90 protein-coding genes and 8 pseudogenes (2 of these 98 only partly in view) are annotated in these 115,343 nt (G+C 72.1%); 44 read left to right on the forward strand and 54 right to left on the reverse strand.

What is annotated here, in order from left to right:
* A protein-coding gene (eccCa, locus tag IE242_RS09490) for a type VII secretion protein EccCa (protein ID WP_189857611.1) crosses the window boundary here: on the reverse strand, nt 1–884 show its beginning. 3,097 nt of this gene lie to the left of the window's left edge; the window shows 884 of its 3,981 coding nt (coding positions 1–884); its start codon is at nt 882–884; its stop codon lies off the left edge, out of view.
* A gap of 484 nt (nt 885–1,368) precedes the next feature.
* On the opposite strand from eccCa, the gene eccD reads away from it, so the two are divergent.
* The 11 genes from eccD to IE242_RS09545 all read left to right on the forward strand — a co-directional run bounded on the left by eccD (nt 1,369) and on the right by IE242_RS09545 (nt 26,322).
* Entirely contained in the window at nt 1,369–2,763 is a 1,395-nt protein-coding gene (gene eccD, locus IE242_RS09495; protein WP_189857294.1) for a type VII secretion integral membrane protein EccD, read from the forward strand.
* A 102-nt stretch (nt 2,764–2,865) separates the two neighbouring features.
* Nucleotides 2,866–4,425 (forward strand): type VII secretion protein EccB, encoded by a 1,560-nt coding sequence (gene eccB, locus IE242_RS09500; RefSeq protein WP_189857296.1) that lies wholly within the window; start codon nt 2,866–2,868, stop codon nt 4,423–4,425.
* 139 nt (nt 4,426–4,564) lie between these two features.
* On the forward strand, nt 4,565–4,900 hold the full coding sequence (locus tag IE242_RS09505) for a hypothetical protein (RefSeq protein WP_189857298.1): 336 nt from the start codon (nt 4,565–4,567) through the stop codon (nt 4,898–4,900).
* Nucleotides 4,901–4,960: 60 nt separating this feature from the next.
* On the forward strand, nt 4,961–5,281 hold the full coding sequence (locus IE242_RS09510; RefSeq protein WP_189857300.1) for a WXG100 family type VII secretion target: 321 nt from the start codon (nt 4,961–4,963) through the stop codon (nt 5,279–5,281).
* Between the two features lie 120 nt (nt 5,282–5,401).
* Nucleotides 5,402–5,869 carry a type VII secretion system-associated protein gene (locus IE242_RS09515; RefSeq protein WP_189857301.1) on the forward strand — a complete coding sequence of 156 codons (468 nt, stop codon included), beginning with the start codon at nt 5,402–5,404 and terminating at the stop codon, nt 5,867–5,869.
* A gap of 1 nt (nt 5,870) precedes the next feature.
* Nucleotides 5,871–9,314: an AAWKG family protein gene (locus IE242_RS09520; protein WP_189857303.1), complete on the forward strand. Its 3,444-nt coding sequence runs from the start codon at nt 5,871–5,873 to the stop codon at nt 9,312–9,314.
* A complete protein-coding gene (locus IE242_RS09525; protein WP_189857305.1) occupies nt 9,311–9,841 on the forward strand; it encodes a YbaB/EbfC family nucleoid-associated protein in 531 nt (176 codons plus the stop codon). The genes IE242_RS09520 and IE242_RS09525 overlap by 4 nt, the downstream gene beginning before the upstream one ends.
* Nucleotides 9,838–10,215, forward strand: coding sequence for a hypothetical protein (locus IE242_RS09530; RefSeq protein WP_189857307.1), 378 nt, complete (start codon nt 9,838–9,840; stop codon nt 10,213–10,215). The genes IE242_RS09525 and IE242_RS09530 overlap by 4 nt, the downstream gene beginning before the upstream one ends.
* A complete protein-coding gene (locus IE242_RS09535; protein ID WP_189857309.1) occupies nt 10,216–21,852 on the forward strand; it encodes a hypothetical protein in 11,637 nt (3,878 codons plus the stop codon).
* A gap of 112 nt (nt 21,853–21,964) precedes the next feature.
* Nucleotides 21,965–25,105 carry a hypothetical protein gene (locus IE242_RS09540; protein WP_189857311.1) on the forward strand — a complete coding sequence of 1,047 codons (3,141 nt, stop codon included), beginning with the start codon at nt 21,965–21,967 and terminating at the stop codon, nt 25,103–25,105.
* Nucleotides 25,105–26,322 (forward strand): ricin-type beta-trefoil lectin domain protein, encoded by a 1,218-nt coding sequence (locus IE242_RS09545; protein ID WP_189857313.1) that lies wholly within the window; start codon nt 25,105–25,107, stop codon nt 26,320–26,322. The genes IE242_RS09540 and IE242_RS09545 overlap by 1 nt, the downstream gene beginning before the upstream one ends.
* Before the next feature lie 34 nt (nt 26,323–26,356).
* Here IE242_RS09545 and IE242_RS09550 read toward each other — a convergent pair whose 3' ends face one another.
* Nucleotides 26,357–26,758 carry a BlaI/MecI/CopY family transcriptional regulator gene (locus IE242_RS09550; RefSeq protein ID WP_189857315.1) on the reverse strand — a complete coding sequence of 134 codons (402 nt, stop codon included), beginning with the start codon at nt 26,756–26,758 and terminating at the stop codon, nt 26,357–26,359.
* Between the two features lie 175 nt (nt 26,759–26,933).
* Between IE242_RS09550 and IE242_RS09555 the strand changes: the two genes are divergently transcribed.
* The gene (locus IE242_RS09555; RefSeq protein WP_189857317.1) at nt 26,934–27,425 is read left to right on the forward strand and encodes a nucleoside deaminase; all 492 of its coding nucleotides are present in this window, start codon (nt 26,934–26,936) and stop codon (nt 27,423–27,425) included.
* A 77-nt stretch (nt 27,426–27,502) separates the two neighbouring features.
* Nucleotides 27,503–28,696: an acyltransferase family protein gene (locus IE242_RS09560; RefSeq protein ID WP_229858569.1), complete on the forward strand. Its 1,194-nt coding sequence runs from the start codon at nt 27,503–27,505 to the stop codon at nt 28,694–28,696.
* Nucleotides 28,697–28,755: 59 nt separating this feature from the next.
* On the opposite strand, the gene IE242_RS09565 is transcribed toward IE242_RS09560, so the two are convergent.
* The 4 genes from IE242_RS09565 to IE242_RS09580 all read right to left on the reverse strand — a co-directional run bounded on the left by IE242_RS09565 (nt 28,756) and on the right by IE242_RS09580 (nt 33,023).
* On the reverse strand, nt 28,756–29,775 hold the full coding sequence (locus tag IE242_RS09565; RefSeq protein WP_189857319.1) for a Gfo/Idh/MocA family protein: 1,020 nt from the start codon (nt 29,773–29,775) through the stop codon (nt 28,756–28,758).
* 181 nt (nt 29,776–29,956) lie between these two features.
* Entirely contained in the window at nt 29,957–30,907 is a 951-nt protein-coding gene (locus IE242_RS09570; protein ID WP_229858571.1) for an ATP-binding cassette domain-containing protein, read from the reverse strand.
* An 8-nt stretch (nt 30,908–30,915) separates the two neighbouring features.
* Complete coding sequence (locus IE242_RS09575) at nt 30,916–31,989, reverse strand: ABC transporter permease (RefSeq protein ID WP_189857323.1); 1,074 nt, start codon at nt 31,987–31,989, stop codon at nt 30,916–30,918.
* Between the two features lie 5 nt (nt 31,990–31,994).
* On the reverse strand, nt 31,995–33,023 hold the full coding sequence (locus IE242_RS09580) for a sugar ABC transporter substrate-binding protein (RefSeq protein ID WP_189857325.1): 1,029 nt from the start codon (nt 33,021–33,023) through the stop codon (nt 31,995–31,997).
* 341 nt (nt 33,024–33,364) lie between these two features.
* Here IE242_RS09580 and iolC point away from each other — a divergent pair, with 341 nt between their 5' ends.
* The 5 genes from iolC (at nt 33,365) to IE242_RS09605 (ending at nt 39,446) form a co-directional block, all read left to right on the forward strand.
* Entirely contained in the window at nt 33,365–34,360 is a 996-nt protein-coding gene (gene iolC, locus IE242_RS09585; RefSeq protein WP_189857327.1) for a 5-dehydro-2-deoxygluconokinase, read from the forward strand.
* A gap of 497 nt (nt 34,361–34,857) precedes the next feature.
* The gene (locus IE242_RS09590) at nt 34,858–35,736 is read left to right on the forward strand and encodes a Cgl0159 family (beta/alpha)8-fold protein (protein ID WP_189857329.1); all 879 of its coding nucleotides are present in this window, start codon (nt 34,858–34,860) and stop codon (nt 35,734–35,736) included.
* 62 nt (nt 35,737–35,798) lie between these two features.
* The gene (iolB, locus tag IE242_RS09595; protein WP_189857331.1) at nt 35,799–36,680 is read left to right on the forward strand and encodes a 5-deoxy-glucuronate isomerase; all 882 of its coding nucleotides are present in this window, start codon (nt 35,799–35,801) and stop codon (nt 36,678–36,680) included.
* A gap of 7 nt (nt 36,681–36,687) precedes the next feature.
* Nucleotides 36,688–38,571 carry a 3D-(3,5/4)-trihydroxycyclohexane-1,2-dione acylhydrolase (decyclizing) gene (gene iolD, locus IE242_RS09600; protein WP_189857333.1) on the forward strand — a complete coding sequence of 628 codons (1,884 nt, stop codon included), beginning with the start codon at nt 36,688–36,690 and terminating at the stop codon, nt 38,569–38,571.
* A 119-nt stretch (nt 38,572–38,690) separates the two neighbouring features.
* A complete protein-coding gene (locus IE242_RS09605) occupies nt 38,691–39,446 on the forward strand; it encodes a GntR family transcriptional regulator (RefSeq protein ID WP_189857335.1) in 756 nt (251 codons plus the stop codon).
* A 31-nt stretch (nt 39,447–39,477) separates the two neighbouring features.
* Here the strand turns inward: IE242_RS09605 and IE242_RS09610 are convergent, their stop codons facing one another.
* Nucleotides 39,478–40,632: a Gfo/Idh/MocA family protein gene (locus tag IE242_RS09610; RefSeq protein WP_189857337.1), complete on the reverse strand. Its 1,155-nt coding sequence runs from the start codon at nt 40,630–40,632 to the stop codon at nt 39,478–39,480.
* A 122-nt stretch (nt 40,633–40,754) separates the two neighbouring features.
* On the opposite strand from IE242_RS09610, the gene IE242_RS09615 reads away from it, so the two are divergent.
* From IE242_RS09615 to IE242_RS09625, 3 genes are all read left to right on the forward strand, one after another.
* Complete coding sequence (locus tag IE242_RS09615) at nt 40,755–41,804, forward strand: LacI family DNA-binding transcriptional regulator (protein WP_189857340.1); 1,050 nt, start codon at nt 40,755–40,757, stop codon at nt 41,802–41,804.
* A gap of 123 nt (nt 41,805–41,927) precedes the next feature.
* Nucleotides 41,928–43,526, forward strand: a complete 1,599-nt coding sequence (locus tag IE242_RS09620; RefSeq protein WP_189857342.1) for an alpha/beta hydrolase — start codon at nt 41,928–41,930, stop codon at nt 43,524–43,526.
* A gap of 258 nt (nt 43,527–43,784) precedes the next feature.
* Nucleotides 43,785–45,206 carry a PP2C family protein-serine/threonine phosphatase gene (locus IE242_RS09625; RefSeq protein ID WP_189857344.1) on the forward strand — a complete coding sequence of 474 codons (1,422 nt, stop codon included), beginning with the start codon at nt 43,785–43,787 and terminating at the stop codon, nt 45,204–45,206.
* Nucleotides 45,207–45,257: 51 nt separating this feature from the next.
* Here IE242_RS09625 and IE242_RS09630 read toward each other — a convergent pair whose 3' ends face one another.
* The gene (locus IE242_RS09630) at nt 45,258–46,757 is read right to left on the reverse strand and encodes a DNA-binding protein NsdB (RefSeq protein WP_189857345.1); all 1,500 of its coding nucleotides are present in this window, start codon (nt 46,755–46,757) and stop codon (nt 45,258–45,260) included.
* Between the two features lie 235 nt (nt 46,758–46,992).
* Between IE242_RS09630 and IE242_RS09635 the strand changes: the two genes are divergently transcribed.
* The gene (locus IE242_RS09635) at nt 46,993–48,132 is read left to right on the forward strand and encodes an aminoglycoside phosphotransferase family protein (RefSeq protein ID WP_189857346.1); all 1,140 of its coding nucleotides are present in this window, start codon (nt 46,993–46,995) and stop codon (nt 48,130–48,132) included.
* A gap of 280 nt (nt 48,133–48,412) precedes the next feature.
* Nucleotides 48,413–50,404: an N-acetylmuramoyl-L-alanine amidase gene (locus IE242_RS09640; RefSeq protein WP_189857347.1), complete on the forward strand. Its 1,992-nt coding sequence runs from the start codon at nt 48,413–48,415 to the stop codon at nt 50,402–50,404.
* A 138-nt stretch (nt 50,405–50,542) separates the two neighbouring features.
* Here IE242_RS09640 and IE242_RS09645 read toward each other — a convergent pair whose 3' ends face one another.
* From IE242_RS09645 to IE242_RS09655, 3 genes are all read right to left on the reverse strand, one after another.
* Complete coding sequence (locus tag IE242_RS09645; protein WP_189857348.1) at nt 50,543–51,040, reverse strand: glycosyltransferase family protein; 498 nt, start codon at nt 51,038–51,040, stop codon at nt 50,543–50,545.
* A gap of 79 nt (nt 51,041–51,119) precedes the next feature.
* The gene (locus IE242_RS09650; RefSeq protein ID WP_189857349.1) at nt 51,120–52,034 is read right to left on the reverse strand and encodes a universal stress protein; all 915 of its coding nucleotides are present in this window, start codon (nt 52,032–52,034) and stop codon (nt 51,120–51,122) included.
* A gap of 184 nt (nt 52,035–52,218) precedes the next feature.
* Nucleotides 52,219–52,461 carry a DUF397 domain-containing protein gene (locus tag IE242_RS09655; protein ID WP_030585495.1) on the reverse strand — a complete coding sequence of 81 codons (243 nt, stop codon included), beginning with the start codon at nt 52,459–52,461 and terminating at the stop codon, nt 52,219–52,221.
* Between the two features lie 251 nt (nt 52,462–52,712).
* Between IE242_RS09655 and paaK the strand changes: the two genes are divergently transcribed.
* Nucleotides 52,713–54,008 carry a phenylacetate--CoA ligase PaaK gene (gene paaK / locus IE242_RS09660; RefSeq protein ID WP_189857350.1) on the forward strand — a complete coding sequence of 432 codons (1,296 nt, stop codon included), beginning with the start codon at nt 52,713–52,715 and terminating at the stop codon, nt 54,006–54,008.
* 148 nt (nt 54,009–54,156) lie between these two features.
* On the opposite strand, the gene IE242_RS09665 is transcribed toward paaK, so the two are convergent.
* Entirely contained in the window at nt 54,157–54,969 is an 813-nt protein-coding gene (locus IE242_RS09665; RefSeq protein ID WP_189857351.1) for an SAM-dependent methyltransferase, read from the reverse strand.
* 154 nt (nt 54,970–55,123) lie between these two features.
* Complete coding sequence (locus IE242_RS09670) at nt 55,124–56,638, reverse strand: acyl-CoA synthetase (RefSeq protein WP_189857352.1); 1,515 nt, start codon at nt 56,636–56,638, stop codon at nt 55,124–55,126.
* 204 nt (nt 56,639–56,842) lie between these two features.
* Here IE242_RS09670 and IE242_RS09675 point away from each other — a divergent pair, with 204 nt between their 5' ends.
* A complete protein-coding gene (locus IE242_RS09675) occupies nt 56,843–59,266 on the forward strand; it encodes a penicillin acylase family protein (protein ID WP_189857353.1) in 2,424 nt (807 codons plus the stop codon).
* A gap of 121 nt (nt 59,267–59,387) precedes the next feature.
* Here IE242_RS09675 and IE242_RS09680 read toward each other — a convergent pair whose 3' ends face one another.
* The 4 genes from IE242_RS09680 to IE242_RS09695 form a co-directional block, all read right to left on the reverse strand.
* On the reverse strand, nt 59,388–59,579 hold the full coding sequence (locus IE242_RS09680) for a DUF2795 domain-containing protein (protein ID WP_189857354.1): 192 nt from the start codon (nt 59,577–59,579) through the stop codon (nt 59,388–59,390).
* A 187-nt stretch (nt 59,580–59,766) separates the two neighbouring features.
* Nucleotides 59,767–61,371 (reverse strand): phytoene desaturase family protein, encoded by a 1,605-nt coding sequence (locus tag IE242_RS09685; RefSeq protein ID WP_189857355.1) that lies wholly within the window; start codon nt 61,369–61,371, stop codon nt 59,767–59,769.
* Nucleotides 61,372–61,459: 88 nt separating this feature from the next.
* On the reverse strand, nt 61,460–63,733 hold the full coding sequence (locus IE242_RS09690) for a serine/threonine-protein kinase (protein WP_189857356.1): 2,274 nt from the start codon (nt 63,731–63,733) through the stop codon (nt 61,460–61,462).
* Between the two features lie 331 nt (nt 63,734–64,064).
* On the reverse strand, nt 64,065–64,442 hold the full coding sequence (locus IE242_RS09695; protein ID WP_189857357.1) for a four-helix bundle copper-binding protein: 378 nt from the start codon (nt 64,440–64,442) through the stop codon (nt 64,065–64,067).
* A gap of 113 nt (nt 64,443–64,555) precedes the next feature.
* On the opposite strand from IE242_RS09695, the gene IE242_RS09700 reads away from it, so the two are divergent.
* The 3 genes from IE242_RS09700 (at nt 64,556) to IE242_RS09710 (ending at nt 65,865) form a co-directional block, all read left to right on the forward strand.
* Entirely contained in the window at nt 64,556–64,960 is a 405-nt protein-coding gene (locus IE242_RS09700; protein WP_189857358.1) for a ChaB family protein, read from the forward strand.
* Between the two features lie 36 nt (nt 64,961–64,996).
* Nucleotides 64,997–65,362 (forward strand): DUF6479 family protein, encoded by a 366-nt coding sequence (locus tag IE242_RS09705; RefSeq protein ID WP_189857359.1) that lies wholly within the window; start codon nt 64,997–64,999, stop codon nt 65,360–65,362.
* 158 nt (nt 65,363–65,520) lie between these two features.
* Nucleotides 65,521–65,865: a DUF8129 domain-containing protein gene (locus IE242_RS09710; RefSeq protein WP_189857360.1), complete on the forward strand. Its 345-nt coding sequence runs from the start codon at nt 65,521–65,523 to the stop codon at nt 65,863–65,865.
* Nucleotides 65,866–66,227: 362 nt separating this feature from the next.
* Here the strand turns inward: IE242_RS09710 and IE242_RS09715 are convergent, their stop codons facing one another.
* The 3 genes from IE242_RS09715 to IE242_RS09725 form a co-directional block, all read right to left on the reverse strand.
* Entirely contained in the window at nt 66,228–67,652 is a 1,425-nt protein-coding gene (locus IE242_RS09715) for an FAD-dependent oxidoreductase (protein WP_229858574.1), read from the reverse strand.
* A gap of 169 nt (nt 67,653–67,821) precedes the next feature.
* Entirely contained in the window at nt 67,822–69,012 is a 1,191-nt protein-coding gene (locus IE242_RS09720; RefSeq protein ID WP_189857361.1) for a 4-hydroxybenzoate 3-monooxygenase, read from the reverse strand.
* 745 nt (nt 69,013–69,757) lie between these two features.
* Complete coding sequence (locus IE242_RS09725; protein ID WP_189857362.1) at nt 69,758–70,168, reverse strand: DUF5997 family protein; 411 nt, start codon at nt 70,166–70,168, stop codon at nt 69,758–69,760.
* Between the two features lie 58 nt (nt 70,169–70,226).
* Here IE242_RS09725 and IE242_RS09730 point away from each other — a divergent pair, with 58 nt between their 5' ends.
* Complete coding sequence (locus IE242_RS09730) at nt 70,227–71,063, forward strand: LysR family substrate-binding domain-containing protein (protein WP_189857364.1); 837 nt, start codon at nt 70,227–70,229, stop codon at nt 71,061–71,063.
* Between the two features lie 194 nt (nt 71,064–71,257).
* Here the strand turns inward: IE242_RS09730 and IE242_RS09735 are convergent, their stop codons facing one another.
* Entirely contained in the window at nt 71,258–72,184 is a 927-nt protein-coding gene (locus IE242_RS09735) for an ion transporter (protein WP_189857366.1), read from the reverse strand.
* Between the two features lie 221 nt (nt 72,185–72,405).
* Between IE242_RS09735 and IE242_RS09740 the strand changes: the two genes are divergently transcribed.
* On the forward strand, nt 72,406–72,861 hold the full coding sequence (locus IE242_RS09740) for a tellurite resistance TerB family protein (protein WP_189857368.1): 456 nt from the start codon (nt 72,406–72,408) through the stop codon (nt 72,859–72,861).
* Nucleotides 72,862–73,337: 476 nt separating this feature from the next.
* Here IE242_RS09740 and IE242_RS09745 read toward each other — a convergent pair.
* From IE242_RS09745 to IE242_RS09830, 20 genes and pseudogenes are all read right to left on the reverse strand, one after another.
* A pseudogene (locus IE242_RS09745) lies at nt 73,338–73,802 on the reverse strand (anthrone oxygenase family protein).
* Between the two features lie 334 nt (nt 73,803–74,136).
* Nucleotides 74,137–75,471, reverse strand: a complete 1,335-nt coding sequence (lysA, locus tag IE242_RS09750) for a diaminopimelate decarboxylase (RefSeq protein ID WP_189857370.1) — start codon at nt 75,469–75,471, stop codon at nt 74,137–74,139.
* Nucleotides 75,472–75,485: 14 nt separating this feature from the next.
* A complete protein-coding gene (locus IE242_RS09755; protein WP_189857372.1) occupies nt 75,486–75,842 on the reverse strand; it encodes an SAV_915 family protein in 357 nt (118 codons plus the stop codon).
* 244 nt (nt 75,843–76,086) lie between these two features.
* A complete protein-coding gene (locus tag IE242_RS09760) occupies nt 76,087–76,755 on the reverse strand; it encodes a potassium-transporting ATPase subunit C (protein ID WP_189857374.1) in 669 nt (222 codons plus the stop codon).
* A gap of 5 nt (nt 76,756–76,760) precedes the next feature.
* On the reverse strand, nt 76,761–78,863 hold the full coding sequence (gene kdpB / locus IE242_RS09765; RefSeq protein WP_189857376.1) for a potassium-transporting ATPase subunit KdpB: 2,103 nt from the start codon (nt 78,861–78,863) through the stop codon (nt 76,761–76,763).
* Between the two features lie 92 nt (nt 78,864–78,955).
* Nucleotides 78,956–80,617: a potassium-transporting ATPase subunit KdpA gene (gene kdpA / locus IE242_RS09770; protein WP_189857378.1), complete on the reverse strand. Its 1,662-nt coding sequence runs from the start codon at nt 80,615–80,617 to the stop codon at nt 78,956–78,958.
* Nucleotides 80,618–80,625: 8 nt separating this feature from the next.
* A complete protein-coding gene (gene kdpF / locus IE242_RS09775; protein ID WP_037770757.1) occupies nt 80,626–80,715 on the reverse strand; it encodes a K(+)-transporting ATPase subunit F in 90 nt (29 codons plus the stop codon).
* Complete coding sequence (locus tag IE242_RS38560) at nt 80,712–80,834, reverse strand: hypothetical protein (RefSeq protein WP_268249437.1); 123 nt, start codon at nt 80,832–80,834, stop codon at nt 80,712–80,714. Before IE242_RS38560 ends, kdpF begins: the two co-directional genes overlap by 4 nt.
* A 263-nt stretch (nt 80,835–81,097) precedes the next feature.
* Nucleotides 81,098–81,255: pseudogene (locus IE242_RS09780) on the reverse strand (LLM class flavin-dependent oxidoreductase); the annotation flags it as partial.
* Complete coding sequence (locus IE242_RS09785) at nt 81,252–82,625, reverse strand: NtaA/DmoA family FMN-dependent monooxygenase (RefSeq protein WP_189857380.1); 1,374 nt, start codon at nt 82,623–82,625, stop codon at nt 81,252–81,254. The gene IE242_RS09785 and the pseudogene IE242_RS09780, both read right to left, overlap by 4 nt.
* Before the next feature lie 21 nt (nt 82,626–82,646).
* Nucleotides 82,647–83,858 (reverse strand): LLM class flavin-dependent oxidoreductase, encoded by a 1,212-nt coding sequence (locus IE242_RS09790; RefSeq protein ID WP_189857382.1) that lies wholly within the window; start codon nt 83,856–83,858, stop codon nt 82,647–82,649.
* A 109-nt stretch (nt 83,859–83,967) separates the two neighbouring features.
* The gene (locus IE242_RS39125; protein WP_373299487.1) at nt 83,968–84,462 is read right to left on the reverse strand and encodes a putative leader peptide; all 495 of its coding nucleotides are present in this window, start codon (nt 84,460–84,462) and stop codon (nt 83,968–83,970) included.
* Nucleotides 84,463–85,471: 1,009 nt separating this feature from the next.
* Nucleotides 85,472–86,239 (reverse strand): class I SAM-dependent methyltransferase, encoded by a 768-nt coding sequence (locus tag IE242_RS09800; RefSeq protein ID WP_189857384.1) that lies wholly within the window; start codon nt 86,237–86,239, stop codon nt 85,472–85,474.
* 82 nt (nt 86,240–86,321) lie between these two features.
* The gene (locus IE242_RS09805) at nt 86,322–87,530 is read right to left on the reverse strand and encodes an aminotransferase class V-fold PLP-dependent enzyme (RefSeq protein ID WP_189857386.1); all 1,209 of its coding nucleotides are present in this window, start codon (nt 87,528–87,530) and stop codon (nt 86,322–86,324) included.
* 2 nt (nt 87,531–87,532) lie between these two features.
* Nucleotides 87,533–88,870, reverse strand: coding sequence for a pyridoxal-phosphate dependent enzyme (locus IE242_RS09810; protein ID WP_189857388.1), 1,338 nt, complete (start codon nt 88,868–88,870; stop codon nt 87,533–87,535).
* On the reverse strand, nt 88,867–90,372 hold the full coding sequence (locus tag IE242_RS09815) for a Y4yA family PLP-dependent enzyme (protein WP_229858578.1): 1,506 nt from the start codon (nt 90,370–90,372) through the stop codon (nt 88,867–88,869). The genes IE242_RS09810 and IE242_RS09815 overlap by 4 nt, the downstream gene beginning before the upstream one ends.
* Before the next feature lie 103 nt (nt 90,373–90,475).
* On the reverse strand, nt 90,476–91,219 hold the full coding sequence (locus tag IE242_RS38815) for an ATP-binding cassette domain-containing protein (RefSeq protein ID WP_189857390.1): 744 nt from the start codon (nt 91,217–91,219) through the stop codon (nt 90,476–90,478).
* Nucleotides 91,216–92,129: pseudogene (locus IE242_RS09825) on the reverse strand (ABC transporter ATP-binding protein); the annotation flags it as partial. The pseudogene IE242_RS09825 and the gene IE242_RS38815, both read right to left, overlap by 4 nt.
* Before the next feature lie 328 nt (nt 92,130–92,457).
* Nucleotides 92,458–92,654, reverse strand: a pseudogene (locus IE242_RS39445) (IS630 family transposase); the annotation flags it as partial.
* Nucleotides 92,655–92,714: 60 nt separating this feature from the next.
* Nucleotides 92,715–93,203 (reverse strand): hypothetical protein, encoded by a 489-nt coding sequence (locus IE242_RS09830; protein WP_189857392.1) that lies wholly within the window; start codon nt 93,201–93,203, stop codon nt 92,715–92,717.
* Nucleotides 93,204–93,946: 743 nt separating this feature from the next.
* Between IE242_RS09830 and rpmF the strand changes: the two genes are divergently transcribed.
* The 4 genes from rpmF (at nt 93,947) to IE242_RS37535 (ending at nt 96,050) form a co-directional block, all read left to right on the forward strand.
* Nucleotides 93,947–94,117 carry a 50S ribosomal protein L32 gene (gene rpmF / locus IE242_RS09835; protein ID WP_189857394.1) on the forward strand — a complete coding sequence of 57 codons (171 nt, stop codon included), beginning with the start codon at nt 93,947–93,949 and terminating at the stop codon, nt 94,115–94,117.
* A 6-nt stretch (nt 94,118–94,123) separates the two neighbouring features.
* A complete protein-coding gene (locus IE242_RS09840) occupies nt 94,124–95,311 on the forward strand; it encodes a GTP-binding protein (RefSeq protein ID WP_189857396.1) in 1,188 nt (395 codons plus the stop codon).
* A gap of 74 nt (nt 95,312–95,385) precedes the next feature.
* A complete protein-coding gene (locus IE242_RS37530) occupies nt 95,386–95,670 on the forward strand; it encodes a hypothetical protein (protein ID WP_229858580.1) in 285 nt (94 codons plus the stop codon).
* Nucleotides 95,671–95,720: 50 nt separating this feature from the next.
* Nucleotides 95,721–96,050, forward strand: coding sequence for a hypothetical protein (locus tag IE242_RS37535; protein ID WP_229858589.1), 330 nt, complete (start codon nt 95,721–95,723; stop codon nt 96,048–96,050).
* Nucleotides 96,051–96,306: 256 nt separating this feature from the next.
* Here the strand turns inward: IE242_RS37535 and IE242_RS37540 are convergent.
* A pseudogene (locus tag IE242_RS37540) lies at nt 96,307–96,432 on the reverse strand (50S ribosomal protein L28); the annotation flags it as partial.
* A gap of 1 nt (nt 96,433) precedes the next feature.
* Between IE242_RS37540 and IE242_RS09850 the strand changes: the two are divergent.
* Together IE242_RS09850 and IE242_RS39130 are read left to right on the forward strand one after the other, a co-directional pair.
* Nucleotides 96,434–96,805, forward strand: a pseudogene (locus tag IE242_RS09850) (CobW C-terminal domain-containing protein); the annotation flags it as partial.
* A 57-nt stretch (nt 96,806–96,862) separates the two neighbouring features.
* Nucleotides 96,863–97,006, forward strand: a pseudogene (locus IE242_RS39130) (30S ribosomal protein S18); the annotation flags it as partial.
* A gap of 195 nt (nt 97,007–97,201) precedes the next feature.
* On the opposite strand, the gene aztD reads toward IE242_RS39130, so the two are convergent.
* The 4 genes from aztD to aztB form a co-directional block, all read right to left on the reverse strand.
* A complete protein-coding gene (gene aztD / locus IE242_RS09860; protein ID WP_189857398.1) occupies nt 97,202–98,404 on the reverse strand; it encodes a zinc metallochaperone AztD in 1,203 nt (400 codons plus the stop codon).
* Between the two features lie 95 nt (nt 98,405–98,499).
* On the reverse strand, nt 98,500–99,477 hold the full coding sequence (aztC, locus tag IE242_RS09865) for a zinc ABC transporter substrate-binding protein AztC (RefSeq protein ID WP_189857400.1): 978 nt from the start codon (nt 99,475–99,477) through the stop codon (nt 98,500–98,502).
* A complete protein-coding gene (locus IE242_RS09870) occupies nt 99,474–100,709 on the reverse strand; it encodes a PQQ-binding-like beta-propeller repeat protein (protein ID WP_189857402.1) in 1,236 nt (411 codons plus the stop codon). Before IE242_RS09870 ends, aztC begins: the two co-directional genes overlap by 4 nt.
* Nucleotides 100,710–100,730: 21 nt before the next feature.
* Nucleotides 100,731–101,591 (reverse strand): zinc ABC transporter permease AztB, encoded by an 861-nt coding sequence (aztB, locus tag IE242_RS09875; protein ID WP_189857404.1) that lies wholly within the window; start codon nt 101,589–101,591, stop codon nt 100,731–100,733.
* Between the two features lie 15 nt (nt 101,592–101,606).
* Here aztB and aztA point away from each other — a divergent pair, with 15 nt between their 5' ends.
* Entirely contained in the window at nt 101,607–102,350 is a 744-nt protein-coding gene (gene aztA, locus IE242_RS09880; RefSeq protein ID WP_189857406.1) for a zinc ABC transporter ATP-binding protein AztA, read from the forward strand.
* 493 nt (nt 102,351–102,843) lie between these two features.
* Here aztA and IE242_RS09885 read toward each other — a convergent pair whose 3' ends face one another.
* From IE242_RS09885 to IE242_RS09910, 6 genes are all read right to left on the reverse strand, one after another.
* Nucleotides 102,844–103,731, reverse strand: a complete 888-nt coding sequence (locus IE242_RS09885; RefSeq protein WP_189857408.1) for an anchored repeat-type ABC transporter permease subunit — start codon at nt 103,729–103,731, stop codon at nt 102,844–102,846.
* Nucleotides 103,728–104,468: an anchored repeat-type ABC transporter ATP-binding subunit gene (locus IE242_RS09890; protein WP_229858591.1), complete on the reverse strand. Its 741-nt coding sequence runs from the start codon at nt 104,466–104,468 to the stop codon at nt 103,728–103,730. The genes IE242_RS09885 and IE242_RS09890 overlap by 4 nt, the downstream gene beginning before the upstream one ends.
* Complete coding sequence (locus IE242_RS09895) at nt 104,465–106,081, reverse strand: TIGR03773 family transporter-associated surface protein (RefSeq protein ID WP_189857410.1); 1,617 nt, start codon at nt 106,079–106,081, stop codon at nt 104,465–104,467. The genes IE242_RS09890 and IE242_RS09895 overlap by 4 nt, the downstream gene beginning before the upstream one ends.
* Nucleotides 106,081–107,628 carry an anchored repeat ABC transporter, substrate-binding protein gene (locus tag IE242_RS09900; RefSeq protein WP_189857412.1) on the reverse strand — a complete coding sequence of 516 codons (1,548 nt, stop codon included), beginning with the start codon at nt 107,626–107,628 and terminating at the stop codon, nt 106,081–106,083. Before IE242_RS09900 ends, IE242_RS09895 begins: the two co-directional genes overlap by 1 nt.
* 100 nt (nt 107,629–107,728) lie before the next feature.
* On the reverse strand, nt 107,729–109,420 hold the full coding sequence (locus IE242_RS09905; protein WP_189857415.1) for a choice-of-anchor M domain-containing protein: 1,692 nt from the start codon (nt 109,418–109,420) through the stop codon (nt 107,729–107,731).
* Nucleotides 109,420–110,064: a choice-of-anchor M domain-containing protein gene (locus IE242_RS09910; RefSeq protein WP_189857417.1), complete on the reverse strand. Its 645-nt coding sequence runs from the start codon at nt 110,062–110,064 to the stop codon at nt 109,420–109,422. Before IE242_RS09910 ends, IE242_RS09905 begins: the two co-directional genes overlap by 1 nt.
* Nucleotides 110,065–110,254: 190 nt before the next feature.
* Between IE242_RS09910 and IE242_RS38765 the strand changes: the two genes are divergently transcribed.
* From IE242_RS38765 to IE242_RS37555, 6 genes are all read left to right on the forward strand, one after another.
* Nucleotides 110,255–110,464, forward strand: coding sequence for a hypothetical protein (locus tag IE242_RS38765; RefSeq protein ID WP_189857419.1), 210 nt, complete (start codon nt 110,255–110,257; stop codon nt 110,462–110,464).
* Between the two features lie 210 nt (nt 110,465–110,674).
* A complete protein-coding gene (locus tag IE242_RS09920; protein ID WP_189857421.1) occupies nt 110,675–111,079 on the forward strand; it encodes a Fur family transcriptional regulator in 405 nt (134 codons plus the stop codon).
* A 69-nt stretch (nt 111,080–111,148) separates the two neighbouring features.
* Nucleotides 111,149–112,405 (forward strand): CobW family GTP-binding protein, encoded by a 1,257-nt coding sequence (locus IE242_RS09925; protein ID WP_229858593.1) that lies wholly within the window; start codon nt 111,149–111,151, stop codon nt 112,403–112,405.
* Nucleotides 112,402–113,433 (forward strand): WD40 repeat domain-containing protein, encoded by a 1,032-nt coding sequence (locus IE242_RS09930; RefSeq protein ID WP_229858596.1) that lies wholly within the window; start codon nt 112,402–112,404, stop codon nt 113,431–113,433. The genes IE242_RS09925 and IE242_RS09930 overlap by 4 nt, the downstream gene beginning before the upstream one ends.
* On the forward strand, nt 113,430–113,834 hold the full coding sequence (locus IE242_RS37550; RefSeq protein ID WP_229858599.1) for a (2Fe-2S) ferredoxin domain-containing protein: 405 nt from the start codon (nt 113,430–113,432) through the stop codon (nt 113,832–113,834). Before IE242_RS09930 ends, IE242_RS37550 begins: the two co-directional genes overlap by 4 nt.
* On the forward strand, nt 113,821–114,180 hold the full coding sequence (locus IE242_RS37555) for an ArsR/SmtB family transcription factor (RefSeq protein ID WP_229858602.1): 360 nt from the start codon (nt 113,821–113,823) through the stop codon (nt 114,178–114,180). Before IE242_RS37550 ends, IE242_RS37555 begins: the two co-directional genes overlap by 14 nt.
* A gap of 231 nt (nt 114,181–114,411) precedes the next feature.
* Here IE242_RS37555 and IE242_RS09940 read toward each other — a convergent pair whose 3' ends face one another.
* Nucleotides 114,412–114,633, reverse strand: a complete 222-nt coding sequence (locus IE242_RS09940) for a hypothetical protein (protein ID WP_373299488.1) — start codon at nt 114,631–114,633, stop codon at nt 114,412–114,414.
* An 80-nt stretch (nt 114,634–114,713) separates the two neighbouring features.
* Between IE242_RS09940 and IE242_RS39135 the strand changes: the two are divergent.
* Nucleotides 114,714–115,079: pseudogene (locus IE242_RS39135) on the forward strand (3'-5' exonuclease); the annotation flags it as partial.
* Between the two features lie 243 nt (nt 115,080–115,322).
* On the opposite strand, the gene IE242_RS09945 reads toward IE242_RS39135, so the two are convergent.
* Nucleotides 115,323–115,343, reverse strand: the end of a protein-coding gene (locus tag IE242_RS09945) for a prolyl oligopeptidase family serine peptidase (protein ID WP_189857425.1). Its footprint extends 1,263 nt past the window's final position; only the last 21 of its 1,284 coding nucleotides appear in the window; the start codon falls outside the window, past its right edge; the stop codon is at nt 115,323–115,325.

A 115,343-nucleotide genomic window follows, 5' to 3' on the forward strand; every position in this document is an offset into this window, starting at 1 on the left:
AGCAGGTCCTCCAGTTCACCGAAGGCGGAGCCGGTCATCCGGGCGGGGCCCGCCCCGTCGTTCTCCTGGGGGTGGAGGTGGTGCGGCAGCCACTTGGCCCACTCCCAGTCGGCGCGGCGTTCGTCGGAGACGCACAGGGCGAGCCACACGTCGTCGGGCGAGTGGAAGACGGCGAGCTGGGCAACGAGGGCGCGGGCCAGGGAGCGGATGCGCTCCTCGTCGCCGCGGAACAGGACGCGGGCCCAGGCGCGCAGCAGGATCGCGATGGGCTGGTCGGGGACCGTGGCGTAGGCGCGGATGAAGCTGCGCAGGGCGTGCGCGGAGAGCGGTTCGAGGTCCTCGACGGGGCTGGTGGAGACCGGGGTGAGCCGCAGCCCGAGCTTCTGCTCGCCGACGGCGACGCGGATCTCACCGAAGTCCTCGTCCTGCGGGCGGCGTTCCCACAGCCGGGTCGTGCCCACGAGCGAGGACAGCGCGGCGGGCTCCGGGTGGCGCCAGGCCAGGGCACGCTGCTGGTCGATGACGGCGGCGCGCACCTTGCGGCGGGTCTGCGTCAGATAGCGCAGGTAGTCGCGGCGCTCGCCGTTGAGCCGCTGCTTGCGCTCGCTGCCGCGGCGCATGAACTGACCCATCATCATGGCGCCCGCCGACAGCACCATCAGGCCGAGGGCGAGGTAGAGGAAGCTGCTGCCGCTCCCGCTGCCGGAGCCGGGCCGCATGAACATCAGCATCATGGACACGGACATGAGCGCCATCGGCAGATAGGTCCAGATGGCGGAGGAGTCGGGGACGACCTCGGGCAGCGGCGGCGGCTCCTGGAGGCTGAGCTCCCCCTCGGGCATGTCCGGGCCGCGTCGACGGGCCGGCCTGCGGAACAGGACCACACTCAAGGGGCTTACTCCTTGCGGCAGTTGGGGCGGCGGCGGGCGGTCGGCCGCAGCCGGCACGAGGCAGTCAGTCGGCACGCCGGCAGCCGGTCGGCCACAGCCTGCACGACGGCAGCCGGCGCGACGCCGACCGGGAAACCGTCGGCGACACCTGGCGGCCGACCGCATTCCGGTTCGACCGGGTCGACTATGGAGCGGCGCGGACCGGGCCGGATGACGCGTCGGGGAACGAGCGGGACCGGGCACGTGAACGCTCGGGCGGGGCCGGGCATACCGGGCGCTCGCGGCTCCCGCCGTACGGACGACCGCCGTTACGATCCAGCCGCGGGCCACCGGTAGATCATCTTCCGGGCTCGTGTTCCGCCCTGCTCTCGCGCTCTGTCCGCCCGGCCGCCGAAGCCCGGGTCCCGCAGAAGGAGACCCGGCCGCCACCCGCACTCGCCGCGCGGCCGGAACGACCGGGAAGGTGTGACCCCGTCCGATGAGTGACAACCAGGTGGCCGGGCTGTGCCGCCTGACGGTGCGCGCACCCGCGCGCAGCATCGATCTGGCCGTCCCCTCCGACGTGCCCGTCGCCGATCTGCTGCCCACCATCCTCGACTACGCGGGCGACGAGGTGCGCGAGAGCGGCATCGAGCACGGCGGCTGGGTGCTGCAACGGCTCGGCGGGCAGCCACTGGACGAGGAGCGCACCCTCGACGCCTGCGACCTGCGCGACGGGGAGACCCTGTATCTGCGGCCGCGTGTCGAGGCACTGCCCGAGGTGCACCTCGACGACCTGGTGGACGGCATCTCCACCACGATGCAGCAGCGTCCGCACGGCTGGAGCCCGCAGGCGGGCCGCCGCATGCTGATCGGCACGGCGGTCGCGGTGCTCGTCACGGGACTGCTGGTGCTGTCCCTGCCGGGTGGCGCGCTCTCCCCGCGGGCCGTGTGCGCAGCGGCCGCCGGAGTACTGCTGCTGGCCGGTGCGGCCGCCGCGAGCCGTGCCGTGGGCGACGCGGGAGCGGCGGCGGCGCTCGGCTTCATGGCCGCCCCCTATCTGGCGCTGGCCGGCTGGCTGCTGACGGCCGGTGAGCCGGCCGGGCCGTACGGGGCCGGCAGCCTGGGGCCGGGGCTGCTCGCGTCCTGCGCGGCGGGCGCCGGGGGCGCGGTCCTCGCGCTCGCGATGGTGGGGGCGTTCGCGGCGCTGTACCTGTTCCTGGCGGTGGTCACGGCCTTCGGCGCGCTGGGCGCGGCGCTGGTGATCACGGCGGATCCGGGCGCGGCCTCCGCCGCGGCGGTCGTCGCGCTGGCGGCCGTGGTGCTCGGGGCCTTCGTGCCCTCGCTGTCGTTCCGCATGTCGGGGCTGCGGATGCCGCCGCTGCCGACCAACGCGCAGCAGTTACAGGAGGGCATCGAACCGCACCCCACGTCGGCCGTCCGGAGCCGCGCGGTCCTCGCGGACGGCTGGATGACCTCGCTGTACGGCGCGGTGGGGCTGGTGTGCGCCGCCGCCGTCACGGTGCTGGTCCGCCACGACGACCTGCCCGAGAGCGTCATGGTCATGGCGCTGGTGCTGCTGCTCGTGCTGCACGCGAGGGGGCTGGGGAACGTCTGGCAGCGCCTGTCGCTGCTGCTCCCCGCCGCCTGGGGCGCGCTGCTGCTGGCCGCGGTCCTCGCCCGGGGCACGGAGCCCGACGCCCGGCTGCTGACCGCCGCCGGGCTGCTCGCCGCGGCGGCGCTGTTCGCCGTCCTCTCCTGGACCGTGCCGGGGCGGCGGCTGGTGCCGTACTGGGGCCGGGCCGCGGAACTGCTGCAGTCGGCGGCGGCGATCAGTCTGCTGCCCCTCGCCCTGTGGGTGCTGGGTGTGTACGGCTGGCTGCGTGCCCTGTGAGCCGGATCCAGCCCCGGTCCCGGACCCGGTTACGGCCGCCGGGCCCCGCATGCGGTGAGCCGGCCGGCGTCACGGCCACCGAGAGCGTGAAGGAGTGTCGACGTGCAGTCCAAGCGTGACCAGGTGCAGGCGCACATGTTCGTGATGGGGCGGCTCACCTCGGGCATGCTCCGCGCCGACCCGGACGCCCCGGAGAGCCCGCAGGGCCGGACGAACCGGGGCATCGTCATCGGCATCGTCGTGGCCGTCCTGCTGTCTGCGGGCGCCTTCGTCCTCGGCCTGCTCCGGCCCGGCACCACGGACTCCTGGCGCGAGGCCGGGACCCTGGTCGTCGACGAGGAGACCGGCACGAGCTACCTGTACCTGAACGGCCGGCTGCGGCCGGTGCGCAACTACGCCTCGGCGCGGCTCCTCGCCGGTGCGGACATGAAGACGGTGACGGTCGGCACGGCCTCACTGAAGGGCACTCCGCACGGCACCCCGGTGGGCATCACGGGGGCTCCCGAGTCGCTGCCCGCGGCCGGTGACCTGGACACCGGGCCGTGGCAGGTCTGCACCGACCCGGCGTCCGGCGGTGTCGTCCTCGCGGTGGGTCCGCACGCGTCGGACGAGTCGGCATCCGGCGAGGGCCTGGGCGGCGAGGAAGCGCTGCTGGTGACGGGTCCGGACAAGGCCGACTACCTGATCTGGCGCGGCAGCCGCCTCCGGCTGGACGACGCGGCGGGCGCCGCCGAGTCCCTGGGCTACGGCGACGCCACTCGCGTACGGGTATCGGCGGCCTTCCTGAACGCGCTGCCCGCCGGACCCGACCTCACCCCGCCCGAGGTGCCCGGCATCGGCGGCGAGGGACCGTCGCTGAGCGGCCGGCAGACCCGGATCGGCGAGGTGTTCACCGCCACGGTGCCCGGCTCGGAGAGCCGCTACTACCTGCTGCGCCGTGAGGGCCTCGTCCCCGTGACGGCCACCGAGGCGGCGCTGGCGCTCGGCAGCCCGGAGACCCGTAGGAAGGTGTACGGCGACGCCTCGGCGACCGCCGCCGAACTGGGCGCCGAGGCCCTGGCCACGGCCCTCGCCCTCGAGCACGCGAACGGCTCCGCGGACAGCGCCGCGGCCGGTCGGCTGCCCGCGTCCCCGCCCCGGATGTCCGCCCTCGGCACCGGACAGGTCGCCTGCGTCCAGGTCGAGGCCGGCGAACGCGACACCCGGATCAGTGTGGCGCTGGTCGACCGGGAGGCGCTCGGCCCCACCGCACAGGCCCCCGTCGAAGGGCTGGTCCCGGCGTGCGTGGCCGTGGACCGGATCACCGTACGGCCGGGCGGCGGCGCGCTCGTGCACGCCCTCGGGGCGGACGGGCGGAACGTGGGCGGCACCGTCTACCTGGTGACGGACACCGGGATGAAGTACCGGGTGTCCGGGGCGGACGCCCTGGAGGCGCTCGGCTACACCGAGGACCAGGCACGGCGGCTCCCGGCGACCCTGCTGTCGATGCTGCCGACCGGCCCCGACCTGACGCGGACGTCCGCGGAGACGGGCCGCGGCACCACGACGCGGCCGCCCTGCCAGGAGCGGGACGAGTCCGGGGCGGGCACGGGCGAATCCGCGACCGCCCCGGACACAAAGGAAAAGGCCGCCGTGGGCGAGCGGAAAGTGAATTCCGAGTGAATCCCCGGAATTCCGACCGCGAGAACCGGAATGCAGTCGGAAAACATTCCGTAACTCGTTGCTCGGTCAACTGAGCGCTGTCTACGTTTGGTTGCCGTCACCCGTATCAACTGGACCGACATAAAAGGAGGATCCCGTCATGGCCGGAATGCAGCAGTCGGAAGAGCGCGCCACACGGAATGGAGTCCAGGCTCTGGAGCAGGCGTTCAGCGGCATCCAGAACTGCCGGCAGGACGTCGAGAACATGAAGCACAACCTCGCCTCGGGCCTGAAGGGCTCCGACGGCAAGGCCTACCAGGACCTGCTGAAGCTCTGGGACGACCAGGCCGAGGTGATCTCCACCAACGTGCGCGACATGATCGAGACGCTGAACGAGACGCTGCGCGCGCAGGGGCTGGCGCAGGGTTCCTCCAACGAGGCCATCAACCAGGCGTACTCCGGGTCCCAGGCGATATTCGACGCCCTGAAGGGCTGACCCGCCGCGCCCCCTTCTCCCTCCGCCCCTCCCCCACCACGCCGCGAGACGAGGACCGACATGAGCGATTTCACCGACGGCTACATCTACGTCGACTACTCCCACATGAGCAATGCCGCCGACGACATGGTCCAGCAGACCAAGGCGATCGCGAGCATCCTCACCAACCTGGAAGCGGAACTCCAGGAACTCAAGAACACCTGGATCGGTGACGACAAGGAGGTCTACGAGCAGAAGCAGGCCGCCTGGAACGGCGCCGTCGAGGCCATGAAGGACCTGCTCACCAGCCACTCGAGGCTGCTCACCGACGTCTCCGAGAACTACCAGTACAGCGAGAAGTCCCTGACCAGCCTGTGGGAGAGCGTCCGCGTCGGTCGCTGACCCGCGCCCCGCGCCGGCCCACGCTCCCCTCCCGCCGGGCAGCCGCCCGCCGCAGACGGTCCGGGGCCCGCGCCCCGGACCCGTCGACCCGTTCCCCACCCCCACCTCAAGGAAGGCGACATGGCGGACAGCGCCCCCGTGAATCTCGACAAGGCCTGGCTGGAGAACTTCCTCAACGACGATGTGAAGGACTTCCTCTCGGCCCTGGAGAAGATCATGGCCGACGGCACGGTCGGCGGTGAGGAGATCCCCGCCCTCTACAACCTGCTGCCCGAGGGCCAGCACGGGCCCGGCGTGCTGCCGGGAGCCAAACTGCCGCTCACGATCGGCGGCATGGAGACGGACACCGAGACCAACGGGCAGCACCTCACGACGGCGGTCAAGGAACTGATCACGGCCATCCACACGATCCTCGAGAACCAGAAGCTCCTCTTCGAGAGCATCGAGGACGGGCTGGCGGACAGCATCGACGAACTGTTCAAGACCCAGGGCGAGAACCTGGAGAAGATCGACGGCGAGAAGCTGGTCGACATCTTCTCCGAGGTGGACGAGTACCTGAGCGGGACCGGCGCCGAGGACGACGACTGACATGGCCGACGACAGCGTCATCCCGCTCACCGGCGCCAACGACTCCTGGCACAAGGCCGTGAAACTCTTCACCGGCTACGACGCGCCGACGCGGGACACCCTCTTCAAGACCCTCATCGGCAACGAGGGCATCCCGCAGATGAAGGTGGAGATCACCCGCCAGGGCAAGGTGACCTACGTCGACGTCAACGACCTCGACTGGATGGTGGAGAACTCCGGCTGGCGCATCGAGAACACCGACTTCGTCATCCCCTTCTACGCCACCGGCGACGGCACGGCGGAGAGCGGCGACCAGGTCTCCATGTACAAGGCACGGTTCACGCTGCTGGGCAACAAGAGCAACGACGGCCCGCCCGTCGGAGGCGTCGTCGAGGGCGGCGAGTTCAAGAGCCAGTACGACAACCACCTCGGCCTGTCCGGGGACAAGGCCACCTGGAGCACCCAGCCGCTCACCCAGTACGCCTACGGCACCGGCCGGGCGCTGGAGGCGCTGCTCTACAAGGACGAGGGGACCCACGATTTCTCCTGGAACGGCAAGCCCGTCAACAACGACCAGGCCGTCACGCTCACCTCGTTCGACACGGCCGCCGCCGCCTTCGACCGCACCGCGCAGTTCTTCGTCGACCGGGCCGCGGTGATCGAGGAGTGGGAGTCCCGCGTCGGGCGGGAGGAGAACAAGGCCTGGCGTGGCCAGGCGGCGGGGGTCTTCTGGAACCTGATCCACACCCTCGGCAAGCAGTACGACGGCTACGCCAAGGACATGCGGCCCGAGGGCACCACGGGCTCCCTCCAGGGCAACGAGATCCGCCAGGCGAAGCAGGACTTCCGGGACGCCGTGGCCGAGCTGCACCGCCACTGGATGCACTGGGAGCTCTACATGGGCAACCCACTGCGGTGGCTGCACGACCTCCTCAAAGAGATCGCCGACCATGTGTGGCACCACAACATCCGGCAGATCACCTACAAGGTCAACACGGTCGGCACCGGTTACGGCGGATACAGCACCTACACGACGTACCACACCACCGGCGCCTTCAGTCAGACCGCGACCCGGCTGGGCAAGCAGGACGGCTTCGGCCCGCTGACCGAGCTGTCGACCTGGAAGAAGGTCGGCGAGCGGGCCATCGAGAACTGGCAGGCGTCGGTCATCGAGAACCTGGTGAATCCGGCCGACGAGGCCCTGCGGACGGTCCACAACAGCTGGAGCACGTCCGGCTTCGACCTCGGCTCCATCCGCACCAGGACGAGCGACGACCTGAAGACGTCCTACACCGAGGACGTCAACGAGAAGGAGAAGGAGGAGGCCGAGAAGGCGGCGGCCGATGCCGCGAAGGCACAGGCCGACTTCATGCAGTGGCAGAAGGACCAGGCCGCCAAGGCGGAGGCCGACGCCAAGAAGGCCAAGGAGGAGGCCGAACGCAAGGAACGGGAGGCCAAGGAGGAGGCCGAGCGGAAGGAGAAGGAGGCCAAGGAGGAGGCGGAGCGCAAGGAGAAGGAGGCGGAGGCCAAGGAGGCCGCCGCCAAGGCCGAGGCCGAGAAGAAGGAGGCGGAAGCCAAGGCGGAGGCCGAACGCAAGGAGGCCGAAGCGAAGGCCGAGGCCGAGCGCAAGGAAGCCGAGGCCAAGGCCGAACAGGAAGCAGCCAAGGCGGAGGCCGAAGCTGAACAGGCCGCCGCCAAGGCCGAGGCCGAACAGAAGGAAGCGGCAGCCAAGGCGGAGGCCGAACAGAAGGAGGCCGAGGCCAAGGCCGAAGCCGAACGCGAGAAAGCCGAGGCCAAGGCCGAACAGGAAGCAGCCAAGGCGGAGGCCGAGGCCAAGGAGGCGGAGGCGCTCGCCCGCCAGGAGCAGCAGCAGGCCGAGGCCGAGCAGAAGCAGGAAGAGTACATGGCCCGGCAGGAGGCCATGCAGCTGCTGTCCATGAACGAGGCGAAGACCGAGCAGGAACGGACGCGCAAGGAGCAGGAGGCCGCGGAGGCCGAGGCCAGGGCCGAGCAGGAGGCGGCCGAAGCGGAGGCCGAGGCCGAGGAGGCCGCCGCCAAGGCGGAGGCGGAACAGAAGGAAGCCCAGGCGAAGGCCGAGGCCGAACAGAAGGAAGCCGAGGCCAAGGCCGAACAGGAGGCCGCCCGCAAGGAAGCTGAGGCCGAGGAGGCGGAGGCGCTCGCCCGCCAGGAGCAGCAGCAGGCCGAGGCGGAGGCCAAGGAGGCGGAGTACCGGGCGGAACAGGAGGCCCGGCAGGAGGAGCTGGCGGACCGGCAGCAGGCCGCGGTCGCCGAGGCCGAGAGCGCTCAGCAGGCGGCGATCGCCGAGCAGGAAGCCGCGCTGGCCGAGCAGGAGGCCCGGCTCGAGGCGCAGCAGCAGGAGTACGAGGCCGCTCAGCAGCAGGCCGAGGCCCAGTACCAGCGGACCGTCGAGGGCGTGCTCAACGGCGGTGACCTGCCGTCGTCCGACCTGTCCTCGTCGGGGACGACGATCAGCGGTCCCGTGTACGACGACACCGTGGACCTCTCCTCCATCGGTGCCGGAGACACCGCGATCGACTCCCGGGGCCGCGTCGTGACGGACTACCCCGACGGCACGACCGTCACCGTCGACCCCGTCACGCACTCGGCGACCGTCACCCGCCCGGACGGCACGGCCGTCTCCGGCCCGCTCAACACCGGCGATCTGCTCACCACGCCCGACGGCAGCGTCATCCACCTCGACGAGCGGGGCCGACTGGTCACCGAGTACCCCGACGGCGGCACCTCGACGATCGACCCGGAGACGGGCCTGACGACGTACACGGCCCCGGACGGCACGACGACCAGCGGCTACCTGAACGGCGGTCCGGGCTCGTCGTACGGAAGGCACGGGAGCACGACCGGCTACGACTGGCCGTCGTACGAGGAGGAGCTGTACGACGACACGCCGTACGAGCAGGCGCTCGCGGGGTCGTCGGGCAGCGGTCTCTCCGCCACCGACGTCTCGCGCGCGGCGGCCCTGAACGGGACCATCCCGCTCAACACCGGGACGCTGCCCGGCTCATCGATCACCGACGACAGCGCGAGCGGCACGGGAACGGGCACCGGCACGGGCGGCATGCCGTTCGGCGGGATGCCCATGGGTGGCATGGGTGGCATGGGCGCGGGCGGGCAGGGCGGTCAGTCCTCCGAGCGCGTGCGCAACGTCATCGACAGCGGCCAGGTCGTCAGCAGCCGCGGAGCGCGGACGGGCGCCTCGGGCACCCGCGCCGCGAACCGCCACACCGAGGAGGCCGACATCGCGCTGCCCCGCGCCACGGCCACCACCACCGGCGGCATGCCGTTCATGCCGCCGATGGGCGGCGCCGGCGGTCCCGGGCAGACGCAGACCCAGAGCGGCGACCGCGTCCGCGACGCCTGGGTGCAGGAGGAAGAGGACGTCTGGGGCACCGACGAAGGGGGCGCGCCCGCCGTGATCGGCCGATGAGCACCGCCGACGAGCCCATGAAGTCGCTGGAGCCGCTGGAACCGCTGGAGCGGCGGATCGCCCAGGCGCGCGCCGAGCTGCACGCCGTGCAGGAGGCCGTCACCCGCACGGAGAGCGAACTGCGCGCCGCATCCGTGACCGTCCGCTCCCGGGACCGCGCCGTGGAGGTCACCGTGGGACCGCAGGGCGAGATGACGCAGCTGCGGTTCCTGGACAACAAGTACCGGAACATGACGGCCACTCAGCTGGCGGCCTCCGTGCTGGAGGCCGCGGGGCAGGGCCGCGCCGAGATGGCGCAGCGGGTGATGGCGGCCTTCGAGCCGCTGACCCGGCCGAGCGGCGCGGTGCCGGAGTTCCGCGGCATCGACGTCGACTGGGAACGGCTCTTCGGCTCCGCGCTGAACGGTGGCGGTGGCGGCGGCGTGCCGGGCACGGCCCGCCCGGGGAGCCACCGGCTGCGCGACGAGATCGACGAGGACCCGGACGAGGGCGGGACGAGGGGTACGAGAGGAAGAGGCGGAGCATGAGCGGCGTCTACGAGGCGGACACCGCCGGACTGCGGCGCAGCATCGACGGCATGAAGCGGCTCCCGGAGATGGCCAAGGGCCTGGAGGAGAAGTTCCGCCGCCAGGAGAACGACTACACCGAGTGGCCCGGCTGGACGGACGACTTCGCCCTGGAGGTCCGCCCCAGGTACGACGACAACAACCGGTCCTGCACGGAGTTCTCCACCGCGCTCTTCACGGCCCTGGACGGCCTGGTGTCGGCGACTCTGGCGAACCTCGACAACATCGAGGGGACCCGTGCCGACGGCACCGACATGATCTCGGAGCACGCGCGGCGGACCGGCTCGGTCTTCGGCGACGGCGAGGGTGACGCCGACGGGAGCGGCAGGCACTGAGTGCGCGAGATCAACTTCCCCGACGAGGTCTCCACGATGCTCTTCGTCCTGCTCGGCACCAAGCCGCTGCAGGCGCGGGAGAACCTGGCGTACGACAGCCGTGAGCTGTACCTGGAGTACGGGCGCGGGCTGCGGGAGCTGCGGGAGGCCATCCGGCAGTCGGTCTCCGACGCGAGCACCAATCTCCCGCCCGACGTCGCCAAGCGCTACATCGAGGGCCTGTCGCTGCTGACGGACGACGGCGGCGTCGACCACATCCAGCGGATGATCGACCAGCTCGACGACCTGGCCATGGGTCAGGTCGACCACTCGATGAAGATCCAGGCGTCGAAGTGGGAGATCATCGCCGAGATCACCATGCTTCTGATCGAGCTGGCGCTCCTGGCGGCCCTGGCGGCGTTCACGGGCGGCACCTCCCTGTCCCAGATGGCCCTGGCCCGGGCCCGGAGCCGGCTCGCCGTCCTGCTGATCATCCACCGGCTGGTACGCCTCGCCCGGTTCGGGCCGACCCTCGGCGGGGCCCTGGAGGAGGCCATCCAGGCCCTCGCGGTCCGGCTGGCCCAGATCGCCCTCAATCCGCCGGGGCGCCGGCCGGACGGCATCGACTGGGGCGACATCGGGAAGGCGGCGGCGTTCGGCGCGGTCGCGGGGGGCTTCGAGGGCCTTCTCGAAGGAGCGGGGAACCACGTCCGCAAGTGGTTCAACAAGAACTTCGACGACTTCAGCAGCAAATTCGACGACTTCGCGAAGAACAACCCGTACACCGCGAATGTCCTCAAGCAGAGCGTGAACCTGCCGGAGGTCTTCGTCGTCTCGGCCGTCAGCGAGGGAGCCGCCGAGACGCTGGTGAACTACCTCATCGACGGGAAGCTGGACTGGAACTGGGACACCTTCATCGGTGCGGGCGCGGCCGGCACGGTGGCCGTGCTCGGGATGTCCGCGGTGGGCGGTGCGGGGCTGTGGCTGCACGGCAAGTTCTCGGCCACGGACCAGTTCACGGACTACAACGAGCTGCCGCCGTCGTACGAGGACGCGACGGACACGGGAGGAACGGGACCGCACACGAGTGACACGGTCCCGAAGCCGGGCCTCACCGGCGTCTACGCCGCGAACGGCAGCGGCGCCGGCACCGGGGGCTCGATGTCGACGGTCACGTCTTCGTCCGACCTGTACACGCCCGGGGCGGGGAATCTGCCGGACACCGGCGTCGGCGGCCCCCTGCCGGTGTACTCCGCCTCCAGCGGCACCGTGCCCCCGCCCGGTGGTACGCCGTACACGTCGCCCACGTCGCCCACGTCGCCCACGTCGGCACCACCCGTCACGTCCGCCGTCGACAACGTGCCGGCCGGCGGTTCGGGTGCGGGTACGGACTTCTCGACCGACCCCTCGACGAGCGTCCCGCCGTCGACGAACGTCCCGTCGTCGGCGACGACGCCGTACCTCCCGGTGGGAACCGGGGGCACCGACACCGGCACCGGGTCGATGCCTGCCGCCGTCGACCTGTCGTCGGACGTGACCCGGACACGGAGTACGGGATCGGAATCGGACTCGGACTCGGACATGTCCACGATCGCCGACACGGACACGAACACGAACACGGACACGCTCACTGACGCGGTCACGGACGTGAGCACTCATGCGGGCACCGCGACGCCGAACCTGCAGTCTCTGCCGGGAAGTTCGCCGCCGAACACCGCGCTCGGTAGCGGAGCCGTGAAACAGCAGCCCGTCACCGACACAGTGGCCGACGGGCCGGTGAACAACACGGCGGACGCAACGGACTCGACGAACACGACGGACACGACGGACACGACGGACACGACGAAGCAGCACAGCACGGAAGCCCCGGCCGCTCCCGTCGCCCCGGTCGGGCACGGCCCCGCCTGGGAGGCCGCCCGCTCCGCCGCGGTGCCGGTGACCCGCTCGCACACCTGGGTCGATCCCCTCTCCAGCGCGCCGGATCCCGCGCGGCCGGGCGAGACCACGCAGTTCACCGTGCGGTCCAAGTTCGACGCGCGCCGCTTCCAGTACGACGGCGAGTGGGTCACCGACCTCACGGTGCAGATCGGCTCCCGTGCGCCCGAAGGGCTCCCGCAGGAGGTGTGGGACAAGGTGCGGACCGGTGTCGAGGAGCTGCTCAACGCCCCCGCGTACCGGCTGCCCAACGGCGACCTGCTGCACGTGACCGTCGAGCGGGTCGCCCACGACCCGCACCCCCACGGCCTCAACGTCGCCCTGATCGGCCCGGACCGGCAGATGACCCGCACCCACTGGCCGGCCGACGCGGACCCGGTCGACTACGTCCACGAGATCACGCACCAGCTCGGTCTGCGCGACGAGTCGGGCCACGCGACCGCACCCGGGCGCGCTGACATCGCGGGCAGCCTGCTCGGCGACTACACCCGCCCCGCGCCCCACGGACTGGCGCAGAACGGGCTGCGCGGCCGCCATCTGCAGCTGCTGGCCGCTCTCATCGGGGAGGTGGACACCACGGGGCAGTCCACCGGCCGGACCGCACCTTCCCGCGAGGCACCGCAGACACCACAGGCACCACAGGCACCACAGGCACCGCCCACAACCGTGTCGGCACCCCGTCCCGTGGCCACCACCGGCGGTTCCGTCGGAGCCGAGCCGTACGCGCCGAAGGCACCCGCCACGAACGAACTCTCCACAGCGGGTACCGAACAGGGGCCCAAGGCCGAACAGGGGCCCAAGACCGGGCCGGCCGAGACACCCGCCCCCGCGCCGCAGCCCGCCGCACCCGACAAGACACCTCCCAAGCCGACGGCGAAGCCCGTCAAGGAATGGATCACCAACCGGCTGGCCCGCGAGCACCCGCCCGCGCTGGACCGCGCCATGCCCCGGCCGCCGGTCACCACGAGCAGCGGCAGCCGCGCCCCGCTCAGTGACGGCAGCACGGTCCCCGCCCACATCGACGGTCTCCGTTCACTGCTCGACGAGGTGCCGGAAGGCGTGGCCGCCGAGGCGCTGGTCAGCTTCGGGCACGGGGACATCGTCCTGCGGGGCGCCGACCAGGTGGTGTCCGAGATCGGCCGCGTACTGCGCGAGAACCCCACCGTCGCGCCCGGCCCCGCGCCCTCCGGGCGGCCACAGGGCGTCGGGCCGGGATCGGCCGCGGCACGGGCGTTCACGCGCGCCTACCGGGCGCTCACGGGAAGCGGATCGTCCACCTCCGGGACACCCACGCCCGAGAACTCCGACCTCGTCGCGGACATCACCCACGCACTGCTCCACGAACCGCGGAGCCTGACCGGTGAGGGACGTGGGTTCCCCTACCTCGACTCCCGGGGCAACCCCCGGCTACTGCACCTGAGGGCGATCCACCGCCGGGACGGCTGGCAGCCGTTCGGCGACGCCTTCGGCGATCCGGCCAAGGTCGACGCCATGCAGCGGTCCGTCGTCACCGCCGGGCAGAGCAAGAGCATGCAGTCCAGTACGCCGATGGCGCTGAGCGTCCCGATCGGACCGGTGAGCAGCGCCGCCTTCGGCGGCTTCGGCCGGGTGGGGCTGCGGGCCGGATTCTCCCGCAAGACCGGATACGGTCTGGCCGACCAGGGCACCGGCCAGACGGAGACCCGTGGGCTCGACGGCTCGCATGTGTACCTGACCGACGCCTACTTCGAGATGACCGTGCTCGACGCGGACCACGGGACGGTGACGCTGCCCGTTCCCGTCCCGGCGGACGGCGCAACGGCCACCACCCCGCAAGGCCCGGTCCCCGCCGTCTTCGGTTTCGGCATGCGCGGCGGCCTCTCCGTACGGCTCTCGGACAGCGCGACCAGGCCGCCGGGCCCCCTCGCCGCCCGTGCCGCCGCCCGCATCCCGCGCTCGATGGTGCTGGACGCCACCTCGACGTACCGTCTCGTCCGCCCCGAGGACTTCGGTCCCGTGGGCCACATCCTGGCCTGGGCGGCCCAGGAGGTCGGCGCGGCGCCGGGCAGCGACGCCTACCGGGACCTCGGCGCGTTCTTCTCGCAGGGCGGCTTCCACCGGCACGCGCGCACCCTGGCGAACGGACGGATCGTCAGCCCGCCGCTGTACGCGGACGACAAGGCGCGCACCCCGCTCGGCGCCTTCGTCGTGGACGTGGTGCCCGGGCGGGCCGTGCGCATCTCGTCGACGGCCGACGCCGAGATGCGGGACATCAGCGTCTCCCTGGCGCGCAACGAGCGCGGTCTCTCCCGCACCACGGCACTCGGCCTGGAACTCGCCGCCGGGCCCGCCTTCAACTTCTTCGGCGTGGGTCCGCTCAACCTGCGGTTCCAGTTCGGGCCGGTGGGCCGCTACCTGGTGTCCTGGTCGCGGGCCAAGAACCTCGGCGGCTCCGGCGCGTCGAAGACGGCGGGGCAGGTGAAGGGCGACAACACCGCGCTGTACCTGGTGAAGAAGGACGTGTTCGTCACCCGCACCGGGCAGGCGGGCGGCCCGCGGCGGTTCCAGACCTGGAGCCTGGACCGGATGACGCACACCGAGGCGCGGCGGCTCGCGGGGTGGGACGACGGTACGACGCTGGCGCTCTCCAACGGGGCGCCCGCGCCGTTCCCGCCGGCCCAGCTCACCCTGCACCGGCCGCGCACGCTCGGCATGCACCGGGTCGAGGAGTTCACGTACGACGACGGGCTGTTGCGGCACGGGGCCGTATCCGGCACCGACCCCGGCAGGACGCTGCTGGACGCCTTCGCCGACGAGGTGATCGCGGCCGCCGCGCGGGCCCATCCACGGCTGGTGGCACCGCTCGCCGAGCTGTCGCCGCCGCCCCGCCGCCGGGAACAGCTGAGGGCCTTCTTCCGGGGCGGCCCGGCGCCCGACCCCGCGCCCGGCCGTCCGCAGTGGCGCAACCGCGCCGAGTACGAGACGGCCGTGTTCAACACCCGGCAGATCCTGGTCATGCTCTCGGACGCGTACCTGCGGGCGAGTCTGGAGGCACTGACGACGACCGGCCTGCTCATCCCCCTCTACGAGACGGGCAGGTTCGGTCAGGCGCACCGTTACGTCCGGGTGCGCGGCGAGCTGACCAACCGCACCTTCCGGGGCGTACAGACGGACTTCAGGCACCGGTTCAGCTCCGTGGGCGCCGAGCGCCTGGACGGGCAGGCGGGCGCCAGGCGGGGCGGGGAACTGGGCCTGGAGGCCGCCCTGTCGCTGCGCGATCCGGTGAGCGACGACATCGGCGCCCCGAACAACGCGGGCACCGTCTCCCTCGGCGTACGCGAGGGATGGCAGCGGGACACGGACCTCTCCTTCGGCTCGTCGGCGACCAACGAGCCGATGACGGTGAGCACCGGCCCGGCCCACCTGTACGCGTACGACCTCTCCCTCACCGCCGACCACGGCGGCTACTGGCGGTTCCGCGGTCTGCTGCGCGGGACGGCGACGCTGGGGCTGCTGGGGACGCAGCCGTTCGTGTTCAGCAGCCCGCAGGACGTGCTCATCGGCACGGCCGCCGACGGGACGGCGGTGAGCGGCGGTCCGTGGACCGGGCGCGTGCTCATCAGCGTGCCGGCCGCGCACGCCCCGGCCGCCGATCCGCACGCCCCCGGCGCGGACAACCCGTACGCGCCGACCGCCGCCCCCGCGACGACGGTGCCGATACGGCAGGACCGTGCCCTCGCCCTGGCACGGGGCCTCCTCCCGGCGCCCCCGCCGGATCCCGGGGACGGCACGGGATCCGGCGCGCTGGTCGGCCCGGACGACCTCGTCGTCTCCTCGTCGGACGGTTCTGCCGGCCCCCCACCGGACAACACCGCACGGCGTCTCTTCCGGCAGCTGCAGAACCACCCGTTCGTGACGGTCACCGTGACGGCGGACCCCGCGCTCGTGGCGAGCCTCGACGACATCGTGCGGATCGCCTCGGGCGGCGCCTGGCAGCTGACCGAGGAGGGCGCGCCCACCAGGTCGGCGATCATGCGCTCTCTGCAACCGCAGCTCCTCACCGCGAACTTCGACCAGAGCTCCGGTCCGCTCGGGTGGAGCGCCGTGGGGCTGATGGGGAAGGGCCCGTACGGCTCGCTGTGGGCGACGTTCCGCCACGTCACGACAGTCCGGGACGTCCGGGCGCTCACCCCGTCGGTCCCGATGGACAGCGAGATGATCATCGGTGGGTCGACGCAGTCCGCGGGCAAGGCCAGCCGGTCCCGCACGGTCTTCACCGGCGGGCAGCTCACGTACGCGAAGGCCCACACGGCCGGTCCGGGGCTGCTGGGCACCTACGGGCTGGTCGCGAGCCCGTACTCGGAGGCGTCGGCGGAGGAGATGACCGTCGTCCGGGTCGCGGTCGCCGACATGAACCGCAAGGGCTTCGGCCACCAGGTGCTGGTCACGGGCACGACCGAGCACTGGCTCGCGCTGGCGTCCAGCCGGCTGGGCTCGGACGCCCCGGGCCACGCGTACATCCCGCGGCAGCTCGCGGGGGTGGCGGGCGCGATGACCGCCGTACCCGGCGGCTGGCAGGCGCACGTCCCCGAGAAGAGCGCGTACGAACTGGGCATCGTCGAGGACGGCCTCGGTGACGTGCCCCGGTACACGGCCCGGTCCTGGCAGCCGCAACCGTGGCTGCGCGGCCATGAGTTCGGCACCTACCCCGTCAACGCCCTGGACGCCACGCGCGCCCTCGCGGCCTTCGACCGGCAGGTGGCCACGCTCGGACTGGCCGACGAGGACCGCGAGCGCGTACGCGCCCTGGTCACCTCACGGGCCGGGCGGTTCCTCGGCAAGGAGCTGACCGACGCCGGCTCGTCCGCGCCCGTGCGCTCCGGCGGCTGGGGATGGCACAGCCTGCGTATCGGGAACCGCACCGCCCGGGTGCGGGTGCGGCTCGCGCCGGGGCGGACCACCTTCAGCATGCTGGACCACAACGTGGAGATGGAGGAGAACCGGCGCGCCATCGAGACCGTCACCCGCGGCAAGAGCGGCACCAAGGGCTCCGACCTGGGTTACCTCGTCAGCGAGGGCGTGCACACGAACCTGCAGGGCGGAGTGGGTCCGGTGGCGTCCGGGCCGGCGCTGACCGAGAGCGGCGGCGGGCGGGACACGACGAGCCGCGGCCACTCGGTCACCACGCTGACCGTCTTCCGGGCCGCGTCCACCGAGCCGTACGCCGTCACGGACACCGCGTACGACCTCGAGATCACGCTGGAGCTGGACAACGTCCCGGCCGAACGGGCACCCGCCGCGCAGCCGGACGGCACGGACCGGAGCCTCGCGCGCCGGGCGGCCGGACGGCTCGACGAGTTCACCGGGAAGCGCACGGTGAGCGTCCGCGAACCGGCCGGGACGCTGCGCGAGCATGTGCCGCTCAGCCTGATGACGCCGGTCGTCGGCAGCGACGGCACGGACGGCTCCGACGGCGGGAAGCGGCTGTCCCCGCCCGACCTGGCCGCGCTGCCGGCCCCCCGGCAGATCACCGGGCCGGACGGCCGGCCCCGCACCCGTCTCGCGGACGGCACGGCCGGCGCCTTCACCTTCCCCGAGCACGGCTTCGACGTACGCCGCATCGTGGGCCGCACCGGCCTCAGAACGGCCAACCACTACGCCATCGCGCTCTCCTACGACGCGAGCTTCTCCCTCGCCCGGGCCGACGCACCGCGCCGCGCCGGGGACACCGGTCTCACCCGAGCCGGCACGGGCTCCGCCCAGAGCCTGGAGGACAGCACCTCCAACGCCATGCTCACCGCCTTCTTCCACCGGGCGGTCACCGACGACGGCTACCGGCTCACCGACCTCACCGAGAAGAACCTCATCGGCACCGAGTCGGCCAGCCTGCGCCTGCACGCCATGCCGGACTTCAGCGGCGCGACGCTGCTGACCGTCGCCGACGGCGAGAAGATGGAGGTGCTCCACCGGGTCGGCGAGGGGGTGAGCGCCTCCGAGTCCCACGACACCGTGCAGGACCTGTCGCCCGGCGCCGGACTCCTCGTCTCCTCGCCGCAGACCGGTCTCAACCAGTACGGGTTCACCGTCCCGGGCGCGAACGAGGGCACGGGCAGCGGCACTCCGGCCGGCACCGACCACCTGGACTCCATCAACGTCAAACCGAAGACCGGCCGGGTCTTCGTCTTCGCCGTCCCCACCGCCTGGGTCAGCGACGCCGACGTGCGGCGGGGCGTGAAGGACCGGGGACTGCTGCGGGCGGTGGGCGGCACCTTCGGCCATGTCCGTCCCGGGCCGAAGGCGGTGCGCTCGGACACGCACGTGCTGGCCTGGGTACGCGAGGACATCGCCCGCGGCCTGGGAATCGTCACCGACCGGAACTTCCCGCAGCAGGTGTCCGCGGCCTGGGACGCCGTGGGCGGCGCGAGCAAGGCGTGGACGACCGCGGACAGCGCGTACTGGTCGAAGCGGCGCCCGGGTGCCGCCCTGTACGCGGAGCTGCGGGCGGCACGGACGGCGATGGAGGCGGCCCGCCGCACCGCCGAGGGGCCCCGGCGCGCCCGCACGGAGGCCGAACAGGCGCTCACCACGGCGCAGGACGGTCTGCGGGAGGCCCAGAAGGCCGAGACCCGGGACCGGACCACCGCCCAGGCGAACGTGGACGCCGCGCACGACGCACTGGAGCAGGCGACCACGCACTGGCAGAACTCCGTACCGGAGCAGGACAGGTACCGGAAGGCGGCCGTCGCGCCGGTCACCGCCGCCGAGGAACGGGCGCGTGCCGCCGAGGTGGCGGCGGACGCGCTGCGGGAGAGCGCGGCACTGCGGACACAGCAGGCGCAGGAGGCGGTCACCGAGGCCGAAACCCTCGCCAAGGAGCCGCGGGAGGCCGCGGAGCGAGCGGACGAACTGGTCGAGCAGGCCGTCGCCCGGTTCGAACGGGCCCGCACCGCGTGGGAGTCCCTGCGGGACACCCTGGACGGCCTGCGGCGGACCGCGGAGGCGGCCGCGGCCGAGTACCACCGGGTGCGCGCGGCGGCCGACCAGCTGACCTGGTGGCACCAACGGGCCGCCACCCCCGGGGGCCGCGCGCGGCTGGAGGCCGAGGGCTTCGAGGAGCCGCCCCCGGTCCGCCACCAGGCCCCGCCGAAGCCCCCCGCGCCGCCGAAGGCGCCGCCCCCGCCCACGTACACGAGGATCACCGCCGACGGGCGGACCACCCTGGTGTCCCCGGGCCCCGACCCGGTCGAGTTCCGGCTGCACGACGTGCCCCGGGACGGCGACGCCTTCCTCAAGGCCCTGGTCCTGGGCCTCAGCCGGTCCGCACCGGACCTCCTCACCTCCCACGGCCTCGACCTGACGGACCCGCCCGCGACGCTGGACCGGCTGCGCCGCATGTTCGCGGCCCAGCTCACCGATCCGGGCGGCCCGGACCTGAGGGACGTGATCGCCCCGGACGGCACGGACACCTTCCGCACCGGCGAGATCACCGAGGCCGGGCTCACCGCTCCCGGCACGGGACCACTTGCGCCGGGAACCCCGCAACGTGCGGAGTTCGACGGCCTGAACGGCCTGATACCGCACTCCGCGGCCCTCGGCGCGGACGCCAGGGCGGCGCTCGCCGCGGCCCAGATCCTGCGCCCGGGCGACTACGCCGACGAGTCGACCTGGAACAACTCCGCCGCGGACCTGCTGCCGCTGCTCGCCTCCCACGCCCTCGGCATCGACCTCACCGTCGTGGACGGCTCCGGCCGGTTCCAGCGCTTCTCCCCTCCGCCCCGCCCCGGAGCCGGGCGGCTGCACACGGCCGGCCTGACGGACGAACAACCCGGGCCGCGCCCGCACATCGTGCTGAGCCTCGACGACCGCCACTACCAGCTGGCCGTGCCGGCGGTGGAGGACGCGGACGGTCCCCCTCCGCCACCCCTGCCACCTCTCCCGTCACCACAGCCTCTTCCGAAGGCCGGCCCGGACCACCACACCGAGGCGCCGCGGAACGGCCTCGCCACGGACGGCACGGCGGTCACCGCCCCCGCCCGGGGCGAGCCGGTGCCCGTACCGGCCACCGGAGAGTGCCTGCTGTACTCGTTCCTGGCCGGCGCCTCGCCGCACCTACGGGACACGCTCACCGGACTCGCGCAGGACGACCCGGACGCGTACGCGTGGCTGGCGGACGGGGACCGGGTGCGTGAGGACCTGGGCCTCCAGGCCACCCTCCACTCGGCCTGGCAGATCGCGCCGTCCGGTCCGTCGCAGACCGTCGTCGCCGCGATGCGCCGGCATGTGGCCGGCCATGTGCGCGACAGCGGGGGCCGGCTGCATCCGCAGATCATCGGCCAGCTGCGGCTCACCGCGGCGTCCGAGGGCACCTTCGCGGCACGGATCGCGCCCCTGGACCGGCCCGCGTTGCTGCGCCTGCTGGAGTACCACGGCGCCCACCCGGGACCGCTCGCCGCGATGGACGACGCCGAGCTGCGCGCGGAGCTGGAGGACGTGTACGCCACCAGCACGGCACCGCTCGACGCCACGGAGCTCGGCGCCGTGCTGCGCACGGTCGAGGGCTGGCGCGACCAGTGGATGACGGCGACGGGCGAGGTGCTGCTGCCGCTGCTGGCCCACGCGTTCGGCACCCGCGTCGAGGTGGTCAGGGACGGCCGGTTCAACGCCTCGGCCGGACCGGACAACACCCCGACGGCCGTGGAGGTCCACTACTTCGGCCGCAACCACTACACGGGCAGCACGGCCGGCACCTGGGACCCGGCCACCGGCACCTACGGCGCACCGGTGCCCCCGAAGCGGGTGAAGAAGGAGGAGAAGGACGCCGACGGCGACGTACGCGTCAACCCCCTGTGGACCCCGCTGGACGAGATCGACCCCGACCTGCTGATCACCGGCGGCAAGGACGCGGTCTGGCTCTACACGGTCACCGCGGACGGGCGCGTGCTGCTCGGCAGCGAGAAGCCGAGCGACATCGTCACCCGGGAGCAGTTCGACGCGCTCCTCGACGGCATGCGGGAGAAGGACCCCGGCCTCACCGAGGAGGGGCTGCTGCGGCACCTCGACGGCCTGGGCCACACGGGCATCGCGGCGGGGTTCACCGAGGAGGGCCGGACCGTGCCGGGCCGGAGCCGGGTGTCCGGCGAGTTCCGCTGGAACGCGGAGCGCGGGCGGTGGACGGTCAACGACAAGTCGGGCCGTTACATGAGCGACTCCGTACGCCCCGGACTCGACCCGGCGCAGGCGGCGGCCTGGCTGGACGGTGTCGCGGGGCTCTTCCGGGAACGGCTCGGGGTGGAGGTCGTGCCCGACCAGGTCAAGACCGCCGGGGCCACGGCACATCCGGGCACCACCGCGCCGGGCGCCGGCCTCGCGGACGCGCTGTCGGCCCGCACCGCCGCCCTGCTCTCCGACGGCACCGTGTCGATCGCCGAACTCGACGCGCTGGGCATCGCCCTGTCCCCCGGGCCGGCCGCGCAGGCCGTCCTCATGGGCGGGCGGCTGAGCCTGTCGGAGCTCGCGCCGGAGCTGGAGCTGACGGCCGATCAGCGGCTGCGGCTGCTGCTGTGGCGGTCGTCCGGGACGACGTCGCCGCCCCAGGACCCTGACGCCGTACCGGACGCCGTCGCCGCCGCGCTGGGCATCGGCCTCGTGATCCTCCGGCCGGACGGGCGGACCACGCGGCACGGCAGTGGCACCGGGCCCTCCGTGCAGCTGCGGTTCGACGGCAGCCGGTTCTCCGTGCCGTGAGAGCCGGGCGTTCACGTGCCGTTCACCCGTCAACAGCACGCGGGACAACGGCGGTTGAGGAGTTGACGATCTTGTATGCCGCGTATGTGTCACCTGCTGCGGGAGGCGGAGCGTGAGCGGCTGGGCCCTGGGGCGCCGATTCGGGCGCGGGCGGCGGACGACGGCTCCGGAGCGCGGTGACGCGGCGGCGGGCGGCGCGCACGGTGCACGGACCGGCCGCGAGCACGGGACCGAGGTGCACGCGGTCGACGAGTACGCGGTCGAGGAGTACGCGGTGGAGGAGTACGACGGTGTCCTCCTCCTCCGAAGTGCCGCCGACGAGACGCTCGGCGCCGAGGACATCACCGACCTGGCCCGTTGCCTGGGCACGGACGACGAGGACACCGTCACCGTCGTCGCCGGGGCGGCCGGGGCGTCCGCCGGCGCCCTGTGGAAGAGGCTCGGCGCCCTCCTCGACGACCTCGCGGAGGAGGGCGTCACGACGGTCCGGCTGGCCATGTCGGGCGCCGGTCACGACCGTCCGGAACAGCCCGCCGTCGCGCGCCGTGTGGCCGACGCCTGGGGCCTCACGGTCCTGGCGCCCGACGGCGCCGTCCTCGTCGTACCCGGCGGCGGTCTCTTCGCGCTCGCCCCGCCCGGTCCGGCCGGCCCGCGCACCGGACAGGGCTGGTGGCGCTTCACGCCCGGCGCCGAGCCCGTGGCCCTGGGCCCGCGCCAGCCCGTCCCCGCGTGGGAGGAGCCCGTGAGCGTCGGCCCGGCCGTGCGCACCGGCAACGGCTGCGTCGTCGAGCAGATACCGGCCGGGCTGCTGGTCCGTCCGCACGAGGCACGCGCGCCCCGGCCGGGCGACCTGTGCTATGCCGTCCCGGCCGACCGAGAGTTCCCCACCGTGGTGGTCGGCGTCCCGGACGGCGAGGACGTGACGGCCGGGGACGTGCGGGAGGCGGTGACGGCACTGCTGCCCGAGGCGGCACGGACCGGCGGCAGGATCGCCGTCGCCCCGGGCGGGCGCCGGGACGTGCTGGCCACCGGGCAGGCACTCGCCGACGCGTTCGGCGCCGAGGTCGTCGTGTACTCCGGTCTGCCGCTGTTCACCACCGGCCCGATGGGCCGGCCCATGGTGCGGGCCACGCTCGCCGACGCCGACGGCAGGCCCCGCTGGCACCCGTACGTGGACTCCGTCGCCTGCCCGCCCCGTACGGAGCCGGACACGTCCCCGCCGCCCCCGCGCCTGCTGCGCTGGATCCCTCCGGTTCCCGGGCGCGGCAACGCGCTCACCGGGCGGATCCGGCTCTCCGAGCGCTGGCAGCTCACCGTGACCCGGGCGGGCATGTGGATCACCGGTACCGGTGCCGGTACCGAGGGGCAGCCCGCGCCGCTCGCCGCCCGCCCGGTCGCCGCCGACGGCCCGGCGATCGAACTGGGCCGCCCCGGCGAACCGCTCGACGCCTCCCTCTGGCCGGAGCTCTCCCGGCTGCTGGCGGGCATGGGCCCCGACGTCTGTGCCCGTACGAGACTCCACGTGCACGGCGTGTGCGTGAACGGCGAACGCGAACTGCGCGGGCTGGCGGGCCGTCACCAGCTCCGCAGCCTCCGCTTCGGCGCCCGCGCCGTCCCGGGCCCCGCCGCACCGGCCGCACCGGCCGCACCGGAAGCGGCGACACGGCCGCACACCCACGCGGGCACGGTCCCGGACCGGTCCGCGGCGCACCCGCCCGCGACCGACCCGGGCACAGTGCAGGCCGCAGGTGGCACGGGTGCACCGCAGCCGGCATTCGGCCCGACCGCTCCCCCGCCGCCCTTCGGCCCAACGGTGCCTCAGCCGCCACTCGGTGTCGATGGTGCCGCACCTCAGCCGACAGTCGGTCCCACTCCGCAGCCCACGCCCGGTCCGGGCGCCGCACGATCCGTCCCCGGTTCGGCCGCAGTGGTAACCGCAGCCGGTTCCGCCGAAGCGGGGTCCGCCGCGCCGTCTGCGGACCTTGCCCCGACTGTCCGGGACCCCGCCGCCGAGCACTCTTCCGCCCCCGTTCCGGCCGTACAGAGGCCGGACCGGCCGCCTCACGAACCCGAGCCGCCTCACGAACCGGAGCCACCTCGCGAACCGGAGCCACCTCGCGAACCCGGGCCGCCGACACGTCCCCGGCTGGTCGGCGCGGCGCCCTCTTCCCCGGGCGCCGCGGACCCAATGGCAACGGGTTCCACCGGTTCCCAGCACTCCCATGGCTCCCGGAACCGCGGCGGCTCCGAGGACTCCGCAGAACCGGGTGCCGGTTCCATGACGTCACCGCGTCCGGCCGCCGTCTCCGGCACGGCGGCCGCCGGGTGCCCGTCGGGCACCACGCGCGGGGGCGCCCGGCCGCCCGCGCGGACGACCGAACCCGAGTCGACCGCGCGCCCTCGCGGACAGCAGCCACGCCGCCCCGCGCCCGGGGCGGCGCCGCCTCCGGTCCCGTTCCTTCCCGGGCACACCAGCACCCAGGCGGAGCGCGCCGCGTTCCGGGCACTCGCCGAGCCGGTGTGGGAGCGGTACGGGGCAGCGGTCACCCGTGCCCTGTCGCGGCTGCCCGCGCTGCGCGGCGGCGAACTCGAGGCGGCGCGCGCGGATCTGATCGCCCTGCATCTGTACCTGCGCCCCGGCGCGGGCCCGTTGCACCCCACCGAGCTGCACGGCGGACTCGTCCGGGGCGACAGCCGCGTACTGCCGTACATCGCGTGCCTCGCCTCGGGGCTCCGGCGGCTCCCCTCCTTCCGCGGCCCTGTCCTGCGGGGGGTGTCCGCCGGACCGGACATGCCCTCCCCCGGTGACGTACTGCGTGACCCCGGACCGGTGAGCGCGCTTCCGCTGGAGGACGGCCGGAAGAGCGTGCCGGGGGACGGAGCCGACAGCGCCTGTTACGTCATCTGGTCGACGACGGGACGCAGGGTCCGCCAGCTGATCGACCCCTCGGGTGCGGCGGCCGCGGACGCCGCAGCCGACGAGGTCGTGTTCCCCCCGGGGACCGCGTTCCGCGTGCTCGGCACACGCCAGGGCGGAAAGGGCACCCCGCCGCTGTTCCTGCTGCGCGAACTGCCCGTGGCCGGGACCGGCACTCCCGTACGACAGGACTTCCCGGACGAGCACGACCGTACGGCGCTCGACCGGCTCGAAGCGGCTCTGGACCGGTTCCCGGTCGCGGCGTCACAGCACGGCTCGTGGCCGGCACGCTGCGCCGGTCCGGTCGGCCCGAACGGTGTGAGAGAGGACGTTTGATGGCACAGCGAGCAGGCTCCCCCGAGCCCCGGAAGGTGCGGCGCGCGACCACGCTGCCCCAGGTCGCGGACAGCCCGGAGGCCGCGGCGGCCCTCGCCCCGCGCGCGGGCAGGAACACGGACGCGGATACGGACACGGACACGGACACGGCACAGGATGCGGGAGTGGAAGCGGGCGCGGCGGCGACGGCCGCGCCGGTTTCCGCTCCCGCGCAGCAGACGGCCGGTCCGACGACACGGAAGCCCGACACGGACACCGACCGGCCGGCCGAAGGCGCGAAGGCCACCGGCACCTCCACCGCCATCTCCATGGACACCGACACCGGTGCCGACACCGACGCCGCCACCACAACCACAACCACAACCGAACCAGCAGCCACCGGCCCCAACAAACCCCTCCTCGCGGCCGCAGCCCTCGTAGGCGCCCTGCTGCTGGCGGTGCCGCTGCTCGTCGCCCTCGACGACGATGACGACAAGAAGACCGTGGCGGCGGAGCGGACCGGGGCCGGAACGCTGCTGGACGACACCGCGCCCGGCACACCCGGGGCCTACACCGCCGAGTCCTCCTCGCCCTCCGCCACATCGTCACCCGGCCCGGACCGGTCCGCGAAGCCGGTGAAACGTTCGTCCGCGTCCCCTTCCGGCTCCGGGTCGGCCGCGGGGAAGCAGGACGCCGGCGCGAAGGCGGGCACGGGTGCGGCCGGTGGGGTGGCACAGGACAAGGAGCAGCAGCGGGAGAAGCAGGCGGAGCGGGAGACGCAGGAGCAGTCCGAGGAGAGGAACGAGGAGAGGTCCGAGAAGAACACCGAAGCCAAGAAGAGCACCACCAAGACCACGGTCCCCGGTCGTCCGCTCGTCAACAAGAAGTCCGGCAAGTGCCTGAGCGCGGGCACGGGTTCGGACGGCACCCAGCTCTTCCTGTGGACCTGCAACGGCGCCGACAACCAGAAGTGGGACTTCCGGTCGGACGGCACCGTACGGTCCATGAACATGTGCATGGACCTCGCCTGGGCGGCGGTCACTAACTACACGAGGATCCAGGTCGCGTACTGCAGCGGCAATCCGGCCCAGCAGTTCTACCTCAACTCGACCGAGGACCTGGTCGCGCGCCTCGCCACCAAGTGCGTGGACATCTACGACGGCGGCACGTCGAACGGCAGTCCGGCCATCCTCTTCGACTGCCACGGCGGCGCGAACCAGACCTGGCGCCTGGGCTGAGGCGGAGTCCGGTCCTCCCTCTCGGCCCGGGAGTTCAGTCGCCCCTCCCGGGGCCGGGCCCGGCCTCCGGCCGGTCCAGCAGTGCGCGCAGCAGCCGCTCGTCGTCCGGGCCGAGCGCCGTGACGAAGCTGGCCAGTACCGCCTGCCGGTCGCTCTCGGCGTCCAGCACCTTGCGCATCCGGTGCGCGGCGAGCCCGGCGTGGTCGGACGCGGGCGTCCACACGAAGGCCCGGCCGGAACGCTCGCGGGTGACGGCGCCCTTGGCCAGCAGCCGGGTCAGAATGGTGATCACCGTGGTGTAGGCGAGGTCGCCGCCGAGGCGCTGCTGCACCCAACCCGCGCTGGCGGAACCGTCGGCCTCACGGAGGGCCGACAGGACCAGCCCTTCCAGCTCGCCCTGCCCCCGTCGCCGGGGACGCTGCCGGTGGTCCGTCACGTCCTGTCTCCCTTCCGCCGTCCCCCATTGCACAAGCGCTTCATCGTATTCCTTGCCCTGTTCGCCCCACCCCCTTGTACGGCGCCGGGAACGTAGGCTGCACCCGAAGATCGCGGCGGGGGGCGTCGACGTGCCCGCGCCGCGCGGACCGTGGCGCGGGAAGGTGCGTACGAACATGGTGAACGACTCCGAACTGCCCCATCTGCGGCGCTGTGTGGAGCTGGCGGCGCAGGCGCTCGAAGCCGGTGACGAACCGTTCGGCTCGGTGCTCGTCGCCGCGGACGGCACGGTGCTGGCCGAGGACCACAACCGGGTGGCGTCCGGGGACCGCACCCGCCACCCGGAGTTCGAGCTGGCCCGCTGGTCGGCGGCGCACCTGACGCCCGGGGAGCGGGCGGCGGCCACCGTCTACACGTCCACCGAGCACTGCCCGATGTGCGCGGCCGCCCACGGGTGGGTGGGCCTCGGCCGCATCGTGTACGTCACCTCCTCCGCGCAGCTCACCTCCTGGTTCGCCGAGTGGGGCGCGCCCCCGCCTGCGGTGCGGACCCTGCCGGTGGGCGAGATCGCGCCGGGTGTGACCGTGGAGGGTCCGGTACCCGAGCTGGTCGAACAGGTGCGTGCCCTGCACCACCGGTTCCTCCGTCGGGGTGAGAAGGAGGAGTGAGGCCCCGGGGGCGGGGCAGGCGCACCGGGTCCGTTGTGCACGACGCAGTCGCAGTCGCAGTCCGGAGGCAGTCCGACGTGGTGCAGCACGACCGCTCCGCCCTCACCGCTCCCCCAGGTCCCGAGGCACTCCCGTACGAGCCCGGTGCGTCCGAACAGCCCGCCGCGCCCAGCGCCCCCTCCCCCGGCCGGAGCGCGCCGGCGCCGCCGAGGTCCGCGCGCCCGTCCAGGGACCCCTACTTCGACAACGCCAAGTACCTCACGATCGTGCTGGTGGCCTGCGGGCACGCCTGGGAGCCGCTGACGTACGGCAGCCGGGCGGCGACGGCCGCGTACCTGACCGTGTACGCCTTCCACATGCCCGCGTTCGCCCTGATCTCCGGGTACTTCTCGCGGAGCTTCGACTTGAGTCCGGGCCGGGTGCGGCGGCTGGTCACGTCGGTCGTCGTGCCCTACCTCGTCTTCGAGACGGCGTACACGCTCTTCTACCGCTGGGCCCGGGACGACTGGGGCTATCCGCTGAGCCTGCTGGACCCCTGGTACGTGATGTGGTTCCTGCTGGCGCTCTTCGTGTGGCGGATCACCACTCCGCTGTGGCCGGCGCTGCGTCATCCGGTGCCCGTCGCGCTCGGCATCGCCGCGCTGGCGTCCGTCTCACCGGACACGGGCGGCGACATGGGTCTGCAGCGGGTGCTCGCCTTCCTGCCCTGCTTCGTCCTCGGGCTGACGCTGCGGGGCGAGCACTTCGAGCGGCTGCGCACCCGGCGGGTCCGCCTCCTCGCGCTGCCGGTGGGCGCGGGCGCGCTGGTGGCCGCGTACGGGGTGGCGCCGTGGTTCGACGCGGGCTGGTTCTACCACCGGGGAAGCGTCACCGGACAGGGTGCGCCGGCCTGGGCGGGGCTGCTCACCACACCCGCGCTGTTCGGCCTGGCGGTGCTGCTGACGGCCTGCTTCCTGGCCTGGGTGCCGCGCCGGCACACCTGGTTCACGGCGCTGGGCGCGGGCACGATGTACGGCTATCTGCTGCACGGGTTCGTCATCAAGTCGTCCCGCTTCTGGGACTGGTACGCCCCCGCCTGGGTGCACACCCCGCTCGGCGAGCTCATGGTGACGGCGCTGGCCGTCGGCGGGATCACGGTGCTGTGCGGCCCGCCGGTCCGCGCGGTGTTCCGGTACGTCGTGGAACCGCGGATGGAGTGGGCCTTCCGTGCCCGGGACGAACCCGCGGACACGCCCGTGCCCCGGGAGGCGGCCCAGGCGAAGGCGCCTTGAGCACTCCCGGGGCACGGTGCCGTCGCGTACGGCGTGACGCGGTCCGCCCAGCGGTGGGGCTAGCGGTAGAGAGCGGGGCGTTCGATCATCTCCACCTCGACCCGGACGCCCTCGGTCAGGGCGCGAACGCCCGCCTCGCAGACGGCCGCCGCGGCGTAGCCGTCCCACACGCTCGGGCCGGTGACCTCACCGCGCCGGGTGGCGTCCACCCAGGCCTGCACCTCACGGTCGTAGGCGTCGGCGAAACGTTCCGTGAAGTCCTGGACGATGGTGCCGCCCCACTGGCCGGCCGTCTCGGTGACGAGGGACTGCTCCTCGCCGATGCGGGCGGTGCCGCGCTCGCAGACCGCCTCGGCCTTCACCTGGTAGCCGAAGCCGGTGTTGACGTTCATCTCGACGTCGACGAGCGCGCCGCCGTCGGTCTCGAAGATGACGAACTGCGGGTCGGCCAGGCCCTCGGGCGCGTTCGAGGACGGTCGCGGGCGCAGCACGGTGACCGCCGTGATCTCCTGGTCCAGCAGCCAGCGGGTGACGTCCATCTCGTGGACGACGGAGTCGTTGATGAGGTTGGCGCTGGTGAAGCCGGGCGGGCTGGAGGCGTTGCGGTGCCGGTTGTGCAGCATCAGCGGCCGGCCGAGGCTCCCGCCGTCCAGCAGGGCCTTGAGCTTCATGTACTCGGCGTCGTACCGGCGCATGAAGCCGACCTGGACCCGGCGGTGGCCGAGCTTCTGCTCGGCCTGAAGGACCCGCAGCGCGGAGGCCGCGTCCGGGGTGAGGGGCTTCTCGCAGAGCACGGGCAGGTCGTGCGCGAAGGCCGTCAGCAGGTCCGCCTCGTGGGCGGGACCGGGCGACGCGATGAGGACGGCGTCCACGTCGTCGGCGGCCATGGCGGCGGCCGCGTCGGAGTAGGCGGTGCAGCCCTCGATGCCGTCGGCCAGCCGCTTGGCGCGCTCCGCGTCGAGGTCCACGACGGCGGCCACACGCGCCCCGCTGATCACCTCGTCGATACGGCGTACGTGGTCGGCCCCCATGCGGCCGGTGCCGATGACGGCGACCCCGAGCGTTCCGCGCTGAGTCATGGTGGGTGGTCGTCCCTTCGGGTGGATCTTTTGGGACACGCACATCATGTGCGTGTACGACGTCTGTGCGTATACGACGTCGACGGCACCGCTGCCCGGCTTCCGTCACTGAGCCGGGCCGGGCCCGCCGGCGGGCAGCCGTACGGGCCCGGCTCGGTCCAGGAACAGCCGGACGCGGCCGTCAGGAGGTCTTCTCGGACGAAGCCCCGGACGAGGCCTCGGCCGAGGCCGCGGCAGGGGCCTGCACGTCCTCCTCCCCGGGCAGCTCCGCCACGTCGACGCCGCGCACCTGGGCCAGCTCGTGCTTGAGCGCGGTGAGCTCGGCGCCGCCGGCCATGTGGTTCGTCAGCTCTTCGACGGTGATCTCGCTGCGGGCCGCGCTGAGCTCCAGGGTGCCGAGGCGCAGCACGCTGAAGTGGTCGCCGACCATGTAGGCGTGGTGGGGGTTGTGGGTGATGAAGATGACGCCGAGGCCGCGGTCGCGGGCGGCGGCGATGTACTTCAGCACCACACCGGACTGCTTCACACCGAGGGCGGCGGTCGGCTCGTCCAGGATGAGCACGCGCGCGCCGAAGTGGACGGCGCGGGCGATGGCGACGCACTGGCGCTGGCCGCCGGAGAGCGTGCCGATGGGCTGTTCCAGGTCGTCGAGGACGATGCCCATGGCGCGCAGTTCCTCGTCCGCGGTCTTCTTCATCCGCTCGATGTCGAGGCGGCGCAGCGGCCAGGGGCCCCGGGTCAGCTCGGAGCCGAGGAAGAAGTTCCGCCAGACCGGCATCAGCGGCACCGTCGCCAGGTCCTGGTAGACGGTGGCGATACCGCGGTCCAGGGCCTCGCGCGGGGTGCTGAAACGTACCGCCTCACCGTCGACGAGGAACTCGCCCTCGGTGTGCTGGTGCAGTCCGGAGACGATCTTGATGAGGGTGGACTTGCCGGCGCCGTTGTCGCCCAGGACACAGGTGACCTGGCCGGGACGGACGGTGAGGTCGACGCCGTGCAGGGCGCGGACGTTGCCGTACGACTTGCCCGCGGCGCGCAGTTCCACGAGGGGGGCGCCGTCCTCGGGCGCGTCCTTGACGGCCGTGCCGCCGGTCGCGGTCCCCTTGCCCTTGTCGTTGCCGTTGCTGGTCATGGATCGGGTCACCTCCTGGTCGCCTGGCGGCGGACCCACAGATTGACGAGGGCGGCGAGCAGGAGCATCACGCCGAGGAACGCCTTGAACCAGTCCGGGTTCCAGTTGGCGTAGACGATGCCCTGGGACACCATGCCGAAGATGAAGGCGCCGATCACCGGGCCGACCGCGGAGCCGTAGCCGCCGGTGAGCAGGCAGCCGCCGATGACCGCGGCGATGATGTACAGGAACTCGTTGCCGACGCCCTCGCCGGACTGCACCGTGTTGAACGAGAACAGCAGGTGCATGCCGACGAACCAGGCGCCCAGGCCGACGCCCATGAACAGGGCGATCTTGGTGAACTTGACCGGGACGCCGACCGCGCGGGCGCTGTCCTGGTTGCCGCCCACCGCGAAGATCCAGTTGCCGAACTTCGTGCGCAGCAGCAGCCAGGTGGCGAGGGCGGCGAAGACCAGCCAGTAGAAGATGGTGATCTTGAAGTTCACCCCGCCGATGGAGATCTCCGAGGCGAAGACCGACTTGGCCTGGTCGAAGCCGTCCATGTCGCTGATCGAGTCGCTGGCGACATTACCGGTGAAGATCTTGGTGACGGCGAGGTTGGCGCCCTGGAGGATCAGGAAGGACCCCAGGGTCACCAGGAAGCTGGGCAGCCCGGTCTTGATCAGCAGCCAGCCGTTGAACGCGCCGACGGCGAGCGACGCGATCAGCGCGACGATCACGCCCGTCCACACGTTCACCGTCAGCTGGTAGCTGAGGATGGCGGCGGTGAGCGCGGACGTGGTCACCGCGACACCCGCGGACAGGTCGAACTCTCCGCCGATCATCAGCAGCGCCACCGGGAGCGTCATGATGCCCATGACGGACGCCTGGTAGAGCACGGTGGCGAGCGAGCTCGCCTCGCGGAACGGCGGGGCCACCGCGAAGAAGAAGACGTACACGCCGACGGCGGCGATCAGGGCGCCGACCTCCGGCCGGCCCAGCAGCCGGCGCACCACCGAGCGCTCGGCGGTACGGCCGTCCTTCCCGCCGGCCGGCGAGTCCGGCGACGCGGGTTCCGCCGCCGGTGCCGTTGCCTGGGACATGGTCATCACCGGGTGCCCTTCGCGGCGTACTCGGCGACGGTGTCGACGTTGGACCCGTCGACGAAGGCCGGGCCCGTCAGGACCGGCTGCTCACCGCCGCCGCTGTAGTTGCCGTTGTTCTCGTAGAGCCACAGCGAGTCGATCGCGAGGTAGCCCTGGAGGTAGGGCTGCTGGTCGACGGCGAACTCGATGTCGCCCTTCTTGATCGCGCTCGTCAGTTCCTTGTTCATGTCGAACGTGGCGATCTTCGCCTTGCCGCCCGCGTCGGCCACCGACTGCACGGCGGTCATCGCGAAGGGCGCGCCGAGCGTGACGACCTCGTCGATGGAGCTGTCCTGCTTGAGCTTGGCCGTGATGGTCGACTTCACCGACGGCATGTCGGTGCCGTTGACGTTCAGCGTCTCCGTCTCGCCCTCGAAGGTCTTCTTCACCCCGGCGCAGCGGGACTCGAGCCCGACGTTGCCCTGCTCGTGGATCACGCAGACGGCGTGCTTGGCGCCCGTCTCGTTCAGCTTCTTGCCGAGCGCCTCACCGGCGACGGACTCGTCCTGGCCGAAGAAGGACAGCAGGCCCAGGGACTGCCACCGGTCCATGCCCGAGTTGATGCCGACGACCGGGATGCCCGCCTTCTCCGCCTTGGCGATGACGTCCTTCATGGCGTCCGGCTTGGCCAGCGTGACCGCGATGCCGTCGACCTTCTGGTCGATCGCGTTCTGGACGAAGTTCGCCTGGTTGCCCGCGTTGGGGTCGGCCGAGTAGACGAGCTCGACGTTGTCCTTGTCGGCGGCGGCCTGGGCGCCCTTGCGGACGATGTCCCAGAAGGTGTCGCCGGGCGCCTGGTGGGTGACCAGGGCGACCGTCATCCGGGGGGTGTCGGCCTTGCCCGCGGCGGCGTCGGCGGCGCGCTCCTCCGCCTTCTTGCCGCCCGAGCTGCTGGAGCAGCCCGCTATGAGCAGCGCGCTCGCCGCGGCGAGCGCGACGAGCGGGGCGCCTCTGCGCGCGCGACGGGAGCGGGGGCGAAACGTGCGGTCCATCTTTCCAGCACCTCACTGTGCGACCGGGGAGAACAGGTACGAGACGGCGTCGGGCGTGGAAGACCCGCGCGGTCCCGGGCGGGGAGCCCGGGACATTGTGCCGTGTGGCGGCGGTTTCGCTGGGACGGGATACAAGTGCGTGCCCGCCCAGGCTGTCAATCCTTTGTCAAGACATCACTTCACACAGACATCGCTTCCCGCGCAGGTCCGAATGTAAGTACAAATGCTTGACAGGGGCGCGTCCGGAGTCCTACACCTGGGATACATCCGGGCCCGGGTGCCCGCATCCCCCCGCGCCCCCCGGGCCGCCGGCCCGCCGCCCCGACCGAGGAGTGACGCGCATGCCTGAGACCGCCGGACCGCTCGACACCGGTTCCTTCGAGGTCGGCGAGGCCGGATCGTTCGATCTCATCACCATGGGACGGATCGGTGTCGATCTCTATCCGTTGCAGACCGGGGTGCCGCTGCCGCAAGTCGAGTCCTTCGGGAAGTTTCTTGGGGGGTCGGCGGCCAACGTGGCCGTGGCCGCCGCACGTCTTGGCCACGCTACCGCTGTGATCACACGCACCGGAAACGACCCCTTCGGTACGTACCTGCACCAGGCCCTGAGGGGATTCGGGGTCGACGACCGTTTTGTCACCCCGGTCGATGCCTACCCTACGCCCGTCACGTTCTGTGAAATCTTCCCGCCCGACGACTTCCCGCTCTACTTCTACCGCCGGCCCAAGGCCCCGGACCTCGAGATCCACGCCGACGAGCTGGATCTGGACGCGGTCCGGGCGGCCCGGATCTTCTGGATCACCGGCACCGGCCTGAGCGAGGAGCCCAGCCGCTCGGCCACGCTCGCCGCCCTCCGGGCCCGCACCGGGTCCGGCACCACGGTGTTCGACCTGGACTGGCGGCCGATGTTCTGGCAGGACCCGGAGAGCGCCCGCCCGTACTACGCGGAGGCGCTGCGGCACGCGACCGTCGCCGTCGGCAACCTCGACGAGTGCGAGATCGCCACCGGGGTGCGCGAGCCGCACGCCTGCGCCGAGGCGCTGCTGGAGGCCGGCGTCGAGCTCGCCGTCGTCAAGCAGGGCCCGAAGGGCGTGCTCGCCGTCCACCGCGACGGCACCACCGCCGAGGTCCCGCCGGTCCCCGTGGAGGTCGTCAACGGCCTCGGCGCCGGCGACGCCTTCGGCGGCTCCCTCTGCCACGGTCTGCTCGCCGGCTGGGACCTGGAGAACACCATGCGGTACGCCAACGCGGCCGGCGCCCTCGTCGCCTCCCGCCTCGCCTGCTCCTCCGCGATGCCGACGGCGTCCGAGGTCGAGGAACTGCTCGCACGGGGGTGAACGCCGGGGACGGGGCCGATCGGGACCGGGAACTGGGCCTGCGCGCGCGGGCGGCCGGGTTCCTGGTCGGGGGACTGCTCGCGCGGACACGGGCGCTGCTGGGTCTCCGGTCGGGTGGGTCCCGATCGGGTGGGTCCCCAGCCGAAAGCCGGCTGCCGGGCGTCGCGGCGAGGCCCCACTCACGCGGAAAGGCCGCCGAACCCGTACGTCAGGGCCTCCTCGCACGGCGCGCTGCCACCGATCCCGGCCACCGCCCTCAGGAGGCTCGGAGACCGCGCACCACCCGGCCGACCGGCCACCGCCCCCAGGAAGCCCGGAGACCCCGCACCACCCGGCCCGCCGGCCGCAGGCCTCCCGTGGGAGCCGAAGTCCCATACCCGCCGACCGCCCTCAGGCCCCGAGGGAACCGAAGCCGCGTCCCCCGCCGACCACCACCCCGAAGCCGACGCCTCCTCCCCCGCGCCGCCGACCACCGCCACTCCCGAACGGAGCCCGTCATGAGCATCAGCATCCCCGACCTCGTCTCGGTGCGCGCCCGGCACCCGGAGGCCATAGCCGAGGCCGCCGGCCGACGTGTGCGCCGGCCGCTGATCGGCGACAGCGGCCGGCTGATGATCGTGGCCGCCGACCATCCCGCCCGCGGCGCCCTCGGGGTCGGCGACCACCGCCTCGCCATGGCCAACCGGGCCGACCTCCTGGAACGGCTGTGCACCGCGCTGGCGCGGCCCGGCGTGGACGGCGTGCTCGCCACCGCCGACATCCTGGAGGACCTGCTGCTGCTGGGCGTCCTGGACGGCAAGGTCGTCATGGGCTCCATGAACCGCGGGGGCCTGGCCGGGGCGTCCTTCGAGATGGACGACCGCTTCACCGGGCACCGCGCCGAGGATCTCGAACGGCTCCGCTTCGACGCCGGCAAGCTGCTGCTGCGCATCGACTACGACGACCCCGGCTCCCTGCGCACGCTGGAGGCCACGGCCCGGGCCGTCGACGACATGGCGGCCCGCCGCCTGCCCGTGTTCGTGGAGCCGTTCATATCCCGCCGCGTGGCGGGAGGGATCCGCAACGACCTGAGCCGCGAGGCCGTCACCCGCTCCATCACCATCGCCTCCGGCCTCGGCGGCACCTCCGCCTACACCTGGCTGAAGCTGCCCGTCACCGAGGACCCCGACGACATGGCCGGAGCGCTGGAGTCGTCCACGCTGCCCGCGGTGCTGCTCGGCGGCGAGGTCGGCAGGGACCAGGAGGCGGCGTACGAGAGATGGCGCAAGGCGTTGAGGATGCCCACCGTGCAGGGCATGGTCGTCGGGCGCTCCCTGCTCTACCCCGCCGAAGGCAGCGTGGAGACCGCGGTCGACACTGCGGTGTCGCTGCTCTGAACCCCCACTCCCGTCCCCTGTGCCGTCGAACCCGCCGCGAGTCGAGCCGAGGAAGCACCCACATGACCACCACGCACCACATTCCGGCCGGGAAGTCCGGCGACGACGCCCACACCGTGCACATCACCCCTGAGTCGGCCGGCTGGGGGTACTCCGCCCTGCGTGTGCTGGAGCTGCCCGCCGGCGGCCGGCACGACTTCGCGACCGGCGACAGCGAGTGGATCGTGCTGCCGCTGTCCGGGGCCTGCACGGTCGCCGTCGACGGCGGCACGTTCCGGCTGCACGGCCGGGAGAGCGTCTTCAGCGGGGTCACCGACTTCGCTTACGTGCCCCGGGACACGGAGGTCTCCCTCACCTCGCCCGCCGGCGGCCGCTTCGCCCTCACCGGGGCCCGCTGCGAGCGCCGCCTGCCCGCCCGCTACGGTCCCGCGTCCGCCGTCCCGGTGGAGCTGCGCGGTGCGGGCAGCTGCTCCCGCCAGGTCAACAACTTCGGCGCGGCAGGCGCCTTCGCATGCGACAAGCTGATCGCCGTCGAGGTGATCACCCCCGGCGGCAACTGGTCCTCCTTCCCGCCGCACAAGCACGACGCGCACCGGCCCGGCGAGGAGTCGGAGCTGGAGGAGATCTACTACTTCGAGTTCGCGGACCACGAGGGCACCCCCGGCCTCGGCTACCAGCGGGTCTCCCCCTCGGGCCACGGCACCGGCACGGATGTGCTGGCCGAGGTCAGGAGCGGGGACGTCGTGCTGATCCCGGACGGCTGGCACGGCCCCTCCATGGCCGTCCCCGGCCACGACATGTACTACCTCAACGTGATGGCGGGCCCCGACCCCGACCGCGCCTGGCTGATCTGCGACCACCCGGACCACGCCTGGATCCGCGGCACCTGGCCCGGGCAGCCGGTCGACCCCCGGCTGCCGCTCTACACCGCCCCCGAGCAGTGAGGACCCGATGAGCCACTCCACCCCGTCAGTACGCCGCCTGACCGTCGCCCAGGCACTGGTCCGGTTCCTGTCCGCCCAGTACACCGAGCGCGACGGCGTACGGCGCCGCCTGATCGCCGGCACCTGGGGCATCTTCGGCCACGGCAACGTCGCCGGCCTCGGCCAGGCCCTCCTGGAGGCCGGCGAGGACACCATGCCCTTCCACCAGGGCCGCAACGAGCAGGCCATGGTGCACGCGGCCGTCGGCTACGCCCGCCAGCTGAACCGGCTCTCCGCGCAGGCGGTGACGACGTCCATCGGCCCCGGCGCCACCAACCTCGTCACGGGCGCCGCCCTCGCCACCATCAACCGGCTGCCGGTGCTGCTCCTGCCCGGCGACTACTTCGCCACCCGCGCCGCCGACCCGCTGCTCCAGCAGCTGGAGCACCCGTCCGAGGCCGACGTGTCCGTGAACGACACCCTGCGCCCGGTCTCCCGCTACTTCGACCGCATCACCCGCCCGGAGATGCTGATCCCGTCCGCGCTGAACGCGGTGCGGGTGCTGACCGACCCGGCCGAGACCGGCGCGGTCACCCTCGCCCTGCCCCAGGACGTGCAGGCGGAGGCGTTCGACTGGCCGGAGGAGTTCTTCGCCGAGCGCGTGTGGCCCGTACGCCGTCCCGCGCCCGACCCGCTGGAGCTCGCCGAGGCGGTACGGGCGATCCGCGCCGCCGAGCGCCCGCTGATCGTGGCGGGCGGCGGCGTCCACCACAGCGAGGCCGAGGAGGCCCTCGAGGCGCTGGTGGACGCCACCGGCATCCCCGTCGCCTCCACCCAGGCGGGCAAGGGCTCACTGCGCCACGACCACCCGGCCGACCTCGGCGGCATCGGCCACACCGGCACCGCGGTCTGCGACGACCTCGCCCGCACCGCCGACCTGGTCATCGGCGTCGGCACCCGCTACAGCGACTTCACCACCGCCTCCGGCACCCTCTTCCAGAACCCCGACGTCCGCTTCCTCAACCTCAACATCACCGCCTTCGACGCCCACAAGCTGGCCGCCCGCACCCTGGTCGCCGACGCCCGTACGGGCCTCACGGCACTCGCGCGCGAGCTGGACGGCCACCGGGTCGACAAGGCGTACGAGGCGGAGTACCGCGCGGGCAAGGAGCGCTGGGAGCGTGTCGTGGAAGCCGCCTTCCGCGCGGACGACGACAGCGCCGTACCCACCCAGACGCAGGTCCTCGGCGCGCTGGACGCGGTCGTCGGCGACGACGACGTGGTGATCAACGCGGCCGGCTCGCTCCCCGGCGACCTGCACAAACTGTGGCGGGCACGCTCACCGCGCCAGTACCACCTGGAGTACGGCTACTCCTGCATGGGCTACGAGATCCCGGCGGGCATCGGCGTCCAGCAGGCCGCGCCCGGCACCCCGGTCTGGTCACTGGTCGGCGACGGCACCTACCTGATGATGCCGACCGAGATCGTCACCGCCGTCCAGGAGGGCCTGCCGGTCAACCTGGTCCTGCTCCAGAACCACGGGTACGCCTCCATCGGCGGCCTCTCCGAGGAGACCGGCGGCGAGCGCTTCGGCACCGCCTACCGCTACCGGGCGGCCGACGGCACCTTCACGGGCGCCCCGCTGCCGGTGGACCTCGCCGCCAACGCGGCCAGCCTCGGCATGGACGTCCTGCGTGCCAAGACCGTCGGCGAGCTGCGCGCCGCGCTCGCCGAGGCCCGCGCCTCCGACCGGCCGACGTGCGTGTACGTCGAGACCGACCCGGCGCCCTCCGCTCCCCCGGCCGAGGCCTGGTGGGACGTGCCGGTCGCCGAGGTGGCGTCCCGAGACGCGGCGGTACGGGCCCGCGAGAGGTACGACCGCCACACCGCCGCCCGCCGGCGGCACCTGTGACCGCCCGGCACCCGGCCGGCTTCCCCTCCCATGCCGACCGCAAGGTCATGTCAGGACAACACGATGAAAAGGGCTCCTGTCATCGTGATGTCATCGTGACCGACGGATAGGCTCCCCCGGTGACCCGTACCGCTTCCGCCCGCCTCGGCCTCGCGCTCGACCGCACCAGCCCCGTGCCGCTGTACCACCAGCTCGCCCGGCAGCTGGAGGCGGCGATCGAGGGCGGCGCGCTGGGTCCCGGCAGCCTGCTCGGCAACGAGATCGAGCTCGCCGGGCGCCTCGGGCTGTCCCGGCCGACCGTGCGCCAGGCCCTCCGGTCACTCGTCGACAAGGGCCTGCTCGTGCGCCGCAGGGGCGTCGGCACGCAGGTGGTCCACAGCCGGGTCGGGCGCCCGATGGAGCTGACCGGCCTGTACGACGACCTGCCGGCCGCCGGAGAGAGCTCCGCGACGCGGGTGCTGGGCAACGAGGTGGGACCGGCGCCGGCCGGGGCCGCGGCGGCCCTGGGGATCGCCGAGGGCGCGCCGGTCCACCACGTGCGGCGGCTGCGCCTCGCCCACGGCGAGCCGGTGGCGCATCTGTGCACCTTCGTCCCCGCGGACCTCCTCGCCCTCGGCACGGACGACCTGGAGGAGACCGGCCTGTACCGGATGATGCGGAGCGCGGGGATCACGCTGCACAGCGCGCGGCAGTCCGTGGGCGCCCGCGCGGCCACCGCCGAGGAGGCCGGGCTGCTGGGCGAACCCGAGGGCGCCGCGCTGCTGACGATGCGGCGCACGGCGTACGACGACACCGGCCGCGCGGTCGAGTACGGCACCCACGTCTACCGGGCCTCGCGCCACTCGTTCGAGCTGCAGCTCCTGGTACGGAGCTGACGGCCGCCGGGCAGCCGCGCGCCCGGGCCGCTCAGCCCAGCTCCACCCAGCCGCCCCGCTCGGCGGACCGGGCCATGGCGTCCAGCGCGGTGGCCATGTGCACGGCGTCGTCCAGCGTGGGGCCGTACGCGGTGCCGTCGGCGATCGAGCGCAGGAAGTTGTGCGCCTCGATCACCTTGAGGTCGTCGTAACCCATGGCGTTGGCGGAGCCGGGCTGGAAGGCGGCGTACTCGCCGTGGCCCGGGCCGACGTACACGGTGCTGACGGGCTGGTCCTGGTAGGCGGTGCCGCGGCTGACGCGCAGCTCGCCCATGCGGCGGAAGTCCCAGGACACCGCGCCCCGGGTGCCGTGGACCTCGAAGCCGTAGTTGTTCTGCTCGCCGACCGAGACGCGGCAGGCCTCCAGCACGCCGCGGGCTCCGGAGGCGAAGCGCAGCAGGCAGTTGACGTAGTCCTCGTTCTCCACCGGGCCCAGTTCCCCGCCGGTGGCGCGGGAGTGGCCGGCCGTGGCGCCCGTGGGGCGGGCCCGCTCGGGCACGAACACGGCGGTGTCGGCGGTCAGCGACGTGATGTCGCCGAGCAGGAAGCGGGCCAGGTCCACGCCGTGCGAGGCGAGGTCGCCGAGCACCCCGCTGCCGCCGCGCTCACGCTCGTAACGCCAGGTCAGGGCACCCTCAGGGTGGGCGGCGTAGTCGCTGAAGAGACGGATGCGGACATGGGTGACGGCGCCGATGTCGCCGGCGTCGACCATCTGCCGGGCGGCGGCGACCGCGGGGGCGTTGCGGTAGTTGAAGCCGACGGTGCCCTGGACGCCGGCCCCGGCGACGGCATCGGCGACCGCGCGGGTGTCGTCGGCGGTCAGGCCGACCGGCTTCTCGATCCAGATGTGCTTGCCCGCCTCGGCCATCGCGACGCCGATCTCACGGTGCAGGAAGTTGGGGGCGGTGATGCTGACCGCCTGCACGCGGGGGTCGGCGGCGACCTCCCGCCAGTCACGGGCCGTCCCGGCGAAGCCGAACTGCGCGGCGGCCTCCTCGGCCCGGCCCGGCACCTCCTCGGCCACCGTCACCAGTTCGGGGCGGACGGCCAGGTGCGGGAAGTGGTGCGGGACCCGCGCGTACGCCTGGGTGTGCACCCGCCCCATCCAGCCGAACCCCACGACGGCGACGCCGACCCTGCTCACCATGACTGACTGCCCTTCTTTGGACCGTTCCAGAGTTCAGAGCACTTCCCGCTCCCTCTGCCGACCATGACAGCACATGCTGTTTCCTTTGACAGGTCCGGGACCCTTATGGAACGGTCCAAAGCATGAGACCACCGACCATCCGCGACGTCGCCGAGCGGGCCGGCGTGTCCAAGTCGCTGGTCTCGCTCGTCCTGCGCGGCTCGGGCCACGTCCGGCCGGAGAAGCGGCGGGCCGTGCTGGCCGCCGTCGAGGAGCTCGGGTACCGGCCGAACGCCGCCGCCCGCAGCCTGAGCGAGCGCCGCCCCCTGCCAGGGCCCGCCGGCATCGACCGCGCGGAGCGGACGCCCGTCGTGGGTGTGCTCCTGAACGACCTGCGCAACCCCTGGTTCGTGGAGCTCCTCGACGGCCTCGGCTCCCGCCTGCACGACCGCGGTCTGCAGATGCTCCTCGACGACGGCCGGCTCAACCGCCGCCGCGGCGAGAACCTCACCCGCACCTTCACCGCCCTCGGGGTCGACGGCCTGATCGCGGTCGGCACCCTGCCGCCCTCCCCGGCGCTGGAGACGGCGGCCGAACGGATCCCCACGGTGGTCGCGGGCGCCCGCGAGCCCGTGCTGCCCCGGGTGGACGTCGTCGCGGGCGACGACGAGCACGGCGCGCGTCTCGCCACCGAGCACCTCATCGGGCTCGGCCACCGGCGCATCGCCCACATCGCCGGGCAGGGGGTGGTCGGTGAACTGCGCCGCCGCGGCTTCACCTCGGTGATGCGCGAGCACGGCCTGGCGCGCACGGCAATCGTGGAGCAGGGCGACCTGACCGAGGAGGGCGGCTACCGGGCCGCGGTCCGCCTGCTGAGCGCCCCCGAACGCCCCACGGCCGTCCTCGCGTTCAACGACATCGCCTGCATCGGCGCCCTCTCGGCCGCCGAGGGCCTCGGCCTGCGGGTGCCGCACGACCTGTCCCTCGTCGGGTACGACAACACCTACCTCTCCCGGCTGCGGCACCTGTGGCTCACCACGGTCGACAACGCCGGCCACGAGGTCGGCCGCCGGGCCGCGCAGTGCCTCCTCGACCGCATCGCCGCCCCGGACCGGGACGCCGAGACCGTCCTCACCGCCCCGTCCCTCGAGGTGCGGGGGACGACGGCACCGCCGGGCGGGGCACCGGCCTGACGAGGCGCGCAGGATACGGCACTTCCCGGCGTCCCGCCCGCCCGCGGGCGCGGCCGGAGGTGCCCGCTTATCGTGAGGCGGGGGGCAATCCCGGCCCGCGGCCGGACGTCCCTGGAGGCACGCATGCTGTCCACGTACAGACGCTGCGCGGCCGGAGCCGCGACCGTGGCACTGGCTCTGCTCGGGACCGGCCGGCCCCCGGCGGCCTCGGCGGACACCGGCGGACCCGAGCTGTCCCGCTTCTACCACCAGCGGATCGAGTGGGGCCCGTGCGAGGGCGTGGAGATGCCGGCGGACCTGCGATGCGGGAAGGTGACCGTACCGCTGGACTACGCTCGGCCCGGCGCCGGCACCCTCGACCTGGCGATGGCGCGGTACGAGGCCACCGGCAAGAAGAAGCGCGGTTCCGTGCTGCTGAACTTCGGCGGTCCGGGCGGCGCGGGGATACCCCTGCTCGCCCACAGCGGCGAGGATTTCATGGGGCTGACGGACGGCTACGACGTGGTGACCTTCGACCCGCGCGGTGTCGGCCGTTCCTCCCCCGTCAGCTGCGGCGAGGGCACCGACCAGTTCCTGGAGGCCACGGACGACAGCGACGACGCACGCGACCCCCGGGCGTCGCTGAAGCTGCTGCGGAAGGCCGCCGCCGCCTGCCGCGAGCACTCCGGTCCCGTCCTGCCGCACATCGGAACGGTCAACGTCTCCCGCGACCTGGACGTGATGCGCGCGGCCCTCGGCGACGACAAGCTCGACTACCTCGGTTTCTCCTACGGCACCCGGCTGGGCGCGGTGTACGCGGCGCAGTTCCCCGACCGGGTCGGGCGCATGGCCCTGGACGGCGTGGACACGCTCACGGACACCCCCTCCGAGCAGGGCCTGGCGGCCGCGCGGGGCCAGCAGACCGCGCTGGAGCACTATCTCGAGGCGTGCACCGAGGAATTGACCTGCCCGTTCGGCGAGGACACCCGCTCGGCCCGGGAACAGGTGGTCGCCCTGGTCCGCTCGCTGGACGAGAACCCGGTACCGACGGCCGACGGCCCGGAGCTCACCGGCGAGGACCTGGTGGGCGCCATGAGCCAGGCGCTGTACAGCGAGGAGCTGTGGCCCGCCCTCACCGAGGCGCTGAGCTCCCTCCTGCTGGACGGCGACACCCGGCGCGTGCGGGAGCTCGCGGGCGGCGGCTCCGCGGCACCGTACCCGTTGCGCGCCGACCCTGCGGACGGCGACCGGAAACCGGGCCGTGACCAGGGCGGTGGCCTCGTGGCCGAGGAGGACGTACCGCTCGACAACCTGCCCGCCGCGCTGATGGCCGTCAACTGCGCGGACGACCCCGACCGCCCGTCCGCCGGGTGGATCACCGAGGAGATCGGCCGGCTGCGCGCCGCGTACGAGAAGGCGTCCCCGGTCTTCGGGCCGTACCGGCTCACCCAGGTGCTGATGTGCCACGGCCGCCCCAAGGGCACCGACTTCGTCCAGCAGCGGGTGCGCGACGTGGACACCGCGAAGATGCTCCTCGTCGGCACGCGCGGCGACCCCGCGACGCCGTACCGCTGGACGGTGGAGACCGCCCAGCGGCTCGGCCCCTCGGCCGTGGTCCTCGACAACAGGGACGACGGGCACACCGGGTACGGATCGTCGAAGTGCGTACACCGCAAGATCGACGACTTCCTGCTGTACGGTTCACTGCCGGACCACGGGAGTTCGTGCGGTCCGGAGGACTGAAGGCCGGCCGGGCCCGGCACGACTGCCGTGCACCGGCTCCGACGGCGCGTCAACTTGCCCCGGGATCCTGCCACTTCGGCGCGGCGGGCGCATCCCGTACGGGCGTCGAACGCGCGACCTGGGAGGCCTGCGGCATATGCCGGAAGCACCACCGCATCGGGTGTTGCCGAATCCCTTACAGCGCGTCGCGGGCTGTGCAACAGTCGTAACCGGTCCTTTCGTCCGTGTTGGCCGTACCGCCCCGCATCGGAGTACGTCATGCCGTCCCATCTCTCTGCGGACCGCCCACCGGCCCAGCCGCCCGAGCGCGGCCCCGTGGACGCGCTGATCACGCAGACACGGCGGCTGCGGGGCGATGTGGACGCGGTGCGCAGGGACACCCGGAGCGACGACACGGCCCCCGAGGGACGCTGGCAGCGCGCCCTGTACGACCTGGCCCTGCACCAACTGGACGACCTCGACGAACACCTGGCCCAGCTGCGGGACGGCCCGCCCCCGGCGCCGGCGGACGGCGGCCCCGGCCGGGGCACGCCCGCCACCTCCCTCAGCGGCTCCCTGCTCAGCCGCGTCGGCAGCGCCGAGTGGAACCTGCTGACGGACGAGGCGAACTGGTCCGCCGAGCTGTACCGCCTCCTCGGCCGCGATCCCGCCACTCCCGCGCTCACCCTGGACGAGCTGCCGTCGCTGGTGCTGGACGAGGACCGGTGCCGGCTGACCAGAATGGTCACGGACTGCCTGGTCGACGCCCAGCGCATCGACGGGGAGTTCCGCGTGGTGCGCCCCGACGGCACCGAGCGCACCGTGCACATGATGGGCGAGCCCGTGCTCGACGCCGACGGCAGCACCACGTCCATGTGGGCCGTGCTGCGGGACGTCAGCGAACTGCGGCGCAGCCAGCGGACGGTGAGCGAGACCCGTGACTCGCTGCAACGTCAGCGGCAGATCGCCCGGAGCGAGCACCGGCTCGCGGTCGAGCTGCAGGAGGCCGTGCTGCCGCCGTGGCAGGGCTCCCTGCGGCTCCCGCGCACCGGCCCCCAGACACTCGACCTGGCCGCCCGCTATCTGCCCTGCGCGGTCAGCGAGCTGATCGGCGGCGACTGGTACGACGCCCTGGAACTGCCCGGCGGGGACACCCTGCTGACCGTGGGCGACCTCACCGGTCACGGCGTGTCCGTCACCTCCGGCATGGCGATGCTGATCGGCGCCCTGCGCGGCATGGCCATGACCGGTACCGCGCCCGGCGACCTCATGGGCTGTCTCAACCAGCTGCTCGACGCCGCCGTCGAGCCGGCCCTCGGCAGCGCCGTGTGCTGCCGCTACCGGCCGGAGACCCACGTCCTCACCTGGGCGCAGGCCGGACACCCCGCCCCGCTGCTGTTCCGCGACGGGACGGGGTGCGCACTGACGGCACCGGAGGGCGTCCTCCTCGGAGCGACCTCGGGCGCCGCCTACGGACAGGCCGAGGTGGTCCTCCGCCAGGGCGATCTGCTGCTGCTGCACACCGACGGACTGGTCCCCCGGCACAGCGGCACCGAGGCCGCCCGCAGACTGCTCGGACTCGCTTCCCGCCTCGACGGGGCCCGCACCGCCCAGGACTGCGTACGGACGGTCGTCGAGGAGTTCGGCGGGACCGAGCGCGAGGACGACGCCTGTGTGCTCGTCGCACGGGTCGTGTCCTGAGACCTGTCTGCCTGTTCTGCCTGTTCAACAGCCGACCGCAGCCGCAGCCGACTACACCCGCGTGCTGTTGCCTCCGGCGGACTTCCACTGTCCCTTGGGCAGCGCCCGCTCGATCTCCTCCCGCAGGTCCTGGATCTTCGGAAAGCTGGAGTACTGCCCGGTGAGCCGGTACATCTCGCGCAGCCGGTCCCAGGTGCGATGGGAGGAGTTCGTCCCCATCGACGTCAGGGCCAGCCGGGCATAGGTGTCCGCCTGTTCGGGGTCGTCGGCGATGAAGCAGGCCGACGCCAACGAGATGTGGTCGAAGATCTTCGACCGGTCCCGGCCCGCCTCCCGCAGCCGCAGTGCCTGTTTGGCGTGGCGCTGGGCGTCACCGGCCGCGGCCGGCTCGTGCTCGGCGAGCGTGCGGTAGGCGAGGGCCTGCATGCCGTGCAGGTCCGCGTCGTCGAACATCTGCATCCAGCTGGGCGGCGGTACGTCTCCCCGATCGGAGACGAACAGCTCCTCCGCCTCACCGAGGGTGCGCCGCATGGCCTGGCCCTTGCCCATGGACGCCTGTGCCCAGGCCTCGATGGTGAAGAGCATGGCCTTGGTGCGCGGCAGCACCTCGTCGCCGGAACCGGACTTGGCGAGCTTCATCAGGTCGAGCGCGTCGTCGGGCCGGCCCAGGTGCACCATCTGGCGGGCCGCCCGGGACAGCGCCTCCCCCGCGCGGGGCCGGTCCCCGCCTTCTCTGGCCGCGTGCGCGGCGATCACGAAGTACTTCTGCGCCGTGGGCTCCAGGCCGATGTCGTGCGACATCCAGCCCGCGAGAACGGCCAGGTTGGCGGCGACGCCCCACAGGCGCCGCTGGAGATGGTCGGGGTGGTGGTAGGCGAGCATGCCGCCCACCTCGTTGAGCTGTCCCACGACAGCCTTGCGCTGCAGCCCGCCGCCGCGGGATGCGTCCCAGGCCCGGAACACCTCTACCGAGCGCTCCAGTTCCTCGATCTCCTGCGACCCGATGGGGGCCGCCTCGTAGCGGTCGTACCCAGCGGGGTCGGCGTGCAGGGGGTTGTCGAGTCGGGGAGCGTCGGCAGCGAGGGCCGGATCGGTGTGCAGCCAGTCGTGCATGGCGCTGCTGAGTGCGGATCCTGCGGCGAGCGCGGCGCCCGCGCCCACCAAGCCGCGTCGGTTGAGCATGAGGTCCATTCCCGTGAATTCGGTGAGGACCGCGGCGGTCCGTTCGGGCGCCCACGGCACTCCGTCGGGATGTTCCGCACTCCCGCCGCCCTGCCGTTTCCCCGTGCGCCCGTGCCGGACCAGACCGAGGTCCTCGATGGTCACGACACGGCCGAGACGCTCGGTGAACAGCGCCGCCAGCACCCGCGGTACGGGATCGCGCGGGATCTCTCCCATGTCAATCCAGCGCCGCACCCGCGAGGTGTCCGTGGCCAGCTGGGGGTGGCCCATGGCCGCCGCCTGCCGGTTGACCAGCCTCGCGAGTTCGCCCTTGGACCAGCCGGCCAGGCCGAACAGGTCCGCGAGACGGGTGTTGGGTTGTCCGCTCACGTCAAGCCCCCAGGGTTCTCGGCTGACTTGACAGTAGCCCTGTGTCAGTTGCTGCGGGACTATTCGCCAGGGTTCGCCAGGGCACGCCAGATGGTGTGCCACCGGCGATCGGGTGTCGGGTAGGAACGCGCCACCCCGACCCGGTCGCCGAGGGAACATTCCCCAGGGTGCGACCAGGCGGCCGGGCCGGGTCAGGCGTCGAACTCTCCGGCACACGAAGGGATCTGTTCCGCCCATGCACGCAGCATCGTCCTCCGTGTCCGCCCCTCCCCGGTCGCTGCGCTCCCGCCCCGGGAGCGGCGGCCCCTATCCCGACCCCGCGCACCCGGCGGCCGCCGTGCTCGGCGCCGGCCGGACGCGGCGCGCTCCGGGGCCCGGTCCCCAACCGCTCAGCGGGAGACTCGACTTGTCCGGCCCCCAGGGCGCGCAGCTGCGCGCGGCGATCGCTTCGGTGCATCGCATCTGCCCGGAGTTCACTCCCGTGCAGGTGCTGCGCCGAAGCGGGCGCTCCGTGCTCCTCGTCGGCACGACGGGCCGGAGCAGCGCCGTCGCGAAGTGTCTGCTGGACCGCTCCCCTATGTGGGCCGACCGGTGCCGGCACGAAATAGCTGCTTACCGCTCGTTCGTCCGGCACCGGCCGCCGGTCCGGGTGCCTCGGCTGATCGCGGCGGACCCGGACAACTGCACCCTGGTGATCGAGCGGATGCCGGGCCGGGCGGCCGCGCTGCAGCGGCATCCGCTGGAGGCACCGACCCGCGCGGACATCCGGGCGGCGCTGGGCGCGATCTGCCGGCTGAACGCCTGGCGGCCCCCGGCGGGCACGTTCGACGCGCCGCTGGACTACGCGGAACGGATCTCCCGCTTCCACGACCTGGGTCTGCTCACGGACCGGGACATGGGCGACCTGCAGAAGCTGCTGCACGGCATCGCGCATTCGGCGGGCCGGCAGGGCATGGGCCAGTTCTGCCACGGCGACGCCCTGCTGTCGAACATCCTGCTCTCCCCGGCGGGCCCCGTGCTGGTCGACTGGGAGCACGCGGGCTGGTACCTGCCGGGGTACGACCTGGCAACGCTCTGGGCGGTGCTCGGGGACGCCCCGGTCGCGCGCCGCCAGATCAGTCAGATCGCCCAGTCGGCGGGCCCGGCGTCACGGGACGCGTTCCTGGTGAACCTGATGCTCGTGCTGACCCGGGAAATCCGTACCTATGAGACGGCCGTGCAGCGTTCGATGCACGACACGGCCCCGGCGGCCCCGGGACCGGCCCACCCGGGTGCTGCGCCGTCCGGCGAGGAACAACGGCTGCTGCTGAGGCGGCTGCACGACGACTGCCAGCTCGCCCGCCGGGCTGTACGAGCGGCGGTCGGCACTCGCTGACGGGGGATGACGGTCCGCGGTGCGCACGGGACGAGGGCGCACCGCGGACCTTCGTCGTGCGCGCGGCCGCACTGTCGCACCCACTGGTCCAGTCCACTGACGCTCCGCAGGCCCCGCCGCCACCGTCGTGGAAAAGACTCGCCGGACCCCTCCTGACATCGGCTTTCGCCATTACCGGCGCATGATTGACGGATCGCCGGTGAGCCGATACCACTACTGAGCCACAATCCGCTTGTCATCGTGTGCCCCCGCTCAGGCCCGACCGTTCCAGGAGGCTGCTTTGCGAGGATCCCCCACCGTCCCGAGGCCCGTCGCCGGGCACAGACGCGCACGCAGTACGGCAGCGGTCACCGTCGCCTCGGCGGCGCTGCTGCTGCCCCTGCTCGGCGCGGCCCCGCACGACGCCGCGGCCCGGGACTCCGCCGGGCTGCAGGACGCCTTCGCCGCCGCGGCCGCCCGGTACGACGTACCGCAGAGCGTCCTCCTCGGCGTCTCGTACCTGCAGTCCCGCTGGGACGCGCACGGCGGGGCGCCGAGTGTCACGGGCGGCTACGGTCCGATGCATCTGACCGACGCCCGTAGGGCCCTCGCCGAGGCGCCGCCCCACAGCGAGGGCGCGGAGGACCCCCGCGGCGACGTGGCGCGGCCGATGACACCCCCGGCCGCGGACATACCGGAGGACTCCGAACTCCCCGCGCGGCTGCGGACGTTGCCGAAGGCCGCCGAACTGACCGGCCTGCCGGCCGAGGAACTGCGCACGGACGCCGCGGCCAACGTGGCGGGCGGGGCCGCGCTCCTCGCCGCCGCGCAGCGGGACCTCGGCGCGCCGGCGAGCGACGACCCGGCCGACTGGTACGGGGCGGTGGCGCGGTTCTCCGGCGCGGACGACCGCGCGACGGCCGCCGCGTACGCGAACGACGTCTTCGAGGTGATCCGCACCGGCCAGCGGCGCACCACGGACGCCGGTCAGCGGGTGACCCTGACCGCCGAGCCCGGGCTGCGCCCGGACACGGACCGGCTCACACGGGCCGGGCTGCGCGCGACGGACACGGACGGCACGGAGTGCCCGCGGACCGTGTCGTGCGAGTGGATCCCCGCCCCGTACGAGGAGTTCGGCGAGGGCGACTACGGCAACCACGACCTGGCGGACCGTCCGGCGTCGCAGCGCATCGAGTACATCGTCGTCCATGACACCGAGGCCACCTGGGACACCACCCTGAAGCTGGTCCAGGACCCGACCTATGTGTCCTGGCACTACTCCCTGCGCTCGACCGACGGCCACATCGCCCAGCATCTGAAGGCGAAGGACGTGGGCTGGCACGCGGGCAACTGGTACGTCAACGCCAAGTCGATCGGCCTGGAGCACGAGGGCTTCCTCGCCTCGCCGGACGCCTGGTACACGGAGGCGATGTACCGGACGTCGGCCCGTCTGGTGAAGTACCTCGCCGCGAAGTACCGCGTCCCGCTGGACCGTCAGCACATCCTCGGCCATGACAACGTGCCCGGGGTGACTGCCGCGAACATCCCCGGCATGCACACCGACCCCGGCCCGTACTGGGACTGGCGGCACTACTTCACGCTGCTGGGTAAGCCGTTCACGCCCACGGCGGGCCCGAAGGGCGGCCTCGTCACCATCGCGCCCGTCTTCTCGGAGCACCGGCCGGAGTACACCGGCTGCGCGAGCGCGGGCGAGCCCTGCCCGGTGCACGGCTCCAGCGCCGTACGGCTGCACACGGCGCCCGACGAGAACTCCCCGCTGATCAAGGACATCGGCCTGCGCCCGGGCGGCGGTGACTCGACCGTCGACGTCAACGACATCGGCTCGCGTGTGTCCACCGGCCAGCAGTACGCGGTCGCCGGCCGTGCGGGCGACTGGACGGCGATCTGGTACCTGGGCCAGAAGGCCTGGTTCCGCAATCCGGCGGGGCAGCCGACGGCGGTGCACGCGGCCGGCCCGGTCGTCACCCCCAGGAAGGGCCTCGCCGAGGTCCCCGTGTACGGCAGGGCGTACCCGGAGGCGGCGGCGTACCCGGAGGGCGTGCCGGTCCAGGCGGTCTCCCCGTTGCCGTACAAGCTGCTCGCGGGCCAGCGGTACGCGGCCGGCGGCAAGGTCCCCGGCGAGTACTTCTACGCGCCGTCCTTCGACACGAGCGTGCACCGGGTCGTGGTCGGTGAGGACCAGTACTACGAGATCCAGTTCGGCCACCGGGTGGCGTATGTGCGGGCGGCGGACGTCCGGGTGCTTCCGTCGGCCGTGGCCACGTCCTCGTAGGAGACACAGGGTCCTTCAGGAGACATTAGTTCCTGGTGGAGGACATGACGAAGGGCCGGGGTACGGCTCCCCGGCCCTTTCGCATGTCCGCTCCACGGGCCCGGTCCGGCACGTGCGGCCGGGCGTGCGGAAGCCCGCTCAGCCCTGCTGGAACAGCTCCGCCGGCAGCGGCTTCAGCAGCGCGTACAGGTCGTCCGTGATCGGGCGGTCCCAGGCGGCGATGGTCACCAGGACATTGTCGCTGCGGTCGAACTGGACACAGGAGACCCGGCTCTCGGAGAGCTTGAGCCGGCGCACGATCAGCAGGTTGTCGCCCTGCATCACGGGGACGTCCTCCGAGCCGACGACCGTGACGTCCTCGTCGTTCTCCAGCGCCAGCAGCAGCTGGCCCACCTCGAACGGGACCTCGCCCTCGGCGACCTCGCGCGCCGGGGAGCCCTCCGGGAGGTTGCCGATGATCATCGCGGGGCCCCGGCCGCCGAACAGGTCGTAGCGCAGGAAGACACCCTGGCAGCTGCCGTCGGGGGCGGGCAGCAGGCCCGCGCCGAGGTTGCCGGGCCAGTCACCCGGGTCCATGGCCAGTACGTCGAAGTCGGGCCCTGCGGGAGTGGCGCTGCGGCGGCGGAGGAAGGACATGCGGCCATGGTACGTGCACGTGCGGATTCCGTGACGTGCGGGCGAGGGGCGGAAACCCGAGTCGTACGGGCGTGCGACGTCACTCCTTCTCCGTGGTCTGATCCGGTGCCGGCGGTACCACCGCGACCGGGCTCGCCGCGTGCAGCAGGACGGCCTGGGTGACGGAGCCCATCATGCGGGCGGGGGCCAGGAGGCGGCGGCGGTGGCGGCCCACCACCACGAGGGCGGCGTCCCGGGAGGCGGCCACGAGATGGCCGGCGGCGTCGCCCGCGAGCACGGTGAACTCCACGTCGACCCCTGGGTGCCGGCCGCGGTGCGCGGCGGTGAGGCCCTCCGCGAGAGTGCGGGTCTCCCGGGCGACGGCGTCCGGGTCGATCATCGGAGGCGGGAAGTCCCCCGGCACCGTCCACGTCCCCAGCGGCCATGGATAGGCGGCCACCACCTGGAGGCGGGCCCCACGGCGGCCCGCCTCCGCGAAGGCGAAGCCGAGCGTGACCTCGTCGGGGCTGTCGGTGTGCAGTCCGACGACGACGCGCGGCCCCGGCGCGAGCGGCGGGGAGTCGTGGACCTCGCGGCCGGGCGGCGGCACGACGACCACGGGGCACTCGGCGTCCCGGGCGGCGGCCATGCCGTTGGAACCCAGGATCAGTCCGGCGAATCCGCCGCGGCCCCGTGAGCCGAGCACCAGCAGCTGGGCCGTGGTACCGAGCTCCGGCAGCACGGCACCGGGTGCGCCCTCCAGGCCCGCGTACTCCACGGCCGGTGGACCGGTCAGGTTCCTCAGCCGCGCGCGGATCTCGTCCAGCACCGGATCGTCGACGGGCGTGGGCGGTCCGGCGGCCAGCACCTCGGGTTGGGCCCAGTGCGCGTACTGCCGCACATGGACGACGCGCAGCGGGGCCTCGCGCAGCCGGGCGGCCGTGACGGCCCAGTCCAGGGCGCGCAGGCTGCCCTCCGATCCGTCGACGGCCGCGATGACCGGCGGAGTGCTCATCGAATCCTCGCTTCCGGGCACATGCTTCGTCTTCCCGGGGCCAGCCTGACTCAGCGGCCGGTTCCGGGGCGGGTCACGGACCGCGTGTCCGGAAAAAGCGAGGATTCACCTCCGTGGCGGCGTCCACCGCGGCCGGGGCGTGCTGTCACGCCCCGTGCCGGACGGGCCTCGGCGGCGGATCCGCTCAGGTCAGGTCGAACTCGCCCTCCCGCGCGTCCGACATGAAGGCGCCCCACTCTGCGGGGGTGAAGATGAGGGAGGGGCTCTCCGGCCGGCCGCCGTTGCGCATCGCGATGAAGCCCTCGACGAAGGCGATCTGGACGTCGCCCCGCCCTCGGCTGCTGGAGCGCCACTCGGCGCCCGTGAGGTCCAGGTCAGGCTTGTTCCAGCCCGCGAGTGAGGGCTGCTCCATGGTGGTCTCGGCCACGTCCGTGCTCCTCCCGGTTCGTCGTCCGCCGTCAGACTATCGATCGGTCACCGCTGCCGACAGGCCGTGCGAGGGGGAGGTTCCGGGGGCGGAGGCCGGTCCCCGGGAGCGGCGTCGCGTGCCGTGTCGGCACCGCGAGAAAGTACGAGCCGATGTCTTGCCCAGGACGTACCGGGCTGGATTACTGATCCAGAACGCGGCGACCGAATGATCGGTCGACCGGAGTGTGCGGTCGGTGAGGGAGAGTTCCGATGGCGGATGCGACGGGGCTGCTGGACATGGGGGAACGGCTCGGCGCGCGGGAGCTGCGGGCCCTGCAACGGGAGCGGTTGCGGGCGTCGCTCACCCATGCCTACACGAACGTGCCCTTCTACCGGGAGGCGTTCGACAAGGCGGGGCTCCGCCCCGAGGACTGCCGGGAGCTCGCCGATCTCGCCCGGTTCCCGTTCACCACGAAGGCGGATCTGCGGGCGAACTATCCGTACGGGATGTTCGCCGTGGAGCGGGAGCGGATTCGGCGCATCCACGCGTCGAGCGGGACGACCGGGCAGCCCACGGTCGTCGGCTACACGGAGAACGACCTTTCCATGTGGTCCGACATGGTGGCCCGTTCGATCCGTGCGGCGGGCGGGCGCCCGGGCGACACCATCCATGTGGCGTACGGCTATGGGCTGTTCACCGGTGGGCTCGGCGCACACTACGGGGCCGAGCGGCTCGGGTGCACCGTCGTGCCCGCGTCCGGCGGCATGACGGCCCGTCAGGTTCGGCTGATCCAGGATCTGCGGCCGCGGATCATCATGGTGACGCCCTCGTACATGCTGACGCTGCTCGACGAGTTCGAGCGGCAGGGGGTCGATCCGCGCGGCACGTCGCTGCGGGTGGGGATCTTCGGGGCCGAGCCGTGGACCGAGGGGATGCGGCGGGAGATCGAGGAGCGGTGCGGGATCGACGCGGTCGACATATACGGGCTGTCGGAGGTCGTCGGCCCGGGGGTCGCCCAGGAGTGCGTGGAGACGAAGGACGGGCTGCACATCTGGGAGGACCACTTCTTCCCCGAGGTCGTGGATCCGGTGACGGGCGAGGTGCTGCCCGACGGTGAGCGGGGCGAGCTCGTGTTCACCTCGCTGACCAAGGAGGCGATGCCCGTGATCCGGTACCGGACGCGGGACCTGACGCGGCTGCTGCCCGGCACGGCCCGTACGTTCCGCCGGATGGAGAAGGTCACCGGGCGCAGCGACGACATGGTGATCCTGCGCGGGGTGAACCTCTTCCCCACCCAGATCGAGGAGATCGTGCTGCGCACTCCCGGTGTCGCCCCGCACTTCCAGCTGCGCCTCACCCGTGAGGGCCGTCTCGACGCGCTCACCGTCCGGGCCGAGGCACGCCCCGGGGCCACGCCGGAGGTCAGGGACGCGGCGGCCCGGGCCATCGTGGCGGCCGTGAAGGACGGCATCGGCGTCTCGGTGGCCGTGGAGATCGTCGAGCCGGAGTCACTGGAGCGGTCGGTGGGGAAGATCAAGCGGATCGTGGATCTGCGGTCCCGGTGAGGCACGGGGTGCGGTTCCGGTGAGGCGCTGGACGCCGTCCCGGTGAGGCACGGGGTGCGGTTCCGTGGCGCGCCGTCGCGTCCCCGCGCGCCGCGGCCGGGGCCCGCCCGCCTCGGGCAGGTCCCGGCCGCCGTGCCGTCGACATCGGTCAGGGCTTGCGTCCCACCCCGCCGTGCTGGCCGATCGGTTTCGGGTCGGTGCCGGGCTCCGGGCGCCACAGCGGTACCGAGACGATGCCGGGCTCCACGAGCTCCAGGCCGTCGAAGAACGCCGCGATCTGCTCCACGGGCCGCAGGAAGTACCCGGCCGCGCCCGTCTCGTTGTACGCGTCCTGGGCCTGCTCGTAGTCGGGGTCCGTGCCGCGCGAGCCGTCGTTGACGCACAGGTGGCTGCCCGACGGCAGGCCGTCCATCAGCCGGCTCACGAGCGCGCGGGCGCCGTCGTAGTCCTCGATGTGGCCGAGGATGCCGCTGAGGATGAGGGCGACGGGCCGGTCGAGGTCCAGCGTCCGGGCGGCGGCCTCCAGGATGCCGTCCGTGTCGAACACGTCGGCGTCCACGTAGGACGTCGCGCCCTCGGGAGAGGAGTAGAGCAGGGCGCGGGCGTGGGCGAGGACCATCGGGTCGTTGTCGACGTAGACGATCCGGGACTCGGGCGCGTACCGCTGGGCGACCTCGTGGGTGTTGTCCTCGGTCGGCAGGCCCGTCCCGACGTCCAGGAACTGACGGACGCCGGCCTCCTGGACCAGGTGGCGGATGCTGCGGCCGAGGAAGGCCCGGCTGCTGCGGGCGATGGTCACGATGCCCGGGAAGACGGCGGTGTAGGCGTCGCCGGCCTCCTCGTCCACCGGGTAGTTGTCCTTGCCGCCCAGCCAGTAGTTCCAGATGCGGGCCGAGTGCGGCACCGTGGTGTCGATCCTCTGCCTCGCCGCCGCCTCGGGGCTCATCGCTTGGTCGGTCATGGGGCCCGTCTCCTCAGCAGATGCGTGCACGGTCGGGACGACCCCGTGTGCAACACCCGTTGCGGGCACACCAGTTACACCAGTTCGCACCAGACACCAGGAGCACCGGTCGTCACCGGGGTGATCCTAAGCCTCTTCCGTTACGGCCGGGTTCTCAGGCCCCGGCGGCCCCCGCGAACCGGTCCCTCAGCTCCCGCTTCAGGATCTTGCCGCTCGCGTTGCGCGGCAGTTCGTCCACGAACAGGACCCGCTTGGGCGCCTTGAAGCCGGAGAGCTTCTCGCGCGCGTGGGTGACCAGTTCGGCCTCGGTGACGTCCCCGCGCGGGACGACCACGGCGGTGATCGCCTCGATCCACTTGTCGTCCGGCAGCCCGATCACGGCCACCTCGGCGACCCGCTCGTGGGTGTAGAGGGCGTCCTCCACCTGGCGCGAGGCGACCAGTACACCACCGGAGTTGATGACGTCCTTCACCCGGTCGACGACCGTGAAGTACCCCTCGGCGTCCCGTACCGCCAGGTCACCGGAGTGGAACCAGCCGTCGCGGAAGGCCTCGGCGGTCTCCTCCGGCTTGTCCCAGTAGCCCTGGCACAGCTGCGGGGAGCGGTAGACGATCTCGCCCGGCTGCCCGTCGGGCACGTCCGCGCCCACCTCGTCGACGACCCGGGCCTCGACGAACAGCACCGGCCGCCCGCAGGAGTCCATGCGCCCCTTGTGCTCGTACGGTCCCAGGACCAGTGCGAGGGGGCCGATCTCGCTCTGCCCGAAACAGTTGTAGAAGGCCAGCTTCGGCAGGTGCTCCTTGAGCCGTTCCAGCACGGGCACGGGCATGATCGACGCTCCGTAGTACGCCTTGCGCAGCCCGCTCAGGTCGCGGCCGGCGAAATCGGGACGGTTCGACAGCCCGATCCACACAGTCGGCGGGGCGAACAGACTGTCCGCGCGGCCCGCCTCGATCAGGTCGAGGATCGTGTCGCCGTCGGGCGCGTCCAGGACGACGTTCTCGGCGCCCACGGCCAGGTACGGCAGCAGGAAGACATGCATCTGCGCCGAGTGGTAGAGCGGGAGCGAGTGCACGGGCCGGTCGCCCGCCTGGAGGTCGAGGGCGGTGATCGCGCTCAGGTACTCGTGCACCAGCGCGCGGTGCGTCATCATCGCGCCCTTGGGCAGGGCGGTGGTGCCCGAGGTGTACAGCAGCTGCGCCAGATCCTCGGCGCGCGGCTCCTCCCCCTCGTACGGTTCCGTCGTGGCGAGCCGGGTGAGCAGGGAGTCCTCGGTGTCGCGCAGGGCCAGGGCGCGTGTTCCGGCGGGCAGCCGGCCGGCCAGGTCCGGGTCGGTGAGGACGAGCGCGCTGCCGGACTGGCCGAGGAGGTACGCCAGGTCGTCGCCGGTCAGGTTCTGGTTGACGGGGACGTGGACCAGCCCGGCCCGCGCGCAGGCGAGGAAGGCGATCAGGTACGCGTCCGAGTTGTGGCCGTAGGCGCCGACGCGGTCGCCGGGGGCGAGTCCGGTGGCGCGCAGGGCCTGTGCCGCGCGCGAGACGGCGTCGTCCAGTTCGGCGTACGTCCAGGAGCGTGTCCCGTAGTGGAGGGCGACGCGGGCGGGGGTCCGCCGGGCGCTGCGCCGCAGGACTCCGTCCACCGTCACTTCGTGTCCGGCCGCCACCGTCATGCCCGCTCCTCCACGTCCTGCCGCCCTGACGTGATCCTCGTGCGCCGGTGCGAGCGCGGTCAAGCATCCGGTGCGGGCGGGGAACGGCCGTATATGGCGTGATCAGGATCAACCACCACGCCTCTCGGACGTGCACACGGACATCAGAATGTGTCCGGCGTTACGCTCAACCACCTTTTCCGCCAAAGATGTTGGGAGGCTCGTTTGCGTACCCGCCTGAGACGACTCGTCGTCGTGGCCGCCGCCCTGTTCACCGCCGTCGCATCCCTGCCGGCCGCCGCGGCCGGGGACCGGGACCGTCGGGAGAACCCCTCGTACGGCGGCCTGTCCGCCACCATCCGCTACACCGAGTACGGCATTCCGCACATCCTCGCGAGGGACTACGCGAGCCTCGGCTTCGGCGAGGGCTGGGCGCAGGCCGCCGACCAGGTGTGCACGCTCGCCGACGGTTTCGTCACCCTGCGCGGTGAGCGGTCGCGGCACTTCGGGGCCGACGCGGCACCCGACGGCTCGCTCTCCTCCGCCGCCGGCAACCTCAGCAGCGACCTGTACTTCCGCGGGGTGCGTGAGTCCCGCACGGTGGAGAAGCTGCTCGCCGAGCCCGCGCCGGTGGGTCCGAGCCGTGAGGTCCGGGACCTGATGCGCGGCTGGGCGGCCGGTTACAACGCCTGGCTGCGGCAGAACAGGATCACGGATCCCGCCTGCGAGGGCGCCGCCTGGGTGCGGCCGGTCACCGCGCTCGACGTGGCGACCCGCGGCTACGCCATCGCCGTGATCGCCGGGGAGGGGCGGTTCGTCAACACGATCACCGACGCGCAGCCGCCCGCCGGGGCCGCCTCCGCGCCCCGTACCGCCGACGCGGAGGCCGTGTCGCGGGCCGCGCGCGAGCTGTACGGGACCGAAGACCCCAGAAACGCGGACATGGGCTCCAACGCGGTCGCCTTCAGCGGTGCCACGACGGCGAACGGCCGGGGCCTGCTGCTCGGCAACCCGCACTACCCGTGGCAGGGCGGGCGCCGGTTCTGGCAGTCGCAGCAGACGATCCCCGGCGAGCTGAACGTGATGGGCGGCTCCCTGCTCGGCACGCCGACGATCTCCATCGGCCACAACGCGCACGTGGCCTGGAGCCACACCGTCTCCACCGGCGTCCCGGCCAACTTCCACCAGCTGACGCTGGCTCCGGACGATCCGACGGTGTACCTGGTGGACGGGAAGCGCGAGCGGATGACGAAGCGCACCGTGACCGTCCCGGTCAAGGACGGGGCGCCGGTGACCCGTACCCAGTGGTGGACCCGCTACGGCCCCCTGGTCACCTCGCTCGACCCGCGGACTCCGCTGCCGTGGACCACCACGACGGCGTACGCGCTGCACGACCCGAACGCGAAGAACATGCGCTTCGCCGACACCGGGCTGGCCTTCAGCAAGGCCCGCAGCACGGGCGACGTCCTGAAGGCCCTGAAGCGGCATCAGGGCATCCCGTGGGTGAACACGATCGCCGCGGACTCCTCGGGGCACTCCCTGTTCACGCAGTCGCAGGTGCTGCCCCGCATCACCGACGAGCTGGCGGAGCGCTGCTCGACCGCGCTGGGCCGGACGACGTACCCGGCGGCCGGCATCGCGATCCTGGACGGCTCGCGCGGCGACTGCGCGCTCGGCGAGGACCCGGACGCCGTGCAGCCGGGGATCTTCGGACCCTCACGGATGCCCACGCTCAAGGACGCCCCGTACGCGGAGAACTCCAACGGGACCGCGTGGCTGACCAACGCCGACCGGCCGATCACGGGCTACGAGCGGATCTTCGGCACGGTCGGCACCCCGCCGAGCCTGCGCACGCGCGGCGCCCTGGAGGACGTGTCGGCGATGGCCGAACGGGGCGGTCTGACCGTACGGGACCTGCAGCGCCAGCAGTTCGCGAACCGGGTGCCGGCGGGTGACCTCGTGGCCGACGACCTGGTGCGGGCGTGCGTCGCGCTGCCGGGCGGCACGGCCGCGGGAAGCGACGGCACGCCGGTCGACGTGAGCGAGGCGTGCGGCGTGCTGAAGGCATGGGACCGCACCACCGACACCGACAGCCGGGGCGCGCTGCTGTTCGACCGGTTCTGGCGGAAGCTGACGCAGTCGGTGCCGGTGGCGCAGCTGTGGAAGGTGCCGTTCTCGGCGGCGGACCCGGTGCGCACCCCGAACACGCTGAACACGGACGCGCCCGGCGTCGCCACCGCGCTCGCCGACACCGTGACGGAGCTGCGCGCGGCGGGCATGGCGCTCGACGCGGAGTGGGGTGACCACCAGTTCGTCGTACGGGGCGGGCAGCGCATCCCCGTGCCGGGCGGCGCGGACACGCTCGGTGTGTGGAACATGATCCAGGCACCGTGGAACGCGTCCGGCGGCGGCTACCCGGAGGTGGTCCACGGCTCCAGCTACATCCAGGCGGTGGGCTGGGACGGCGGGCGCTGCCCCGTGGCCCGCACCCTGCTGACGTACTCCCAGTCCTCGAATCCGGAGTCGCCGTACTCCAGCGACCAGACCCGGCTGTTCTCGGGTGAGAAGTGGGTGACCTCGCGCTTCTGCGAGAAGGAGATCCTGTCCTCGCCGAAGCTGAGGGTGGTCCGCGTGGCCGAACACCGCTGAGGCCGCCGGCCGTCCGGAGAGACGGGTGGGTGACAACGGGTGGGTGCGGTGCCGTCGTCCGTTCGGCGGCACCGCGCTCCCGTTCCGGCGGACCGGGTGCCCGCGCCGGAGGAATCGGCCGTTACTCGTTGAAGACGGCCTTCGTCACCTCGTTCGGGCCGTCGAAGCTGTCCTTCTTCAGGCCGTCGAGACGGCTGACGACCTTGTCGTCGGCCTTGTTCTTGCGGGCACAGTCCACCAGCGACTTCTTGTCCGTCGGGTAGTCCATGCCCTTGAGGGCCTTCTGTACATCGATGGGGCTGAGCTCGGCCATGAAGTTCTCCCTGTGGAGCACCGGCCGCGCGCTCCAGCGAGCGACACGGCATATCGGTAATACCTGGACATAACGCCGTACCCCGTCTGATATGAAATATGCGGCGAGCCGGCGGAAGGCCCGGGAGACGGCCCAGCGGACGGCCTGGAAGACAGCCCGGAGGACAGCCCGGAGGACAGCCCGGACATCAGGGCCGTGAGACCGGGCCCGCTCCGGTCGCCTCCAGCACCGCCATGGCCGCGTTGTGGCCGGGCACCCCGCTGACCGCGCCGCCGCGCACCGCGCCCGCACCGCACAGCAGCACGTTCGCGTGCCGGGTCTCGACGCCCCAGCGGCCGGTGCCCTCCTGGGCGTACGGCCAGGAGAGCTCGCGGTGGAAGATGTTGCCGCCGGGCAGCCGCAGCTCGCGGTCCAGGTCGAGCGGGGTCTTCGCCTCGATGCAGGGGCGGCCGTCGGCGTCGGTGGCCAGGCATCCGGCGATCGGCTCGGCGAGGTGCGCGTCCAGCTGGGCGAGGGTGGCCCTCAGCAGCTCCTCGCGGGTGCGGTCGTGGTCGCGCGCGAACAGGCGGGCGGGGGTGTGCAGTCCGAACAGGGTGAGCGTGTGGTGGCCCCGCTCGACGAGGTCCGGGCCGAGGATGCCCGGGTCGGTGAGGGAGTGGCAGTAGATCTCGGAGGGCGGCTCCTTCGGCAGCCGCCCGCCCGCCGCCTGGACGTGGGCGGCCGCCAGCTGCTCGTACCCCTCGGCGATGTGGAAGGTGCCGGAGAAGGCCTCGCGCGGGTCCACGGAGGTGTCGCGCAGCTTCGGCAGCCGCGTGAGCAGCATGTTCACCTTGAGCTGGGCCCCCTCGGCGGGAGCGGGCGGCTCGTCGCCGGTCAGGGCGGCCAGCTCGCGGGGGGAGGCGCCGACCAGTACGTGCCGGGCGGCTACGGTGCCCTCGCCGGCCGCCGTGCGGTACGTGACCTCGGCGGTCCGCCCGTCGGTGGCGACGCGCACCGCCTCGTGGCCGGTGGCGAGCACGGCGCCCGCGCCGCGCGCGGCCGCGGCCAGCGCGTCCGTGAGGGCGCCCATGCCGCCGACGGGTACGTCCCAGGCGCCCGTCCCGCCGCCGATCACGTGGTAGAGGAAGCAGCGGTTCTGCGGCAGGGCCGGGTCGTGGGCATCGGCGAACGTGCCGATCAGGGCGTCGGTGAGAACGACACCGCGGACCAGGTCGTCGGCGAAGTGCTCCTCGATCGCCACGCCGACGGGCTCCTCGAAGAGCATGCGCCAGGCGTCCTCGTCGTCGACGCGTGTCCGCAGCTCCTCGCGGGTGGGCAGCGGCTGCGTGAGCGTCGGGAACACCCGCCGGGCGACCCGGCCCGTCGTCCCGTAGAAACGCCGCCAGGCCTCGTACTCCCGGTCCGATCCGGTCAGCCGCGCGAACGCCTCCCGGGTGCGCCGCTCGCCGCCGCCGACGAGCAGACCGGTGGGGCGCCCGTCGCGCATCGCGGGCGTGTACGAGGAGACCGTGCGCTGCCGGAGCCGGAAGTCCAGGCCGAGCTCCCGCACGATCTTCCGGGGCAGCAGGCTGACCAGGTACGAGTAGCGCGACAGCCGTGCGTCGACTCCGGGGAAGGGCCGCGTGGACACGGCGGCGCCCCCGGTGGCGTCCAGCCGTTCCAGCACGAGTACGGTGCGGCCCGCGCGGGCGAGATAGGCGGCGGCGACCAGCCCGTTGTGGCCGCCGCCGACAATCACAACGTCGTAGGAGTCGTAGGAGTCGTACGAGCGGTGTCCCCTGGGCGCTGGCATGGCCCTTCGTAACACGCGCCGATCGTGACCGGCCAGAGGGCCGGCTGCGGAGCCGATGCCGGGCCGGGCGGACGCGGCGACCGCCTCCTCAGCGACCGTCCGCGGCCCCCTGCTGCCGCAGCACCGCCACCTTCCGGTAGAGCTCCACGGCCTCCTGGCCGCGGCCGAGCTGTTCCAGGCAGTGGGCCTCGTCATCGCGGCTGGCGAGCGCGTCGGGGTGGCCGGCGCCGAGGACGCGTGTCCGGGCGTCGGCCACGTGCCGGTACTCGAGGAGGGCCTCGGCCCAGCGGCCGAGCCAGCCGAGCGACACGGCGACCTCACGCCGGCTGACCAGGGTGTCCGGGTGGTCGGGGCCGAGGGCCCGCTCGCGGATCGCGCACACGTCGCGGGCCTCGGCGAGGACCTCCTCCCAGCGGCCGAGCCGCCCGAGGTTGACGCCCAGGCCGTGGCGGGCGCGCAGGGTCTCCGGGTGCGCGGGCCCGTGGACGCGGGTGCGGTCGTCGGCGAGGGCGCGGTAGAGCGTCAGGGCCTCCGCGCTGCGGCCGAGCCGGCCGAGGCTGATGCCCACCTCGTAGCGGGCGGCGAGGGTGTCGGGATGGCCGCGGCCGAGGGCCTGGGCGCGGGCCTCGGCGACCTCCTGGTACGTGCTGAGCGCCTCGTGCCAGCGGCCCGACTGGCCCAGCAGGTAGGCGACCTCGTACCGGGTGACGAGTGTGTCGGGGTGTGCCGGGCCGAGCACCCGCGCGCGGGCGGCCGCCACGTCGGACGCCATCGCGCAGGAGTCCTCCAGCCGGCCCAGCCGGCCGAGGTTGAAGGCGAGGTTGTGGCGGCAGCGCAGGGTGTCGGGATGGTCGGGGCCCATGACGCGCATCCGCACGGCCAGGACGGAGGTGTACGCCTGGTGCGCCTCCAAGTGACGGCCCAGGCGGCCGAGGGCGTACGCCGTCTCCTGGCGGGCCGCCAGCGTGTCGGGATGCTCGGGGCCGAGAACGCGCTCCCGCGCGCGGGCGACGTGTTCGTACTCGCGCAGGGCGTCGGCGGGGTGGCCGGTGCGGCTGAGGCTGAAGCCGACCTCGTAGTGGCTGGCGAGGGTGTCGGGGTGGTCGGGGCCGAGGACGTGCTCCCGTTCGGCGGCGACCGCGCGGTGCACCTCGCCCGCCTCCGTCCAGCGGCCGAGGCGGCCCAGGCTGAGGCCCGCGTCGTGCCGTCCGGCCAGGCCCGCGAGCACCTCCGGTGACGGGGCGGGCCGTTGGGGAACCACGGGCTCCTCGGCGGGGCCGGTGACGGGGCGGGCGATCCACTCGCCGCTGAGCCCCGCCGAGGGGTCCGGCGGGGTGATGCGCAGTCCGGCGCCGGCCGCCTTGTGGCCGGTGGTCATGCCCCGGGTCCACGACGGCATACCGGGCTCCCGGGACGGGCCCCGGCCGGGGCGCGGGCGGAGCGCGGGTGCCGCGGGCAGCGCGCGCGCCGCGGGGTACGACACGACGGTCGGCACATGGCCGGAAACGGCGCGGCCCGCCTCCAGCCGGTGCCCCAGCTCGCCCGCGTCCTGCGGACGGTCGTCCGGCTCCTTGGCGAGCAGGTCGAGGATGATCCGCTCCACGTACCCGGGCAGCTCGGCCCGGTGGTGGCGCGGCGGGTCGGGCGGGGTGTCCCGGTGGCCGACCAGGACGGCCCACGCGTCGTCGAGGTCGAAGGGCGGCACCCCGGTGGCGATCTCGTACAGCACGCACCCGAACGAGTACAGGTCGCTGCGGTGGTCGATCCGGTCGCCGCCGATCTGCTCGGGGGACATGTAGTGCGGGGTGCCCATGGCGATGCCGGTGCCGGTGAGCCGGGAGGTGAGGCCGATGTCGCGGCCGAGCCGGGCGATGCCGAAGTCGCATATCTTCACCGTGCCGTCGGTGAGCCGCATGATGTTGGCGGGCTTCAGGTCGCGGTGCACTATGCCCTGCCGGTGGGTGTAGGCGAGGGCCGCGGCGCCCTGGCCGGCGATGTCGACGACATCGGCCACAGCCAGGGGATGACCCCGGTTGTCCTCCAGGAGCTGGCTCAGGTTCCGGCCCTCCAGCAGCTCCATCACGAGGTACAGCACGCCGTCCGCCTCGCCGAAGTCGTGGACGACGGTGACCCCGCGGTGCTGGAGCGCCGCGGCCACCCGGGCCTCGCGGCGGAACCGCTCCCTGAGCACCCGGGCGAAGGTGTGCCCGGTCCGGTCGCGGTCGTTCAGGGGCTTGAGGCACTTCACGGCGACGTGCCGCCCCAGGGACTCGTCCTTCGCGCGCCACACCTCGCCCATGCCGCCACGCCCGATCCGGTCGAGCAACCGGTAACGGCCCTGGATCAGTCTGGAGTCCGCCATCGCCTGACCGCCCCCCGGTGTGTCCGGCCCCGCCCCAGCCCGTCCAGTATGGCGGGCTATGGTCCGGCTTTGTACGGGACCGATCGGGACCGTACGGCTCAGCGGGCACGGTGGTCACCGGTGTGCCGCGCTCCCCTGGCCGGGAGCGAGCCAGGGGAGGGCGTACGGCAGGTTCAGCAGGACGGCATGCCATGTGCGGCATCACATGGGCGGGCGCACACGGTGTCGGAGCCTGTGTGCGGTGCGCATGGCGGCCCGGCCCAGGAACGATGTGCGCGGCACACATCCGGGCGCAACGCAACCGCACCGAGCGGCAGCGTTCGGTCAGCGTTCAGGCGTCGAGTGTCGCGAGGAAGTCGCTGCATGCCTGGGCGCACTCACGGCACGCCTTGGCGCTGTCCTCCGCTCCGGGGTGGTCGTCGAAGGCGTGCGCGGTCTCGAGACACACGGTGCGGCACCACTCCACCTGTACCCGGAGGGTGGCCTCGTCCTGCCCCGCCTGTTCGGAGAGCACGCGGCACGTCGCGTCGCACACCTCCGCGCACATGATGCCCTTGCGCCGTACCCGTTCCTGGTCGGCGGACCCGTCCGGATCCACGAGACTGGCACGCAGAGCGCATGCCCGCGCGCATTCGGTGCACGCCTGCGCACATGCGAAGCGGTCCTCGAGGAAACGGAAGAGTTCCTGCTGGGAAGTCGTCGATGTCACGTGAGCCGGGTAGCCGTGGCGCCCTACACCAAACCGGCCGTCGCCGCATCCGTTTTCCCGACGTACCGCCGGGCACCCGTCACACCGTCCCCGGTGCAGGAGGTGAGTGATTCATGCCCGGACGACAGGAACTGCCCTCGACCCTGGAGCGCTCGTCGGAGGACGCCCAGCGCACCTGGATCAAGGCGCACGACTCGGCCGTCGAGTCCTACGGCGAAGGCGAGCGGGCGCACCGTGTCGCCTTCGGTGCGCTCAAGCACATGTACGAGAAGGTCGGTGACCACTGGGAACGCAAGGAGGGCAGCCGCCGGGGCCCCTCGGATCCCCGGTCCGCACGCCCCCGGCAGCAGGGCGGACGCAGCGGCGAGGGCGTCGACGAGGACGCGTCGAAGCAGCACCTCTACGACCTCGCCCGGCAGCTCGGCATCGACGGGCGGTCGCGGATGACGAAGCCCGAGCTGCTCGACGCGCTCCGCAAGGCGAACCGCTCCCGGACGCGCCGGGCCCGCGAGAAGTGACTGGTTCGACGGTTGACCCGGGGGTACTCGCGTCACATGAGCACAGAATGGATCGATTTCGCCGCGCGAGACCATTTGGTTGGCATTGGTCCCCTTGTGGCCGGTGTGGTCGTGGTGGCGGTGCTGATCGGCGCCCTCTTCATGGGCAGGCGGATCTGGCGCCGTGAGCTGCCGAGGCCCCGGCCGGAGGAGCAGCCCAGGATGCCCGACGGCGGGCCCGTGTACGAGGAGACCGTGTGCCGCGAGCCCGATGAGATGCCGCAGAGCGACACCCGGACCCTCCCCCACGACCTGCACGGGTTCGGCAACGCCTCGTCCCGGCCCAGCCCGGGGAAGCCGCGGCACCGCTGGAGCAACGGCGGCAGCGGTTCCTTCGGCAGCGGAGGACTGGGCGCGCACTGACCGGCGCGGCACCGCGTGGCGGTGTGTGCCGCCCGACATGTCGAGGGCGGCCGTGCCCGGTGGACGGTCCGGCACGGACGGTCCACCGGGCACGGCCGCGGACCTCTGGGGCCTCATGTCCGACCGATCCACCAGGCCTGACGCAAGGAGAGACAGCCATGGCCGACCGCAGCACCCTGCCGCTGCCCGACTACGACCAGCTGCCGATCGGCAGCGTGGAGAGCCGCGTCCGCTCGCTCACCGCTGGGGAGGTGGAGGAGTTGCTGGCGTACGAACGCCGGCACGCCGACCGTCTTCCGGCGGTTCAGGTGCTGACGGCCCGGCTGGAGCAGCTGCGCGCGGGGGCGCAACCGACATCCGGCGACCCGACCGCCCTGCGCCCGGAGGTGGGCCGAGGGAGCGGGGGCTCCCCCGTGACCCCGGCGACCTCGCCGCAGCCGCACAACCCACCGCCGCACGGCACCCCGGACCAGCCGGGCAAGCCCAAGGGCGACCGGACCTAGGTCCACTCCCCCGGCGGTACTTCCCGGACATCCTGGTGCCGGTGCGCGTCCGGCGCGCACCGGCACCAGGAGTGTCCGGCCGCTCCCCTGCGGGACTCGACGGCAACCACAGCGACCCCGGCCATGTGCGACCCCGCTGGTGTGCGCCTCGGCTAGTGCGGCTCTCCGGGTACGGCCCTGCCATGTGCGGGGTCTCCGTGTACGGCCCTGCCATGTGCGGCCCCTCCATGTGCGGCCCCTCCGTGTACGGCCCTGCCATGTGCGGCCCCTCCATGTGCGGCCCTGCCATGTGCGGCCCTGCCATGTGCGCCCCGCTGTGTGGGCCCGTTCCCCGTGCAGCCCCCACGCGGTCGCCGCTCCGGTCAGGCGCCCCGCGCATCCCGCGTCAGCGGCGGCCCGGCGGGCGCCGGGGCGGGCGGGCCGAAGAGCACGGCACGAGCCACCCTCGGGGCGAACAGCACAGTGGCCGGCGAGACCAGCGAGACGACCGAACGGAAGGCTGCGCCCACCACGGGGTTGCCGGAGACCCGCTCCTGCACCCGGCGCAGGTACCAGGCCGTGGCCCGGTCCACGGCCCGCGTGGCCACCGCGTTGCCGACGGCCCCCGGCATCTGCTTGTCCGCCCCCGCGGATATGTCCCACGCCTGCCGGGACGCCGCGAGAAGGGCCTGCTGCACCCGGCGGGTGGTCGGTGGGCGGCGCCCGTCGGCGAGCGCGTCCCGCAGGGCGACCGCGCTCTGCGCGGCGACGGTCATGCCCTGCCCGTAGATCGGGTTGAACGTGCACAGGGCGTCACCGGTCGCGAGGAACCCGGCGGGACGGCGGCCGGGCAGGTCGTAGCGGCGCCGTACGTCGGCGGTCCTGCGGAAGCCGGACACCGGCGACAGCGGTTCGGCGGCCTCGCGCATCCACCGGTGGACGAACGGATGCGGCAGCCGCTTCGCGTACGCCACGAACTCCTCCTCATCGGTGGGCGGTTCGTCCCCGCGCAGCCCCGAGAACGTGAGGAGATACGTACCGTCCTCCAGGGGCAGGACGACACATCCGTAGGGCTGCGCCGGGCCGGGCACGATGTTGTAGCCCAGGGCGTCACCGCCCAGAGTGCCGGTCACGGCGCGGTACACCCGTGACGCGTACGCGAGCCCGGTGTCGATGGTCTCCTCGTGCGGCGCCTCCGCCCCGATCGCGGTGAGCCACTGCGAGGCCTTCGTGCCGCGCCCGGACGCGTCCACCACAAGGTCGGCCTCGAGCGGCCGTGCCGCCGCGCGGGTTCCCTCGCCGCGCTCGCGCAGCAGGACACCGCGCACCCGGGAGGCGTCCCCCAGCAGGCCCACGACGTCCGTCGACTCCACCACGGTGATCGCTGGGTGGGCGAGGACCCGCCGGCGCACCAGGTCCTCGATCTGCGCCCGTGAACCGGTGTGGATGTACGTCGACGACGGCGACCGCCGGAACCAGCGTCCGGCCTGCCACTGCACCATGTCGCCCGGCATCCCGACCCGGGGTGCGCCCGCCGCCCGCAGCTCGTCCGTGAACCCCGGCAGCAGCGCGTCCAGGGCCCGCTGCCCGCCTTCGAGCAGAACGTGCGGGTGCCGGCCCTGCGGCACCCCGGGCCGCGGCCCGGGCCCCTCCGGGAGCCGGTCGCGCTCGACGACCGTCACCCGGTCCGCCTGCCCGGCGAGGACGTGCGCCGCGAGCAGCCCCGCGATGCTTCCCCCGACGACGACCGCGTGCCGTCCGCCCGGCCGGCCGTGGTCCCGGCCGCCCGCTCTCCGCTCGAAGTCCACGACGATTCCGCCCCTTGGTTCTTTGATCGATCAGTCGTCCAAGCGGCGCCAGTCTGCCGTATCGATGCGAACGGTTGACTTGTTTTCAGTTGTTCGAATTTGCAGTTGTTCGACGGAGGCACGGTCGACCGCCCGCGCGGGCCATGCGGGCGGTCGCCTCCCTCGCCTCTCAGAGGGCCGCGTCGAACGGCAGCCCGGTGTAGTTCTCCGCCAGTTCGGCGGCCGCGTGCCGGGAGGTGGCGATCCGGTCGAGCTGCGAGAGCTGGAGCTGGGTCTCGAAGGGGGACTGCTCGGGGTCCGTGTGCAGGGTGGTCGTCATGAAGTACGAGAAGTGCTCGGCCCGCCACACGCGGCGCAGGCAGGTCGCGGAGTACTCCTCCAGCAGTTCGGCCGAGCCGGTGTCCTTGAGGTGCGCGAACGCCCGGGCCAGGACGATGACGTCGGCGGCCGCCAGGTTGAGCCCCTTGGCGCCGGTCGGCGGGACGATGTGCGCGGCGTCCCCGGCCAGGAAGAGCCGTCCGTACCGCATCGGCTCGGTGACGTGGCTGCGCATCGGCAGCACCGACTTGGCGGTGACGGTGCCGCGCTTGAGGCGCCAGGCCGGGTTCGCGTCGAGGGCGAGCCGGGCGTCCAGCTCGTCCCAGATCCGCTCGTCGGACCAGTCGGCGGGGTCGGTGCCGTTCGGGACCTGGAGGTAGAGCCGGCTGACGGACTCGGAGCGCATGCTGGCCAGGGCGAAGCCCCGCTCGGAGTGGGCGTAGATCAGCTCCTCGAAGACGGGCGGGGCGTCGGCGAGGATGCCCAGCCAGGAGTACGGGTACGTCCGCTCGTACGTCCGTTTCGCGCTCTCGGGGACCGCGTTCCGGGCCACCCCGTGGAAGCCGTCGCAGCCGACCACGTAGTCACAGGTCAGGGTCTGCTCACGGCCCTCGTGGGTGTAGCGGATCACGGGACGGTCGGTGTCGACGCCCTCGATCGCGTGCACCTCGGCCTCGAAGAGCAGCGGTGCGCCGTCGTCGAGATGCAGGGCGATGAGGTCCTTGACGACCTCGGTCTGGGCGTAGACCCACACCCGGCGGCCGCCGGTCAGCTCGGGGAAGTCGACGCGGTGGCCGCGCCCGCCGAAGCGCAGCTCGATGCCGTCGTGGGGCATGCCCTCCCGGTCCAGCCGCTCTCCCGCGCCGGCCGCCCGCAGCACGTCCACCGTCGCCTGCTCCAGGATGCCCGCGCGCTGACGCTGCTCCACATAGGCGCGGTCGCGGCGTTCCAGGACCACGCTGTCGATTCCCGCGCGGCGCAGCAGGCGGGCGAGCAGCAGCCCGGAGGGGCCACCGCCGATGATGCCGACGGTCGTGTGCATGAACTGTTCTCCTCGTCGTCGAGGACGGGCCCGTGTCCCCGGTCGGCCATCGGCCGGGGACACGGGCCGGTGCGGCTTCTCGTGTGGGCTCGCTGGTGCTGACCTCTTCACCCGGCTCCGGTTGTGGCTCCGGTTGTGGCTCCGGCTGCGGCTGCGGCCGTGGTGCTGCGGCTCGGTCCACCCGAGCGCCCGTCCACCACCATTCGTTCGCCTGGTGAAATTATCTTCACTGTGATGAGGTGAGTCTGCGCCGCCGCTCGCCCGGTGTCAACGGTCATCTCGTCCCCCCGTCGGCGGTCATGGCACGGCTGGCTGCCCGCTCCGCTCCATAGTGACCGTTTCCCACCGTGATGGACGGGCCGACGGGGAACCGGCGCCCGGGGCGGGCAGCAGACGGGGTGCGCGCGACGGCGCCGGACAAGCTGTGAGGCGGGTACGTGGCACCGCACATCACCGAGGTGGGTCACCTAGGTGGTTCATCCAGGGATGACACCAGAGGGATGACAGAAAGGGCGCCGGCGGCTCGCCGGTCGGCGCGAGGTGGTCGCCACGCCACGCCCGGCAAGGGCACAGGGCACAGGGCACAGGGCACAGGCACGAGACTCGGGGCTCAGTACTCACCGAGCGGGCGACGGCGTTTCGATGACTGGCGGACGGCGACCGGCGGCCGGTGACCAGTGACTCATGGCTGCCCGGACGAGCGGGCACGACTGCCGGACGCACGCGCGTCCGGCGCGGCGCGTGACTACTCGCCCCGCTCGGCGTCCTGCTCCTTCTGCTCCTTCTGCCGCTTCTTCTCCTTGATCCGGACCGCTTCCTTGCGTACCTCGGCCTGGGTGGCCCGCTCCCGCCGCAGCCACTCGGGGTCGTCCTGCTTCAGCGCGTCGATCTGCTCCGTGGTGAGCGGCTCGGTGACACCGCCGCGGGCGAGACCCGCGATGGAGACGCCCAGCTTCGCCGCCACCACCGGGCGGGGGTGCGGACCGTTGCTTCGCAGCTCACGCAGCCACTCGGGCGGGTCGGCCTGCAGCGCGTTCAGTTCGGCGCGCGAGACGACACCCTCCCGGAACTCGGCGGGGGTGGCTTCGAGGTACACACCCAGCTTCTTCGCCGCGGTCGCGGGCTTCATCGTCTGGGCGGTCTGGTGCGACGTCATGGTGTCAAGGGTATCGAGCATGTGAACCAGTCCCGACCACGCCCGGTAACCTGGCGGGGTGACAGGCTCGGAAGTGTCCCCTTCGTTCCGGCTCGCGTATGTCCCGGGAGTGACACCCAGTAAATGGGTGCGGATCTGGAACGAGCGGCTGCCCGACGTACCTCTGCACCTCCTCTCCGTGTCCGCCGCCGAGGCGGGCGGCGTGCTGCGGGACGGCGGTGCCGACGTGGGTCTGGTCCGGCTGCCGGTCGACCGTACGGTCCTCAGCGCGATCCCGCTCTACACGGAGACCACGGTCGTCGTGGTCCCCAAGGACCATCTCGTGGCGGCGGCCGACGAGGTGTCCACCGAGGACCTCGCCGACGACATCCTGCTGCACCCCCTGGACGACGTACTGGGCTGGGAGCGTCCGCCGGGCCGGCCCGCGTTCGAGCGCCCCGCCACCACCGCCGACGCCGTGGAGCTGGTGGCGGCGGGCATCGGGCTGCTGGTGGTGCCGCAGTCCCTCGCCCGCCTGCACCACCGCAAGGACCTGACCTACCGGCCGGTCACGGACGCCCCCCAGTCGGACGTGGTCCTGTCGTGGCCGGAGGACGCCACCACCGACCTGGTGGAGGACTTCATCGGCATCGTCCGGGGCCGGACCGTCAACAGCACACGGGGACGGCAGCAGCCCCCCGCACAGCCCAAGGCCAAGCGCCCCGCGTCGAGCGGCACCGCGCAGCGGAAGCCGGCGGGCGACAGGTCTGCCGGGCAGAACCGGCGGAGCACGTCCGGTGGATCCGGCAGGTCGGGCGGGTCAGGCAAGTCCGGCGGTTCGGGCCGATCCGGCGGGTCGGGCAGGTCCGGCGGGACCGGGAGCGGCCGGCGCGGCAAGCCGCGGCGACGGTCGTAGGCCGGGGGGACCTCCACGGGCCGCGGGCCGCTCACCGACCCGCTCGCCCGCACGCTCGCGAGCGGCACCCTGCGGAGCCGGAGCCGGAGCCGCAGGGCCGCGGCATGCGCGTCGTCTCCGTGTCGCCTTCGGCCGCGACACTGCGGCCGGCCGTACGGCGCCGAGCCGGCCTCTCACCGCAGGGTCGCCTGCTGTCAGGTGTGCCCCGAACCGACTGGAGCAGTAGTCGCTTCCGTCGTGTGTGTCAGGGGCGCGGGAAGTCGTTCGAGGCTCTCCTCCAGCTCGTCCAGGGCCCGTCGCGCCGCGGCGATGCGGTCACGCACGTCCCGTTCGGAGGCGCCGGCCGTGCCGGTGGTCGGCGGGCCGGGCTCGTCCTTCTCTTCCCGCTCCAGCTCCCGGGCCTCCTCGAGCGACGTGATGACCACTCCGATGAGGACGTTGACCAGGACGAAGGAGGCGAGCAGGACATAGGAGGCGTAGTAGAGGATGCTCCAGCGGGAGATCGCCAGACCGTCGCGGACGATGTCACCGAGGCCGTCCAGGGTCATCAGGAGGAAGAGGGTGAGCACGGCGCGGCCGATGGAGCCGTAGTGCCCGGGGTCGGCGTCGGCGAAGAAGACCCAGCCGACCATCGCGTACACGTACAGCAGCAGCGCGCCCACCAGCAGGAAGCTCACCGTGCCGGGCAGGCTGTGGACCACCGCCACCAGAACGATGCGCAGTTGGGGCAGGAAACGGGCCGCGCGCAGCACGCGGGCCAGTCGCAGCAGCCGCAGCACGGTGGCGTTCTCCCGTACGACCGGCAGGAAGGCGCACAGGACCACGGCGAGGTCGAAGAGGTTCCACGGATCGCGGAAGAAGTCCCGCGGCCGGTCGGCGTGGGCGCCGGCCCGCAGGAGTATCTCGGCGGTGAACGCGGCCAGGAAGCCGTGCTCGACCAGCTTCAGCTCGTCGTGCCAGCGGTGCAGCACCCCCGCGTACGTCTCGATGCCGAGGACGGCGGCGTTGGCGAGGATGAGCGCGAAGGCGCCGACGGCGAACCAGCGGGCCTCGGTCACGGCGCGGCAGCGTGCGGCCACGATCTGGCGGGGGGTTAAGCGGGTGGTTCCGTCGTGCGTCATCGGGTTGTTCTCAGTTCCCTCACCGGCATGTCATGGAGCGCCCCCGCCGGAAGTGGATCTTAGTGAGTACGCACTCCCGGACGGTGTCCGAGGGGTGAACTCGGGCTCTGCGGTCGTTGCCTCGTTTCTCCACCCCCACTGGTAACTTCTACAATCATGTAGAAGACCGATGTCCGCAACGGCTCGGTCTCCGGTCCACCTCTGACACGTATGGAGTCCTCATGGCCCTCTGGGACCGCATCAAGGAGTCCGCATCGACGATGCAGACCCAGCTGGCGGCGAAGAAGAACGACCTCAAGAGCGGCGCCTTCCGTGACGCCGGCATGGCGATGTGCGCCCTGGTCGCCGCCGCCGACGGCACGATCGACCCGGCCGAGCGGCGGCGCGTGGCCCAGCTGATCGCCACCAACGAGGTGCTGCAGAACTTCGACGCCATGGACCTGCAACGGCGCTTCGAGAACAACCTGGACAAGCTCACCGCCGACTTCGACTTCGGCAAGGTCAGCGTCCTGCAGGAGATCGCCAAGGCGAAGAAGAAGCCCGCCGAGGCCCGCGCCGTGATCCAGATCGGCATCGTCATCGGCGGCGCCGACGGCGACTTCGACAAGACCGAGCAGGCCGTCGTCCGCGAGGCGTGCTTCGCGCTCGATCTGCCGCCGCACGAGTTCGACCTCTGACCCGCCCCACGACGCCCGTGCCGGGCGGACGCCGGTGACGGCTCCGGCCCGGCACCGAGCAGGCCTCACCATGTCCGCGCAGGCACACCCGCGGGCCGTGGACGTAGCGGACGACGATCCCCGGCCCGAGCCGGGCCACGCCGACCGGGCCGGGTCACGCGGGCCGAGCCGCACCGGAACGGCGCCGCCTCCGCCGGAGGCAGGGCCTGCGGTTCGCGGTTCACCAGGACGTCGTCCGGAGTGATCCGCGCCGCGCCGAGGGAACCAGCGCGCAGTGGCTGCGCGGTCTGCTGGACACCTGAGCTCTGCGCCGGCTCGTGTCGCCGGCCCCGAGTGAAGCCGCAGAAGACCAGTCATCCCTCGTGCACGCCGTGAACGTCGCCCCTATGCCATTCGCCAGCGCGATGTGACTCGTCCGTCGCTGCCGTCCAGGGAGTGGAGATCGTGCGCCACCAGCGCGGTGTCGGCCCGCGGGCTCAGGCGAGGGCGGCGACCAGCAGGGCGAGGGCGGCGATGATGACGGCGACGCGGACGTAGTGGAAGCGGTCCCAGCGGTTCATCTGCTCCTTCCAGTCCTCGGGCCGGTTCTCGGTGGTCCACGTCTTGCCCCGGTTGTTGATCGGGACGAGCAGCAGAAGCGACATGATCATGCTGAGGATCAGCAGCGCGCCGGCGGTGACGACCAGGCCGGTGCCGTGCTGGTGCCGCGCTGGTGCCGTCCGGCGATGGCCCGGACCGCGACGAGGACGAGTGCAGTGATGTACCAGACCGGCATCACGGCGCCGAGCATCCGGCCCCCCGTGGGCGCGGCCGAGTCGGCCACTGTCACCGGGGAGTCCGTTGAGGATCGGGTTGATGATGATGACGAAGGCGACGGAGAACTCCACCCCCACCATCACGCCGACGACCACGGTGGTGAACACCTCGAGTGCGCTGAGCATGACGCTCTCCCTGTGCCGACCCCGACCAGCAGACGGAGAACCCTCCTACAGCTACTCCCCCAAGGAGCTCGGGCACTTCCAGTGCCGCGTCAGGCGCCGTTCGCCCTGTGGTTCGCGGCGTGCGCCGACTGATTTCCGCGCGCAGCCGGGACCGTGCGTTCGTGCACGCCGAGTCACGCGTCGCCTTGCGCGCGCATGAGTGTGTCGAGTCGCTGCCATGCCGGGGACGAGGCGTTGACCGTGCTCTGGATGAGGGCTGGGATATCGGAGGCTGCGTCCGTCTCGGGCAGGTGCGGTCGTCCCACCCCTCGGCGTGGTACGAGGTGCCGGGCGGTCACAGGCCCACATCGCGGCTTCTGATGTCCTCGATGGACTCCCGGCGGACGAGCAGGCGGGCGAGTCCGTCGCGTACGGCGGCCACGGGCGGGCGTCCGACCAGGTTGTAGCCGGAGGCCATCGACAGGTGGTAGGCACCGGCCACGGGTACGGCGAGCAGGTCGCCGGGGCGTACGTCGGCGGGGAGTTCCACGTCGGCGGCGAGCACGTCACCCGCCTCGCAGTGCCGGCCCACCACAGTGACCCGAGTTCCTTCCGCGGTGCTGTGCCGGCCGATCAGGCGGGGCGCGTACCGGACGCCGTACAGGGCGGGGCGCGGATTGTCGCTCATACCGCCGTCGACCGCTACGAAGACGTGGTCGCCCGTCTGCTTCACGGACAGGACGTGGTACAGGGCGATCCCGGCGGGACCCACGATCGCCCGGCCCGGTTCGATGATCAGGCGGGGTACCGGCAGGCCGGCCGCCGTGCACGCGTCCGCGAGTTCGGTGCGGACCTTGCGGGCCAGTGCCGTCAGGTCCAGGGCCTGCTCGCCGGGGCGGTAGGCGATGCCGTGGCCGCCGCCGAGGTCGAGTTCGGGCAGGACCAGGCCGTGCTGCTCGTGCAGGCGGGTCATGAGGCCGACCAGGCGGCGTACGGCGACGAGGTACGGCCTGACGCCGGTGATCTGGGAGCCCAGGTGGCAGTGCAGGCCGGTGAGTCGCAGCTGCGGCTGGTCGAGGATGCGGGCGATGGCGTGCTGGGCGTATCCGTCGGTGATCGACAGGCCGGACTTCTGGTCGTCCGTGCCGGTGCGGATCTTCTCGTGGCCGCCCGCGCCGATGCCGGGCACCACCCGGACCATCACCTTCTGGTGCCCGCCCGGGCCGACGGCGGCGGCCAGCCGCGCGACCTCCGAGGGGCTGTCGATGACGATCCGGCCGACGCCCAGGCGCAGGGCGGTGTCCAGGTCGCGGGGGGACTTGGCGTTGCCGTGCAGCACGATCCGCTCCGGCGGGAAGCCGGCGGTGACGGCGAGTTCGAGCTCGCCGGCCGAGCAGACGTCGAGGCCGAGGCCCTCCTCGGCCGTCCAGCGGGCCATGGCCCGGCACAGGAACGCTTTGGCCGCGTAGAGCACTTCGGCGTCGGGGAAGGCGGTCCGGTAGGTGCGGCAGCGGTCGCGGACCTCGGCCTCGTCCAGGACGTAGACGGGGGTGCCGAAGCGGTCGGCGATCTCGGTGAGCGGTACGCCGCCCACGGCCAGGGCACCCGGCCGGGGCTCGGTGGCCGAGGCGGGCCACACCGACAGCTCGGCGGCCGTGGTGGGGGCGGGAGGTTCGTGCAGCGTGGTCATCGTCTCTGCCTCTCTCAGGCGGACCGCAGCGCAGGGGCCGGTGCCGATGCGGGGCTCGTCGAGGTGACCGCCGTGACCGGCGCGGGAGCCGGGGCGGTGAACTGCGGGTCGACCGTGACGGTGGTGATGCCGAGCGGGGCGGTCAGTGCGCGCAGGGCCGGCGCGGCGAGGCGGATCCACGCCTGGTCCGGGCCGAGCGTGGCGGTCAGCCTGCGCTCGGAGGTGAAGCCGACGGCCGTGCGGTCACCGAGCGGTGTGCGGAAGAGCCGGGCCGCACACCCGGAGGGGCCCGGCCGGACCGGGACGTACAGAGGTCCGGCCGGGAACCGATCGGAGGGTTCGGGGTCGTCGCCGTACAGGAGCTCTGTCATGGGTGCCTTCCGAGGGGATGAGGGGGCGCAGGAAGCGCGCGGATCCGGGCTTCTAAAGGCCCCGGACGCGGGGAGGCGGACCGGGGCCCGCCGTCGACGGTATGCCCGGTGTTCATGGGGTCCGGATCCGTCCTGACGGGACGCTGACGGTGATCCTGACGGCCTTGACGGGATGCTGACGCGCCTGGTGGGAGCTGCTGGCCCGGCACCTCCTCCAGAAGGTCTGGGGCGGCGCGTACGACCGTCACCTCGTCGCCACGAGGTCCTCGAGCGCGATGTTGAGTTCCAGGACGTTCACCCGCGGCTCGCCCATGAAGCCGAGCGTACGGCCCTCGGTGTGCTCGTCGACGAGCTTCTCCACCTCGGCGACGGGCAGGCCGTTCCTCTCGGCGACCCGGTGCACCTGGATGTCCGCGTACTGCGGGGAGATGTGCGGATCCAGGCCGGATCCGGAGGAGGTCACCGCGTCGGCGGGGACGTCGGACGGCTCGACCGTGTACCCGGGAACGGAGTTGTCCTCGATGACGGCGGCCTTGGCATCCGTCACCCACTGGACCAGCTCTTCGTTGTCGCCGGACCGGTTGGTCGCGCCCGACAGGATGAGCTCGTACCGGGTGTTGACACTGTTGGCACCGAGGCCGTTCTGCGGACGGCCCTGGAACCACTTCAAGTCCGCGTCCGGGGTCTCCTGACCCCCCTTCAGCGGCAGGTTGTAGGACTGCCCGATCAGGGACGAGCCGACGACCCGGCCGTCCGCCTCGGTCTCGGAGCCGGTGGCCTGGTCGGAGAACAGCCCCTGGGCGACGCCGGTGACGACGAGTGGATAGATGACGCCGGTCACCAGGGTCAGTACGAGGAGGGCGCGCAGGCCCGCCCCGAGCAACCGGGCGGTGTTGGTCACGGAGTTGTTCATCGCAGTCAGCCGATTCCGGGGATGATGAGGGAGAGAAGCAGGTCGACGACCTTGATGCCGATGAAGGGCGCGATCAGGCCGCCGAGGCCGTAGACGGCGAGGTTGCGCCGCAGCATCCTGTCCGCGCTCACCGGCCGGTACCGCACGCCCTTCAGGGACAGCGGCACCAGCGCGATGATGACCAGCGCGTTGAAGACGACCGCGGACAGGATCGCGGAGTCCGGCGAGGACAGGCCCATGATGTTGAGCTTGTCCAGGCCCGGGTAGACCGCCGCGAACAGGGCCGGGATGATCGCGAAGTACTTCGCTACGTCGTTGGCGATGGAGAACGTCGTCAACGCGCCCCGTGTGATGAGGAGTTGCTTGCCGATCTCGACGATCTCGATGAGCTTGGTCGGGTCGGAGTCGAGGTCGACCATGTTGCCGGCCTCCTTGGCGGCCGACGTGCCCGTGTTCATCGCCACGCCGACGTCCGCCTGGGCCAGCGCGGGCGCGTCGTTCGTCCCGTCACCGGTCATCGCCACCAGCTTGCCGCCGGCCTGCTCGCGCTTGATGAGCGCCATCTTGTCCTCGGGGGTGGCCTCGGCGAGGAAGTCGTCGACGCCGGCCTCCTCGGCGATCGCCTTCGCCGTCAGCGGGTTGTCACCCGTGATCATGACGGTCTTGATGCCCATGCGGCGCAGTTCCTCGAACCGCTCCCGCATGCCCTCCTTGACCACGTCCTTCAGGTGGATGACACCGAGGACGCGGGCGCCCTCGCCGTCCTGGACCGCCACGAGCAGCGGGGTGCCGCCCGCCTCGGAGATCCGGTGGGCGATCCGGTCCGCGTCCCCGGCGACCGTGCCGCCCCGCTCCTCGACCCAGGCGACGACCGAGGCGGTCGCGCCCTTGCGGATCCTCCTGCCGTCGACGTCCACGCCCGACATCCGGGTCCGGGCGGTGAACTCGATCCACTCGGCACCGGTCAGCTCGCCCTGGTGCCGCTCACGCAGCCCGTACCTCTCCTTCGCCAGAACAACGATCGAGCGGCCCTCGGGCGTCTCGTCGGCCAGCGAGGAGAGCTGGGCGGCATCCGCCACCTCGGCCCCGGTGATGCCGCTCACCGGCACGAACTCGGCGGCCTGGCGGTTGCCCAGGGTGATGGTGCCGGTCTTGTCGAGCAGCAGCGTGGACACGTCGCCGGCGGCCTCGACCGCACGGCCCGACATGGCCAGGACGTTGCGCTGCACCAGGCGGTCCATGCCCGCGATGCCGATCGCCGACAGCAGCGCGCCGATCGTGGTGGGGATCAGGCAGACCAGCAACGCCACCAGCACGACCGTCGTCAGATCGGTACCGGCGTAGTGCGCAAGGGGCGGCAGGGTGGCGCAGGCGAGCAGGAAGACGATGGTGAGCGACGCCAGCAGGATGTTCAGGGCTATCTCGTTGGGCGTCTTCTGCCGGGCCGCGCCCTCGACCAGGTTGATCATCCGGTCGATGAAGGTCTCGCCGGGCTTTGTCGTGATCCTGACGACGATGCGGTCGGAGAGGACCTTCGTCCCGCCGGTGACGGCCGAGCGGTCGCCGCCGGACTCCCGGATGACGGGCGCGGACTCGCCCGTGATCGCCGACTCGTCGACGCTGGCCACACCCTCGACGACGTCGCCGTCGCCGGGGATGACGTCCCTGGCCTCGCAGACCACCAAGTCGCCGATCCTGAGTTCGGTGCCGGGAACGTGTTCTTCGGTGTCGCCCACGAGCCGGCGGGCGACCATGTCCGTCTTGGCCTTGCGCAGGGTGTCGGCCTGGGCCTTGCCCCGGCCCTCGGCGACCGCCTCCGCCAGGTTGGCGAAGACGACGGTCAGCCAGAGCCAGGCGCTGATGGTCCAGCCGAACCAGTCGGCCGGGTCCGTGAAGGAGAACACCGTGGTCAGTACGGACCCGATCCACACCACGAACATCACGGGCGACTTGACCATCACCCGCGGGTCGAGCTTACGGAAGGCGTCCGGCAGCGACTTGATCAGCAGTGCCGGGTCGAAGAGGCCCGCGCCGACACGGCCCTCGGCGGGCTTGTGCCCGGTGGGCACATCGCTGTGCGGCGCCCGGGTGGGAGTGGCTGTGGACATCGGGTCCTCTTGGTTCGCTGTACGGGTTTCTGTACGGGTTTCTGTACGGGTTTCTGTACGGGTCTTTGTGCGGGACTCTGTACGGATGGTCATCACGCCAGTCCCTCGGCGAGCGGGCCCAGCGCCAGGGCCGGGAAGTACGTCAGACCGGTGATGATCAGGATCGCGCCCACCAGCAGGCCGGTGAACAACGGCTTCTCCGTGCGCAGGGTGCCCGCGGTGACCGGGACCGGCCGCTGCCCGGCGAGCGAGCCCGCGAGCGCCAGCACGAACACCATCGGCACGAACCGGCCCAGCAGCATGGCGATGCCGAGCGTGGTGTTGAACCACTGGGTGTCCGCGTTCAGGCCGGCGAAGGCCGAACCGTTGTTGTTCGCGGCGGACGTGTAGGCGTACAGGATCTCGGAGAAGCCGTGCGCGCCGCTGTTGGTCATCGAGTTCGCCGGGGTCGGCAGCGCCATGGCGCAGGCGGTGAGGGTCAGCACGAGCGCGGGGGTGACCAGGATGTAGCAGGCGGCGAGCTTGATCTCCCGGGTGCCGATCTTCTTGCCCAGGTACTCGGGGGTGCGGCCGACCATCAGACCGGCGATGAACACCGCGATGACCGCCATGATCAGCATGCCGTAGAGGCCGGAGCCGACACCGCCGGGCGCGATCTCGCCCAGCATCATGCCGAGCAGGGTGATGCCGCCGCCGAGGCCGGTGAAGGACGAGTGGAAGGAGTTCACCGCGCCGGTGGAGGTCAGCGTGGTCGACGTCGCGAAGATCGACGAGCCTCCGATGCCGAAGCGGACCTCCTTGCCCTCCATCGCCCCGCCCGCGATGTCGAACGCCGGACCGTGGTGGCTGAACTCGGTCCACATCATCAGGGCGACGAAGCCGACCCAGATGGTGGCCATGGTGGCGAGGATGGCGTACCCCTGCTTCACCGAGCCGACCATGACGCCGAAGGTGCGGGTGATCGAGAACGGGATGACGAGGATCAGGAAGATCTCGAAGAGGTTCGTGAACGGGGTTGGGTTCTCGAAGGGGTGGGCGGAGTTGGCGTTGAAGTAGCCGCCGCCGTTGGTGCCCAGCTCCTTGATGGCCTCCTGCGAGGCGACCGCGCCGCCGTTCCACTGCTGGGAGCCGCCCATGAACTGACCGACCTCGTGAATACCGGAGAAGTTCTGAATCACCCCGCAGGCGACCAGCACCACTGCGGCGACGAACGCCAGCGGCACCAGAATGCGCGTGACCCCGCGCACCAGGTCCGACCAGAAGTTGCCGAGCTCACCGCTGCGCGAGCGCGCGAACCCGCGCACCAACGCCACCGCGACGGCCATGCCCACCGCGGCCGACACGAAGTTCTGCACGGCCAGGCCGGCGGTCTGCACGACGTGGCCCATGGCCTGCTCGCCGTAGTACGACTGCCAGTTGGTGTTGGTCACGAAGGACACGGCGGTGTTGAACGCCTGGTCCGGGTCGATCGCGGCGAAGCCCAGCGAGCCGGGCAGGAGTCCCTGGAGCCGCTGCAGCAGGTAGAGGAAGAGGACACCGACGGCCGAGAAGGCGAGGACGCCGCGCAGGTACGCGGGCCAGGTCATCTCGGCGTCGGGGTTGGCACCGATGCCCTTGTAGATCCACTTCTCGACGCGCAGGTGCTTCGTCGAGGAGTAGACCCTGGCCATGTGGTTGCCGAGCGGGATGTGCACAAGCGCCAGCGCGCCGATGAGGGCGAGCAGCTGGAGCACGCCGGCGGTTACGGGACCCATGGTGTATCTCAGAACCTCTCCGGGAAGATCAGGGCGAGGACGAGATAACCCAGCAGGGCGACGGCAACGACCAGGCCGACGACGTTCTCGACGGTCACAGCTTCGTCACCCCCTTGGCGACAAGAGCCACCAGCGCGAAACCCGCGAGCACGGTGACGACGAAGGCCAGATCGGCCATCGCGAACTCCTCAATTGAGGTTCGGTGGAGACGGACCATTGAAGGAAAGCGCCTCCGTGGCCGGAACAGACCGCCCGTTGACGGCTCCCATACGGCGGCGCCCACGGCTTTGACGGCGCCCTGACGGGGCGCCCACGGCCTTGACGGGATCCTTACGGCCCCGGCCCCTACCGGCGAGTACGCCATCGCGCCGGTCGGGGACCCGGCTCACAGCAACCGGAAGCGGAGCCGGCAGATCACCGCGTCCGTCTCCCGCCGTACCGCGTGCGCGACGACCGGGCCCCGCTGGTTCTGCGGCAGCGCCGCTCGTGCCGCTCCCCCACGCCGAAGCCGTCGAAGCCCAGCTCCTCGGCGAGCAGGGTGTTGTAGAGGACCTCGCGGAAACGGTCGTCGGTCGGCTTCCGAAGGCCCGTGAGCGGATCCGGGCGGTGCACGGTCAGAAGATCGCGAGGAACTTCACGACGCCGCCCGCTCGTCGCGGACGTCGTCCGGGTGCGCGAGGCCGAGGTGGTGGCGCAGGGTCGGGCCCTCGTACTCCGCGCGGAACACACCCCGTTCCTGGAGGAGCGGGACGACCTTGTCGGCGAAGGCGTCGAAGCCGGTGGGCGTGATGTGCGGGACGAGGATGAAGCCGTCACTGGCGTCGGCCTGCACGTACTCGTTGATGGTGCGGGCGATCGTCTCCGCCGAACCGATGAAGTTCTGCCGGTTGCCCGTCTCGATGACCAGGTCGCGGATCGACCAGTTGTTCGCGGCGGCGAGCTCGCGCCACTCCCGGGCGGTGGCCAGCGGGTCGCGGTACATGCGGACCTGGGCGCGGCCCTGGGAGATGTGCCGGTCGCTGACGTCCGGGTCGATGTCGGGGAGCGGCCCGTCCGGGTCGTAGGAGGACAGGTCCCGGTTCCAGACGAGTTCCAGGTGCTTGATGGCGGTGGCGCCGCTGACCTGCTGGCGGCGCACCACCTTGGCCAGCTCCTCCGCCTCGGCGTCGGTGTCGGCGAGCGTGAAGGTGGCGGCGGGCAGGATGAGCAGCTGGTCGGGGCGGCGGCCGTACGTGGCGAGGCGGCTCTTGACGTCCGTGTAGAAGGCCTGGCCCTCCTTCAGGGTGGCGTACCGGCTGAAGATCGCGTCCGCGCTCGACGCGGCGAACTCGCGGCCCTCGTCGGAGTCGCCGGCCTGGAAGATCACCGGACGGCCCTGCGGGGAGCGCGGCACGTTGAACTGCCCGTGGATGTCGAAGTGCTGCCCGGTGTGGACGAAGGCGCCCGCCTTCGCGTCCCGCAGGAAGGTGCCGGTCTCCTGGTCGGCGAGGATCTCGTCGCCGCGCCAGGAGTCGAAGAGTTCGTTCGCCGTGGCCAGGAACTCCTTGGCGCGGGAGTAGCGCTCCTCCTGCGGCAGGAACCCGCCGCGGCGGAAGTTCTCACCGGTGAAGGCGTCCCAGGAGGTGACCACGTTCCAGGCGGAGCGGCCGCCGGAGAGGTGATCCAGGCTGGCGAACTGGCGGGCCACCTCGTAGGGCTCGTTGAAGGTGGAGTTGATGGTGCCGGTCAGGCCGAGGTGCTCGGTCACGGCAGCGAGCGCGGCGAGGACGGTGAAGGTGTCGGGTCGGCCCACGACGTCCAAGTCGTAGATCTTCCCGCCCTGTTCCCTGAGCCTGAGTCCCTCGGCGAGGAACAGGAAGTCGAACCTGGCGCGTTCCGCTGTCCGGGCGAAGTGCGCGAAGGAGCTGAACTCGATGTGGCTGCCGGCCCGTGGGTCGCTCCACACGGTGGTGTTGTTGACGCCGGGGAAGTGGGCGGCCAGGTGGATCTGCTTCAGCGGCTTGGTCATGGTCGTGGGCGTCCTTCCGGCTCAGGCGGTGGCTGCGGCTGCGTAGCGGTTGGCGGGGCGGGGCAGGCCCAGCAGGCCGCGCAGGGTGTCGGCCTCGTAGGCGCGGCGGAAGGCACTTCGGCGCTGGAGTTCGGGGACCAGCCCGCGGGTGATCGCCGGGAGGTCGTGGCCGAGGACGGCGGGACGCAGCCGGAAGCCGGTGAGCCCGGCGGCCTGCCACTCGCCGAGCAGATCGGCCAGTTGGGCCGGGGTACCGGTGAAGACGCGGGCGTCGCTGGTGTACGGCTCTCCCGCGAGGGCGTCGAGACGGTCACTGCGGGCGGCGGCCTCGGCCGGGTCGTCGTCGAGGAAGACCACCAGATCACCGAAGACGTGCAGGAGTTCGTCGGCGCGCCCGGCTGCCTTCTGCTCGGCGCGGATCTCCGCGACGATCGCGCGGGCCTGGTCGGCGTCGTGCGGGGTGACGTAGCCGACGTCGGCCGCACGGGCCACCAGGCGGTACGGCACGGTGTCGTGGGCGAGGGCGCTGACCGGTGGCCGGCCCTGCGGCGGGCGGGGCGTGATGGAGGGGCCCTTGACGCTGAAGTGCCTGCCCTGGAACTCGATGTGGTGCAGCTTGTCCCGGTCGACGAAGCGGCCGGTGGCGACGTCCCGGATCTCCGCGTCGTCCTCCCAGCTGTCCCACAGCCGGCGCACGACCTCGACGTAGTCGGCGGCCTCGTCGAAGAGGTCGGTCACCACCTCCTGGGCGGCCGGGCTGTCGTAGGCGTCGATGCGCGGGACGGTACGGCGGCCGAAGTGCGCGCTCTCGTTCGGGCGGGCGGTGACCTGCACCCTGAGGCCCGCCCGGCCGGTGCTGACGTAGTCGAGGGTGGCGATCGCCTTGGAGATGTGGAAGGGCTCCGTGTGGGTGACCACCGTGGTCGGGACCAGGCCTATGTGCCGGGACAGCGGGGCGATGCGGGCCGCGATCAGGACGGCGTCCAGACGGCCGCGCACCTGGTCGGTGCGTTCGTCCGGGTCCAGGAAGTGGGAGGACTGCGGGCCGAGTCCGTCCTCGATGGTCACGAAGTCGAGCAGGCCGCGCTCGGCCTCGGCGGCCAGGTCGGCCCAGTAGGCGGCCGTGAACAGGTCCCGGGGACGGGCCACCGGTTCACGCCAGGAGGCCGGATGCCAGCCGGTGCCGTCCAGGGCGACGGCGAGATGCAGGGAAGAAGAGGGTGTTGAGGACACGAGTGGGTGCCTTCCTGGAAGTCGTGACGAGATCGCCGCCCCTCGCGCAGGGAAGGGCACGGCGGTGACGAGCGCAGCGGGACGGGGTCCCCGCCGACGGCTGGGAAGGTCAGGGGCGACAGAGCGCGCCGGCCACGCGCTGGAGATCTATGTGCGGCCGGGAGTGGAGGCGGACGACGCGGCGCGGGTTCAGGACACGTGGGTGGGGCAGGTGTCGCATGTGCCGCACCCCCGTCCGCCGCGCCGTGGTGCACATTCCGTCGTGCGTCACAACGCCCCGGCTCCGCGGTGTGTTCCTGGCGTCGCGTACCTGGAGGATCCTCGTCCGGCGGCGCAGGGTGAAGCCGATCGACCCGTACGGCCGGATCGCCCGAGTGCCGGCCGCCCAGGCGTGCGGCGGAGTGGCCCCGCCGTGCCGGATGCCCGTGGCGACCGCGCGCACCAGCCGGGCGGCCAGTCCCCGGGCGGCTCGGCCCACCCGTTCCGCGGTGGGAGCACCTCCCGCGCCTTCAGGGCTGTGGGGGAGGGCGTGCGGGCCGGCCAGTGCGGCCCACACCGCGTCGTCCAGGGGGTGTGGGCTCGGGTCGGCCGACGCTGAGGGCATCACCCCACCATGTCTAACAGGCAGTTCAGGAACAGATCATTGCAGCTGCATGAAATCCTGCGGGGCCTGTCCGGCTCCGGTCGGGTCGGCCGACGGGGAAGGGGCTCAGAAGCCGACGGGCGGCGGGCTCTCGGAGCGCTGATGCACCATGTCCGCCGAGATCTGCACCGAAGCGGCGGTCTCCGGGGGCTGAGCAGGGCCGTCATGCAAGACGGCTCGACACGGCACCGTTGGGCGGCAGGAGTTCTTGAGGCGATGCTGGCCGAACCGCGCTCCGGTGAGCTGCCGGGACCCTCGGAGCCGAGGTTCCCACAGATCAGGTCTCCGAGAGCTTCGAGCGATCTCGTCCTGAACCCCACGACAGAGTCCCCGCCCCGCCACTGCCCCACAACGACAGATCTGACGGACCGTCATTGCGGTCAGCATTGAGACGATGTCTTGATTGGCCGAGAGAAGGGGTTAAGCAGGGGCCCGGAGCAGGGTGCTTCCTCCGGGTGATTCGGTCGCATTGTGTCGCCGGCGGCGTGTGAACGATCATGAGGCGGTGAACACGGACTACTGGGCAGTGCTCGCGGACTCAGAGCGGGAGCAGTGGGGGTACGTTCCCCGGCAGACGGTTGGACCGCTGCCCTTCGGGGTCGATCGACATGAAGCGGTCACGCTCATGGCCGGGCATGGCTTCGCTGCCGAGAGCGTGAGATCGAGCGCTGGAACCCGCAGCGCGCCCAGTGGCGGGTCGAGTTCCGGAGGGCTGAGTCGGACAAGCATCGACCTGCCGTGAGGTGCTACTTCATCGAAGGTGTGGGCTTGACCTGCGTACTCATCGATGGGCTGCGTGGTCCCCAGGTCACCTGCGAGGGGATCCGCCTGATCGGCCGTGTGCCGTCAGAGCTGGACGCGGAGATGGAGGCGTGCGCTGTACAGCGGAACCTGGGTATCTGGTACTGCCCTACGGGCGACCTGTGCTGGCCCGACTTGGGACAGGGACCGGCACAGGACCGAGAGCCCGTCAGTCCTTCAACGCCACGAGCACACAGCTGTCCCCCACCTGCCACACCGGCGTGACGCGGCTGAATCCCGCCTGGCGCAGCAGTTCGGCGTGGCGGCACACGGGGAGGTGCCGGTTGCCGCCCCCGCCACCGGACGACGGACGGCTTCGCTCCCGCTGCTCGAACAGGTCGGCCAGCTCGGGGTCCGCGGCCGCCGCCCGCCACCAGGACTCCCAGTCCTCGCTGCCGTGACCTCCCGCCCGCTCGGCCCGGCGGCGTCCCACATGGGCGGTCAGGTCCGAGCAGGACCGCATGTCCGGAGGGAAGTGGTCCCCGTTGACCAGCGCCCCGCCGGGGCGGAGCAGAGCCGCGAGGGAGCGGTAGGTCTCCAGCAGGTCGCGGGCGGGGAGGTAGTGCAGCGCCGTCGTCGAGACGGCGACGTCCAGGCTGCGGGGCAGCTCCAGGGCATCGGCCCAGCCGTCCTCGCCTATCACCGCGTGCACATAGCGGGCGGCGTCCGCGTGGTGGGTGCGCCCCAGCTCCAGCAGTACGGGGTCCATGTCGACCGCGACGATCTCCGCGTCCGGCAGGCGGCGGGCGAGCCGGGCGGACAGGGAACCGGGTCCGCAGCCCAGGTCCAGCAGGAGCGGCCGGGTACGGCCGGCGCAGACGTGCTCCACGACGTCCGAGATCACTGTGAAACGTTCCTCGCGGTCCACCGCGTACCGCTGCTGCTGCCGCTCCCAGCGCTCCACCCACGTCCTGGCCGCATCCATGCTCACGCCCATCCGGTTGCGCCACCTCTTTTCGTCTCTCACCTGTCGGCACCTGCTGCGCAATCTACAGGTGGAAACGATTATCAATAACCATTCACGCCAGGGAGGCGAGAACGGTCAGCAGGCGGTCGATCTCCTCGTCGGTGTTGTAGACGTGCAGGCTCACCCGTACGGATCCGGCCTTGTCGTCCGCGCCCGCCTGGCAGAGGCTGTCGGCCCGGACCATGAAGCCGTGGCTGAAGAGGACGAACCCGAGGTCGTCGGACGGGATGCCGCGGTGCCGGAAGGTGACGATGCCGTGCCGTCGCTGGGCCGCGGGCAGCGCGGAGTCGGCGGCCAGACTGGCGGGGCAGCCGAGGACCTCGTAGGCGTCCAGGCCGCGCAGCCGGTCGGTCAGGCGGGTGGCCAGACGGGTGACGTGGGCCGCGACGCGGTCGACGCCGACCGCGTCCAGCCAGTCGAGGGCGGCCAGCAACGACACGACGCCCACGGTGTTGGGGGTGCCCTGCCAGCCGGAGGGCACCAGGGCGGGTCCGCGGGTGTTGCGCGCCCAGACCGCGCCGGTGCCGGGCAGGGCCAGTGCCTTGTGCCCGGAGAAGACGACGAAGTCCACGTCGAGCGCCGGATCGCCGACCTTGACGGGAAGATGGCCGACACTCTGCGCGGCGTCCAGGCAGATGGGGACGTCAGGGCCCACGGCGGCGCGGAGGCGGTGGACGTTCATGTCCCCGCCGTAGACATGGTGGACATGGGTGGCGGCGACGAAGCGGGTGCGGGGGCCGACGGCGTCGGCGAGGGCACGGTGGTCGTAGTCGCCGGACACCTCCTGGTACGGCAGGGCGCGGACGCGCACCTCGGTGCCGCGCTCCGCGAGCAGGCGCCGGGCTTCGAGCCAGGGTTCGAGGTTGGCCCGGTGGTCGGCGAACGGGACCAGGATCTCGTCGCCGTCGGTGAGGTGCTCCACGAGCCAGTCGCGGGCGACGGTGCGCAGGCCCTCGGTGGTTCCGCTGGTGAAGTGGACGGTGGAGCGGTCCGGTTCCCGGTCGCCGAGGAACTCCTTGACCCGCTCACGGGCCCGTTCGATCAATTCCGTGGTCCGGTTGGCCCAGGGATAGGTGCCGCGGCCCGCGTTGGCGTTCGACGTCGTCAGGTAGGTCTGTACGGCGTCCAGGACGGCCTGTGGCTTCTGCGAGGTCGCCGCACTGTCCAGGTACGCCAGCTCCGGATGCGCCGTGATGATCGGGAACTGCGCCCTCAGCTTCTGCTGCCAGGGCCCGTCTCCGTCATGGGTCGTGCCGTGCACGGTCACTCCCTCGTCAGCGGTGCGCCCGCGTCCCGCCAGGCGACGATGCCACCCGCCAGGCTGCGCACGTCCGGGTGCCCCATGCGGGTCAGCAGCGCGGCGTAGCGCAGCGACTTCTCCCCCACCGGACAGGCCAGCAGCACCGGTGTCCGCCTGCTGAACGGCAGCCCGGTCCGCACCAGTTCCTCGAACATCTCGTCGACGATGTTGACCGAGCCCTCGATGTGCAGGGCGGCGTAGGCGTGCGGGCCGCGCAGGTCGACCACCAGAGGACGGGGATCGCCCTCCGCCGTCCAGCGCCGGGCGTCCTCGACGCCGATGACCCGGGCCTCGGCACGTATCTCGCTGTCGGTGAGCGACGACACCGAGGGCCCGCGCCGTGCTCTGCCCAGCAGCTCCGGTCGGCGCTGACGCACATAGCTCAGGTAGCTCTCGGCACGGTCGCACACGATGAAGACGGCGCTCTGGCGACGGCCGGTGCCCGCCAGCCCGGCGTCGACGGACGCCAGGTGCCGGACCGCTCCCTGATAGGCGGCACCGCCGGTCGGGCCCGACAGCAGCCCGCAGCGGCGGATGAGGGTGACCATTCCGTCGATGGCCTCCTGGGAGGTGACCGACGCGAGGGAGTCGTACGTGGCCGGGTCGAACAGACCGACCTGGTGCACCTCGTCGATGGTGCGGATGCCGGGGATGAAGTCGGACTTGTCGGCGACCAGCCCGAGCACCCGGACCTGCGGATCGTGCTCGCGCAGCACCTGGGCGACACCGGTGGAGGAGCCGGCCGTGCCGACGCAGGCGATGAACCAGTCCGGTGCCTGCCCGTCCAGGTCCTTGACGATCTCCGGCCCGGTCCCGGCCGCGTGTGCCTCGACGTTGCGGGGGTTGAAGTACTGGTCGGTGTGCAGATACCTGCTTCCGGGCTCCGAGAGGGCCTGGTGGAAGCGGGTGAGCGGATCGTCGGTGTCCGTCGGGTCGAGGCACTCGCTCTGCCCCGGGAGTTCCTCGATCTCCGCCCCGAGGAGCAGCAGCAGTTCCTTGATCTCGGGGACGCGCATCCGGTTGGTGACGCTCTTGAACTTCAGCCCGTGCAGGCCGGCCAGCAGGGCGAGGGCCTTGGCCGTGTTGCCGCTGGAGAGTTCCACGACCGTGCCGTCACCGCCGGCCGCCTCCTCCAGGTGCGGGCGGGCCATGTGCCAGGCGGGCCGGTCCTTGACGGACCCGAACGGGTTGAGCATCTCCAGCTTGGCGTACAGGTCGATGTTGCCCAGTCCGTGCACGGACGGATCGATGCGGACCAGCGGTGTGTTGCCGATGGCCTCGGTGATGCTGTCGTATCTCAAGACGGCACTCCCTGCGGGTGTGTGAGCGGCCAGTAGTCCTCGTCCAGGCACCAGTGCCGGGCACCGCCCTCCTCCGTGACCGCCACGGTCCGGGCGACGGGCTGCCGCTGCGCGTGGTGGGCATGGAAGTCCGAGACGTAGCCGGCGGTGTTGACGAAGGCCAGCAGGTCCCCGGCGCGGGGCAGGCGGGGCAGGAAGACCAGCCGCCGGGTGATCAGGTCGGCCTCCAGACAGAGGTTGCCGACGAGATGGACCCCGACCGGTCCGTCGTCCGGCGCCGCGTCCCGGGAGTCACCGCGGGGCAGCAGCACGGGGTCGACGAGGACCCCGTGCTCCTCCAGACTCACGTCCCCGGCGTTCATGCCGAGGCGCACCAGGTGCCGGGTGGGGTCGCCGTCCATGGGCCGCACGTCCAGTACGCGGGCCAGTGACAGTCCGCACTGGTCGACGAGGGCGCGCCCCGGTTCGACGTACAGATCGTTCAGGTGCTCCAGCAGGAGCGTGGCGGGCGGCCGGCCCAGGACCGGGGCGGTACGCGAGAGCAGTTGGTCGAGGTAGCCGGGGCCGGCGACGGGCCGGTGGGCGGGGTACAGGGCCGCCGCGCCGCGTACCGTGCCGCCCTCGTTGCGCAGCCCGTAGCCGTGACCGCGCCACGTCAGGGACGGCCGCGCGCCGAGCACCGCTTCGCTCAGCGCGGTGGTCCACCGCTCCCACTCGCCCGCCTCGGCGACGTAACCGACTCCGAACCCCCCGCCGATGTCGACGACGCGCGGCGCCAGACCCCGCGCCCGGCACTCGTCCATCGCCAGCACGCACCGCTCCAGCGCCCGGGCCTTCTCCTCCAGCCCGGTGGTGTCCAGGTGGTACGCCAGACCGGTCAGTGCGACGGCGTCCTGATGCCGCTCCAGCGCCGCCCACAGCTCATCGGCCTCGGCGAGAGGCGTACCGAAGCGGCTGCGGCGCGACAGCACCCGCGTGCCGGCACCGCCGTGCCCGGTGTCCGACTCGAACCCCGACAGACGCGCCAGCACGTCCACCCTGCCCAGTCCGTACGTCCGGACGAGCTGCGCCAGTAGCTCCAGCTCGCCGACCGAGTCCAGGTTGACCGTCGCCCCCACCCGGGCCGCCAGCCACAGGAACTCCCGGTCCTTGGGACCGGTGGCCATCACCCGGTCCCCCGTGAACCCACAGCTCAGCGCATGCCGTAGCTCCTCCAGAGAGGCCACGTCGATGCCGACGCCAGCAGGGTCACAGGCGGCCAGCCTCCGCACCAGGGCACTGGAACGATTCGCCTTGTGCGCGAAGTACACCCGGCCGACGAGGTGATGGCGGCGGTAGACGGACCGGAAACGTTCGGCGTTCTCGGCGACGACCTCCGGAAGCAGCACATTGAGCGGCGAGCCCAGTACGTCGACCAGCGAGTGCAGGAACGGCACGTCCCCCAGCAGCGAGGCCAGCGGCGGATCCACCCGCGGCCTCAGATACAAGGGCGCGTCCTTCACGAAGTACCCTCCCCACGTCAGCCGGCCGTCGATCCGTCGTCACGACGACCGCTCCGGAGTAGTCGTTTCCAGCTACACGCGCTGCTAAGCGCAAGCTGGTGCTTCACGAAGGACGTGGTCGGTGACCGTAGCGACCTGTCCGCCTGGCCCAGTCGCCTCGCGTCGCGGCGTGTCGGCTCGTTCGACGGTCCAGCCGAAGGACGGCAGGGCGAGTCCGGCGTACACCTCGTCCGGGGTGGGGAAGTACGTGTCCTGGTCCTGGTTCCATGTCCACGGGCATCTCGCGCACGTCGGTGCCGCCGACGCGGACCGATCCGGCGTCCACGTCGAATAAACGGGCGATGAGCCGGACCAAGGTGGTCTTGCCGGCACCGGACGCGCCGACCACCGCGGTCATGGTGCGCGGCGGGATGGCGAGGACCACGGTGGCGGGGGTGACGACACCGATGACGACGGGGGTGAGCCGGTGGGCGAAGACGTTGGTGACCGTGAAGGTGCCGGTGGTGGCGGAGCGCGCGACACGGCCGACCTTCTCGGAGGAGAACCAGCCCAGCGGCAGCCGGACCAGGTGGTCGCCGAGCCGGTCGTGCAGCGTGGTGAGGGTGGCGACGGCCAGTCCGAAGCCCCGCATGGCCTGCTGGTAGCGGGCCACGCAGGTGGCCACGACGAGGACCTCGAGGTGCCGCAGGGCCCCGGCGGTGTCGCCGTCGAAGACCGAGCGCAGCACGGGGACGAGGAAGGCCACGGCGATGCCTTCGAGGACCGCGTAGGCGACCAGCCAGGCGCAGTAGCGGCACAGGGCGCCCCGGTGGCCGGGCCCCAGGACGGTGGCCAGGTGGCGGATCATCGAGCGGTCTCCTCGTTCGGCTCGGTCGGCTCGGTCGGCTCGGTCGGCTCGGTCGGCTCGGTCGGCTCGGTGCGCTCGGAGTCCGGCGTGTCTGCGGGGCGGTGGGCCGCCCACATGCGGGCGTAGCGGCCCTCGGTGGCGAGCAGTTCGGTGTGGGTGCCCTGTTCGAGGACCCGGCCCGCGTCGAGGACGACGATGTCGCCGGCGCCGGTGATGGTGGACAGGCGGTGGGCGACCACGAGAACGGTCCGGCCCCGCACCAGGGTGGACAGGGCGTCCTGGATCTCCGCCTCGGACTCCGGGTCGGCGAAGGCGGTGGCCTCGTCGAGGACGAGGACGGGTGCGTCGGCGAGCAGGGCGCGGGCGATGGTCAGGCGCTGCGCTTCGCCGCCGGAGAACCGGGCGTCCTCGTCGACGACCGAGTCGTAGCCGCGCGGCAGTCGCGTGATGCGCTCGTGGATGCGGCGGCGGTCGCGGCGGCGACGAGCTCGTCGTCGGTGGCGTCGGGACGGCCCAGGCGCAGGTTGTCGGCGACCGTGCCGTGCAGCAGCTGCACGTCCTGGAACACGAATCCGACGTGCCGGTACAGCTCCCCGGGTGCGATGTCGCGGACGTCGACGCCGCCGATACGGACCACGGCGGCGTCCCCGTCGTGGAACCTGGGCACGAGAGCGGCGAGGGTGGACTTGCCCGCGCCGGACCCGCCGACCAGGGCGGTGACGCTCCCGGCCCGGCAGGTCAGGTCGACGCCGTGGAGCACGGGCCGGCCGGGGTCGTAGCCGAAGACGACCCCGTCGAGCACGACGTCGTTGCCGTTCGGCTTCTGCGGCCGGTCGGTGACGGGGAGTTCGGGGACGTCCAGCAGCGCGGTGATGCGTCCGGCGGCGGCCACGGCCTTGCGCTGCACACGCCTGACCGCTCAGCGTCGAGCCGCCGGAGGGCCGACGATCGAACTCGCCCGTGAGAACGACGTCCTGCAGCAATACAGCGAGGCACTCGGGCGCCCCGGTATCTCACTGGCGATGCTCCTGACAGAGCTGGGACGAAGGTGGCTTCCCGCCCGCGGGCTGGACTTCGACACCATCAAGACCTCCGCGGATGTGCCCCTGACCGACCAGGGCACCGACGCCGGCGGCGGATCACCACTTTCCACCGGCGGCGTCTCGGCTCGCTCATCACCCATGGACTGAGCGGAGTGTGAGTCCGGTGGCTGCGGGGCATCCGGCGATGACGGCGCCCAGCACGAGCGGTGCGTCGAGCTGGTGGTGGGCGGCGGTCAGCAGGTCGCGGTAGTCGGCCCAGTTCAGGCTGCGCCGGCCACTCCGCTCATGGTCGACGTGCCGCTCGGGCCGGGGAACCTGTAGCAGGCCAGAGCGGCAAGGGAGAAGCGCCGCTGGGACCGCCCCCGCATCCGGACGACCGGGCTGTGCCCGCGTGCCCGCGCTTGGCCATCCGGTGACTCAGGAGGAAACGGTCCGCCCCTCTGGCTTCCGGCTCACTTGTCCGGCTGTGTCCACATCACCCTGACCCGGTCGGCGGCGATGTCGAACCCGAGCAGCGGCTCCGTACCGCCGCCCTCGGGGAAAAGCAGGACCGACTTGCCCAGCCGTCGCCCCATCACCGTGAGGAACCCGCACAGGACATCCAGCCGCTCCTGTCCCTGGAGTTCCCGGAGGTCAACGTCGAAATCGATCTGCTCGTCCCCGAGGAAGCGGAAGATCGCACAGACTCCGGGATACGGCCACACTCTCAGGCTCGGGCACTCGGCGCCGGCCGGGCGGGACAGCACGGCCTCGGCTCGGGGCAGCGGCAGCACCGCGTCGCCCTCGGCGTACTCGGAGACCCAGCCCTCTTCCTCGATCAGGTCGAGCACGACCTGCCAGTCCGCCGCTGTCGTCTCCTCGACGAACACGTCGGGGAGGCAGCCCCCATCGGCTGGATCGAGCAGCCACGCGACCTGGTCGTCCCACAGCAGATAAGCCACCCGGCCATCTTGCCCTCCGAGACACGCCGGGCCGCATGCTCCTGTGGAACCGGCACCCAACCAGTGTCTTGATGCGCTCCGGGATCCAGGTCCGGTCCGGCCGGCCGTGCGCGACCGGGCTCCCGGGCCGATTCCCGTGCCGGCACCGCGACCAGGTCCTCACTGAGCTTGGTCCGGGCGGCCGAGCCCTTGGAGTGCAAGGTCGGCGGTCCACCGCCCGGCCAGGCACGGCGCCGGCGCTGCACCGAGGGCACACTGACCCGCAACTGCTCGGCCACCAGCGCGTTGTCCCGCCCGGCCGCGAACAACTCCCCCGCCTCCAGGCGCAGCCTCTCGCGGAAGGCCCGCCGCTCAGCAGTCAGGCCACCGCCGCGGATACCTCATGGTTCGGGCATACCGCAGCCCTCATCGGCCGTCTGCCCCCGACGACATCACGCCCACGATCTCAGCGACCGGCGATGCGTCAGGCATGGAGCACCCGAGCGCCAGCCGCTTCTCGGACGGCCTGAGCAGCTTCAAGGCAGGAACCGCCCTTTCCCCGGTGACGACCGGCTCGCCGACCACGACGGCGTGCGACCGGCACGTCACCTGCCCCTCGCGTTCGCCCAGGTCACCGCAGCCCACCGCGGCCTCAAGCACGACCCCTCGCCCCGTCCTCGGACGGGCTCGGAACACCAGCAGGTCGTAATGACATCCATTTTCATGTACCGTCTACCTCGCTCACCGTCACACCGGAGGTCCACATGGCCGTACCCAAACGCAAAATGTCGCGCAGCAACACCCGGCACCGTCGCGCGCAATGGAAGGCGACGACGCCTCAGCTCGTGACGGTCACGGTGGACGGGGTTCCGTACCGCGTCCCCCAGCGGCTGGCCAAGGCGTACGAGCGTGGCCTGCTCCACCCCGAGGACTGACACCGCATGACCCACGTCCCCTCGGCGCGCCTTCCCGTCACTGTTCTGTCGGGGTTCCTCGGTGCCGGCAAGACCACCCTGCTCAACCATGTCCTCGGAAACCGAGAGGGCCTGCGCGTCGCTGTCATCGTCAACGACATGAGCGAGGTCAACATCGACGCCGCCCTGGTGCGCGGCGGCGAGGCAGCGCTGTCGCGCACCGAGGAACGCCTGGTCGAGATGACCAACGGATGCATCTGCTGCACCCTGCGCGACGATCTGCTGGAAGAGGTGGACCGGCTGGCGCGCGAGGGGCGTTTCGACTACCTCCTCATCGAGTCCTCCGGCATCTCCGAGCCCATGCCGGTGGCCGCCACCTTCTCCTTCGCCCGTGACGACGGCGCCACCCTCGGCGAACTGGCCCGGCTGGACACGATGGTCACGGTGGTGGACGCCGCCAACTTCCTGCCCGAGCTGGCCGGAGGTGACGAGTTGGCCGAACGGGGCCTGGATCAGTACGAGGACGACGAACGCACGGTCAGCGACCTGTTGATCGACCAGATCGAGTTCGCCGATGTCATCGTCCTCAACAAGCTCGATCTCGTAGACGCCGCGTCCGCCGGCCGGCTGCGATCCGCCTTGGCGCGGCTCAACCCCGCCGCCCGCGTGGTGCCGGCCGTGCGGGGCCGTGTACCGGTCGGCGAGGTCCTGGGCACCGGCCGCTTCGATCTGGAGCGAGCGCAGCAGGCCCCGGGCTGGGTCAGGGAACTCAATGGTGACCATGTTCCCGAGACGGAGGAGTACGGCATCTCCTCGACCGTCTTCCGCTCCGGAACGTCCTTCCACCCCGGGCGACTGTGGACGTTCGTGACCGAGGCCCTCGACAGCGGAGCCTACGGACAGGTGCTCAGGTCCAAGGGCTTCTTCACGCTGGCCAGTCGCCCTCACATAACGGGGCTGTGGTTCCAGGCCGGATCGGTGGCACGCTTCGAGCCCTCGTCCGCGCGTGACGTCGACAGCCCTTTCGCCCAGGAACTCGTGTTCATCGGCACCGACCTGAACGCCGAGTCTCTGCGGGCGGCCCTGACCGACTGCCTCATGAGGGAAGACGAGCGGCACCCCCGCTCCGACCCTTTCCCCGCCTGGGACACCTACGGCCTCGACGAGGTCTGCGCGCACGAACACGAGCCCCTCACCGCCATGACGGGGCGCTGAGACTCCGGGCCGGACGGTGGTCGCAGCCACGGCGCCGTCCGGCCCGGTACACGATCCGCGTCAGGGAGGCCACCATGGACAGGGAGCAGCCGAACCTGGGGACGGTCCAGGAGACTCTCCTCATTCCGCTGTACGCACGCGCGATGGAGAACCGCAAGGAATTCCCCATACTGCGCGACGCCCGGGCCGAGGAGATCGTCGCCGCGATCGAGTACGACTTCGCGCGCTTCGACGGTCTTCCCAGCCTCACCGGCGCGATGTTGCGCACCGTGCTCTTCGACCGGTGGGTGGCCGACTTCCTGGCCGCACATCCCGACGGAACCGTGGTCGAGATCGGCACCGGACTGAACACACGCTAGAACGCCTCGACAACGGCCGGGCCAGGTGGTTCGACCTCGACCTGCCCGACGTGATCACCCTGCGCGGGAACTTCTTCGCGGACACTGCGCGGCGGACGATGATCGCGGCCTCGGTGACGGACGAGGCATGGGCCGCCGAGGTCGCCTCTCGGACCGACGGGCCGTACCTGTTCGTCGCGGAGGCCGTACTGCCCTATCTGCACGAACCCGATGTCCGACGAGTCTTCGACCTCCTCTCCGACCGCTTCCAGGGTTCGCTGCTGGCGCTCGACACCGCCGGTCCCGGCTTCTTCGACACCCAGGAACAGCACGACGCCCTCAGCAAGGTCGCGGCCCGTATGCACTGGTACTGCCCCGACCCGGCCGGGCCGGCCGCCTGACGGCCGGGCGTCCGCGTACTGGCGTCGCACACCCTCACGAGCCTTCCTCGCACCCTGGTCGACGAACTACCGGTCCCCTACCGAGAGATGCTGTCCGTGCTGGCCGCGCAGCGGCTCCCTCGGGCCGAGGGGTACCGGCTCAACCTCCTGCGCCTGCCCTGACGACACCATGACAGCCCCGGACCCGCGGCACTCCGCCCCCGTTCGAGGATCGCCTTGCGCTTCTCGTTCTGCGCGATTCTGCTCTTCTTGCCCGTCAGGCCTTCCCTCCCCGGGCTCGAATGCGGGCCACGGCGGCCTCGATGCCGATGCTGTCGACGGTACTGATCGCCTTCGCGCTGAGCGTCAGCCGGACATACCGGCCCTCGCTCGGCAGCCAGTACGCGCCGGAGGACCTCTGCTGCGCTGCCGCCCGGAGCCGCGGGCGGTTCTGGCTCGCCGACCGCCCCGACACCCTGCTCGCCTGGGACACCGCCGGCGGAGCCCTGTGCGTGGAGGACGCCGGCCCCTGGCTGGCTTCCCTGCCCGACGCCGCCTGGGACCTGGTCCCGCCCGTGCGCCGGGCCACAGCCGCACTGGACTGGCACCCGGAGCGCGGCGACCGCTGCCGGCACCTCGTGTTCACCTCGCCCGGACTCGATCGCGACGGGCTCGCACGACTCCTCCATCTCTGCCTGCTCACCGATGCCGAGTACCCAGGACCCCGAGGTGTGGAAGCGCCTGCCGACCGCGTTCGCCCCCTTCTCGACCCGGTCGTCCAGACCTGGACCACGCATCGGCCCGGCCGCCCACCCATCACGCAAGGAGCACCCATGGCTCCCCGCCAAGGCCCCCGCAAGCCGCCGAAGTCCCGCCCCAACCCGCTGGACGCAGCCGGGATCACCTACATCGGCTACAAGGACACCGATCTGCCGCGGAGCTTCATCTCCGATCGCGGCAGAATCCGCAGCCGCCGGGTCACCCGCGTGCCTTCGGTGTCTGGCGGGCAGCGCCATCTCGCGGGCGTTCTTGATCGCTTCGGCGAGCTGCCGCTGCTGGGCCGTGAGGTGAGGACCGTTCCCGCCGCCGGCAGCGCCGCGCGAGCGGTACGTGGCGGTGTGCCCTCGCCGCCGCGACCGGAAGGCCGCGGCGGCGAGGGCACGGAGGTGGGGTCAGTGTCCGGCGACGACGCCCGACAGCTCGTTGGTGCTCTCCGGCAGGGTGACGGAGGTGATCTTCTTCCCCGTCTCCAGGTCGATGGCGTGCAGGGCCTTCTTGCTGGGTTCGGAGACGTACGCGGTGTGGTCGCGGACGAAGAGGGTGGGCCGGGCCTGCTGCCAGTCCAGCGGCTCCTGCCACTCGCCCACGGCGGGGATCTCCTTCTCGGCCTTTCCGGTGTTCTGGTCGATGACGTGGATGGCGCCGTCGGTGCCGAGGACCAGGGCCTCGCCGTGCGGGCCGCGGGCCAGTGAGCGGAAGGAGTAGCTGGTGCCCAGGTCCACCAGGCGCAGCTTCTTCTTCTCGGTGTCGATGAGGGAGATACGGGTGGGCCGCTCCAGCTCGGCCTCGGGGTCGGTCTTGTAGTCGCCCAGGAGGATGGGCGAGGTGTCGCTGCCGGCCTGGTTGCCGATGCGGCCGTAGTCGTCGGGGGCGTCGATCTTGGTGAACTTGCCGTCCTCGTAGATCAGGATGCCGTCCTCGCAGCCGACGGCGATGGCCTCGTTCTTGGCGGCCGCCTCACCATGGACGCCGGGGCAGTTCTCGTTGCGCGCGATCTCCTTGTTGTTCTCGTCCAGCACCAGCGCGCCGGTGCGCTTCTCCTCGGTGCCCAGGGTGCTGAGGAGTTCGCCGTTGGCCAGTTCGATGGCGACACCGTGGTGTGCCTCGGCGGAGGTGTAAGTGCGTCCTTCCGGCTTCTTGCCGCTGCTCAGGTCGGCGGGGTCGAAGACGTTGACCTCTCCGGTGCCGTCGGTGAAGAGCACGGTCTTGCCCGCATGACGTACGACGTGGCCGGGCTTGGCGCCCTTGTACTCGATGTCGGTGAGGATCTGCTCCGTGGCGTTCAGGACACGGAAGCCGCTGTCGGTGGAGACGACGACGTGGTCCTCGTCCCCCGCGGGGTTGACCCGGTTGAAGCCGGGAAGCTCGATGGTCTTGGCCGGCTTCAGGCTCTCGCCGTCCAGGATGTACATGCCGCCGTCGAAGGTGGCGACCAGCGGGTCCTTGACCGCCGCGGCGGGCGTGGCGCTCGCGGTGCCGTCGGACTTGGCGTCGGCGGAGGAGGAGTCCTCGCCTCCGCAGGCGGTCAGAACCGTGGACACCGCCAGGGCGAGTGCCGTGCCCGTGAGAGCTCTGTTGCGTATGGACTTGTTCATCGGTGTGTTCCTTTCCGCGCCGCTCGACAGCGGTATGGCGGTATGGGGGTGTGACGTGCCGGCCCGTCGGCCGGTGTGCCGGGAGATCCGGAGAGTCAGTCGCCGGCCAGGCCATCGACCATGGCCGTGGTGTTGGCGCGCATCATCCGCAGATAGGTGTCGGCGCCCTCGCCCTCGGCGGTCAGCGACTCCGAGTAGAGCTCGACGACCCGGACCTGGCCGCCCATCTCGGTACGCAGTACCTCGGCGAGCCGTTCGGGCTGGGAGGAGTCGGCGAAGACGGTGCGTACGCCTGCCGTCTCCATCGCCTCGGTGAGTGAGCGGAGGTCCGAGGAGCTGGGTGAGGCCAGTGTGGTGCCGCTGGGGATGACCGCGCCGATCACCTGGAAGCCGAAGCGGTCGGCGAGGTAACCGAAGACATGGTGGTTGGTGACCAAGGCCCGCTTGTCCTCGGGGACGCGGCCGAAGGACTTCTCCATCCAGGCGGCGAGGTCCGTGAGTTCTTCGGCGTAGCGGTCGGCGTTGCCGCGTACCGTGTCGGCGTCCACGCCGTCGACATGCTCGATGACCTGGTCGGCTATCAAGGCGGTGGCCTTGCGCACCCGGTCGGGGTCGGTCCAGAAGTGCGGGTCGGGCTGTCCTGTCTCGCCCTCGGGACCCCCGTCGTCGGCCGCATGGAAGGTGAGCGGGTCGGCCGCCTCGCCGGCCGCGAAGGTGGCGACCCCGGACTCGCGGGCGGCGTCCACGTGCCGCAGTACGTTCTCCTCCAGGCCCAGGCCGTTGTAGACGACCAGATCGGCCCGTTCCAGCTCGGCGGCCTGCACCGCCGAGAGGCCGAACGAATGCGGGTCCGCGTTGGGCTTCATCAGGACGGTGACGTCGGCCTCGTCACCGACGATCTCCCGGGTGACGTCGCCGAGGATGTTGGTCGTGACAACGATGCCGGGCTGGTCGTCGTCGGTGGTGCAGGCGGTGGCGGTGGCGGCCGTGACAAGGGCGAGCAGGCCCACGATCAGGCTGCGCAGGCGGGCGATGCCCACCCTCGCGCGCTGCTTCGCCTCGGTCCGGCTCATCGTCCGGTCTCCGCCATGAGGGCCGGCTTGACGTCCAGGTCGAACGAGCGCGCGATGCGCAGGCCGTCGTTGTAGTCGATTTCGTACACCTTCTTGCCCTCGGGGTCGTTCACGTAGGCGCGGCTGCGGTCGACCTCGATGACGGGGGCGCTGCCGTCGGTGCCGGCCCGCTCTCCTCCCGTCAGGAGCGGCTCGGTCCGCGCGGTCTGCTTTCCGGTGGCGATGTCATAGCCGTGCAGCGAGCCGTCGGTCTCCAGGACGAGCAGTGGAGAGCCTTCTCCTGCCGTGTTGGCCGCGACGACCGGTCCGGTGTCCACCCGGGTCCAGGTCCGCTCGGTGACGTCGAGGACCCATACGGCGTCGTCTCCGGCCGGGGCGGTGAGGGTGCCGCTGCCGGGTCGCTGGCGGAAGGCGGTGGCCCGTTCCTTCGCCGGGACATCCTTTCCGTAGGGGATCTCCTCGGCGGTGAAGGCGCCGCCCTCCGCACGGACGAGCAGGGCGCCGCCGGCACAGCCCAGGATCACGCCGCGCCGGGTGACGGCGTCTCCTCTCGGCTCCGCGCACTCCACGCCCGGGGAGGCGACGCGCTCACCCTCGCGGTCGAGGACGACGAGCTCGGTGGTGCCGCCCTCGTCCGCGAAGGCGAGCAGGTGCTCCTCGTACGGCACGACGGCGCCGGTGTAGGTGCCCGGCAACGTCCGGGGGGATGCGATCCCTCCCTTCTCCAGCTTGCTCCGGTCGTAGAGGAGGGTGCGCCCGTCCTCGTCGGTCACCGCGGTCACGACGACGTCGCTGCGCACCTGTGCCCGGCTGCCCACGGGAAGCTCACCCACGTCGCGTATCGCGGCGCTGTAGTAGTGCACGTGGTCCCCGTGGTCCACCATCCAGGCGCCGCTGTCGAGCACATGGGTGCCGCCGGGGGCGTGGAAGTAGCCGAACCTGCCGTCCGTCCCCAGCTGGACGGCACCCTTCACCTGGGCTGTCTCGTGCACCTTGCCGGTGATGAGGTCGAGAACCCTGCTGTCTCCGCTGTCGGGGTCGTTCAGGAGGAGCCGGGACTGCTGCTCGGCTGCCTCCTGTGCTCCCTCGACGTACCCGTGCGGGGTGGCGGAGGGAGAACTCGCCGCGGGGCGGACGTCGTTGCCCTTGTCTCCCGCGCAGCTGGTGGTGAGCAGTGCGGTGAGCACCAGTGCGGCCGAAGCCCACGGAGTGACTTTTCTGCGGACGGTCATGACGATCGCCTCAGGCTTCTTTCAGTTGACTTCGAGTACGGGGGCCGGGGCGTGGGCGTGGCGCGTACGGCGGTACCGCAGCCCGGACAGCACGTGGGAGAGGAAGAACAGGCTCACCGCGAGGGCCGCGACGGTCGCGCCGGCGGCGGTGCTCAGATGCCAGGACAGCAGCAGGCCACCGAAGGTGGCGGAGGCGCCGAGCAGGGCGGCGAGCGCCATGACCCCGCGCACGCTGCGGGCCCAGGGCAGAGCGGCCGCCGGCGGTGCGATGAGCAGTCCGAGGACGAGCAGCGTTCCCACGATGTGGAAGGAGGCGACGATCGCCAGACCGAGCAGGCCGAGCAGCACGGCGTGGGCCAGGCGCGGCCGCAGCCCCAGGGTATGGGCCTTGCGCGAGTCGAACGCCAGGGCCAGGAAGGCGCGGTGGCCGAGGACCGACACCACCAGTGCCGCGAGCAGCGCCCCCGCGAGCACGAGGAGGTCCTGCTGCCTGACGGCGAGGACGTCACCGAAGAGAAAGCCGGTCAGGTCGACCGCGAAGGACTGCGAGCGCGACACGATGATCACTCCGAGCGAGAGCATGCCGACGAACAGCAGCCCGATGCCGGTGTCCTGGGACAGCCTCGGTGTACGGCCGAGCGCGGTGACGCCGGCCGTCATGACGGCGGCACTGACCACCGCGCCCACCATCAGGTTCCCGCCGAGCAGCGCGGCCAGCGCGACGCCCGGCAGCAACCCGTGGGACATGGCGTCACCGAGGAAGGCCATCCCCCTCAGCACCACCCAGGTGCCCGCCGGCGCGCAGATCGCGGACACGAGTATCCCGGCCCACAGGGCTCGTTGTACGAAGGTCACCTCGAAGGGGGCCGTCAGCCATTCCATGCCGAGGACACTACAATGAAAATCATGTTCAATACACCCCCGCCCTCGCCCACCCCACCCCCGCAGCGGACTGCTCACGTCCGTTTCTCCGGGTTGTGCGCCGGCTATCCAGGCCGTTCCGTCCTTCGTCAAGTGACCGCGGAAATACCCGAGTTGGCCACAACGGTGCTCGTCGGACCGAACGGCAGCGGCAAGTCGACCCTGCTCGGTGTTCTCGCCGGTGTGATCCGTCCGACATCCGGCGATCTCCACCGCGCCGGGGACCGGCCACCCGCGTTCGTACCGCAGCGCGGAGCCGTCGGCGACACCCTGCCGCTCACCGTCCGGCAGACCGTGGAGATGGGGCGCTGGGGCGAACGCGGTCCGTGGCGCCGGCTGACCCGCCGGGACCACGCGACCGTGGACGCGGCGCTCGACCGGCTCGACATCCGGGACCTCGCCTCACGTCAACTGGGCGAACTGTCGGGTGGGCAGCGACAACGCGCGCTCATCGCGCAGGGGTTGGCGCAGGAGTCGGACCTGCTGCTGCTCGACGAGCCGACCACAGGACTGGATCCGGAGGCGAGGGAGCGGATCGGGGCGCTGCTGACGGCACTCGTCGCCGACGGGGTGACGGTCGTCCAGGCCACGCACGACCTGGAGGTCGCGCGCGCGGCGGACGCATGCCTTCTGCTCCAGGACGGCCGCCTCGCCGCACAGGGGCATCCGGACCAAGTCCTCACCACGTCGGCGCCGGCCCGCGTCTGGCAACCACTCTGAGGAGCGGCCCCGACCGCGACCGCCCTGCCGGGAGCGCCGGCCGGTACGGGGCCGAGGTGCTCGCCCGGTGCGGCGTCATCGGACCCGAGCGGACCGCAGGCCCGGCTCCGACCGCCGGAGCTCTCCGGCCTGGGACCCGCACGTGATCGACGCGGATGCCGACTTGTCTCGCGGCGAGCGAGGAGGAGGACGCAGCCCGAGAGTGGACCGGCCGCCGTCGGTGGCGTCGAAGTGACGGCGTCGGTGGGGTGTGCCTCCGATGTCGACGACGACGTCGAAGCCGGCCGGTGCCGTCCTCAGTCCGTCGACCACCTCCGTGGCCTTCTTCCTCAGCTTTCGGTGTGCATGAGGCTCTGGATGCCGAGCGGGTGCGCGGAACCGCGCCCAGGAGTCCTCCCTGTGGTTCTCCACCGCCCGGCCAACAGCGGGATCAGGAGCGTCTCCTGGACTGTACCCAGGCGCACCGCTCGGGGTTCTGTCACGGTTGTCTCCGTCAGTGAGCGGGTTCCGGAGCGGTGTGCGCGTCGACGTCGCCCCCGCGTCGCCGCGCCCGGGCGAGCAGCCCGTGCCGGGGTGCCAGGCACCAGGTCACGGTGAACAGCAGGGTCAGGACGCAGACGATGGAGCCGCCGGCGGCGAGGTCGTAGGCGTACGACACGTACAGCCCGGCCAGTGCGCCCGTGCCGCCGAGCAGGGAGGCCAGCAGGGTCATCGCCCAGAGCCGTTCGGTGAGCATGCGGGCCGCCGCGGCCGGGGTGATGAGCAGGGAGAGGACGAGGATGTTGCCGACCGCCTCCAGGGACATGACGATCGTGGCGGTGACGACGGCGTAGAGGATGAGGTCGAGCCGCATGACGGGGAGTCCGGCCGCCCGGGCCGTCTCGCGGTCGAGGCTGACGGCGACCAGCTCCTTGCTGAGCAGCAGGACGACCGTCACCAGGACCGCGCCGAGGCCCGCCGCTGTCCACACGTCCTCGGGGCCGACCGCGAGCACCTGTCCGAACAGGAACGAGGACAGGTCGGTGGACCAGCTGTCCTGCGTGGACACCAGGACGATGCCGAGGCCGAACGCGCAGGAGAAGAACACGCCGATGACGGTGTCCTCCTTCAGGCGCCGGTTCTGGGAGACGAGCGCGATGAGGAGGGAGGTGGTCAGGCCGGCGAGCGCGCCGCCCAGGAGCAGGTTGCCCTGGAAGGCGTAGGCGAGGGCGACCCCCGGGAACGCCGAGTGGGACACGGCCTCGCCGATGAACGCCATCCCGCGCAGCACGACGTACACGCCGACGACCCCGCACACCAGCCCGGTGATCACGGCGACGGCGAACGCCCGCCGCATGAAGGGCAGCTGCCAGGGGTCCGTGAGGAATTCCAGGAACGTCACGCGGCGGCTCCGATCGCGGTGTCCAGGCCGAAGGCGCGCAGCATCTGCTCCGGATCGGCGAGCAGCCCGGGGCCGCCCTCGGCGACGACCGTGCGGTTGAGCAGCGCCACCCGCGTGCAGGTGCGGGCGGCGGCCGCCAGATCGTGGGTGGTCATCAGCAGCGCCCTGCCCTCGGCGGCAAGGCGGCCGAAGAGGTCGTTCAGCAGTTCCTGGGTGGGCACGTCCACGCCGGTGAACGGCTCGTCCAGGAGCAGCAGCCGGGGGTCACAGGCCAGTGCGCGGGCCACAAGCACCCGCTGCCGCTGCCCGCCCGACAGCTCCCCGATCGGGCGGCGGCGCAGCTCGGCGAGGCCGACCAGCTCCAGTGCCTCGTCGACGGCCGCCCGGTCGGCGGGCCGCGCCCGGCGCAGCCAGCCGATGGAGCGGGTACGGCCGGACAGCACGGCCCCCGCGATGTCGACGGGGAAGTCCCAGGCGAACTCGTGGCGTTGCGGGACGTAACCGATGAGGTGCCGGGCGCGGGCCGGGGGCAGGCCGTCGATCAGCACATCGCCGCCCGCGAGCGGGACCAGGCCGAGCACGGCGCGCAGCAGGGTCGTCTTGCCCGCCCCGTTCGGGCCGAGCAGGCCCAGCAGATCGCCCCGGTGCACGGTCAGCCGCGCGTCCTGGACGGCGGGTCTGCCGCCGAGGAGCACGTGCACGTCACGCGCCCGCAGCAGTGGCTCGGAGGCGTTCACGTGGCGGTCCTCCCGGCGGTGCGGCCGCGGCGCTTGCGGGTGCCGGCGACGAAGGCGGTCCCGAGCGCGGCGAGTACGGCGGCCGTCCCGCCCACCAGTACCGCGTTCCCGGCGCCGGTCGAGGCCATGGAGCCGCCGCCGTCACCGTCGGAGGAGTCTCCGGCGGCCGGGGAGGTGTCGTCGCCGGATGCTCCGGTGCCGGACGAGCCGCCGTTCGCTCCGCCGGCTCCGTCGTCACCCGTTCCGGAGGAGGAGCCGTCGCCGGATCCGTTGCCCGGCTTCACGGCGTTCGGGTCCTCGTCGCCGACCACGAACGCCACGGTCTCGGTGTCGCTGACCGCCGTGCCGTCGGCGAGCTCGCCGCTCATCTTGAACGTGAGCCGGTACGTCCCCTCCTCGGTGAACGCCCAGCCGCCGTGCGCGTGTGTGTTCGCCGGGATGTCGAAGGCGTCCGGGACCCCGTCCTTGCTGTTGAACAGGACGGTCGCGCCCGACATGGCGTCGTAGGTGTAGAGCGCGGCGGTGCCGGGGCCCTCGACTTCGGTGAGGGAGAAGGTGACTCCGCCCTTGGTGGCTCCCGCCTGGATGTTGTCGGTGGACCAGCCGGGCCACAGCAGTCCGTCCTGCTGCACCTGGTCGAGCAGCCACACGGGGTCCCCGGCCTCGCCGAGGAAGGTGAAGTCGTCGCTGTCCGGAAGGGTGTTCCTGGCGGCGGGCTTGACGTGCAGGACCACGGAGGAGGGTTCGCGCCAGGTGGTCTTCCCGGAGACCGTGCCGTCCTTGATGTGGATCTGCATCGTGCGGTCCACGACGCGGGCGGCGATGTCGATGTGGCCCTCGTCGATGACCTTCGGCGTCGACACGACCGTCTCGGCCTTCGCGGCGGCCGGTGCGGAGAGCTTCGCGGCGGCGGGTGCGGAGGACACGGTCGGGGCCGCCGCCCCGGCGACCGGGGCGATGAGCTGCGGCGGCTCGGCCGACGGGTCCGTGCGGGGGACGGCCGCGGGCGGGACCTCGGCAGCGCCGCCCGGCGCTGCGTCGGCCTCACCGGCGGCTTCCTCCCCGACCAGCACCGTGTGGACGGACCCGATGGACAGCTCCCGCCCGTCGAGCGTCCTGGCCTCGGCGGTGAAGACGGCCTGGTAGGTGCCCTCGGCGGTGAACTCCCACCGTGTGGCGCCCTTCTGACCCGCGGGCAGTTCGTAGCCGTCGGGCAGTCCGTCCGCGCTGTCGAAGAGGAGCGAGCTCGTCCCACCGTCGCCGTCCCGCGCGTACACCTTCAGGTCGCCCGGTCCGTCGAGCCCGGTCAGCGACCACCGCACGGTGTCCCGGTCCACGGTGCCCTCGGGCACCCCGGTGGTGTCCCACCCGGTTTCCGCTGCGTCGGCCGGCCCGGTGACCGGGACCTCGATGACGGATGCCGCGGCTCCGTCCTGGTCCACCGGGCCACCCAGGCTCAACGCCCCGTCCGCGTAGGCGATCCGGCCCGGCCCGGAGCGTGCGCCGGTGCCGCCGTCGTCCGCCGCCGCCGCGACGCCGCTGCCCGTGAGCGCGGCCGCGAGCGCCACCGCCGCGGCGACGCGTTCCCTGCGTACGTTCCCCATGGCCCTCATCAGGCTTCCTTCCCCAGGCACGTGGCGAGTTCGGTCGCGTTGTGCCGCATCATCGATACGTAGTCGTGGATCCGGCCGTCGAAGGAATCGCCGTAGATCGTGCAGACCCCGACGCCCTGGTCCTGGGCGACCCGTTTCAGCACGTCGGCGCGGGCGGCGAGGTTGGGTTCCAGGAACACCGAAGGCACCTGCTTCTCCCGGATGGTGGTGCCGAGCTCCTCCACCTCGGCCGCGCTCGGCTCCCGGTTGGGCACCGGCACGACGAAGCCCGCGACCTCCATGCCGTACGCCTCGGCGAGGTACCCGAAGGCGTCGTGCGTGGTGATCAGCTCGCGGTTCTCCTCGGGGACGGCCGCCAGCTCGCGGGCGACCTCCTGATCGAGGGCGTCGAGCGTCTTCAGGTACGCGGCGGCGTTCTTCTCGTACGTCGCCTTCCCGTCCGGATCGGCCTTGACCAGCTCGGCCTCGACGCGGCGGACGTACGCCTGGGCGTTGGCGACGTCCTCCCAGGCGTGCGGGTCCATGTCGCCGTGGACGTGCTTGCCGATGACGGCCTGCGGCAGCACCCACACCTCGTCACCGGGCCGGCCGAGGAACGCGTACGGCTTCTCCTTCGGCACGGCCTCCTTCGCCCGGTCGGGCACGTTGAGGACGACCCGGTCGGCCGGGTGCCGGGTGCGTGCGCCGCTCCTGCCGTCCTCCGCGCGGACATCGACCTTGCCGCTCTCGGCGTTGAGCGTGACATCGGCATGCCCGCCGTCGAGCACGGTCGTCCCGTCGGGGGCGTCGGTTCCGTCGCCGACGGTGAAGGTGAAGGTGCCGCTGCCGAACTCCTCGGCTCTGCCGTCGAGGGTCTCGGTGCGGCCTTCGACGGTCAGCCTGTACGTACCGGGCTTGCTGAAGGCCCAGTTGACGTGCGTGTGCGCCTCGGGCGGGAGGGTGAAGGAGTCCTCGGCGTCGAAGCCGTCGGCGGAGTCGATGTACACGTTCGGCCTGCCGAGCGTGTCGGTGAGGTAGACGCGCAGCTCGCCGGGCCCCTCGAGCTTCGTGGCCGTCGTCCGGACCTGGGACCCCTCGCCTGCCACCTCGCCCTCGACGGCCCAGCCCAGCCAGAGCACGTCGAGACCGAGATCCTCCTCCAGCTTCATGACCGTGCCGCCGTACTGCTCCAGCTTTTCGGCGAGTGCGATCTTGGTAGTGCCCTTGGGCGCGTTGTTGTGGACCATCTTCATGATTCCGGGCTCCTCCAGCAGCAGCCCGTTGCTGAACACCAGGTCGGCCTCGGCGACCCTGGCCGCGTCCTTGGGGCTCGGCTCGTAGGAGTGCGGATCGCCGTTGTGCGGCACGATCGAGGTCACGTCGACGCGCTCGCCGCCCACCTGCTTCACCAGGTCCGCGACGATCGCCGTGGTGGCCGAGACCGTCAACGCGGCGTCGGATGCGCCGGGCCGCGCGCCGCTGCACCCGGCCGCCGCCGTGGCGAGCAGCGCGCAGCCTGCCGCGAGCGCGGCCCTTGCCCTCGTGGTGCCTCTGGGGTGCCCCCGCATGAGGCTCCTCCTTCTCTTGCGCCCCCGGTGGCGGGGGCATGATCAAGCCGCGTACGGCGGACCGGAACGCTGCCGGGCGGGTCCGCCGTACGCGGAGTTCCTATCGAGCGGTACGCCGTCGGCGGACCGCGATCACGGCCGTGCCGCCCGCCAGCAGTGCGGCCGCGGCGGCCCCGGCGAGCACCGCGGCACCCGTACCGGTGGAGGCCAGCCCGCCGGTGGGTGTGCTGCCCGGCACCGAACCACCGCCCGTGTCCGTGCCTCCGGATCCGGATCCCCCAGCCGTGGACACGCCGCCCGAGGCGGAGGAGGCCGGGTCGGCCGTCGGCGACGCGGACGGCAGCCCCGAGGAGGAAGCCGGCGGTGACGGCGGGGCCGAGGCGGACAGGGAAGGCGATCCCGTGGCCGTCGGGGTGGCCGTCGGCTCGTCACCCGCTCCCGGCGTCACCGTGGAGGGGTCCACGTCGTCCCCGACGACCCAGGCGATCGTCTCGGTGTCGCTGACCTCGCGGCCGTCGGCGAGGGTGGCGCTCCACGTCCAGGTGGTGCGGTAGACACCCTCGGCGGTGAAGGCCCAGTAGGTGTGCCGGTGGGTGTCCGCGTTGATCGTCGCGGCGTCGGGCAGGCCGTCATTACTGTTGACCTGGACGTCCGTTCCGCCCAGCGAGCCGTCGCTGAACAGCGCCACGTCTCCGGGTCCCCGCACGGAGTCGAGCCGGTAGGTGAACCGGCCGTCGATCTCGCGCTTGGCCCAGTCCGTGGTCGACCATCCCGGCCAGACGATGTCCGGGTGCTGGCTCAGGGGCAGCCACCACACCTGGTCGCCGGGGGTGCCGAGGAAGTCGTACCCCTGTGGGATCTTCCGCCGCGCGACCGGGGTCACATGGAAGACGACCTCGTCCGGCTCGTACCAGTCGTAGTCCTCGGCACTGCCCTCCCTGACCTGGAACTCCAGGTCGCCGTCCGCCTTGCGGGCGGCCAGGTCGACGTGGCCCCTGGCGATGACATGTGCCGCCGGGGAGGTGGCCGTCGGGCTGGGGCTCGGGGTCATGGTGCCGGTCGGGGTCGGGGCCGCCGTCGGCGTGGAGCCGTCGCCGGGCAGGACGTCGGCCGGGTCGACGTCGTCCCCGACGACGACGGCGAGGGTCTCGGTGTCCGTGGCGGCGCCACGGGTCACGGTGAAGGTGAGGCGGTGGACGCCCTCGGCGGTGAACATCCAGACGGGCAGCTTCCGTTCCTCGTCACCGGAGAGCGTGAAGGAACGCGGGGCCTCGCCGGTGCTCCCGAGGTGGATGTCCGGCGCCTGGTCCGACCAGTCCATCTCCTGGGTGTACGTGAACATGCCGAAGTCACCGGGTCCGTCGTACCCGGACAGCGTCACCTCGGTGTCACCGCCCGCCTCGGTGCCCTTCCAGCCGGGCTCGGGTGCGAAGAGGTCCTCGGACGCCCAGCCGTTGAGCTGCCAGGTGTCCAGGTCGGTGGTGCCGAGCGCGTTGGCGGCCGGGTTCGGCGTGTACTGCAGGGACAGCTGTGGGACGTGCAGGACCACGGTCGACGGCTCGCGCACGACCGGTGCGGCACCGCTCCGGTCGTGGATCTGCAACTGAAGATCTCCGTCGGCCGGTCGGGGCGCGATGTCCAGCTCGCCCTCACCGAGCACGACGGCACCGCCGGCGGCGCGGGCATCCCCGCTGCCGCCGGCGACCAGCCCTGCCGCGCCCACGAAGGCCGCGATCGCCGCGGTCAGCACCGCGGTCGTATATGCGCGTCCGCCGCGCGTCAGGGCCCTCATCACGAGCTGACGACGACGGTGTACGTCTCGGTGGCGGACTTGGTGACGCCGCCGACCGTGCCGGACACCCGGAAGGTCAGCTGGTAGGTGCCGGGCTCCTCGAAGGCCCAGTTGGCGTGGTTGTGGGTGCCGACGCCGAAGGTCTTGGACTTGTAGCTGGTGGTGGCCGTGTTGCTGTCGTACCAGCGAGAACCGGCGCCCGCGTAGACGCTGAAGTCGTCGGTGGAAGAGCCGTTCCTGGTGGCGCCGGTGAGACGGTAGGTCACCGTGTCGTTCGCGAAGACGCCGGTGGTCAGGTGCTCGGTGGAGATCCCCGGGAAGAGCACGCCGGCGGCCTCGGCCTTCAGCTCGTCCTCCGGCAGCAGCCAGATCTGGCTGCCGGTGCCGAGGAAGCCGTAGCCCGGGTTGGAGACCTTGGCGGCGGCCGGCACGGACAGCGTGACGTCCGCGGGTTCGTACTCGGCGCCGGCCTCCTCGTCGTGGACGTGCAGGTGCAGGTCGCTGCCGTCCCACTCGGCGTCGAGGACGTCGACGTGGCCGCTGCCGAGTGTGGCGGCGGCCGCCGGGGTCGCCATGAGGCCGCCGAGCGCGACGGCCGCGGCCACAGAGCCGGAGATGGTCAGAGTGCGGGCAAGGGTACGCAAGGTGATTCCTTCAGGAGATGGGAGTTGTACGGGGACGAACCGGGGGATGGCCGCTCGGATCGGTCCGCTACGAGACGCGGGTCAAGGCACGCATGATGAATCCCCCGGATCGAAGGCGCACTTCGCCTTGAAGATGCACCGACAAGTCACACGGTAATCATTTTCAACTGAGAGGGCAACGGAAAAGCGAGTGACGTGTGTGCACTCCGGGTGCGGCAGGGTCGAGAACCGGCCGACGTCACCCGAACTCGCCTACGCCGAGTCGCGCATGCCCGATGCGGCGGACGGCTCGGTCGAGGAGCGCGGCCACGTGGCCGTCGCGGAGGCGGTGGACGATACGGCGACCCTCGCGCCGCCCGGCGACCAGGCCGAGGGTGCACAGCAGGCGCGACTGGTGTGAGACCAGACCACTCATGCCCACTCGACCAGGTCTTCACAACCACCACCCCCGACGCCCCCCACTCGCAGGCGAACCAGACCGAAACCGCCACCGACCACAGCCGTCGAGCATGGCAATACATGACTGGCGACTCATATGGACATGGAATTCATTTTCATCTAGGTTCGAGAGCGTACCGCTTCGGACGAGCGCCGGTGGGGGTGATCTGCCGTGACCAGCCACACAACCCGGCAGCGGGCTGCGGTCCTCGAGGGACTGGCCGGCTGCAAGGACTTCGTGTCGGCCCAGGAGTTGTACGCCCTGCTGACAGCGAACAGAACCCGGGTCGGACTGACGACGGTCTACCGGACGCTCCGCGACCTCGAAGCCGCCGGCGGTGTCGACGTCGTGCGCGACGACTCCGGCGAACGGCTGTACCGGCAGCGGCCTGACGGCGGCCACCAGCACTACCTGATCTGCCGGTCCTGCGGCCACAGCCGGCCGGTGGACTCCGGCGTCGTCGAGGAGTGGGCCGATCACATCACCGCCGCCACCGGGTTCACCGCAGTCGAGCACACCGTCGAACTCAGCGGTATCTGCACCGGCTGCCAACCCAGCCCGCCGAAAGACCGGTAGAAGGAGGACTGCCACCATGCCACTGGGAATCCGCCCGGCCGGCCGGGACCGAACCCGCAGCTGCGTGAAGTGAAGGAGACCGTCCGCGCGCTGCTCGGCCTCGACGACGACACCGCCGTCATGGTCCGCCGGCTCACCTGCACCGAACCCGGCTGCCCACCCGTCGAGACGGTCGTCGCCGTCCTGCCCATGGACGGCGAACCGCGCCGCTGGACCCTGCACCGCCCGGTCGAGCAGATCACCGAGGACGACCTGCGGGCCGCTCTCCTCAACCCTGAACACCAGAGCCACCAGGAGCCCGAATTGACCACCCCGGCATCCCCGCAACCCCATGACGGACGAGTCCCCGTCACCGTCCTGACCGGCTTCCTCGGCTCGGGGAAGACCACCCTGCTCAACCGCATCCTCACCGAGAACCACGGCATGCGGATGGCCGTCATCGAGAACGAGTTCGGCGAGGTCGGCATCGATGACGCGCTCGTCCTCGACAGCGAGGAAGAGATCTTCGAGATGAACAACGGCTGCATCTGCTGCACCGTGCGCGGGGACCTCATCCGCATCCTGGGCGCGCTGATGCGCCGGCGGAGGAAGTTCGACCACATCCTCATCGAGACCACCGGCCTGGCCGACCCGGCACCGGTCGCGCAGACCTTCTTCATGGACGACGAGATCGCCTCCCAGCTGCGCCTGGACGCCATCGTCACCCTTGTCGACGCGGCACACGTGATGCAGCACCTCGACGAGGAGAAGCCCGAGGGCGTGGAGAACGAGGCCGTCGAGCAGATCGCCTTCGCCGACCGCGTGGTGCTCAACAAGACCGACCTCGCCGACGAGAGCACCCTCACCGAGGTCGAGGCGCGCATCCGGTCGATCAACGCACCGGTGCAGATCCTGCGCGCCCGGCACGCCGACATCGACCTCCGGCAGGTCCTGGATGTCGGCGCGTTCGACCTCCAGCGGGTGCTCGCCGACGATCCGTCGTTCCTGACCGAGACCGAACACCAGCACGACACCACCGTCACCTCGGTCGGCATCGAGCTGGAGGGCGAGCTGGACGAGACCCGGCTGAACACGTGGCTCGGCAGCCTGCTGCGCACCAAGGGGGTCGACATCTTCCGCTCCAAGGGCATCCTCGCCCTGGCCGGGGAGCCGAAGCAGTATGTGTTCCAGGGCGTCCACATGCTGCTCGACGGCACCCTGGGGCGTGAGTGGCGCGAGGGCGAACCACGCGGCAACAAGCTGGTGTTCATCGGCCGTGACCTCGACCGCGACGCGCTGGTGAGCGGTTTCTCCGGCTGCCTGGCCGTGGCGGGAGCGGCCGCGTGAGCCTCACCGTCGATGCCGGCCTGTCCATGGCCTGGGACGTCACCGTGGACGACGCGCCGGTCGCGCTGAGCGCGCGTGGCGACCTGGTGGCCGTAGCCGGTGCCGAGGGCACGGTGAAGGTCCTGGACGCGGCCACGGGCGCCGGGATCGGTGCCCTCGATCTGCCCGGCGGTGCCCTGAACACGGCGCTCGCCCCGCACGCCCGTCACCTGACGGTGACGGGGCCGACCGGGTACGCGCTGTGGCGGCGCTCGGACGGGCACGTGACCGTACGCGAGTCCGGAGCCTGGTCGGCCACCGCGGTCTGGGCCCACGACGCCCGCGTCGCGGTCGCCTGCGGGCGCCGGGCACTGGTGCTCGACCCGGACGGCGAGGAGCTGTGGCGTACGGGAGCCGCGGCGTCCACCGTCACCGATCTGGCCTGGCTGCGGCAGGGGCGACGGCTGGCCGTGGCGGCGTACGGCGCCGTGCGCGGCCACGAGCGGCACGCCGAGGAACCCGTGGCGACGTACCCCTACATCGGCTCGCACCTCGCCCTCGCCGTCGCCCCCACCGGCAAGTGGATCTGCAGCGGCAACCAGGACGCCTCCATCCACATCTGGCGTATCCGCGACGGCAGCGAACTGACCATGTCCGGCTACCAGGAGAAGGTCTCCCGCCTCGCCTTCGACGACACCGGGTTCTGGCTCGCCGCCGACGGCGCCCCGGACGTGACGGTATGGGACTTCTCCGGCAAGGGCCCGGCCGGCACCGCGCCGCGCTCCCTGCGCCGCCACGAGACGATCACCGCCCTCGCCTGGCGCCCCGGCCCCGCCGGGCACCTGGCCAGTGGCGGCCACGACGGCACCATCGCGCTGTGGTACGCCACCGCCGGGCAGCCTCAGTCGCTGCTCAGGCCCGCGCGGGAGCTGGACGGGGACGGCTTGGCGGTCGCCGCGCTGGCCTGGGCGGGACCGCACCTGCTGATTGCCGCCTGGCGCGACGGCCGGGTCCGGGCGTACGGCGTACCGTCGCGGACCGTGCTGTGAACCGCGTCGCGGTCCGGGCGGCGGCCCGTCCCTGCACGCTGGTCGTCTGCCGGGGCTGCTGCTGCGGCAACCCGCGCAAGCATCCCGGCACCGACCATGCCTGGCAACTGGACCGGCTGCGTGCGGGTGCCGACGGCTCCGGCGGCCGGTTCGCCGTCCGTACGACCGACTGCCTCGGGCCGTGCGACCAGGCCAACGTCATCGTCGTCCAGCCCTCCACCGCCGGCCGGCGAGCCGGAGGCCGCGCCGTGTGGATCGGCTTCGCCATGGACGACGACTGCACCGACGAACTGCTGGACTGGGCCGCCGCCGGCGGGCCCGGCATCGCCGAGCCGCCCGCGGCGCTGGCGCTGCAGTTCGTGCGCCCGCCCCGCGAGACCCGGGCTCGTGTACGCCGGTGAGACACCGGGCAGCCGTGACCTCATTCCGGCCGCCCGCCTCGACGACGTCACGGCGGCCTCCGTCGCCACCACCCTGCAGGCCCTGACCACCCCGTCCCGGCTGCTGATCCTCAGCACCCTGCGCCAGGCACCGCACACCGTCGGCCGGCTCGCCGCCGCCGTCGGCCTGGAACAGTCCACCGTCTCCCACCAACTACGCCTGCTGCGCACACTCGGCCTGGTCACCAGGCAGCGCGACGGCCGCCACATCGTCTACCGCCTCTACGACGACCACGTCGCCCAGCTCCTCGACCAAGCCTGCCACCACATCGAACACCTGCGCCTCTCGTTGCGCGACCTCGGCTGAGCCGGAATCCCAGCCGACATCGGCCCGGATGAAGTCGGAGCGGCCGCTGATCCAGCACATAGGTGATGGCCGCGAACAGCGTCTCATCAGGCGTGTCCTGCGTTCCGCCGCCCTGCGGCCGCGCCTTCGACGGCGGGATCAACGACTTCACGAGATCCCTCACAACCAACCCGTCCGGAGCGATCCAACTCCACGTACCCCCGTCCCGTTGTCTCACCCCGGAACCTGGGATCAATGCGTCTTCATGAGGCTGCGCCAGGAGATGGCGTGCTCGCCCGTGAGGCTACGGGCCATCAGGTCGGTCAAGGCGAGGTGGATCATGGCTTCGGAGCGGGCGGGCGGGGACTCGTAGTCGCGGGCCGGACGGCATAGGAACATCAGCCACCCGTGGTTCCGCTCCACTTCGCGTGACCTCTCGGCCATCACCTCGGCCACCGTCTCGCGCGTGATCACCAGCCGGGACAGCCGTCTCCCGCGCAGCCCGGAGCCGCTCGGTCAACTCCGCCAAGTCGGCTTCCAAGGCCTCCGCCCGCCGGCCCGTCCTCCGCGGCCCCGTCCCCGGCCTGGTTCCCTGCACCTCCTGGGACGACGAACTCGCCCAGCTCGCCGCCACGCTGACAGCCTGGCGCGAGGAGATCACAACGGGCAACGGCGAGGTGCACGTCGGCACCCATGCACCGCTTCAAGGGCCTCGAATACCAGAAGCTGGCCATCGTCGGCGCCCGCGACGGAGTCATCCCCCGCACCGCGGTCATAGAGCGCTACCGCACCACCGATCCCCAGCGCTGCGCCCGCGAGGAACTCAAGGCACGCTCGCTGCTCTGCTGGCCGCGACCCGTGCCCGCGACGCGCCGCGCATCAGCCGGCACGACAAGCCGAGCCCGTACTTGCCGGCTTGAGCTGCTACGCCTGCCAAGTGGGTCAGCGCTCGGGGACGTTCCGTACGTACGACGCTGACCCGCTTGCTTCGGGAAACCGAGGGTGGGTTGCGAGCACGCACCAGGCCACGCTTTCGGACAGCGATGACACCGGGTCATCGGCGGCTGCCGCCTGCATTCTGGGGCACCACCGAGTGTTCAAGGAGGCCAGCAGCTGGTCGAGGTCGGTGTCGTGGAAGCGGCGCACGGTCTCGCGGTCGAGGTTCAGACGCAATGCCGTTGCTG

The sequence above is a fragment of the Streptomyces poonensis genome (assembly GCF_014650915.1).
Lineage (GTDB): Bacteria > Actinomycetota > Actinomycetes > Streptomycetales > Streptomycetaceae > Streptomyces > Streptomyces poonensis.

Coding starts and splice junctions, on each gene's coding strand:
- IE242_RS09870 (WP_189857402.1), bottom strand. CDS start 100,709: ATGACCGTCCGCAGAAAAGTCACTCCGTGGGCTTCGGCCGCACTGGTG.
- IE242_RS09545 (WP_189857313.1), top strand. CDS start 25,105: ATGGCACAGCGAGCAGGCTCCCCCGAGCCCCGGAAGGTGCGGCGCGCG.
- paaK (WP_189857350.1), top strand. CDS start 52,713: ATGGCGGATGCGACGGGGCTGCTGGACATGGGGGAACGGCTCGGCGCG.
- IE242_RS09525 (WP_189857305.1), top strand. CDS start 9,311: ATGAGCACCGCCGACGAGCCCATGAAGTCGCTGGAGCCGCTGGAACCG.
- iolD (WP_189857333.1), top strand. CDS start 36,688: ATGAGCCACTCCACCCCGTCAGTACGCCGCCTGACCGTCGCCCAGGCA.
- IE242_RS09785 (WP_189857380.1), bottom strand. CDS start 82,625: ATGACCAAGCCGCTGAAGCAGATCCACCTGGCCGCCCACTTCCCCGGC.
- IE242_RS09650 (WP_189857349.1), bottom strand. CDS start 52,034: ATGAGCACTCCGCCGGTCATCGCGGCCGTCGACGGATCGGAGGGCAGC.
- IE242_RS09645 (WP_189857348.1), bottom strand. CDS start 51,040: ATGTCCTTCCTCCGCCGCCGCAGCGCCACTCCCGCAGGGCCCGACTTC.
- aztD (WP_189857398.1), bottom strand. CDS start 98,404: ATGAACAAGTCCATACGCAACAGAGCTCTCACGGGCACGGCACTCGCC.
- iolC (WP_189857327.1), top strand. CDS start 33,365: ATGCCTGAGACCGCCGGACCGCTCGACACCGGTTCCTTCGAGGTCGGC.
- IE242_RS09680 (WP_189857354.1), bottom strand. CDS start 59,579: ATGGCCGAGCTCAGCCCCATCGATGTACAGAAGGCCCTCAAGGGCATG.
- IE242_RS09670 (WP_189857352.1), bottom strand. CDS start 56,638: ATGACGGTGGCGGCCGGACACGAAGTGACGGTGGACGGAGTCCTGCGG.
- IE242_RS09735 (WP_189857366.1), bottom strand. CDS start 72,184: ATGACGCACGACGGAACCACCCGCTTAACCCCCCGCCAGATCGTGGCC.
- aztC (WP_189857400.1), bottom strand. CDS start 99,477: ATGAGCCGGACCGAGGCGAAGCAGCGCGCGAGGGTGGGCATCGCCCGC.
- IE242_RS09575 (WP_189857323.1), bottom strand. CDS start 31,989: ATGTCCCAGGCAACGGCACCGGCGGCGGAACCCGCGTCGCCGGACTCG.
- IE242_RS09685 (WP_189857355.1), bottom strand. CDS start 61,371: ATGCCAGCGCCCAGGGGACACCGCTCGTACGACTCCTACGACTCCTAC.
- IE242_RS09580 (WP_189857325.1), bottom strand. CDS start 33,023: ATGGACCGCACGTTTCGCCCCCGCTCCCGTCGCGCGCGCAGAGGCGCC.
- IE242_RS09510 (WP_189857300.1), top strand. CDS start 4,961: ATGAGCGATTTCACCGACGGCTACATCTACGTCGACTACTCCCACATG.
- IE242_RS09840 (WP_189857396.1), top strand. CDS start 94,124: ATGACCCACGTCCCCTCGGCGCGCCTTCCCGTCACTGTTCTGTCGGGG.
- IE242_RS09515 (WP_189857301.1), top strand. CDS start 5,402: ATGGCGGACAGCGCCCCCGTGAATCTCGACAAGGCCTGGCTGGAGAAC.
- IE242_RS09625 (WP_189857344.1), top strand. CDS start 43,785: ATGCCGTCCCATCTCTCTGCGGACCGCCCACCGGCCCAGCCGCCCGAG.
- IE242_RS09900 (WP_189857412.1), bottom strand. CDS start 107,628: ATGCGGGGGCACCCCAGAGGCACCACGAGGGCAAGGGCCGCGCTCGCG.
- iolB (WP_189857331.1), top strand. CDS start 35,799: ATGACCACCACGCACCACATTCCGGCCGGGAAGTCCGGCGACGACGCC.
- IE242_RS09720 (WP_189857361.1), bottom strand. CDS start 69,012: ATGCACACGACCGTCGGCATCATCGGCGGTGGCCCCTCCGGGCTGCTG.
- IE242_RS09700 (WP_189857358.1), top strand. CDS start 64,556: ATGCCCGGACGACAGGAACTGCCCTCGACCCTGGAGCGCTCGTCGGAG.
- eccD (WP_189857294.1), top strand. CDS start 1,369: ATGAGTGACAACCAGGTGGCCGGGCTGTGCCGCCTGACGGTGCGCGCA.
- IE242_RS39125 (WP_373299487.1), bottom strand. CDS start 84,462: ATGCCCTCAGCGTCGGCCGACCCGAGCCCACACCCCCTGGACGACGCG.
- IE242_RS09505 (WP_189857298.1), top strand. CDS start 4,565: ATGGCCGGAATGCAGCAGTCGGAAGAGCGCGCCACACGGAATGGAGTC.
- aztB (WP_189857404.1), bottom strand. CDS start 101,591: ATGGAATGGCTGACGGCCCCCTTCGAGGTGACCTTCGTACAACGAGCC.
- IE242_RS09615 (WP_189857340.1), top strand. CDS start 40,755: ATGAGACCACCGACCATCCGCGACGTCGCCGAGCGGGCCGGCGTGTCC.
- IE242_RS09565 (WP_189857319.1), bottom strand. CDS start 29,775: ATGACTCAGCGCGGAACGCTCGGGGTCGCCGTCATCGGCACCGGCCGC.
- kdpA (WP_189857378.1), bottom strand. CDS start 80,617: ATGGGTCCCGTAACCGCCGGCGTGCTCCAGCTGCTCGCCCTCATCGGC.
- IE242_RS09520 (WP_189857303.1), top strand. CDS start 5,871: ATGGCCGACGACAGCGTCATCCCGCTCACCGGCGCCAACGACTCCTGG.
- IE242_RS09690 (WP_189857356.1), bottom strand. CDS start 63,733: ATGGCGGACTCCAGACTGATCCAGGGCCGTTACCGGTTGCTCGACCGG.
- IE242_RS09610 (WP_189857337.1), bottom strand. CDS start 40,632: ATGGTGAGCAGGGTCGGCGTCGCCGTCGTGGGGTTCGGCTGGATGGGG.
- IE242_RS09555 (WP_189857317.1), top strand. CDS start 26,934: ATGGTGAACGACTCCGAACTGCCCCATCTGCGGCGCTGTGTGGAGCTG.
- IE242_RS09590 (WP_189857329.1), top strand. CDS start 34,858: ATGAGCATCAGCATCCCCGACCTCGTCTCGGTGCGCGCCCGGCACCCG.
- kdpB (WP_189857376.1), bottom strand. CDS start 78,863: ATGTCCACAGCCACTCCCACCCGGGCGCCGCACAGCGATGTGCCCACC.
- lysA (WP_189857370.1), bottom strand. CDS start 75,471: ATGACCACGCTGCACGAACCTCCCGCCCCCACCACGGCCGCCGAGCTG.
- IE242_RS09725 (WP_189857362.1), bottom strand. CDS start 70,168: ATGACGTCGCACCAGACCGCCCAGACGATGAAGCCCGCGACCGCGGCG.
- IE242_RS09530 (WP_189857307.1), top strand. CDS start 9,838: ATGAGCGGCGTCTACGAGGCGGACACCGCCGGACTGCGGCGCAGCATC.
- IE242_RS09800 (WP_189857384.1), bottom strand. CDS start 86,239: ATGGGCGTGAGCATGGATGCGGCCAGGACGTGGGTGGAGCGCTGGGAG.
- IE242_RS09635 (WP_189857346.1), top strand. CDS start 46,993: ATGCACGCAGCATCGTCCTCCGTGTCCGCCCCTCCCCGGTCGCTGCGC.
- IE242_RS37530 (WP_229858580.1), top strand. CDS start 95,386: ATGGACAGGGAGCAGCCGAACCTGGGGACGGTCCAGGAGACTCTCCTC.
- IE242_RS09570 (WP_229858571.1), bottom strand. CDS start 30,907: ATGACCAGCAACGGCAACGACAAGGGCAAGGGGACCGCGACCGGCGGC.
- IE242_RS09905 (WP_189857415.1), bottom strand. CDS start 109,420: ATGAGGGCCCTGACGCGCGGCGGACGCGCATATACGACCGCGGTGCTG.
- IE242_RS09740 (WP_189857368.1), top strand. CDS start 72,406: ATGGCCCTCTGGGACCGCATCAAGGAGTCCGCATCGACGATGCAGACC.
- IE242_RS09895 (WP_189857410.1), bottom strand. CDS start 106,081: ATGAGGGCCATGGGGAACGTACGCAGGGAACGCGTCGCCGCGGCGGTG.
- IE242_RS09705 (WP_189857359.1), top strand. CDS start 64,997: ATGAGCACAGAATGGATCGATTTCGCCGCGCGAGACCATTTGGTTGGC.
- IE242_RS09760 (WP_189857374.1), bottom strand. CDS start 76,755: ATGAACAACTCCGTGACCAACACCGCCCGGTTGCTCGGGGCGGGCCTG.
- IE242_RS38560 (WP_268249437.1), bottom strand. CDS start 80,834: ATGGTCCGTCTCCACCGAACCTCAATTGAGGAGTTCGCGATGGCCGAT.
- IE242_RS09755 (WP_189857372.1), bottom strand. CDS start 75,842: ATGACAGAGCTCCTGTACGGCGACGACCCCGAACCCTCCGATCGGTTC.
- IE242_RS38815 (WP_189857390.1), bottom strand. CDS start 91,219: ATGATCCGCCACCTGGCCACCGTCCTGGGGCCCGGCCACCGGGGCGCC.
- IE242_RS09710 (WP_189857360.1), top strand. CDS start 65,521: ATGGCCGACCGCAGCACCCTGCCGCTGCCCGACTACGACCAGCTGCCG.
- IE242_RS09620 (WP_189857342.1), top strand. CDS start 41,928: ATGCTGTCCACGTACAGACGCTGCGCGGCCGGAGCCGCGACCGTGGCA.
- IE242_RS09665 (WP_189857351.1), bottom strand. CDS start 54,969: ATGACCGACCAAGCGATGAGCCCCGAGGCGGCGGCGAGGCAGAGGATC.
- rpmF (WP_189857394.1), top strand. CDS start 93,947: ATGGCCGTACCCAAACGCAAAATGTCGCGCAGCAACACCCGGCACCGT.
- aztA (WP_189857406.1), top strand. CDS start 101,607: ATGAAAATCATGTTCAATACACCCCCGCCCTCGCCCACCCCACCCCCG.